This is a genomic window from Cyanobium sp. NS01, assembly GCF_014280235.1.
In the GTDB taxonomy this organism is placed as follows: domain Bacteria; phylum Cyanobacteriota; class Cyanobacteriia; order PCC-6307; family Cyanobiaceae; genus NIES-981.
This window is the reverse complement of the sequence record NZ_CP047940.1, coordinates 110876-224874: the sequence shown is the minus strand read 5'-3', so window position 1 is coordinate 224874 and position 113999 is coordinate 110876. Positions and strand designations below refer to the sequence as shown.

At 64.8% G+C, this 113999-nt stretch carries 99 protein-coding genes, 2 pseudogenes and 1 riboswitch (2 of these 102 running past the window's edge); of the genes and pseudogenes, 35 read left to right on the top strand and 66 right to left on the bottom strand.

Going from position 1 to position 113999, the window contains the following annotated elements; all coding sequences use genetic code 11:
- A protein-coding gene (locus CyaNS01_RS01015) for a glycogen/starch/alpha-glucan phosphorylase (protein ID WP_186698168.1) crosses the window boundary here: on the top strand, positions 1-2266 show its 3' portion. It extends 257 nt beyond the left edge of the window; 2266 of the gene's 2523 nt are visible here — the last part of the coding sequence; its start codon lies off the left edge, out of view; the stop codon is at positions 2264-2266.
- A gap of 7 nt (positions 2267-2273) precedes the next feature.
- Positions 2274-3134, top strand: coding sequence for a glycosyltransferase (locus CyaNS01_RS01010; protein WP_186698166.1), 861 nt, complete (start codon positions 2274-2276; stop codon positions 3132-3134).
- On the opposite strand, the gene CyaNS01_RS01005 is transcribed toward CyaNS01_RS01010, so the two are convergent.
- The 11 genes from CyaNS01_RS01005 to CyaNS01_RS00955 all read right to left on the bottom strand — a co-directional run bounded on the left by CyaNS01_RS01005 (position 3110) and on the right by CyaNS01_RS00955 (position 12547).
- Entirely contained in the window at positions 3110-3793 is a 684-nt protein-coding gene (locus tag CyaNS01_RS01005; RefSeq protein ID WP_186698164.1) for a hypothetical protein, read from the bottom strand. The genes CyaNS01_RS01010 and CyaNS01_RS01005 overlap by 25 nt on opposite strands.
- 3 nt (positions 3794-3796) lie before the next feature.
- Positions 3797-4447, bottom strand: a complete 651-nt coding sequence (locus CyaNS01_RS01000) for a sulfotransferase (RefSeq protein ID WP_186698162.1) — start codon at positions 4445-4447, stop codon at positions 3797-3799.
- Complete coding sequence (locus tag CyaNS01_RS00995) at positions 4422-5246, bottom strand: glycosyltransferase family A protein (protein ID WP_186698161.1); 825 nt, start codon at positions 5244-5246, stop codon at positions 4422-4424. The genes CyaNS01_RS01000 and CyaNS01_RS00995 overlap by 26 nt, the downstream gene beginning before the upstream one ends.
- Positions 5247-5269: 23 nt before the next feature.
- Entirely contained in the window at positions 5270-6028 is a 759-nt protein-coding gene (locus tag CyaNS01_RS00990; RefSeq protein ID WP_186698159.1) for a hypothetical protein, read from the bottom strand.
- A 132-nt stretch (positions 6029-6160) separates the two neighbouring features.
- A complete protein-coding gene (locus CyaNS01_RS00985) occupies positions 6161-6880 on the bottom strand; it encodes a glycosyltransferase family A protein (RefSeq protein ID WP_186698157.1) in 720 nt (239 codons plus the stop codon).
- Positions 6870-7706 (bottom strand): glycosyltransferase family 2 protein, encoded by an 837-nt coding sequence (locus CyaNS01_RS00980; protein ID WP_186698155.1) that lies wholly within the window; start codon positions 7704-7706, stop codon positions 6870-6872. Before CyaNS01_RS00980 ends, CyaNS01_RS00985 begins: the two co-directional genes overlap by 11 nt.
- On the bottom strand, positions 7687-8325 hold the full coding sequence (locus CyaNS01_RS00975) for a sulfotransferase family protein (protein ID WP_186698153.1): 639 nt from the start codon (positions 8323-8325) through the stop codon (positions 7687-7689). The genes CyaNS01_RS00980 and CyaNS01_RS00975 overlap by 20 nt, the downstream gene beginning before the upstream one ends.
- Positions 8322-9821: a sulfotransferase gene (locus CyaNS01_RS00970; RefSeq protein WP_186698151.1), complete on the bottom strand. Its 1500-nt coding sequence runs from the start codon at positions 9819-9821 to the stop codon at positions 8322-8324. Before CyaNS01_RS00970 ends, CyaNS01_RS00975 begins: the two co-directional genes overlap by 4 nt.
- On the bottom strand, positions 9818-10906 hold the full coding sequence (locus CyaNS01_RS00965; RefSeq protein WP_225875724.1) for an exo-alpha-sialidase: 1089 nt from the start codon (positions 10904-10906) through the stop codon (positions 9818-9820). The genes CyaNS01_RS00970 and CyaNS01_RS00965 overlap by 4 nt, the downstream gene beginning before the upstream one ends.
- 83 nt (positions 10907-10989) lie before the next feature.
- Complete coding sequence (locus tag CyaNS01_RS00960; RefSeq protein ID WP_186698148.1) at positions 10990-11955, bottom strand: sulfotransferase; 966 nt, start codon at positions 11953-11955, stop codon at positions 10990-10992.
- A 361-nt stretch (positions 11956-12316) separates the two neighbouring features.
- Positions 12317-12547, bottom strand: coding sequence for a hypothetical protein (locus CyaNS01_RS00955; RefSeq protein WP_186698146.1), 231 nt, complete (start codon positions 12545-12547; stop codon positions 12317-12319).
- Between the two features lie 231 nt (positions 12548-12778).
- On the opposite strand from CyaNS01_RS00955, the gene CyaNS01_RS00950 reads away from it, so the two are divergent.
- Positions 12779-13426: a hypothetical protein gene (locus CyaNS01_RS00950; RefSeq protein ID WP_186698144.1), complete on the top strand. Its 648-nt coding sequence runs from the start codon at positions 12779-12781 to the stop codon at positions 13424-13426.
- Positions 13427-13717: 291 nt separating this feature from the next.
- On the opposite strand, the gene CyaNS01_RS00945 is transcribed toward CyaNS01_RS00950, so the two are convergent.
- Positions 13718-15274, bottom strand: coding sequence for a sulfotransferase (locus CyaNS01_RS00945; protein ID WP_186698142.1), 1557 nt, complete (start codon positions 15272-15274; stop codon positions 13718-13720).
- A gap of 85 nt (positions 15275-15359) precedes the next feature.
- Here CyaNS01_RS00945 and CyaNS01_RS00940 point away from each other — a divergent pair, with 85 nt between their 5' ends.
- On the top strand, positions 15360-16532 hold the full coding sequence (locus CyaNS01_RS00940) for an HlyD family secretion protein (protein WP_186698141.1): 1173 nt from the start codon (positions 15360-15362) through the stop codon (positions 16530-16532).
- Positions 16533-16535: 3 nt separating this feature from the next.
- Here CyaNS01_RS00940 and CyaNS01_RS00935 read toward each other — a convergent pair whose 3' ends face one another.
- From CyaNS01_RS00935 to CyaNS01_RS00910, 6 genes are all read right to left on the bottom strand, one after another.
- Positions 16536-17171, bottom strand: coding sequence for a hypothetical protein (locus CyaNS01_RS00935; protein ID WP_186698138.1), 636 nt, complete (start codon positions 17169-17171; stop codon positions 16536-16538).
- A gap of 515 nt (positions 17172-17686) precedes the next feature.
- Complete coding sequence (locus tag CyaNS01_RS00930; protein ID WP_186698136.1) at positions 17687-20656, bottom strand: ABC transporter transmembrane domain-containing protein; 2970 nt, start codon at positions 20654-20656, stop codon at positions 17687-17689.
- Positions 20657-20877: 221 nt separating this feature from the next.
- The gene (locus tag CyaNS01_RS00925; RefSeq protein WP_186698134.1) at positions 20878-21453 is read right to left on the bottom strand and encodes a hypothetical protein; all 576 of its coding nucleotides are present in this window, start codon (positions 21451-21453) and stop codon (positions 20878-20880) included.
- A 457-nt stretch (positions 21454-21910) separates the two neighbouring features.
- A complete protein-coding gene (locus tag CyaNS01_RS00920; RefSeq protein ID WP_186698132.1) occupies positions 21911-22510 on the bottom strand; it encodes a peptidylprolyl isomerase in 600 nt (199 codons plus the stop codon).
- A 241-nt stretch (positions 22511-22751) separates the two neighbouring features.
- Positions 22752-24071 carry a hypothetical protein gene (locus CyaNS01_RS00915; protein WP_186698131.1) on the bottom strand — a complete coding sequence of 440 codons (1320 nt, stop codon included), beginning with the start codon at positions 24069-24071 and terminating at the stop codon, positions 22752-22754.
- 81 nt (positions 24072-24152) lie between these two features.
- Positions 24153-25346, bottom strand: coding sequence for a glycosyltransferase (locus CyaNS01_RS00910; protein WP_186698129.1), 1194 nt, complete (start codon positions 25344-25346; stop codon positions 24153-24155).
- A 114-nt stretch (positions 25347-25460) separates the two neighbouring features.
- Here CyaNS01_RS00910 and CyaNS01_RS00905 point away from each other — a divergent pair, with 114 nt between their 5' ends.
- The 4 genes and pseudogenes from CyaNS01_RS00905 to CyaNS01_RS14385 form a co-directional block, all read left to right on the top strand.
- Positions 25461-27116, top strand: coding sequence for a hypothetical protein (locus CyaNS01_RS00905; RefSeq protein WP_186698127.1), 1656 nt, complete (start codon positions 25461-25463; stop codon positions 27114-27116).
- Between the two features lie 2 nt (positions 27117-27118).
- Positions 27119-28234 (top strand): tetratricopeptide repeat protein, encoded by a 1116-nt coding sequence (locus CyaNS01_RS00900; RefSeq protein ID WP_186698125.1) that lies wholly within the window; start codon positions 27119-27121, stop codon positions 28232-28234.
- Between the two features lie 14 nt (positions 28235-28248).
- On the top strand, positions 28249-29289 hold the full coding sequence (locus CyaNS01_RS00895) for a glycosyltransferase (RefSeq protein WP_186698123.1): 1041 nt from the start codon (positions 28249-28251) through the stop codon (positions 29287-29289).
- A gap of 2034 nt (positions 29290-31323) precedes the next feature.
- Positions 31324-31470 (top strand): annotated as a pseudogene (locus CyaNS01_RS14385) (transposase); the annotation flags it as partial.
- Between the two features lie 81 nt (positions 31471-31551).
- Here CyaNS01_RS14385 and CyaNS01_RS00885 read toward each other — a convergent pair.
- Genes CyaNS01_RS00885 through CyaNS01_RS00865 form a run of 5 tightly spaced genes read right to left on the bottom strand, consistent with a single transcriptional unit; the run spans position 31552 to position 36974 of the window.
- On the bottom strand, positions 31552-32127 hold the full coding sequence (locus tag CyaNS01_RS00885) for an HAD family hydrolase (RefSeq protein ID WP_186698119.1): 576 nt from the start codon (positions 32125-32127) through the stop codon (positions 31552-31554).
- Positions 32128-32132: 5 nt separating this feature from the next.
- The gene (gene kdsA / locus CyaNS01_RS00880) at positions 32133-32954 is read right to left on the bottom strand and encodes a 3-deoxy-8-phosphooctulonate synthase (protein WP_186698117.1); all 822 of its coding nucleotides are present in this window, start codon (positions 32952-32954) and stop codon (positions 32133-32135) included.
- Between the two features lie 20 nt (positions 32955-32974).
- Complete coding sequence (locus CyaNS01_RS00875) at positions 32975-34024, bottom strand: SIS domain-containing protein (protein ID WP_186698116.1); 1050 nt, start codon at positions 34022-34024, stop codon at positions 32975-32977.
- Positions 34021-36150, bottom strand: coding sequence for a selenide, water dikinase SelD (gene selD, locus CyaNS01_RS00870; protein ID WP_186698114.1), 2130 nt, complete (start codon positions 36148-36150; stop codon positions 34021-34023). The genes CyaNS01_RS00875 and selD overlap by 4 nt, the downstream gene beginning before the upstream one ends.
- 32 nt (positions 36151-36182) lie before the next feature.
- Positions 36183-36974: a pentapeptide repeat-containing protein gene (locus CyaNS01_RS00865; protein WP_186698112.1), complete on the bottom strand. Its 792-nt coding sequence runs from the start codon at positions 36972-36974 to the stop codon at positions 36183-36185.
- Positions 36975-37105: 131 nt separating this feature from the next.
- Here CyaNS01_RS00865 and CyaNS01_RS00860 point away from each other — a divergent pair, with 131 nt between their 5' ends.
- Positions 37106-38227: a histidinol-phosphate transaminase gene (locus tag CyaNS01_RS00860; protein WP_370561739.1), complete on the top strand. Its 1122-nt coding sequence runs from the start codon at positions 37106-37108 to the stop codon at positions 38225-38227.
- Between the two features lie 24 nt (positions 38228-38251).
- Here CyaNS01_RS00860 and CyaNS01_RS00855 read toward each other — a convergent pair whose 3' ends face one another.
- The gene (locus tag CyaNS01_RS00855) at positions 38252-39352 is read right to left on the bottom strand and encodes a glycosyltransferase (RefSeq protein WP_186698109.1); all 1101 of its coding nucleotides are present in this window, start codon (positions 39350-39352) and stop codon (positions 38252-38254) included.
- A 49-nt stretch (positions 39353-39401) separates the two neighbouring features.
- On the opposite strand from CyaNS01_RS00855, the gene CyaNS01_RS00850 reads away from it, so the two are divergent.
- Positions 39402-40175, top strand: coding sequence for a hypothetical protein (locus CyaNS01_RS00850; protein ID WP_225875722.1), 774 nt, complete (start codon positions 39402-39404; stop codon positions 40173-40175).
- 6 nt (positions 40176-40181) lie between these two features.
- On the opposite strand, the gene CyaNS01_RS00845 is transcribed toward CyaNS01_RS00850, so the two are convergent.
- Positions 40182-41087: an NAD(P)-dependent oxidoreductase gene (locus CyaNS01_RS00845; RefSeq protein WP_186698107.1), complete on the bottom strand. Its 906-nt coding sequence runs from the start codon at positions 41085-41087 to the stop codon at positions 40182-40184.
- An 87-nt stretch (positions 41088-41174) separates the two neighbouring features.
- Positions 41175-42380 carry a phosphoglycerate kinase gene (pgk, locus tag CyaNS01_RS00840; RefSeq protein ID WP_186698105.1) on the bottom strand — a complete coding sequence of 402 codons (1206 nt, stop codon included), beginning with the start codon at positions 42378-42380 and terminating at the stop codon, positions 41175-41177.
- A gap of 149 nt (positions 42381-42529) precedes the next feature.
- Here pgk and CyaNS01_RS00835 point away from each other — a divergent pair, with 149 nt between their 5' ends.
- Genes CyaNS01_RS00835 through CyaNS01_RS00825 form a run of 3 tightly spaced genes read left to right on the top strand, consistent with a single transcriptional unit; the run spans position 42530 to position 44827 of the window.
- A complete protein-coding gene (locus tag CyaNS01_RS00835; RefSeq protein WP_186698104.1) occupies positions 42530-42901 on the top strand; it encodes a universal stress protein in 372 nt (123 codons plus the stop codon).
- Positions 42901-43821 carry a ribosome biogenesis GTPase YlqF gene (ylqF, locus tag CyaNS01_RS00830; RefSeq protein WP_186698102.1) on the top strand — a complete coding sequence of 307 codons (921 nt, stop codon included), beginning with the start codon at positions 42901-42903 and terminating at the stop codon, positions 43819-43821. Before CyaNS01_RS00835 ends, ylqF begins: the two co-directional genes overlap by 1 nt.
- Before the next feature lie 55 nt (positions 43822-43876).
- Positions 43877-44827, top strand: a complete 951-nt coding sequence (locus CyaNS01_RS00825; RefSeq protein ID WP_186700023.1) for an RluA family pseudouridine synthase — start codon at positions 43877-43879, stop codon at positions 44825-44827.
- A gap of 19 nt (positions 44828-44846) precedes the next feature.
- On the opposite strand, the gene CyaNS01_RS00820 is transcribed toward CyaNS01_RS00825, so the two are convergent.
- Both CyaNS01_RS00820 and CyaNS01_RS00815 read right to left on the bottom strand, forming a co-directional pair.
- Complete coding sequence (locus CyaNS01_RS00820) at positions 44847-45602, bottom strand: heparin lyase I family protein (RefSeq protein ID WP_186698100.1); 756 nt, start codon at positions 45600-45602, stop codon at positions 44847-44849.
- A 177-nt stretch (positions 45603-45779) separates the two neighbouring features.
- Entirely contained in the window at positions 45780-47381 is a 1602-nt protein-coding gene (locus CyaNS01_RS00815) for an ABC transporter ATP-binding protein (protein ID WP_186698098.1), read from the bottom strand.
- Between the two features lie 84 nt (positions 47382-47465).
- Here CyaNS01_RS00815 and CyaNS01_RS00810 point away from each other — a divergent pair, with 84 nt between their 5' ends.
- Complete coding sequence (locus CyaNS01_RS00810; RefSeq protein WP_225875721.1) at positions 47466-49955, top strand: bifunctional (p)ppGpp synthetase/guanosine-3',5'-bis(diphosphate) 3'-pyrophosphohydrolase; 2490 nt, start codon at positions 47466-47468, stop codon at positions 49953-49955.
- A 674-nt stretch (positions 49956-50629) separates the two neighbouring features.
- A complete protein-coding gene (locus CyaNS01_RS00805; RefSeq protein ID WP_186698096.1) occupies positions 50630-51496 on the top strand; it encodes a hypothetical protein in 867 nt (288 codons plus the stop codon).
- Between the two features lie 105 nt (positions 51497-51601).
- On the opposite strand, the gene CyaNS01_RS00800 is transcribed toward CyaNS01_RS00805, so the two are convergent.
- Together CyaNS01_RS00800 and CyaNS01_RS00795 are read right to left on the bottom strand one after the other, a co-directional pair.
- A complete protein-coding gene (locus tag CyaNS01_RS00800; protein ID WP_186698094.1) occupies positions 51602-52726 on the bottom strand; it encodes a hypothetical protein in 1125 nt (374 codons plus the stop codon).
- A gap of 113 nt (positions 52727-52839) precedes the next feature.
- On the bottom strand, positions 52840-53634 hold the full coding sequence (locus CyaNS01_RS00795; protein ID WP_186698092.1) for a class I SAM-dependent methyltransferase: 795 nt from the start codon (positions 53632-53634) through the stop codon (positions 52840-52842).
- An 863-nt stretch (positions 53635-54497) separates the two neighbouring features.
- Here CyaNS01_RS00795 and CyaNS01_RS00790 point away from each other — a divergent pair.
- Both CyaNS01_RS00790 and CyaNS01_RS00785 read left to right on the top strand, forming a co-directional pair.
- Positions 54498-55985: a YdiU family protein gene (locus CyaNS01_RS00790; RefSeq protein WP_186698091.1), complete on the top strand. Its 1488-nt coding sequence runs from the start codon at positions 54498-54500 to the stop codon at positions 55983-55985.
- 128 nt (positions 55986-56113) lie between these two features.
- Positions 56114-56302, top strand: coding sequence for a hypothetical protein (locus CyaNS01_RS00785; RefSeq protein WP_186698089.1), 189 nt, complete (start codon positions 56114-56116; stop codon positions 56300-56302).
- Positions 56303-56352: 50 nt separating this feature from the next.
- Here CyaNS01_RS00785 and CyaNS01_RS00780 read toward each other — a convergent pair whose 3' ends face one another.
- On the bottom strand, positions 56353-56856 hold the full coding sequence (locus CyaNS01_RS00780; protein WP_186698087.1) for a DUF2062 domain-containing protein: 504 nt from the start codon (positions 56854-56856) through the stop codon (positions 56353-56355).
- 8 nt (positions 56857-56864) lie between these two features.
- Here CyaNS01_RS00780 and mnmE point away from each other — a divergent pair, with 8 nt between their 5' ends.
- The 5 genes from mnmE (at position 56865) to grrM (ending at position 62080) form a co-directional block, all read left to right on the top strand.
- The gene (mnmE, locus tag CyaNS01_RS00775; RefSeq protein WP_225875720.1) at positions 56865-58295 is read left to right on the top strand and encodes a tRNA uridine-5-carboxymethylaminomethyl(34) synthesis GTPase MnmE; all 1431 of its coding nucleotides are present in this window, start codon (positions 56865-56867) and stop codon (positions 58293-58295) included.
- Between the two features lie 55 nt (positions 58296-58350).
- Entirely contained in the window at positions 58351-59214 is an 864-nt protein-coding gene (nadC, locus tag CyaNS01_RS00770) for a carboxylating nicotinate-nucleotide diphosphorylase (RefSeq protein ID WP_186698085.1), read from the top strand.
- Positions 59215-59315: 101 nt separating this feature from the next.
- Entirely contained in the window at positions 59316-60347 is a 1032-nt protein-coding gene (grrP, locus tag CyaNS01_RS00765) for an extracellular substrate binding-like orphan protein GrrP (RefSeq protein ID WP_225875719.1), read from the top strand.
- Positions 60348-60413: 66 nt separating this feature from the next.
- Positions 60414-60890 carry a GrrA/OscA1 family cyclophane-containing rSAM-modified RiPP gene (grrA, locus tag CyaNS01_RS00760; protein ID WP_186698083.1) on the top strand — a complete coding sequence of 159 codons (477 nt, stop codon included), beginning with the start codon at positions 60414-60416 and terminating at the stop codon, positions 60888-60890.
- A gap of 11 nt (positions 60891-60901) precedes the next feature.
- Positions 60902-62080, top strand: a complete 1179-nt coding sequence (grrM, locus tag CyaNS01_RS00755; RefSeq protein WP_186698082.1) for a cyclophane-forming radical SAM/SPASM peptide maturase GrrM/OscB — start codon at positions 60902-60904, stop codon at positions 62078-62080.
- On the opposite strand, the gene stpA is transcribed toward grrM, so the two are convergent.
- Positions 62070-63293 (bottom strand): glucosylglycerol 3-phosphatase, encoded by a 1224-nt coding sequence (gene stpA / locus CyaNS01_RS00750; protein WP_186698080.1) that lies wholly within the window; start codon positions 63291-63293, stop codon positions 62070-62072. The genes grrM and stpA overlap by 11 nt on opposite strands.
- A gap of 145 nt (positions 63294-63438) precedes the next feature.
- On the opposite strand from stpA, the gene CyaNS01_RS00745 reads away from it, so the two are divergent.
- Both CyaNS01_RS00745 and CyaNS01_RS00740 read left to right on the top strand, forming a co-directional pair.
- A complete protein-coding gene (locus CyaNS01_RS00745) occupies positions 63439-64983 on the top strand; it encodes a glycerol kinase GlpK (protein WP_186698078.1) in 1545 nt (514 codons plus the stop codon).
- Positions 64983-66548 carry a glycerol-3-phosphate dehydrogenase/oxidase gene (locus CyaNS01_RS00740; RefSeq protein WP_186698076.1) on the top strand — a complete coding sequence of 522 codons (1566 nt, stop codon included), beginning with the start codon at positions 64983-64985 and terminating at the stop codon, positions 66546-66548. The genes CyaNS01_RS00745 and CyaNS01_RS00740 overlap by 1 nt, the downstream gene beginning before the upstream one ends.
- Here CyaNS01_RS00740 and CyaNS01_RS00735 read toward each other — a convergent pair.
- The 9 genes from CyaNS01_RS00735 to CyaNS01_RS00695 all read right to left on the bottom strand — a co-directional run bounded on the left by CyaNS01_RS00735 (position 66509) and on the right by CyaNS01_RS00695 (position 77381).
- Positions 66509-68218, bottom strand: a complete 1710-nt coding sequence (locus CyaNS01_RS00735; protein ID WP_186698075.1) for an alpha-amylase family protein — start codon at positions 68216-68218, stop codon at positions 66509-66511. The two genes, CyaNS01_RS00740 and CyaNS01_RS00735, sit on opposite strands and share 40 nt — an antisense overlap.
- A 69-nt stretch (positions 68219-68287) precedes the next feature.
- Positions 68288-69277 (bottom strand): ABC transporter ATP-binding protein, encoded by a 990-nt coding sequence (locus CyaNS01_RS00730; protein ID WP_186698073.1) that lies wholly within the window; start codon positions 69275-69277, stop codon positions 68288-68290.
- On the bottom strand, positions 69274-70110 hold the full coding sequence (locus CyaNS01_RS00725) for a carbohydrate ABC transporter permease (RefSeq protein WP_186698071.1): 837 nt from the start codon (positions 70108-70110) through the stop codon (positions 69274-69276). The genes CyaNS01_RS00730 and CyaNS01_RS00725 overlap by 4 nt, the downstream gene beginning before the upstream one ends.
- Positions 70107-70976: a carbohydrate ABC transporter permease gene (locus CyaNS01_RS00720; protein WP_186698069.1), complete on the bottom strand. Its 870-nt coding sequence runs from the start codon at positions 70974-70976 to the stop codon at positions 70107-70109. The genes CyaNS01_RS00725 and CyaNS01_RS00720 overlap by 4 nt, the downstream gene beginning before the upstream one ends.
- Positions 70973-72223 carry an ABC transporter substrate-binding protein gene (locus CyaNS01_RS00715; RefSeq protein ID WP_186700015.1) on the bottom strand — a complete coding sequence of 417 codons (1251 nt, stop codon included), beginning with the start codon at positions 72221-72223 and terminating at the stop codon, positions 70973-70975. Before CyaNS01_RS00715 ends, CyaNS01_RS00720 begins: the two co-directional genes overlap by 4 nt.
- Before the next feature lie 38 nt (positions 72224-72261).
- Complete coding sequence (ggpS, locus tag CyaNS01_RS00710) at positions 72262-73773, bottom strand: glucosylglycerol-phosphate synthase (protein WP_186698067.1); 1512 nt, start codon at positions 73771-73773, stop codon at positions 72262-72264.
- Positions 73774-74104: 331 nt separating this feature from the next.
- The gene (locus CyaNS01_RS14875; RefSeq protein ID WP_186698066.1) at positions 74105-74374 is read right to left on the bottom strand and encodes a FeoC-like transcriptional regulator; all 270 of its coding nucleotides are present in this window, start codon (positions 74372-74374) and stop codon (positions 74105-74107) included.
- 12 nt (positions 74375-74386) lie between these two features.
- Positions 74387-76768 (bottom strand): Fe(2+) transporter permease subunit FeoB, encoded by a 2382-nt coding sequence (feoB, locus tag CyaNS01_RS00700; protein ID WP_186698064.1) that lies wholly within the window; start codon positions 76766-76768, stop codon positions 74387-74389.
- A complete protein-coding gene (locus tag CyaNS01_RS00695) occupies positions 76761-77381 on the bottom strand; it encodes a FeoA family protein (RefSeq protein ID WP_225875718.1) in 621 nt (206 codons plus the stop codon). The genes feoB and CyaNS01_RS00695 overlap by 8 nt, the downstream gene beginning before the upstream one ends.
- A gap of 441 nt (positions 77382-77822) precedes the next feature.
- Between CyaNS01_RS00695 and CyaNS01_RS00690 the strand changes: the two genes are divergently transcribed.
- From CyaNS01_RS00690 to argS, 3 genes are all read left to right on the top strand, one after another.
- Entirely contained in the window at positions 77823-78527 is a 705-nt protein-coding gene (locus tag CyaNS01_RS00690; protein WP_225875717.1) for a histidine phosphatase family protein, read from the top strand.
- A 113-nt stretch (positions 78528-78640) separates the two neighbouring features.
- Entirely contained in the window at positions 78641-80092 is a 1452-nt protein-coding gene (locus CyaNS01_RS00685) for an iron uptake porin (RefSeq protein WP_186698060.1), read from the top strand.
- A gap of 517 nt (positions 80093-80609) precedes the next feature.
- On the top strand, positions 80610-82445 hold the full coding sequence (gene argS / locus CyaNS01_RS00680; RefSeq protein WP_186698058.1) for an arginine--tRNA ligase: 1836 nt from the start codon (positions 80610-80612) through the stop codon (positions 82443-82445).
- A gap of 36 nt (positions 82446-82481) precedes the next feature.
- On the opposite strand, the gene CyaNS01_RS00675 is transcribed toward argS, so the two are convergent.
- The 7 genes from CyaNS01_RS00675 to ruvB form a co-directional block, all read right to left on the bottom strand.
- On the bottom strand, positions 82482-83693 hold the full coding sequence (locus CyaNS01_RS00675) for a sodium:proton antiporter (RefSeq protein WP_186698056.1): 1212 nt from the start codon (positions 83691-83693) through the stop codon (positions 82482-82484).
- A 41-nt stretch (positions 83694-83734) separates the two neighbouring features.
- On the bottom strand, positions 83735-85123 hold the full coding sequence (gene thiC / locus CyaNS01_RS00670) for a phosphomethylpyrimidine synthase ThiC (RefSeq protein WP_186700011.1): 1389 nt from the start codon (positions 85121-85123) through the stop codon (positions 83735-83737).
- A 95-nt stretch (positions 85124-85218) separates the two neighbouring features.
- A riboswitch (TPP riboswitch) is annotated at positions 85219-85336 on the bottom strand.
- A gap of 42 nt (positions 85337-85378) precedes the next feature.
- Complete coding sequence (locus tag CyaNS01_RS00665) at positions 85379-86029, bottom strand: HEAT repeat domain-containing protein (protein WP_186698055.1); 651 nt, start codon at positions 86027-86029, stop codon at positions 85379-85381.
- A complete protein-coding gene (locus CyaNS01_RS00660; protein ID WP_186698053.1) occupies positions 86026-86277 on the bottom strand; it encodes a DUF3188 domain-containing protein in 252 nt (83 codons plus the stop codon). Before CyaNS01_RS00660 ends, CyaNS01_RS00665 begins: the two co-directional genes overlap by 4 nt.
- Positions 86274-87557 (bottom strand): amidohydrolase, encoded by a 1284-nt coding sequence (locus CyaNS01_RS00655; RefSeq protein ID WP_225875716.1) that lies wholly within the window; start codon positions 87555-87557, stop codon positions 86274-86276. Before CyaNS01_RS00655 ends, CyaNS01_RS00660 begins: the two co-directional genes overlap by 4 nt.
- A 27-nt stretch (positions 87558-87584) precedes the next feature.
- A complete protein-coding gene (locus CyaNS01_RS00650) occupies positions 87585-88418 on the bottom strand; it encodes a tetratricopeptide repeat protein (RefSeq protein ID WP_186698052.1) in 834 nt (277 codons plus the stop codon).
- Complete coding sequence (gene ruvB, locus CyaNS01_RS00645) at positions 88415-89506, bottom strand: Holliday junction branch migration DNA helicase RuvB (protein WP_186698050.1); 1092 nt, start codon at positions 89504-89506, stop codon at positions 88415-88417. Before ruvB ends, CyaNS01_RS00650 begins: the two co-directional genes overlap by 4 nt.
- 101 nt (positions 89507-89607) lie before the next feature.
- On the opposite strand from ruvB, the gene smpB reads away from it, so the two are divergent.
- Entirely contained in the window at positions 89608-90108 is a 501-nt protein-coding gene (gene smpB / locus CyaNS01_RS00640) for an SsrA-binding protein SmpB (RefSeq protein WP_186700007.1), read from the top strand.
- Here smpB and CyaNS01_RS00635 read toward each other — a convergent pair.
- Together CyaNS01_RS00635 and CyaNS01_RS00630 are read right to left on the bottom strand one after the other, a co-directional pair.
- On the bottom strand, positions 90105-92177 hold the full coding sequence (locus CyaNS01_RS00635; RefSeq protein WP_186698048.1) for a serine/threonine protein kinase: 2073 nt from the start codon (positions 92175-92177) through the stop codon (positions 90105-90107). The two genes, smpB and CyaNS01_RS00635, sit on opposite strands and share 4 nt — an antisense overlap.
- The gene (locus CyaNS01_RS00630) at positions 92177-93178 is read right to left on the bottom strand and encodes a cysteine synthase A (RefSeq protein WP_186698046.1); all 1002 of its coding nucleotides are present in this window, start codon (positions 93176-93178) and stop codon (positions 92177-92179) included. The genes CyaNS01_RS00635 and CyaNS01_RS00630 overlap by 1 nt, the downstream gene beginning before the upstream one ends.
- A gap of 67 nt (positions 93179-93245) precedes the next feature.
- Here CyaNS01_RS00630 and egtB point away from each other — a divergent pair, with 67 nt between their 5' ends.
- From egtB to CyaNS01_RS00610, 4 genes are all read left to right on the top strand, one after another.
- Entirely contained in the window at positions 93246-94550 is a 1305-nt protein-coding gene (gene egtB / locus CyaNS01_RS00625) for an ergothioneine biosynthesis protein EgtB (RefSeq protein ID WP_186698044.1), read from the top strand.
- Between the two features lie 65 nt (positions 94551-94615).
- The gene (gene egtD, locus CyaNS01_RS00620) at positions 94616-95593 is read left to right on the top strand and encodes an L-histidine N(alpha)-methyltransferase (protein ID WP_186700005.1); all 978 of its coding nucleotides are present in this window, start codon (positions 94616-94618) and stop codon (positions 95591-95593) included.
- 2 nt (positions 95594-95595) lie between these two features.
- The gene (locus CyaNS01_RS00615; RefSeq protein ID WP_186698042.1) at positions 95596-95847 is read left to right on the top strand and encodes a hercynine metabolism small protein; all 252 of its coding nucleotides are present in this window, start codon (positions 95596-95598) and stop codon (positions 95845-95847) included.
- Positions 95844-96326: a hercynine metabolism protein gene (locus tag CyaNS01_RS00610; protein WP_186698040.1), complete on the top strand. Its 483-nt coding sequence runs from the start codon at positions 95844-95846 to the stop codon at positions 96324-96326. Before CyaNS01_RS00615 ends, CyaNS01_RS00610 begins: the two co-directional genes overlap by 4 nt.
- Positions 96327-96354: 28 nt before the next feature.
- On the opposite strand, the gene CyaNS01_RS00605 is transcribed toward CyaNS01_RS00610, so the two are convergent.
- The 7 genes from CyaNS01_RS00605 to CyaNS01_RS00575 form a co-directional block, all read right to left on the bottom strand.
- A complete protein-coding gene (locus CyaNS01_RS00605) occupies positions 96355-96618 on the bottom strand; it encodes a hypothetical protein (protein ID WP_186698038.1) in 264 nt (87 codons plus the stop codon).
- 64 nt (positions 96619-96682) lie between these two features.
- A complete protein-coding gene (lysS, locus tag CyaNS01_RS00600) occupies positions 96683-98191 on the bottom strand; it encodes a lysine--tRNA ligase (protein ID WP_186698035.1) in 1509 nt (502 codons plus the stop codon).
- Between the two features lie 60 nt (positions 98192-98251).
- Complete coding sequence (rpaB, locus tag CyaNS01_RS00595) at positions 98252-99031, bottom strand: response regulator transcription factor RpaB (protein WP_225875715.1); 780 nt, start codon at positions 99029-99031, stop codon at positions 98252-98254.
- A 148-nt stretch (positions 99032-99179) separates the two neighbouring features.
- The gene (locus tag CyaNS01_RS00590; protein ID WP_370561616.1) at positions 99180-100511 is read right to left on the bottom strand and encodes a sugar ABC transporter substrate-binding protein; all 1332 of its coding nucleotides are present in this window, start codon (positions 100509-100511) and stop codon (positions 99180-99182) included.
- Positions 100502-101032 carry a rod shape-determining protein MreD gene (gene mreD, locus CyaNS01_RS00585; RefSeq protein ID WP_186698033.1) on the bottom strand — a complete coding sequence of 177 codons (531 nt, stop codon included), beginning with the start codon at positions 101030-101032 and terminating at the stop codon, positions 100502-100504. The genes CyaNS01_RS00590 and mreD overlap by 10 nt, the downstream gene beginning before the upstream one ends.
- Positions 101033-101057: 25 nt before the next feature.
- Positions 101058-101798 carry a rod shape-determining protein MreC gene (gene mreC, locus CyaNS01_RS00580; RefSeq protein ID WP_186698032.1) on the bottom strand — a complete coding sequence of 247 codons (741 nt, stop codon included), beginning with the start codon at positions 101796-101798 and terminating at the stop codon, positions 101058-101060.
- Between the two features lie 5 nt (positions 101799-101803).
- Positions 101804-102850 (bottom strand): rod shape-determining protein, encoded by a 1047-nt coding sequence (locus CyaNS01_RS00575; protein WP_304523750.1) that lies wholly within the window; start codon positions 102848-102850, stop codon positions 101804-101806.
- Between the two features lie 138 nt (positions 102851-102988).
- Between CyaNS01_RS00575 and CyaNS01_RS00570 the strand changes: the two genes are divergently transcribed.
- A complete protein-coding gene (locus tag CyaNS01_RS00570; protein WP_186698028.1) occupies positions 102989-103399 on the top strand; it encodes a single-stranded DNA-binding protein in 411 nt (136 codons plus the stop codon).
- A 59-nt stretch (positions 103400-103458) separates the two neighbouring features.
- On the opposite strand, the gene ahcY is transcribed toward CyaNS01_RS00570, so the two are convergent.
- Complete coding sequence (gene ahcY / locus CyaNS01_RS00565; RefSeq protein WP_186698026.1) at positions 103459-104886, bottom strand: adenosylhomocysteinase; 1428 nt, start codon at positions 104884-104886, stop codon at positions 103459-103461.
- Between the two features lie 123 nt (positions 104887-105009).
- Here ahcY and tsaE point away from each other — a divergent pair, with 123 nt between their 5' ends.
- Positions 105010-105519, top strand: a complete 510-nt coding sequence (gene tsaE / locus CyaNS01_RS00560) for a tRNA (adenosine(37)-N6)-threonylcarbamoyltransferase complex ATPase subunit type 1 TsaE (protein WP_225875714.1) — start codon at positions 105010-105012, stop codon at positions 105517-105519.
- A 25-nt stretch (positions 105520-105544) separates the two neighbouring features.
- Here tsaE and CyaNS01_RS00555 read toward each other — a convergent pair whose 3' ends face one another.
- From CyaNS01_RS00555 to mgtE, 6 genes and pseudogenes are all read right to left on the bottom strand, one after another.
- Positions 105545-106555, bottom strand: a complete 1011-nt coding sequence (locus CyaNS01_RS00555) for a carbohydrate kinase (RefSeq protein WP_186698025.1) — start codon at positions 106553-106555, stop codon at positions 105545-105547.
- Between the two features lie 47 nt (positions 106556-106602).
- Positions 106603-107760: pseudogene (gene mutT, locus CyaNS01_RS00550) on the bottom strand (8-oxo-dGTP diphosphatase MutT).
- Positions 107761-107845: 85 nt separating this feature from the next.
- On the bottom strand, positions 107846-108922 hold the full coding sequence (locus CyaNS01_RS00545) for a glycosyltransferase family 2 protein (protein WP_186698023.1): 1077 nt from the start codon (positions 108920-108922) through the stop codon (positions 107846-107848).
- Entirely contained in the window at positions 108919-110271 is a 1353-nt protein-coding gene (locus CyaNS01_RS14810; RefSeq protein ID WP_186698021.1) for an NDP-hexose 2,3-dehydratase family protein, read from the bottom strand. Before CyaNS01_RS14810 ends, CyaNS01_RS00545 begins: the two co-directional genes overlap by 4 nt.
- Positions 110272-110351: 80 nt before the next feature.
- The gene (locus tag CyaNS01_RS00535) at positions 110352-111320 is read right to left on the bottom strand and encodes an RpoD/SigA family RNA polymerase sigma factor (protein WP_186699997.1); all 969 of its coding nucleotides are present in this window, start codon (positions 111318-111320) and stop codon (positions 110352-110354) included.
- A gap of 159 nt (positions 111321-111479) precedes the next feature.
- Complete coding sequence (gene mgtE, locus CyaNS01_RS00530) at positions 111480-112892, bottom strand: magnesium transporter (protein ID WP_186698019.1); 1413 nt, start codon at positions 112890-112892, stop codon at positions 111480-111482.
- 86 nt (positions 112893-112978) lie between these two features.
- On the opposite strand from mgtE, the gene CyaNS01_RS00525 reads away from it, so the two are divergent.
- Positions 112979-113449 carry a glutathione peroxidase gene (locus CyaNS01_RS00525; RefSeq protein ID WP_186698017.1) on the top strand — a complete coding sequence of 157 codons (471 nt, stop codon included), beginning with the start codon at positions 112979-112981 and terminating at the stop codon, positions 113447-113449.
- Positions 113450-113455: 6 nt separating this feature from the next.
- Here CyaNS01_RS00525 and CyaNS01_RS00520 read toward each other — a convergent pair whose 3' ends face one another.
- Together CyaNS01_RS00520 and gyrB are read right to left on the bottom strand one after the other, a co-directional pair.
- The gene (locus tag CyaNS01_RS00520) at positions 113456-113785 is read right to left on the bottom strand and encodes an SH3 domain-containing protein (protein ID WP_186698015.1); all 330 of its coding nucleotides are present in this window, start codon (positions 113783-113785) and stop codon (positions 113456-113458) included.
- On the bottom strand, positions 113786-113999 hold the 3' portion of the coding sequence (gyrB, locus tag CyaNS01_RS00515; protein ID WP_186698014.1) for a DNA topoisomerase (ATP-hydrolyzing) subunit B. It continues 1745 nt past the right edge of the window; the window shows 214 of its 1959 coding nt (coding positions 1746-1959); its start codon lies off the right edge, out of view — the gene reads right to left on this strand; the stop codon is at positions 113786-113788.

Sequence of the window (113999 nt, the reverse complement as noted above, 5' to 3'; positions counted from 1 at the left end):
CTATCTCTCGGCCGAGTTCCTGATCGGGCCGCAGCTGGGCAACAACCTGCTGATGCTGGGCATCGAGGAGGCGGCGAGCCAGGCCCTGAAGCGCTTCGGCATCGACGATCTCAACCAGATCCTGGACGTGGAGGAGGAGCCCGGGTTGGGCAACGGCGGCCTGGGCCGCCTGGCCGCCTGCTTCCTCGAATCGCTCTCCTCGCTGGAAATCCCTGCCTCCGGATACGGCATTCGCTACGAGTTCGGCATCTTCGATCAGCTGATCCGCGATGGTTGGCAGGTGGAGGTCACCGACAAGTGGCTCAAGGCCGGCTGGCCCTGGGAGTTGCCCCAGCCCGATCAGGCCTGCTTCGTTGGTTTCGGCGGCCGCACCGAGACCTATCGCGACAGCAAGGGCGAGCAGCGGGTGCGCTGGATTCCGGCGGAGCATGCCATCGGCATCCCCCACGATGTGCCCGTGCTCGGCTACCGGGTGAACACCTGCAACCGGTTGCGCCTGTGGCGCGCCGATGCCACCGAGAGCTTCGACTTCTACGCCTTCAACATCGGCGATTACTACGGCGCCGTGGAGGAGAAGGTGGGCAGCGAAACCCTCTCCAAGGTGCTCTACCCGAACGACGGCACCGACGAGGGCCGGCGTCTGCGCCTCAAGCAGCAGCACTTCTTTGTGAGTTGCTCCCTGCAGGACATGCTGCGCAGCCTGGAGGGCCGCGGTCTGCCGATCGAGGAGTTTCCCGATCACTGGGCGGTGCAGCTCAACGACACCCACCCCTCCATCGCGGTGGCCGAACTGATGCGGCTGCTGATCGATGAGAAGCAACTGCCCTGGGACACCGCCTGGGACATCACCAGCCGCTCGCTCTCCTACACCAACCACACCCTGCTGCCCGAGGCCCTCGAGAAGTGGGGCCTGGACCTGTTCGGCTCGCTGCTGCCCCGGCACCTGGAGCTGATCTTCGAGATCAACCGCCGTTTCCTGCAGCAGGTGCGCCTGCGCTACCCGGGAGATGAGGGCGTGCTCAGGCGGATGTCGATCATCGATGAGGACGGCGGCAAGGCTGTTCGGATGGCGAATCTGGCCACGGTGGCCTCCCATCACGTCAATGGCGTGGCGGCCCTGCACAGCCAGCTGGTCACCACCGACCTCTTTCCGGACTTCGCCACGTTCTGGCCTGAGAAGTTCACCAACGTCACCAACGGCGTCACCCCCCGGCGCTGGATGGCGCTCTCCAATCCACAGCTGAGCGATCTGCTCAACGAGGCGATCGGTGAAGGCTGGGTGCGCGATCTCAGCCAGCTGAAGCGGCTGGAGGGCTTGGTGGATGACAGCGCCTTCCTGGAGCGCTGGGATGCCACCAAGCTGGCCGTGAAGACCCAGCTCAGCCATTACATCCATCGCCATAACGGCGTGCTCGTCGACCCGGCTTCCCTGTTCGACGTGCAGGTGAAGCGGATCCATGAGTACAAGCGCCAGCATCTCAACGCGCTGCAGGTGGTCGCCCAGTACCTGCGCATCAAACACGGCGATGGTGACCATCTGCCGCCCCGCACGGTGATCTTCGGTGGCAAGGCCGCTCCCGGCTATTACATGGCCAAGCTGATCATCCGGTTCATCAACGGCATCGCCGAAACGATCAACTCGGACCCCGAGATGGAGGGTCGTCTGCGGGTGATCTTCCTGGCGGATTACAACGTGAAGCTGGGCGAGAGGGTCTACCCCGCCTCCGACCTCTCCGAGCAGATCTCCACCGCCGGCATGGAGGCCTCCGGCACCGGCAACATGAAGTTCGCCATGAATGGCGCCCTCACCATCGGCACCCTCGATGGGGCCAATGTGGAGATCAGGGAGCAAGTGGGAGAAGACAACTTCTTCCTGTTCGGCAAGACCACCTCAGAGATCGCCGAACTGCGCAGCGGCGGCTACCGCCCCTGGGAACTGATCGGCTCCATGCCGGAACTGGCCGAGGTGTTGCGCCTGGTGGAGCAGGGGCACTTCAGCAATGGCGACGGAGAGCTGTTCCGCCCGCTGCTGCAGAACCTCACCGGCCGGGATCCCTACTTCGTGCTGGCCGACTTCGACGACTACCTCCGCGCTCAGCAGAGCGTGGGTGAGGCTTGGGCCGACCGTTCCCGCTGGAACCGCATGGCCCTGCTCAACACCGCCCGCAGCGGCTTCTTCTCCTCCGACCGCTCGATCCAGGACTACGCCGACAAGATCTGGCAGGTGAAGCCCTACCCGGTGAAGATCACCTGCGAGACCGAGTGAGTGGGGCATGGAGCTGACCCTGGTTTTTTCCATTGATTCAGGGTACGAGGAGTTGGCGGCCATTGCTCTCTGCTCAGTGTTGCTCCATAACAAGATCGCCAGGGTCATGGTGGTGACCCCCAAGGACTGTCTACTTTCACGTCTTCCAGAAATCGCGAGTTCCTTTTCCTCAGAGCTAGAACAAGTTCACATTCGAGACAATAGCCCTTTACACTCACTTCCACCGTCAGTGAGACCCTACTTTTACTGTGTAGAAGCCCTCGAACTGGCTCCCATACCTGGCCGCTACCTTTGCATTGACGCAGATACGCTTTGCGTCTCCAACATGACGGCACTTGAGCAACTCCCCCTCACCGCTGACAAGCCCATAGCCTCTTGCTCTCATGGGCGGCCGATGCCAGACAGGCAGCTGATACTCGACCTCAAAAGCTCTTATCATTATTTCAATGCTGGCGTCATGCTGTTTGACGCAGAGCACCTGCGAGCTTGTATAAGTTGCAAAGAGATTGTTGATTTCTATCAAGCGAACCCAGCCTTGTGCCGATTTCGCGAGCAGTGCGCCTTGAATGCACTACTCAAGAATCGGGTACAGTATCTGCCTCTCCAGTACAACTACTTATCCTGGATGAGGGAGAGGAATGCAACCCATACTTGGCATGACCAAGCCGCAAATCCGATGGTAAACTCATTGGCGGATGCGCGGCGTAATCTGGTGATTGCGCATCTCTCAGCCGGAGCACTTCCAGACCGCCTCCCCAATGAACGCCTGGAGCCCATCGACACATACTGGTTGGCAATTCACAAGCATCTCAATATTGGGAAAAGCCCAAGAGACCTTCCAACTTACTGTTCAAATCCAAATAACTGAGCTGCAGAACGCCGATCATTGCTTAGTATTGATCGAAAGCTGGAAGACTTCCTCAAATCTCTCATCGTGACATGATGCTCGCGCCTCAAGCCAGGGTCGTGGATGCCAAAGATTCTTGTGGCTGAGCGTAAAAGCCAGTCGTCACCATACCAAATCTGAAAACAGGGGGGAATTGTTCTGTAGGTGGCTCGAAGCAGAAACATAGCCGATCCAAACCCTGGTAATTGCTGGCCGATCGACTGCTTGACATCATGGTGAACAGGGATGAGCCTGATCCCAGTCTCCCTGCTCAGAGAAAGATCGGTCAAGTCAGAATCAGGCATCAAGCCAACAACCTCCCCAACCTGCCAAGATCGAGCATTCATCTCTGCAAGAGCCTTCGGTGATAAACTGACATCATCATTGAGGATGCCCACAAGGGTATTCGGATCAGAGATCTGGGCGACTGCAAGATTCCAGGAGGGATTTACATAGATATTCTGATGCTGTGGCAACATCAGAAGGCGAGCATCTTTAGCGAGAGATCCAAGATCTCCAGGACGTTCCAGGGCAGCGTTGTCGACCAGGAGAATCCTCTCTACAAAGGAGAGCTGCAGATACCTATTCAAGGACTCGACAAGAGACTTTGACTTCCAAAGCGTAGGTATCACCAGCTGCATGGACTATACAGGCGACTTGTGATGATGGGGGAACTGAGGAGATGGTAAGGAGAAATAACGACCCAAAAAACTTGCTAACTCGCTCGGGGGCGTACTACCAAGCTGAAAGAAAAGAAACTGATCCGTGGCAATCGTCGCGAAATAGCCAAGTACGTCGGAATGGTGATTATCCCAGTCGTTAAGCCAGCGCTCACAAAGCGCAGATTTGTCGTCAATACCTTCATGCCTTATCGCCTCCAAATAGGCCTGGGCAAAACGACCATCATCATGCCGAAGGCGAGATTCAACCCATCGCTCGGGATCGCGACTATTGAGGATAAATAAGCTATTCGGATAGGATGAATGCAGCTCACGAAAGTATCGACAAGCCTCAATGACCGGCTGCTCAAAACTATTGGAATGATTCCAAGGTGTTCCAGGAAGACAAATCATATCTGTGTATGCCGTCCAGTGGTCGAGTCCGTCTAACACAGGCCAGTGGTCCTGCTGGAGGTGGCGATGGATTGTCATCGCCAAGGTATTGGCTCGCCAATGCACCGAGGATAAGCCGTTGGCAAGAAAGAAATTATGAAACGATGTGGTGCCGCACTTGTTGAAGCCAATCAGAAATATCCTGGGAGTGGCTGGATCAGATGTCTGGTTGCCAGCGGTCATCGCTCCAAAGCGCTTTCGTGGTGGGGTTGTCCAGCATAGTCTGAGCGAGTTCTGGCAGGGCGTAGAGCTGCATCACGGATTCAAACGAAAAGGGCGGCAACACATGCTTGGCACGAATTGATTCCAATGCTTTTCGGATCTCTTCCCTCTGCCCTTCCGTCGTAGAGCCGGATCCTTTGCGATAGCTCACATGCTCCTCATCTAGACCAAGTATCTGCACGCCCGCCTTGGACATCCGGAGATAGAGATCATAATCTTCGGCAACACACAAGTGATGGTCGTAGTAGCCTCCTGCGGCTTCATATGCAGAGCGGTTAAAGGCTGTGCCGGGGTTGGTAATGAAATTAAAGTAGCGGAAGAGTTGAGCGCAAAAGGGCTGAAAGACTGGTTTCGGCCGATTGCTGCCTGTCTTGTGGTCGAAGAAGCGCACACGCGTATAGATAAGTCGGGGACAGGTTAATGCCAGCAGTTCGGCACAACGATGGGCGCGGTGAGGATGGTTGATGTCGTCGGCATCGAGAGTGATGAATACATCGCTGTGTGCAACCCGGATTGCAGCCTCGCGTGCGGCAGCAACTCCGGAGCAACCTGAATCCTGCCGTTGGTAGCGGATACGGGAATCATTGAATGATGCAACAACACCCTCAATATCTTCATCACTATGATCATCAAGAATAATGGCTTCCCAAGACTCGATCGACTGAGAAACACAGCTCGCAAGCGCTGTGCGCAGCAAGGCCGCACGGTTACGAACTGGAACAATGAAACTAACGTTGGCTGGGGCCGGCTGAGATGACAAGAGCGGTTCGTGCCTGAATGGCCTTAGGCAACGTAGCCCTCTTTCACCTGAACAGTGATCGCAATGGTGCGGCGTTCTAGAGTTGAGATAGCAACAGGATATTTGCCATGAAATGAGCGATCAGTCTTGCGAAATCCAAACAAACAATTGGCGCCATAGTGAGCTCGAAAAACCTCGTGAAATTCGTCTAAAGGCCATTGTTTCCCAGACCAACAGCGCAAATCCGTGCTCCGTGGAACAAATATTGAAGTGCCTTCTCGAGCAAGTTCTGGATTCGGAGAACAATACAGCAAAAAAGTTGCCAGTTTGTGTGGCGCGTCGGTGTGGGGCGAAATTTGGTAGCCTCCGTGGTCAGCCCATAGATCAACTCTTGTCTTCAGGCCATGCTCGGGAATGGTGAGGTACTTATGGTCGGCCGATGGCTTTGGTAGTGCCGCAAGCATCGAAGGCCCAATTCGTTCTGCGAACTGCAAAAAGAATGCCCAGAATCGGCTTTGCTCGGGAGTCAGTGCAGACAACGTCTCGTCGTTGAGATTCAGCAGGCGTCGATACTTATGAGCATAGGGATTGCCTGTACGGCGGGCAGGCATTGACTCCATGCACTCCGAGGTTGGATAGAGTCTGCAAAGTTCTTCAAAGAAAGCTTTGGGCAGGAGCTTTGGTAAATACAGGTGGGGGAATGGCTCGCGATTACGTGTGGAGCCTTCTAATTTCTGTTGGGAGAAAGCAGCGACTTCGTCAAGAAATCCCAGGGTCTTCTGGGGAATCGCGGGTGCATGCATCAGTAGTCCCTCATCCTTTGCTCCAGTTTAGCCTCATGGGGGCATTGACTACGAAAGACCAGTCCCTAAAGAATTGTGACTCAACTGTTGAGCTCAACCGTCCCCATCCTGGGCGCGCTGTATTGATCTGGCTTAAAGAGGGGGGTAGCCGTCCTGCTGCCATTGGCGAAAGGCAGCTTCATAGTTGGGCATTGGTTGCACGCCCGGTGGGATCACCTCACCCATTTGACGGTAGAGGCCCTCCTTGCCGCAGCGATAGCACACACTGGGATCATTGAGATGGTGCCGGATAAGGCCAGATTCACGAACATGATGAAGCATCACGCGGTCTCCAATCAAGTGAGCGTAGGGTGGCATCAGAGCCCAGTGATGTAGGAGATGAAATGCCTCACGGCCGAAAAGCATGCAACTGGTATCGATGAAGCAGTCAGGATCCGTGATGGGACAAGGACCAATGGGCGATCCGTCCAATCTGCACAGCAGGCGAGATGACGACACAAAGGCAGCACCACTCTGCTCACGGCAAACCATCATCTGCTCGATGTGATGGGGCTCATACCAATTATCGGCATCCAGGAACGCCACGGCATCCACACCAAGCCCGATGGCGTGATAGCTGCCGATCAGCCGCGGCGTGGAGCCGATGTCGTCATGGCTGGTGGGCAGCAACACATGATCGATTCCCCAGTCCTGCAGTTCAGGCTGCGGATGTCCATCGGCCACCAGCACATGCCGGCAGGCCATGGTTTGGGCTTTCACGCTACGGTGGCACTGCTCTAATAGCTCCAAGCCCTCGCGGTGGTAAGGGGTGATTACGGCCACTTTGGCAATGGCTCGCGATTCAGCGGTCACGTTGGAGAGCCCGACACAAGCGATCGTCGACAATCAGAGCACCAGTGCTTAAGAGGGCCTCCCGATCCTGTTGGCACATCTGCAGCTTATGATAATAATCCTCTAGGCGACCTCGCTGTAGGTATTCCTCGTAAACGTGGCGCCAAGTGCTTCCTACTTCCACGGCAATACGGGTATTGCGCATTAGTGCTTCGGTGCCCTGGCGAATCTTGCGGGCGAACTGATCGTAGCTACGAGTGGGAAAGTGCAAGATCTCGATGTCTTTGACTAACGGCGCATGTACAAACTCTCCAGCAAGGCTAACGCTATGATTGCCGTCACTGACTTCCGCCTCAGGGTGGGCACGGTGACACACCTTGCCTGGCAAGGGCAATCCCTGGGAGTTCAGAGACTGGCGCTCCCGGATTAGCTGAAGCTTGTAGAATGGAACTGGTTCGGCGCTGTCTGCTCGCTGAGGTGGAGGCAGGAAATTACGGCGTTCAATGTGCACAGCATTCCATTCGGCTGGTACGCATTGCAATTCCGCCTTTAGATTCCCGCAGGCTGGCCACCAGAATTCGTCAGCGTCGCCATGAATCAGCCAATCGGCATTCAACTCTGTGGCGGCCATGCGGGCCATCCGGGTGACCCACACGGCCTGGTTGTGGTCATGTCGAGGTTCCTGAAGCAGAGTCATTCTCCCGCTAGGTAGAAACCCCTGCAAAGTCTCTAGCGTGCCATCTACGGAGCCATTATCAGTGATGATCAGATGATCGACACCATGATCAAGGTGAAACCGGATAGTGCTGGCAATGATATCGACTTCGTCACGGCAGAGCAACGTCATCACCAAGCGCATCGTCAAATCCCCGACGGATTAACTCTTGATTATGCAGCAGTCGCTGCCTACTGCCGCAGCAGCCAGGGTTGGCGTGCGGAAACGGTACCCCCGGCAGTGGCTGCCCGAGAAAGGAGCAGAGTGGAGCCCAGCTGGCCTGCTCCTCCCAGCACACCTCCAGCAGGTCTTGGGGACGCTGCCGAAAGTAATGACGCACCCGGAGGAGGTGGGCCCGATAGAGGCTCAGGTGGGCACGTGGATTCAGCTGGGGATAGGGCCAGCCGTAGGCCAGGGTGCGGGAGCGGGAGCCGATGGCGGGATCGGTGCGCAGGCTGTGCTCCTGGAGGCTTCGAAGCCAAGCCCGTGCTGAGCGTCGCCTGGTGAGGATGAACCGACTGCCTGGATAGAGGTGGTCGAGCTGCTCGAACACCATCGGGTAGGGCCAGTCTTCGAAGGAGTCGTGACGATCCACCACAGCTCGCAATCCTTTCAAGTCACCATGACGAACTTGCTCCAGCAGGCTGAGATCGAAGCTGCAGTGCCGATACCCAAGGCGGCTGAGACAGACCCCCAGCGTTGTGGTGCCGGTCTTGTTCAGGCCGATGCCAAACACTTTGGCTCGGCTCATGGCTCTTCGCACTTGGCCAGATCCAGCAGGGTTCGGTACAACCTCAGGGAAGTCGGCGTGGCCTCAATATGGGCTTCACTGCGACGCAGGCTGAGGTCAACGATGCTGTGGTCGAGCTCCAGGCCCGTGAAGGCCTCCAGCCGAGCCAGCCCCGTGGGCTGCAGCAACTCCTCGTAGTGGATGAACAGCCACCGCCCCTGGCTCCGTTGTCGCTTGAGCACGGCCTGGTAGTGGGCCTCCCAGACCTGCAGGACCTGCTCTGCGGTGAGCTGCAGACCCTCGAGATAGGGGGCCGAGCCAATTTCCTTCAATATGCTCGCCACCACCACCGAGGGATGGCGAAACACACAGAGACACTGCACCTGATCACGCTCCTGCTCCGGGAGCTCCTGGATCCAAGCATCCAGGGTGTAGCAGAAGCGAGGATCCTTGAAGCAGAAGGGGCCGCGTGACAGGAGCGTGCGGATGCGGCGACGTAGCTCGGGCGTGATCGCCACCCGGGCCGAGCTGGGCAGGCTTGCCAGCCAACGTTGCCCTTCCCCAAGCGGTGGGGGCACCAGCGGGCCCAGGAGGTCTTCATTGATGGCGTTCACTTCCCTGTCTTCAAAGAAGCCCAAGGGGTTGGCCGCACGGGGTTTGTAGGGGGAGGCCTCACCCATGAACAGGCCGCTCCTCCGGAACAGCCCCGCCAGGAGGCTGGTGCCGCTGCGCCCGGCCCCGAGGACAAAGAGGCGCTGGGGGGCAACTGGGGGCCAGGGCGCCACAGCGGTGTTCTGGCCAGTGGGGAAGGCGCTGCTGGCCCGGAAGCGGCTGGGGTCTTTGTTGAGATAGCCGGCGAGGGGCGCGCGCATGCTGTCAGGGATGCGGCCATGCACCACCTTCACGGCCATTCCCGCGCCGGCGATCCAGGGTTTGGTGGTGCGCAGGTTGTATTCCGGTGGTAGCACCCAGCTGCGCAGGCCGCGCTGCATGGCCCACCAGAGAGCTGAACGCAGGGCGGCCTGGTCAACCTCCACGCCTACTTCATCGTAGGTGGTGAGCCAGCGTCGCACCAGTCGGTGCTGGGCCCGTCCGCTGCGGAGGGCCAGAACGCCGCTGTTGAGCTCACAGACACCCTCAGGCACCTGGGGATCACGCCACTGGAAACTGCGCACCGGAGCATGGCATCCCACCAGGTCCACCACGTCCAGCAGCTTGAACACATCGTCAAGCGGGGCCAGCAGCTCAACGTCGCTGTCGAGGAAGAGGGTGCGACGAAAGGGCAGCCGGAGGAGGGCCGTGATCTTGTCGCGATAGGTCCGGCGCGGATCGGGATGGGGCATGACCCGATCGAAGGCAGCCGCCGGAACGCGAGCGGGTTTGTCGGTCAGCAGCCACAGCGGTCTGCCCCCGAGCCAGGGGCGGATCCGGGGAACGGCTGTGATGGCTTCGTTACGGTGGCGGCGCCCTGTGGCCACCAGCAACACCCCTTCGGAGGACCTGGACAGGAAGTTCATGCAGGCTCCTGCACGCCGAGGATCGCCTGCTCGGAGAGGCACAGGTAGCGGATGGCAAACCGATCGCCCCAGGAATAGGCGATGTGGAGTTCGCCTGGCTGGCCCTCCACAATCGTTGGGTAGGCTGCATTTGTATTACAGAGCCGGTTGGCCTCGCCACAGAAACCCTCACCGCAGTCGATATCCCGCATCCAGGGCCAGCTGTGGCCGTCGTCGTTGCTGAGAGCCACAGTGAGTGGCCAGCGTGGGCATCCCCATCGCGCTTGCCCCCAGCGCTCCGGCGCTGCCGGCTCCGTTTCCTCCGAGCAACGGTTGAAGATCATCGCCAGCCGGCCGCTGGCAAGCCGCAGGGCCTGAATCGAGCTGTTGTTGTTGGGCAGGCTGGTGGGTTGGGGTGCGCTCCAGCACAGGCCATCGGCCGTGCTCCTGGAGCAGTAGATGCGATCGGCCAGCCGGCTGCGGAAGAACTGAAGCAGGGAGGCTCCATCGGCACTGGCCACGATCGATCCATGCACCCGGCCGGTGCTTTCGGGTACGGGCACGACAGTGCCGCTGAACCGGCCATCCGGCTCCAACAGGAGCACCTCGGAGAGATCAGAGCCGAAGGCCTGGCCCTGCTCCAGGCAACGGTAGATCGGCAGCAGCCAGCGCCCATCGGGGCGGCGATGGGGCTGATGGCGGCAGAAGGCGGGCTGATCGATGAGATCGGCGGCCGGGCACCAGCGACGGCCGCGGGGGGCGCGCGACTGAACGCGCAGGCTCGCCGTCCACTGCATGGAGAAGGGACGATCAGGCTCTGCGGGATCAGAAGGCCTGCGGCAATGCTGGGCGGTATGAATCAGCCTCAGTTGCCCCTCGGCTATGAACAGCAGAGGATTCTGTTCTGAACGGATGGGATCCTGGGAAATCAGCCGAGGAGAACTCCACGAGGATGATCGAGGACGGAGGACGGAGAGGTAGACGCTCATTCCCGCAGTTCCTTCTCGATCTCCCGCCATCCAGACGCAGGCCAGGGTGCCAGGGGTAAGCCAGGCCAGCTGAGCTGCGTGGTTCTGGAGACCAGCTGGCTCGAGCAGGGCCCACAATCCCGAGACGAAAGGCGAACGATAAAGACGACCCCAGCTCAAACGAGCGTTGAGATCATGGACTCGAGGATGCTCCAAGCGAGTCAGGAGGCAAGGTCGAGGTCTAAGGGATCCATGCCGAGCTGGGTGACGGCTTGGACATAGACCGGAAGGTAGACTTCCTGCAGGATCTGCTGGACAGAGGTTGGCATGGGCTGCTGTGGCCGCAGGGAAGCTTGGTTCACTCCGTGTTCAGCGCGGCTGTAACTGGAATTGGGCAGCACGGGACATCCGCCGACCGTTGGAGTGAGCATGATGGGTTCAAAGGGAAGGCCAGCCAAGGCGCAGAAGCGTTGAAGCTCTACTCTGGGATCAGATACGAGAGCTTCGTAGGTGGTGGTGAAGCTATAGGTGGCTGGATTCCGATGCAAAGACAGGATGGCTTTGACAGAGAACCGCCAACGCTCAAGATGCTTCTGTACAGTCTCAGTATCAGCAAGGCTGAGTGAAATATGATTCACTAGAGAGGCGATCCAGGAGTCTGGACGCCTCAGGAGACTCACCAACATGACGTCCGGAAAATCAGCGAATAATCGCTGCAGGGAATCGGAATGCAGGATGAGGTGAGGCAAAAAGCAAGACATATAACGCTCATGGCCCGAGCTGTGATGCTCAGGCCATGAGGCGAAGAAAGTATGGAAATAGATCTGGATGGCAAAGCGCTGCGTCTTCACTGGAGCTTTGGAGTAGAGCTCTACGAACCGTTGGCGGTGCTCCGTGAGACTGTAGGTAAACGAAACATCTTGCTTGCCAGCCTCGAGATTGCTGCCTGGCTTGATAAAGACACCCTGCCTGCCGATGGCAGCAATCTTGTCTTCCTGAAGCGATTCAAAGAGTGGCTCAGGTGAGTTGAGGAGTTTAGCTAGCTTGGGCCAATTCCACTTCTGGGGCTTCCCGATGAACAGTTCGTGCGGGTGGGCCTGAATACCAGAGTGGCCATCTAAAAGCTGCGAAAATAAAGTACCCCCGCTGCGATGCAATTGGGTAATCAGGAGGAGTTGGGGGTACATCCACAAAGAAGGGGAAATGGCTTAGCAGGAGCCATGTGTTATGCAGCTCACTCCGCTAGCGCACAGGCGTCAAACTTTCGTGAGGCGTAGGCGAGCTGAGGGATGCTCTTTGTGGAAACTCTAGCAAGCGGTCTCGCGAGTCACCACTAGGAGCCTGTCGCGCGTAGATCCGCGCCCAGGCTCCTAGCCCTTCCGTACCTGGAACCCCGAGCAGACGCTGCTGCTGCCGGCATCGCCAGTTGACGGGTTGCCGGAGAACCCCTAGAGTTCTTCTTGCTGGATCTGGCAGCTGAGCTCGATCTGGAGGCCTTCAACGCCCTCTTCTCCGTAGCGGTTGGTGGGAGGTGCTGCTTCTTGACGTCTACTGTGTTGGGCCGCCATCCTCTTTCGCTTGCGGAACGGCAATCAGCAGCCTGACCAGAGCCTGATCAGTGACTCCCGCCGCCGCCAGCTCAATGCTCAGGCCAGGTTGTTTGTTCTTGTACTCCGGCTCTGTCAGAAAGCAGGCCTCGTGAGCCTGAGCCAGTGCAGTCACATAGACTGCAGATGAGAGTATAGCAACACTCGTTCGATGCGCGAAGTAATCATCCATCCTGGACTTCCCCGCACAGGCACTACTGTGCTGCAACAACATGTGTTCCCCAGGGCGGAAAGAACTCTCCTCTTGAGCAAGGCTTATGGCGAAAAGTCGCTCTTGTATCCATATACACTTCGTGATCTTAAGAGGCTGATTGGGTCGGTAGAGGGTGACGCGGTAGGTATAAAGTCGTCTTCAGCGATTAGGCTAAGGCTTTTTCGTGCGATCTACACGGCCTGCTTCTCCTTGGCGGTTGATAATAGCAGGGTTGATGTGCAGAGATTGCTTCAAGAGCTGTTGCATCTTGTCAGCCGTGGAGGAGATCAAGAAAGTGTCGTGATCTCAAGCGAGCGCTTGATGGATACATACTCATCGCTGAATGGCGCGAGCAGGCAGAAAGGAGAGAAGGTCTTCCCGGTCTTTGTGCTAATGAGCAACATGCGTGCTATTGGAATAGAACCAAGAGTGTTGATTTGCTTGCGCGAGCCTCTGGGCTATCTGAGATCAAAATATCTGCGGACCTTGGGTCAGAGGCGAGCGATTGGGGCGCGACTTATAACGCCTTATGAATATATCATCAAGCAAGTCGCTCTAGAGGAGAGTTGCCCTGGGACTTCAGTACTATCGCCAGCTCAGCATTCCAGATTCCTGAAAACTCTGCAGGCCTGCAGTGCTGTCCATGCCGTTGGATTCAGGGTTCTGATTCAATCCAATGATGTCTTTGCTCAGCTAGGATTCACTGGTCAGCCTCTGCATGCCTTTCGAGACTTTCCCCGCGAGAATCAACTCCCCTACTCCATAGAGGAGGAAGAATACGTTCGGCTGGAAGTGATTAGGGCTCTGAAGTCAACGACCTACTATGACAAGATCATGCTAAGCAAGAGATTTGATTAGCTGGCTTGGCTGATCAAGTCTGGTACTTGTGCATGGGGAATCAGGCCCTGGCGTAGCGCTGTCCCTGCAAGCTAGGAATTGGAAGTTGAATGCTGGCAGAGGATCCGTGCCAGTAGCTATGATCAGCATCAAGAATGATTGCCCTTTCTGGTCTCTGTCAACCAAGTTGATGGGGTATCGTCGATGGAAAGTCTGGCATTCACGGCATGAAGCCTGCCAGCAAGCCCACAAAACATGGGGCAGTCCCGAACGAGAGTATGGCGATTAGAGTAGTAGATAACCATGGGTTATCTATGATTCGAGTGTATATCCATATAGACTGGCAATGGGGCCACAAAGGTCCCAGATCTCCGCAATGTGGGGATCGTCAGGCTCCCATCGCCTGCGGCGCTCGGCGTCCACCTGGAGTTGGATCGAGCTTGTCTGGAGATTTAGCTCTCGAGCTAGCTTGGCTGCGGCTGCGGTGGTGTGGTCACAGAGATCCTCGTAGCGCACTTCCAGGATCCGATGACCAGATCGATGCTTGTAGCTCTGCATGCGCGACAGCTGGAACCACCAACTCACGGCATTGCGCCAGTGAGGAGGGTCAATCTGGGGATCTAAATTGCGGCCGAGGGCCCGGTAGGCCGCTCCCAGTGTGGCGCGACCAATTGGATTTGTGGTACGCGATGTCATGTGAGTACGCCGTAAGCACACATCGAGGGGGTGACGCACCAAGTGCACAAGCTTTGCCTTAGGCCAGGCCTCCATCAATTCCTGTCCGACCAGCATGGCCTCGGGAAGCTTGAAGCCCCAGGGCTGGTCTAGGGGGGTGTGTGCTGATCTGTGCCAGCGTGCGCGGTTCCGAAGTTCCGCGGCCCAGCTGCCGCGCCAAGGGTTGGCGTGGCCAGCCAGGTTGGTCAGCACGGCTTCGTAGATCAAATCTACCCACTGCAAGGAATCCAGACTGCGGTTCAGGCTGTCGCCGAGATGGAGCCCGAAACCCATACACACTTCAGCGAGCAGCCGGGTGCCGCTTCCCCCACGCCCTGTGAGGATCACGGGAGGCTGGTTGGGTTCTCCGGGGGTGAGGGGTGCACTGCTGGTTATATCCTCGGAGCTTGCCATTTGGATGTCTAACTGACGCTGCCAGCGCCCCACGCTAGAGGCATCGATTTTGCGTTCCCTGCAGCACACACTGAGGCTGATGCCCCTACGCCTTGGCTGTCTCTCTTCAGATTCCAGGTGCCGCAATCCGAGCTGCTTTCGCAGCTGAGACAGTCGCAGATCAGGGTTACTGGTGAGTGCTTCAAAGTTCACCAAAAACCAGGTGAGTCCGGCGCTGGCCCATTGGCTCTGGAGGTGGTTGACCTGAGCCCTTGCCTCAGTCAGCAGTTGATCTGCTGCCACCAGATAAGCACCCTGATGGTGGTGTGGATCGGGCAGATCCGGCTGGAGATGGGGAAACCGGGCTAAGGAAGCCATGGTATCATTGCGACCTCGTTGGGTGAGCAGCAGACGCATACGACCGGAAAGGTTTGAAACCAGTAACTTGTCTTGCAGCACCGGATCCGCGATAAGGCCCTGAACTGGCAAGATCAGGTGTGTTGGTGCTTGAGCTGGAATGGCTCCATGGATCTCACGCAGCTGTGCTTCCATCTCCAGCTGCAGAGATTCCAGGTGATCAGGTTCATCAATCAGACACGACAACCAGACCAGAGCCTGGGTGTTTGTACCATCCACGAGAAGGGCATCGGGGTGTTGAGCAAGCTGGCCAGCCAGGGCGGCGATTCCCGTGCGGGGAGCACCGCTCACCAGCACCAGTTGAGCATCACCAGCGGCACCCAGGGCATGAGAAAACGACTGCATGGCTCAGGCCCTACGATTGAGGAGTATCCTGGCAGGTGCAATGCCCAGAACCAGCAGCAAGAAGCAGCTTCCCCCAAGACCTCGGGTGACCTCGGAGAGAGGTGAGCTCAAAAAGGGCCAATCAACCGGTGCCTTGGGCGATGCGGCCAACGAGTGGCTGGCAAAAAATCGATCGCTGGTGCTGCGTCAGTCACCCGTGTGGGCTAAAAGCCTTGCTGTGGTGTTCACCGCTCTGGGCACGATTGCGGTCGTCGGTGGTTTTCTCTTTCGGATTGATGAAGTCGTCACGGTGCAGGGCCAGCTGAATGCTGTGGAGGGATCTACGGATGTGATGACCCCATCTGGGGGCCAAGTGGCCCAGGTGTTCTTTAAAGATGGAGAGTTTGTTCCAAAAGGCAAGTTACTGCTTAAATATGACACCACAGCGGCTGCTAAGGAAGCAGAAACTCTGACTCTCATGATCTCACTTGAGACATCAGAGCTTGAGCAGCAACTGGCAACATTCGTCAGCCGGACAGAGGTTATCAAGGGTCAAAGAGTTGTTTTAGAGACAAAGATTAAGACCAAGACTGAGATCCTGGATTCACTACGGGGCCTGGTGGAAAGTGGAGCGTACACAAGGCTCCCATTCCTTGAGCAGACTGATGAGCTGCTTGAGTTGCAAGCACAACTCAATCAGCTTGACGAAGAGCTGCAGCAATTGACCTTTCAGGCTACGCAGCTGAGACTGGAGAGCGAAAGGAATATTAGTCAAATGCGCAATAGCTTGGTGAAAGCTAATCTGCAACTACAATACCAGAATGTAGAGGCCCCAGTGGCTGGAATTGTCTTTGATCCTAAAGTCCGTCCTCAGAGTGTGCTTCAGCCAGGGGAAACGATCCTGACACTTGTTCCTCAGGATTCCCTACATGCCCGCGTGTTCATTCCCAACATGGACATCGGCTTTGTCAAGCCAGGCCAAGAGGCAAGAGTGCGGATCGACGCCTTCCCCTTCGCTCGCTATGGTGATGTACCTGGCATAGTAGAAGATATTGGAGCCGATGCATTGCCCCCCGACGAGACCAACCCTATCTACAGATTTCCAGCGCGCATCAGCCTTAAACGTCCCTATCTTGAAACACGTGGAATCAAGATCCCACTTCGCAGCGGCATGGCAGTTACGACAAATCTGAAACTACGTGATAAGCCAGTGATAAGCCTGCTCAGTGACCTGCTAGTTGATCAACTTGATGCCGTAAGAAGCATTCGACAGCAGTAGACTCTAAACGCTAGTCACATGCTTGGACATCATACGCTTGAGTGCGAGGTCTAGGCGTTCACGACTTAGATCGGAGAGCAGCGGCCACGCGAGAATGGTGGAGCATAGTGAAGCGGCAAGTTCCGGCTTGCTTCTTGCGCGCTTGACGACAGCCGTTGCCATCAGTTCGACTACCTTCTCTTGGTCTTCCTCTTCGGCAAACCATTCATCGTTGAAAAGAGGTTGATGATGAATGAGCTCACGAGTTGCTATTTCTTGCTTTGAGATTCCAAGCTCACTGATTTGATATCTAAACTTTTTCAAGAGCAACGGCCACAACTTCAAATCAGCGACCTGAGACTCCATGATAAGGTCTAAGTTCGCGTCCACACACTTCTCGTGTTCAGTCGTGAACCCGGACACGCGCGCCGAGTTGTGACGCAGAACTGTAAACGGATTGATAAGGGGGGCAAGTCCATATATCTTTTCAATGCTAAGCACAGATGCATGAAAGTGTTCGGCCAGAAACAGTGCGTTGATTCGATCTAGTCTCTCAAGGGAGGCATTGAATAAGTCTTCATCGGTATAGCCTTCTTCGAGAATACTGATTTGTTCTATGTTATCGGTATCTAGTAGGCTAAAGCGTTTGGCAAGCGTCATGGATGCGAGCCGCCTGCAGATTCCATTCCTCTCTCTCTGGAGGGATGTGGCAAGAACATCGGCTAGCGAATCACGATCTACCAACCCTCGCGACGGCTTGATGAGATCATAGCTCTTGCGCTTGCCATGAGTGGTGTCCCGAGCATGAAAACGCAGTAAACCACTTCGCAGTCTTGCGACTGGTTCACGAGCATTCATCCAAAAGTCCCAATTGCCGGGCAAGAAGGATTCGAGTCCCATAAAGATGTGCCCTGCTACCACTGCCCCCTTCGTTGAACGGCCTCGTAGATAACGGAGAGAAGTGCTTAGACTTGCTAAGTTGGGATTATGCCTGCCTTTGCCATACCTGTTAAGGGGGTCGCCAATCTTAAGATACCTTTTCCTGAGATTTGCTTTGAGGAGTGAATGTAGCGAAGTGCCTGCACATCGCCAGTTGTGAATGAACAAGACATTATTGCCCTTGAAATATGATGCTGTGTTGAGTTCAGCGACCAAGGCTTGGTGTGTAGCTGAAGTCATTCGCTGTGAGCCTGCTGTCGATAGAGCACCGAATATCTTCCTTTCTTCTGCATCAAGTCTTGATGCTTGCCAAGCTCCTCGAGGCGACCATCATGCATGACTACAATCAAATCACTTGACTTCACAGTGCTTAGTCGGTGAGTGATGAAGAACACTGTACGTGCTGCTGCCCAACGTTGGAGATTAGCACAGAGTCTCCTTTCAGTATCAAAGTCCAGCGCACTAGTTGCTTCGTCCATGACGAGAAGTTGCGGATTTGAAAGGATGGTGCGCGCAATGGCAATTCGTTGGCGCTGGCCTCCAGAGAGATTGCCACCACGCTCTGTGAGCTGAGTGGCATAACCCTGGCCTAAACTCATAATAAAGTCATGAGCACAGGCTATTGTTGCAGCTTCGATAATTGATTCACTGCTTGCCAGTGGGTCGTTTAGAGAGATATTCTCCGCAATAGTCCCCTCAAAGAGGAGTGAATCTTGAGGAACAATTCCAACTTGACGCCTAAGGCTTGAGAGGTCGACCTTGCCAATATCATAATCATCTATGAAAATCCTCCCTTGCTCTGGGTCGTAAAGCCTTGGTAAAAGCTTCATCAAGGTGCTCTTTCCGCTGCCACTCTGCCCAACAATCCCTACGAAACTGCCTGCAGGCACATTGATGCTTACGTCGTTGACTTGATAAGGCCCCTTGGACTTAAACCGAAAGCTAACATTCTCAAAGCGAATGTTGCCAATAATAGGCGGCAATGAAATCTGACCCACTTCATCGGCTTTGTTGAGCTCTGGATTCTGATCGAGAATATCGCTTAAACGCTCCATGGATAACTGTACACCTTGGAAGCCTTGATAGAGTCCACTGAGTTGAAGAAGAGGGCTTGTTACGTTGGACGAGATGATTCGAAAAGCAATCAACATGCCTAGGGTGAAATCACCTTCAAGCACAAGCCACATGCCAACCCACAGCACCAGCAGACCGCTGAGCTGATTCAGGAAGTTGCCAATCTCACGAGAGGTTGCCCCTAGAGCAGTACTTTTGAAACCCTCATCAATAAAGTGGCGATATCGATCCTGCCACTTCCAGCGCGCCGTTAGCTCAAAATGCTGAGCTTTAACTGTCTGAATACCATTCAGCACTTCAATAAGATGGCTTTGGGTACGAGCCTGGGCGATGGCTCGCTTGCGGATCAAGCTCTTGTAGATCGGAGCAACACCAAATACCAATAACAAATAAAGTGGAAGTATGCTGAGAGACACTGCCGTGAGTAACGGAGAATACAGCAGCATCACCACGAGATAAGTGACAGCAAAGATGAGGTTAAGCACTGAGATCAGTGCTGTTCCCGTGAGGAAGTTACGGATATTATTCAGCTCTCCAAGGCGTTGACTAAGTTCACCAACAGGGCGCTTTTCAAAATAGGCCAGAGGGAGAGTTAGTAGTCGATCAATTACCGCACTTCCGAGAGTTAGATCCATCCGATCTGTAGTGTCGATAAAGATATATGTGCGTAGTGCCATGAGAATCCCACTGAATAGGGCCATCACCACCATCGCCGACCCCAGCACGTTGAGGCTACTGAGATTTCCCTGGCTCAGTACCTTGTCAATGATCTGCTGAATGAGCAGGGGGATGGCGATTCCAAAGAGTTGAGCCAGCAATGAGGCTACGAATACCATGATCAGGGCACCTTTGTATTTGCCCAGTAATGGAGTGAACCAACTCCAACCAAAACGGCTTGTAGGGGTTGCAGTTACGCGCCTAGGCAGGGCTAGGCGGAAACGATCACCGAGCTGATTCTCAAGATCTGAGATATTGATGCGTTGCAGCCCTTTGTGGGGGTGACCTAAGATCGCCTTATTCTTGCGTGCCCCGAAAAATACCACAGGGATTCCTCCCCATAGCCAGATTGCCGGCGCTTCAATGCTTGCGATGAATCGACTCTCCACTTCCGCGAGCTGGGTGTTAAGGCCAAGCAACTCACATAGGCCCGCAAGGAGCTCAATGGACATCCCCTTGTCGCGGCGGAATTGATCTTCAAGCACTTTCTGGATCGCATCATTGCGAAACGGTACCTGCTGCTCAAGAGCGACCATCTCGACCACGGCCATGGCTTCAGCTAGCTGTCCCCGACCCCGCACGACGGGAAATCTGTCGTTGTCCTTGAGGTGGTCAGCTTCAAGGATCCCTAGTTGATCCAGCTGCCTTGGTTCCGTTTCTACAGAAGACAATGGAGTGACGGCAATCACCTGCTCAGACGCAGGCAACCGATCGGATGGTGGCAGCCCGATTACCCGGTAGGGAAGTTGATAGCCAGAACGACTGGGTAGGGAATCACCAGAGAGGATGTGTTGCCCCACAGCATGCTCCGGAACACCAGCCGTGCTGAGGAACCACTCCAGACCGGGAGCCCCAGTGGGGGCTTCGAAGGGCTCGCCAGGCCGACAAGTCTGTGCCTGTGCGTGCAGGGCACGATCGGCAAGGTCATCGCTCCATCCCTGCACGCGCTTGGCAGTGTGCTGTGCCGAGGCCAGGGCAACGATATAAGCTTCCTGCGGACTGACTAAGGAAGAGAAGTAGGCTTCAAACTCCGAGTTGTTCTTGAACAACTTGATATAGGCTTTCGCAGGCAAAGCCAAGCAGCGTACCTGCTCAGATGCGATCACATGTTCACATGATTCTCCACGTAGTAGAGAGCTCCAGCCAACCAAGGTGCCGGCCCCAATCTTTGCGAGCGTGATCTCATCTTTCGTCGCTGCACTGGGTACCAAACATCTCACTTCTCCGGCCAAGACAAGGAAGATATGTGAAGGCAGCTCATCAGGTCGTACTAATATCGATCCAATTGAGAACTCCCTCAGCTCGCCTTCTTGGAGCCAGGAATCAAGTTCATTGCTAGTCAGCAGGGAAAACGGTTCACGGCTACGAAGAGCAGGATAAAGCTTCTCAGCAAGCATTGCAGATGGAGTCGTCAAGATTGTCCTGCTGTGTGGAACTAAAAGGTCGTTGGTTAAGCCCTTTCGTGAGTGTTAGAATAAAGGACGGCTGAGCTGATAGAGTTTGCTATCTGCGACATAGCAACTTACAAATTGATCTTAGCAGAGTAGGAGCTCGCCCCATATCCCGGCTCTGCAGGAGTGGCAGGGCATCGCCATCAGCTTCAGAAGCCAGGCGGCCAAGCCCCACCATGGGCTGGCTACTCGAAGAGCTGCTCCTTGTGCAGTTGGGAAAGAATCTGCAGATTACTGAGAAGCCCACAAATCCTTTTTCTAGCATCGCATGCCACCTCCATCAGCGTAGGGAAACTGTTTTCTGTGGGAAATGCACTGAAGGCCACCCTTCGTTCCCCGGCAAGGCCAATTAGATCAAACACATCTTCGCTGGCCAACAGTTCACGAAATCCGTAAGGACGGACAAAGCCATACTGAGAATGATACCGGATGTAAGACTTATGATAGGCAGGAAACAATGCGGAGCTCCACGGTTTCAGCTTATGACCCTGTACTTGAACCGTTAGCCATTCCTCAGGGCTGAGTGCTGTACGGCCTTCACCTCGCATCATCTTGTTAGCCGAATAGCGCATATACCTGGAGAGTACATACTCTTCGGGATCACGAAGGCAAAAGGATATGCATGGTAGTGGACCCAGGCCATTTGCCTTCCAGGCGTCGCAGATCACTTGTGTTGGCAGCGTGATACTGTCATATACACTTGATAGCTTACCTGTGATTGCTAGAGGTGTATTCGAAAGTGACTCAGAGGCGATCACCATCCCCCTGTATTCTGAACCACACACTACTACTCGCGCAGCTAGCCCCAAGGCTTGAGTTAACAGCTGTTGCCAGCGGCGTCTGCTATGGAGTTGCTGTCTGCAAAGAATACCGGCAGTCTCATTGATAATAAGGAATAGGAGATCCTTCTCGTCTGTCGAAGCAAGGCCTCTATCCTGGAGACTCTCTAATCGAGAAATGAAGTCATTATAGTCTACGATATAACCCACATTAGTAGTCTGCAGGCCTTCGTCTTGGGCTGCAGCGTTGTGGGATCTATAGGCACGCTTCTGCAAACACAGATAGTGTTCTGCTGATGTAAGGACATACTTTTGGAGGGTTGTGGTGGCTGTACGCGGTGGCCCCACATGTAAGAATAGAGTACAGTCAGCCGTCATGAACTAGCATCAAGTGCGTTGAGAAGACTGGTGTCGGCATGGAGGCCGTGTAGCAAGCTCATCAGTCAATCGATAGGGCCTCAAGGACCTTCTTTTGCATGTCTATAAGCCATTGATTAAACCTATCCTTCAGAAGCTTCCTTCGCAGGTCTTGACTGTATTCTGCTGGGATATATTCTGTTAGCATCAGTATGGCAAAACGTCTGCCAAGGGCTATCGGTGGCTCCACGTGACTGGGTGTCATTGTACGGAGAGCCGGTCCGAGGGAATAGGGTACATCCTTGAACAGGCAGAGGGGAAAATGGCCCCCTGCTCGGGCTTCCTTACCCTCTCCATACTTCATACTCAGTTCTGGGAAGGTCGTTTCTCGAGACTTGAGCCGATGATAAAGTTCTTTAGCCAGAGGCAAGTTGGCTACCCTTAACAAGTAGAAGCTAGCTTGATCGTAGTCTTCTTTGTTGGCTAAAAATAAAGCCTCTACCTGTTCACTCCAGAGCATTGAAGACCATCTGTGCACACCTTCACTCACGGTGAGGTGCTTAGGAAGTGTTTGTTCGTTTAGGCCCAGCTCTGTTGCGCTGTTGTGTTTTCGCCATTCATCGAGAAGTGAATCAGATAGCTGCATTCGTTCGTCGATCTTCCAATCAACCTCTGCAGCCACCTCTTGACGTATCCAGCCGCGGATCGCAGCAGGAAGGAGCCCAGATATTGCGAGAGAAGTCTTTGCGTCAGCAAAACAAATCTGTATGCGCTTGCGGCGATCCTCAGTTAACCACTCCTCAGGTTGATGGATGTCAGCGTGTTGCAATGGTGTTGCTTGAGTCAAGAAAAAAGGCGCCTGTAAAAAGGCGCCTGGGAACTTACAAGATGTTCAGGATCCTAACCGAAGGCCTAGAAGGGCTTCAGTTAGTAAAGAACTCAACCCGGATACGTGAATTGCCGGCAGTGTCAAGGCCGTCAACATTGGTGTTGTCCTTGAGACGGATCAGCAGATCGTCGTCTACGTCATTGAGGTTGTTACCACCCATAAAGACGTATTGGGAACCTTCTGCATCGAAAAGGACGAATTGACCTGCATTGAGATCTTGATTGAGCACGCTGACGCGTTCATCCAAGCCAGCGCCAACACCACCTTTGAAGGTCACACGACCCGAGTTATTAACGTTGAAGTTAGGCCCGATGATGGAAGAGGCAACTTTGACTTCCTGAGGAAGCACTGCAGAGACAGCAACCCATGCCGTTGCTGTGGCGCCAAACCCTACGGCCTGTGACACTCCCACAGTGTCAGTGATGTTGATGTTTGACTCTGTGGCATCGGTGTACTTGATGTCAATATCGGATGTTTCACCGAATTCGATCAGGTCGGCACCTTGTCCACCAAATACGTTGACTTCGCCACTGTCACCGCTTCCAATTACAATGGTGTCGGCTCCAGCGCCGCCGTCGACAACGGAGCTGCCGGCATCACCGGGATCGAGGAGAACGATGCTGTCGCTTCCGTTATCACCAAAGATCTTGGATGAACCGACATTACCAGAAATAACGATGGTGTCCGAGCCTGCACCGCCATTGATGGTGCTATTTCCAGTCAGCGCGCTGGCAATGAGGAGATCTTGGTTCCCTCCCAGTGTCACAGTCGAGCTGTCAATGTCTTCGCCTACCAGGACGGTGTCCATCCCTGCCCCGGCGCCAACGTCTGAGTCGGAGACGCCACTTACACGGAAGAGATCACTACCTCCTCCGAGTTCGATAGTGGATGCTGAAACAGAGCCCTTAACGAAGATTGTGTCTTTACCAGCACCGGCAAACACACTGGAGCTATCAATTTCAGCAGAAACAAACAACGAGTCGGCACCTCCGCCAAGCTCAATGGTTGAATCCTCAACTTGGTCGCCAGCTTGAATGTTGTCGCTTCCAGCGCCAGCCCAAACTCGGGAGCTGTCGATTGAATCTCCATTTCCAGAAACAATCATGGTGTCTCCGCCAGCACCCAGGCGAACCTGGCTACTTGACATATCACCAGTGAGGACAACGAGGTCAGGTCCGCCGGCGAGAGAGACGAAAGTCTGGTTGAGGTCGCCGGTCTTGGTGAAACCTTCAACGGTGTCAGCGCCACCTTGCCCAAAGATTGAAACGCTTGTGGTGGCGGAGAGGATGAAAAGGTCTGGATTGTCTGTGCCCGTCAGGACTTGGCCTGACGCGAGAGCGGTGAAAATGGCCATGGCAACGAACTAGTGAATGGGTCATACCCAAACGAGATCTTACTCCAAGCGCTCCTGAATGACAACCAGATTTGTGTGGATTCAGTGACAGATGCAAGACTGCCACAGCAAATTACTTGCTGATATATCATATGCTAATACTTTTTCTGCCAATCTCTTTCTTAGGCTTATAAAAACCTCTTGGTTTAAATATATTTGTTCTATTTTAGCATGCAGCCATCCAGGTTGGCGGTGATCGACCAGGAATCCTTCGTAATTCGTCACGAACTCACGCACTGGCTCAACGTCTGAGGCTACTAAAAGTGCACCACAAGCCATAGACTCCAACAAGCTCCAGCTTGCTACGTAGGGCTGGGTTAAGTAGACATGACACCACGAACGATACAGCCAATCCCTGTAGTTATGTCGCGACAATCTTCCCAGGAACTGAACACGATGATCCAAGCCAGCTTCTTTGAGGTATTTTATCGCCCATTTGCCCCAGCTACCCTCAAGTGGCTGCTTACCTCCATAGTTAATCTCGTCTTCACCTGCGATCTGCACTACAATATCTTCGTATTGGGCAAGCACACTTGGCAATTCCAGGATAAACTCTGGAAATCCACGAACAACCTCCATGCCACGCGTGCCGTAGGTTAAGTATTTTATATCAGATATATCTGGGCTTGGAATTGTCCTTCTAAAATAGTTGATTTCAATTCCATCCGGAATCACAATGCAACGACGCCGTATTGTACGAGGTAATTGAGCCCTCTGCCAATGGGTGGGGCTTATCACAGTATCGCAATTCTCAAGTTCTTGAAGGATCAGTGCATTGCGCCCACCATTTCCTGGTGACCACTTCTTGTTTGAGCGCTTAAAAACAGGCCACCTACATCCCTCGTTAAAGGTAGTCAGGCTGGAAGTGGATTGAAACCACCATTCTACATATCCAATCCTGTGAGCGTGAGGCCATAGGTCTGCTAAAGCTAAGCCGCATCCCCATCCAGTATGGCTGATCACCACATCGGGCGTATAGTCATTTGCCTTGAGCTGTTGTAAAGCAGCCCTATATTGTGCAGAGCGATGAACTGCTTCGTCATAGGCAGACCTTGTAGCTGCCTTCAGTCGTTCATGACCTAAGTCACCCTTCAAGGTGATCCGCTTGACACCATCAATCTTGCGTCCATAGTGGGTTTGGCAAAGGAATGTTACATCGTGGCCTTGACGCACGAGCCAGAAGGCGCGCTCCCTAAATTGGGCTGGGAAGTTCGGGTGTAGAATGAGTACCTTCATGCATTGAGTATACTCATTTCTGTGGCAGCCACAATCAAGCAAGCCATCCAAGCCCACCAACGTGGGGATCTAGGTGAGGCTGAACGCCTTTACCGGCAGCTCATCGCGTCCCAGGTGGCTAAGCCTTCTGTCTTTCAAAACCTAGGCGCTCTCTTGCGAGAACAGGGTAAAATACCTGAGGCCCTTAGCATTTACAAGCTTGGTCTTGATGTTTGTCCAAAGGATCCTGGGATTCTGGCAAATAGAGCGAACATCTACAAGGATTCGAAGCCTGCAACTGCACTCTTTGACATCTTTGACGCCTTGAAGGCAAATCCATCGCTGGTTAACTCGTGGGTCACAGCTATCGCAATCCTTGTTGACTTTGATTGCAAAGACTACGCTCTTCATGTTGCCAAGCAATCACTTCTGGCTGGCTGTGCCGACACTCGATTAATCATCCAGATTCTCGATCTCTTGGGGCGTTGTGCGGATCGCACATCTCCTATTCTTAAGACTAAGTTACACCTGCAAATCCTTCAGTCACTGCAGAATGTAACTGCCACACTTCCGGTGACTCAGCGTATAGATACACTATTGGCTATCGCTTTCCATTGTGCGGATCAAGGGTTTTCTGAGCAGTCCACCTCCTTTTATCATCAAGCCCTTCGCCTTCTACCTCTACAGTCTGATCAGCTTCAATTGGCCGAACGAAAAAAAATACAAAGCCTAATTACAAGCCATAGCTGGAATATGGCTTGTATGCTACTTAAGGAGGAGGAGTTCGCCCAAGGCTGGAAGCTCTATGACTATGGGCTTCGAACCCCATCAAAGAGTCCTCAACAATGGCAGAGGGCATTGAGAAAGCCTTTTTCCATCAAACAGGTTCCAATCTGGCGTGGAGAACCTTTAGAGGGTAAACACCTTCTTGTGCTCGAAGAACAAGGAATCGGTGATTCCATGATGTTCTTGACTTTGTTGCCAACCATACTGTCTGAAGCGGAGAGTGTTGATTTGATTGTTGGCGAACGCCTAGAACCCATCTATCGGCGTGTATTTACAGGCCAGGCCAGGGTCTGGACCCATCATGAATTTGAAGATCAAACTTTCAACCCAGCTACATTTGCTTTTCAAACAGCGCTAGGATCTATCCCCCAGTACAGATTCACCACGATTGACTGCTATGCTCCCAAGGTTCCGCTGCTTACTATAAGTCCCTCCCATGTCTCTCGTCTAAGGCAGAACTATCTGGATCAAGTTGGTGCTGCAGCGTCCACAAAGTTGATTGGTGTGAGCTGGAGTGGTGGAGGCACAAAGTCACGGGTCAAAGCGAAGTCTATGCCCGTTGCATTGTTTCAAGAGCTACTCAAGGGTGCCAATAACACCATCTTTGTCAGTCTCCAGTATGGCGATGTAGCACAACGGGTTGAGGCATGGAAATCCCAGGGAATTCCCATTATTCACGACCCAGACATCGACGCCCTGCTTGATATGGATTCTTGGCTCCAGCAAGTTGCGGCATGTGATGCCATTGTCAGCGTAGCCAACACCACAATTCATGGAGCTGGTAGCCTCAACATACCAACCATGTGTCTTCTTTGTGAGCCCAGCGATTGGCGATGGCTAAGGGGCTCTGCCATTCAGCGCTCCTACTGGTATCCCAGTGTTGGCATTGCACGTCAATCGGTATCAGGTGACTGGCAACCCGCCGTGGATTCCACCCTCCAATGGATCAATGATGATTGCCCGATGCCTTGTGGACCCTATTCAAACCAACCTGCTATCGAGTGACAATGCCTACCGTTGATTCTACTTCTTTACTTCACTCCTTCCGCCAGCATCGGCACCAAGACGTTGTAGAGGCTGCTAAGTCTATTTCCCCTGGTTCTATCGATGAGCCTCGTATTGGCTTTATTATTGCAGCTTCTTACTTTTCTCTTGGTCAATACCAAGATGCTTTAAGCTTTCTTGAGCCAATTGAAGCCGACTATAGTTCCGATGCATCCTACCTATCTCTTTATGGTGCCACTTGCCGCCGTCTTGGCAAATTAAACCTAGCAAAACGGCTGCTCAAAAAAGCTCTTGCAGCTGACCCCACTGCAAAGGAGCCGCAGAATAACTACGCCAATCTACTAATCGATCTCGGCGAGTATCGCGAAGCTCGACTAATGCTACAGGCACTTGTCGAAAACTACCCTGACTATGTCGATGCACGTACAAACCTCAATCGACTAGCCTACAGAGAACGTGTTGCCCATGATGATGCTAATCAGGAACAGCTGCGCGCTGAGTCTCCTCCTGATGGCATTCTTCACATAGACTCGGACTCTCCCTGGGACCCACTTGCTGACGCCTTTTCGGAGCAAGAGATCCACGATACCCAGCAACGCTATCGTAAAAATCAGCGTCTTAGCCAAGTTCTGTTTCGCAAGCTTGTTGATAGTATCCCTGTACCCACGAGTAATCAGATTGCCTCTGATCAGCTCAGGCTTGCTACCGCACTCATGAGCGAGGGGAACTCTCTGGAAGCCCTCAAGCTATGTACATCAATCCTTGCATTGCAAACCTTGCCTTCTAGTCTTTGTTACTCCATTGCATCCCAATCTTACTTGAGACTCGGCAGAACTAGGGAAGCTGAGAACTGCCAGCTTCAATCGGTCGTGCTTGGGGACTCTTCTTTCTCTTCGTTTATCAACTTGGCAAGTTTCGCCCAAATGAGGCGCGACTATAGTCTTGCGCTGCACTATCTTGACCGAGCAGCCGGAATCGATCCATCAGCTCCGATCTTATCCTCTCTTCGTGAACAGATCAATAAATCTATGAATACAAGTCATCACTCTTCGTTTAGATTCGAGGACACCTGGCATAACTCTGATGCAAAACTAAACCCCCAGAAGCCCGCTACTTAACTCTCTTAAACTTAATGGCCTTTGGTGCTCGATATTGGCTCGCCCTTCATCCTGATAGAACAAAGCCAATTGGTGGCGTCAAGCAGATGCATCGCCTTGCTGAAGGGCTATCTTCACTTGGTCGCGATGTGTCTCTCATTCAAACCGATGCTTCATTCCATCCGGGCTGGTTCGTGAGTAATGTCAAAACTGTTGACCTCAATCGTTGGAAGACGATCAAGGACCTTACGCCTGCCCGCGATATCATCATTCTTCCTGAAACATATATCTCATCCTTTTCTACGTATGCTCCACAGTTCCCAAAAGTTATCTATAACCAAAATGGCCACTATACGTTCTTGGCTCCTAAGGGGGTTCCGAAGTCTTCAATTTCAGGCTACTTCGATCAAGTTCTCGCCTGCTATCTTGATAATCCAGAGTTGATCCACGTCTTGTGCGTTTCCGATTACGACTCCCGTTTTCTTGTCCAGTCGCTTGGTCTCAGCAGTAGCAAGGTGTCGATTGTACCCAATAGCATTGAGTCCTGTTTTTATTATACTCCTTCCGCTAAGAAGCCTATCGTGGCCTACATGCCACGAAAGAACGAACTCGACTCTTCGCTATTGGTTAAACTCATAGAAAAGCAGCCTTGGTTCGCTCATTACGAGTTTGCTGCTATTGAAAATATGCATCAGCATGATGTTGCTCATATTCTGCGTGAATCTATGGTCTTTCTTTCATTTGGGCACCCTGAGGGATTCGGCCTGCCCGTTGCTGAAGCAATGGCCTGTGGTTGCTACTGCATTGGATATAGTGGGCTTGGTGGCCGTGAACTATATTCTATCGGTGAACGCTTTGAGGCCGGCTGTTCTGTTGAATATGGCGACTGGAATGGTATTACTAATGCTTTGCGTGACTTCATTATTGTGGAACGTATTGACTCAACTGCCCAGGCCAAGCGCCAGTCTCTGTTGTCTGAGAAGATCTTAGCGCTCTATTCTCCAAGTTCTCTTCGTAGTGCACTTGGCGGCGCTCTCGCCCGAATTGAGAGCCGACTACAGACATTCGCTGGCTAGTCTTTTCACAGCTGATTTTGCCCCCGCTTTCACTATGCATGCGTTGGACCTTCTGGGGGGCTCCGGCCACCGAGCTCGAGCTGCCCTTCCTCCCGCGGTGACTACCAGGAATGATGCTGCCTCCGATTCTTTCAGGTATCCATGGCTAATGTACCTGCTTGAGCATCGATTCCTGGTGGTGGCTGATTGATCCACACAACCTTTGGTTGACGCCAGCAACGTGTCGATCGTGACCAGCGGCGTTGATGCCGTTTGCGTGCATGCTCGTAGACACAGGCGCGATACCGGCAGACTTCTACTGAAGCTTCACTGTGGCCCTGGTGGGGCTTCGCAAATTTGATGCCGCTGCGGCGGTGCTGGTGGTTGCACCAGCCCACAAATGCATCCGCCCACAGGCAGGCCTCCTCCAAACTGGCGACTGGCTGGTTGGACGAGTCGGGCTAGTATTTCGCCGTGCGGAACAGCGATTCCAGGTACGGACTTGAATGCCGTTGCTCTGGCTCTCAACGGCCGACCACGAAAACACTGGGATGACGAACACAAGCAGAGGCTCTTGCTGAGCACCCACTCTGAACCATTAAACAGGTATTGCACATATCGGGGTTAGATCCGCTCAACGCCGAGCTACCGGCTACCACGATCTGCTGATAAAACATGGGCCTCCGCAGCATATCTGCCAATGACTGCTACGGGGATAATGCAGCGATAGAGATCTTCATCTTCGGCCTCGTACTTGATCTGGATCTTGATGAGGATCGAGAAGTACTGATCTCTTCCCAGCGGCTCCAGCGTGATCTGGCTTTCTGGATCGAGGGCCTGACAAGCGAGAGTACTTCCACTCAACGATGGACTAGATTAGTCCAATCGATTACGAGCAGTAGTTCATCACTGTCCCTAGAGTCAGCACGGTGAGGCTTTGATCGATAATCACGGATTCAGGAAACCCCTAACTGCTGATCTCGCCCTGGTAGAGCGACAGATCAAAAAGGACGTAGTCTGGTACCGACTGCTGCCCGTGCCGCCTGGTGAATCTGGAAGGCGATGCGCAGTGATGTCATCGAATTAGTATTCCTTCTGGCATGGCCCCCACCCGATCCCGTCGACCATGCGCCATCTGTCTTCTTCACGAAGATGCCGCCAGCGTCATTGCCTACGAAATCGCCCGCTCCGACCTCTGGCTGCTGCGGCACCATCCCAATCCAGCTCCCCTGCCCGGCTGGCTGCTGCTCGATGCGCGCCGCCACCTAGCCGGACCGCTGGAGTTCAGCAACAAGGAAGCTCTTAGCTGGGGCCATGCCGTGCGGTATGCAAGCCAATTAGTGCAGAGGCTCACAGGCTGCGACCGCGTGTATGCCATCGCCTTTGGAGAAGGGGCACCACACCTGCATCTACATCTCATCCCCCGCCAAGTCTCGGATCTACATACTGCTGCGTGGAGCGTAGCAGACCAATACCGGTTAGTGGCTGAGAATAAACGGCCGGCGGCCGATCCAGGGCGTGTGGGCGAACTTGTGGACCGCGGCCGAGAATACGTCGAGAGTGACCGGTCGTGGCTGGATATCCCATCATAAAGCTACTGCTTCAGCTTGACATCAGGACCCTCTCAGGCCATGAGTTCTGGCGTGGATGAGCTATGAATCGAAGGTATGGCTATAAGCATGCTATGCGTGGATCGCCCCCGGGTTCCTCGCCTGCCTTGCCCCTGTAATGAGATTTCGCCATTACGTCATTCTCTGGCCCTTGGCCTCAGTGAAGCCAATCACACTGCAACTTTGGAGATGGTGGCTTGACTTAGGGAGACTCTGGAAAATCCAACTCACCTGCGAGACAACGGCCCCCTTGATCCTAAGCAAGGACTGGGTTGATAGGCTGTAAAAAGCTCGGCTTCTCTGATGACGAGCAGACCACCGCCCAGAAGCAGACCAACTGGAAGAAGTTGCTGTCGGAGATGAAGGCTATGGTTCCCTGTTCCCTGGTAGGCACCGATTGAGCTGATCTAGCCCTGATTATCCAAAAACGAGCAAGTAGGGCAGAAGGCCTCCGTACCCGCTGGCAACCATGCTGCGGATTCACCTGCTGCAGCAGTGTTGTTTACTCAGTGATCCGGCAATGCAAGAGATCCTAATTGAGGTACCTACCATGCGCCGCTTTGCCGGGATCGACCTGATCAGTGACCGGTCGCAGTGAGGGTTAGATCGGTTGTGAGCTGGCACATACGGTGCTGACCTCGCCCCACCCTTACCACTGGTTCGGGTTCCAGGTTCAGGCGTTGCCCTCACGCCAGCCGTCCCTGTGCAGGGCTGCCAGGGCTCCACGGCTCTCCAGCAGCGCCTCCGCCAACTCCCGCACAGCGCCATGGCCTCCATGACTACGCAGCACCCAATCGGCCCGCTGGCGCAGGCCCCGGGCCGCGTCTGCCGGCGCCACCAACAAGGCGGTGGCCGGCCGAACTGCCAGATCGTTGAGGTCGTCGCCGATGAAGGCCGTGGCCTCCCGGCCGCGGTCCAGCTCAGCCTGCAACTCGCGCAGCCCCAGCAACTTGTCGCCCACCTCGGCGCGGCAATGGCAGATCTGCAGATGGCGGGCCCGATGCTCGATGGCACCGCGGCGGCCGCCGCTGAGCAGAGCCACCTCAATACCGGCGCGCTGCAGCATGCGGATCGCCAGGCCATCGCGCACGTTGAAACGCTTGGTCACGCCACCGCTGGCTTCGTAATAGAGACCGCCATCAGTGAGTACCCCGTCCACATCGCACACAAGCAGCTTCACAGCGGCCAGCCTCGGGCCGATTGCCAGACGCCGGATCCTCGAGCGCAGGGCCTGCAAAGGAGCGGCCATGGAGGTCAATAGGTGCTCACGGCCAGGTCGTCCTGCACCACGGCGCGCAGCTCCATCAGCTGGCGCAGCAGGGCTTCCAGGCGATGCAGGGGCACCATGTTTGGCCCATCACTGAGGGCCTGGTCAGGGTCGGGGTGAACCTCCATGAACAGCCCATCCACCCCAGCCGCCACCGCCGCCCGGGCCAGAGGAGCCACGAACTCCCGCTGACCACCGGAGCTGGAGCCGCGGCCGCCCGGCTGCTGCACGGCGTGGGTGGCATCGAAGATCACCGGGCACCCCAACGCCTGCATCTGGGGCACGCTGCGGTAGTCCACCACCAGGGTGTTGTAACCGAAGCTGGAACCCCGCTCGGTGAGCCAGAGGCGGCCGCTTTCGGGCGTCAGACCACCCTCGCCCAGCTTGTTCACCACCTGGGCCATGTCCCACGGCGCCAGGAACTGGCCCTTCTTCACGTTCACCACCTTGTCCGTGCCGGCCACCGCCTGGGCGGCGGCCTCGAGCAAATCAGTCTGGCGGCAGAGGAAGGCGGGGATCTGCAGCACGTCCACCGCTTCGGCGGCGGCGGCGGCCTGGTGGCTCTCGTGGATGTCGGTGAGCACAGGGATCTCCAGCTGCTGTCGCACCTCTTTCAGGATCCCCAGGCCCTCCTCGGCACCGGGCCCGCGGAACGAGCGGCCCGAGCTGCGATTGGCCTTGTCGAAGCTGGCCTTGAAGACGTAGCTGATGCCCAACTCGGCGCACAGTTCGCTCACTCGCTCGGCCACCTGCAGCACGAGATCTCGACTCTCGATCACGCAGGGTCCGGCAATCAGGCGGAAGCTCATCGGGAGGGTGACAAAAGGATTCAGCTGGGGAAGGTGGCTGACGCACTGAAGCCGGCCTTGACCAGATCATGCAGGCGTAGCAGCCCCTGAAGGCGCAGGGGGGCCTCCAGCGACACCACTGGCAGCACCGAAATCGCCTTGCGGCGGTTGCGCTCCATCAGCTCAAGGGCCTCGGCGGCCAGCACCTCGGGGGTCACGGTGATCGGATCCCTGGTGGCCATCTCAGCGGCGGTGATCCGGTCCCAGTCCCCCGGGCCATAGCGCTGCAGGGTGCGGCGAAGGTCACCGTCAGTGATCAGCCCCGCCAGCGTGGAAGGATCGCTGCCATGCACCCAGCTGGCCCCGAGACTGCCCCGCCCAGGACTCCCCTGGGTGAGGTGGGCGATCACCACTGGCAGGCGCGCCTCCGGATGCAGGGCCTGAATTTCGCCGGCGGGCACCATCAGGTCGCCCACTGTGAGGGTGAGGCGCCGGCCAAGGGAGCCGGCCGGATGGTTGATGGCAAAGTCCACCGGCGAAATGCCTGCCCTCTCCATCCACACCGCCGCCAGGGCATCCCCAATGGCCATGGCCACGGCCGTGCTGGCGGTGGGGGCCAGATTGAGGGGGCAGGCCTCGCGGTCCACGGCCCCTTCGAGAACGAGGTCGCAGCCGCGGGCCAGGCTCGACTTCTGCCGTCCCACCAGGGCAATACGGCTGGTGCCCCGCCGCTTCAGGTGGGGAAGGATGGCCAGCAGCTCATGCGTCTCTCCGCTGTTGGAGAGCAGCAGGGTCACGTCATCGGCGGCCACGATGCCCAGGTCACCGTGCAGGGCGTCCACGGGGTTGAGGAACACCGCCGTGAGGCCGATCGAAGAGAAAGTGGCAGCAATCTTACGTGCCACGATGCCGCTCTTGCCCACGCCGGTGACGAGCAGCTTGCCCCGGCGCTGCCGGCAGCTCTCCAGAAGCTCCAGCGCGGCCTCCACCTGCTGGGGATCGAGGCGCTCGGCGGCAGCGGCGATCGCAGAGGCCTCTTCCTGCAGGCAGCGGGTAAGGGCAGACAAGGGCGGCACAGGGAGTGTCCTCATTCTTCCACCAACACCCGCCCCACCACGGCCGCAGCCGGGAAGCCCCCCCGGCGCAGGCTTGCCACGGCGGCCTCAGCCGCCTCGCCCGGCACGGCCGCCAGCAGGGGGCCGCAGGTCTGGGGGTCGATCAGCAGGGCCCGCAGGGCCGTGTCCTGGGCTGCCCTGCCTGGGCCAGCTCCGGCGCCAGGCTCCAGCCGCACCGGGCCCGCCAGCAGCTCCAGGGCGCTGGCGTTGGCTGGCGCCAGGCTGCTGGCATGGCCCTGCTGCAGCAGCTCCAGGGCCCCCGCCAAGCTCGGAATAGCCCCGCCCGCCAGCACCACCTCCAGCCCGGCTCCACGCGCCGCCAGCATCTCGCCCAGGTGCCCCAGCAGCCCGTAGCCGGTCACGTCCGTGCAGGCGCGGCAGCCGTGCTGCCGCAGCAGGGGCACCAGGGGGGCCTGGCTCTGCTGCAGCTGCTCGAGGGCGGCGTCGATCCAGCGAGGCCGGGCCGCCCCGGCCATGGCGGCAGCGAACAGCACCCCCGTGCCCAGCGGACGGCTGAGCAGCAGGGCATCGCCTGGCTGCAGCGGCCCCTTCGGCCAGTGCTGCCGCGGCTCCACCACCCCATTGACGCTGAGGGCCACCACCAGCCCACCGCCGTCGCGGGCCTCCAGGGTGTGGCCCCCAAGCAGGGGGGCCTGCAGGGGCTCCAGCACCGAGCGGATCCCGGCCAGGCTCTGGTGCAGCAGCTCCTGCTGCAGGGTCGCCGCGGCCTGGGGCAGGGTCAGCACCGCCAGGGCGCTGTGCACCTGGGCGCCGCTGGCCCAGAGATCGCTGCAGGCGTGCAGGGTGGAGAGGCGGGCGTTGAGCCAGGCATCGGCCACCAGGGCGGGGAAGCCATCCACGCTCTGCAGCAGCAGCGCCCCATTGGCCGTGCGTGTCACCGAGGCGGCGTCTTCAGCTGAGGTGCTCTGGCCGCTCTGGGCCAGGGCCGCCAGAAGCGGTGCGGCCGGCAGCTTGGCGGCGCAGCCGCGGCAGGCCATGGCGTCAGCGGGGCCGGGCGCCATGGCGCCATCGGGCAGAAAGCGCTGCATGAAGCGCCGGTCGATCTGGTCTTTCCAGCGCCACAGCCAGCGGCTGGGGCCGAGCGCCAGGGGGCCCCACAGGGCGATGGCCCGCGGAGGCCGGCCCGTGGCACCACCGCCGTCGCCGAGCAGCTGCAGCGCCCAGCGCTGGGGCCGCCAGGGGCGCAGGGCCGGCAGCCGGGCAGGATCAGCCGCTAGCAGCCGCTCCAGGTTCACAGCGAGGGTGGGCGCCGCCCGCACGGCCCACACCCCCGCCGGCGCCCGGGGCGCGCCGGCCAGCACGGCGCAGTCGCCGCAGGCCAGGATCGCGGGGTGGCCCTGCACCTGCAGGCTGGCCTCGGTGAGCACCCGGCCGCGCCGGTCACAGGCCAGGCCGGCGGCGGCGAGCCAGGCGGGAGCGGCGCTGCCCGTACAGGCCAGATCGGCAGCGGCCGCTGGCTCCACGCCCCTGCGCACCCCCACCTGGGCGGCCCGCAGCAGCCGCTCTCCGAGCCGGTTGGCCGCTCCCGAGCCGAGGTGCAACCCCTGGCCCCGCAGCAGCAGCTCCACCTGCTGACCACGACGGCGCAGGGCCAGGGCCAGCTCCACGGCAGCGGCGCCGCCTCCCCGGATGCGCAGCCTGCGATCGAGGGGCTCCAGGCCGTCCAGCCAGGCGAGCAGGGGCTCCAGGGGCTTCACGGCCAGGGCCGGCGCTGCGCTTGTGCCGGCCGTCACGGCGCCCACGTCCAGGCTGAGCCAGTCCCAGCGCAGCGCGGGGCGGCCCTGCAGAGGCAACTGGCAGCGCTGGGGATCGAGGCCGGTGATCTCGGCGCGGATGAAGGCCACGCCGGCCCGCTGGCACAGCTGGCGCAGATCGATGCTGGCCTCGTCGCGGCTGTAGAGGCCAGCCACCAGGCCCGGCACCATGCCCGAGTACAGGGCTGTGCTGTGCCGGCTCACCAGGCTCACCTGGCCCGGTTGGGGCCGCCGGCCGCGCCCAATGGCCCAGCGCAGCAGCACCAGGGCGTGGGTGTGGCCGCCACCGGCCAGAAGCAGGTGGCCGGCCGGGCCGGAGGAACGCATGGGCGGGCGGAGCGGGCCGGAGCGGGTGGGGCTCAGAACGGGAGGGGCATGAAGGCCTTGGCGGCCAGGGGCAGCAGGAACTGCAGGGCACCCATCGTGCCGCCCACCAGCGCCGAGCCGACGCCATTGCCTCCACCCCCCGGCTGGCCCGGTGGCGCGCTGATGGTGGCAGCGGCCTGGCGCAGCTGGGCCGCCTGGGTCTCCTCGCCGCCGGCGGCGTAGAGGCTGGCGGCGTAGTTGAAGTCGTTGGCGGCCAGCTGGGCCTTGCCCTGCTCACCGCGGGTGATGCCCCGGGCCACCCAGCTCACGGCCGCAGCGGGTTGCTGCCGGATCGCCGAACTGAAGAACTGCTCTGCCTCGGGATAGCGGCCCTGCTGAGCGGCCTGCACACCGGCGTTGTGGAGTTCCCCGAAGCTCAGCTGACCATGGTCCACTCCCCGGGCTCCCTGCCAGTGGGCGCGGGAGAGGGCTCCCGGATCGAGCAGGGCACCGCTCAGATCCGCCTGACGCAGGTCGGTGCCCTCCAGCCGGGCGCCGCGCAGGTCTGCTCCACGCAGAGAGGCGCCCTGCAGCGTGGTGAAGCTCAGATCCGCGCCCATCAGCTGGGCGCCATCCAGCCGCGCCTGACCGAGGTTGGCGCGCTGGAGGCGAGCCTGGCGCAGGTCCACATCGTCGAGCCGGGCGTGCACCAGATCGGCGCCGGTGAGGTTGCAGCGCGGGCACTGCCGCTGCTCCAGCAGCTGCAGCAGGTCGTCGGTGGAGCCGGCGAGGGCGGCCCTGCTCTGTAGCGCAGGAGATCCCAGGCTGAGGGCAGCCAGCAGCATGAGGGAGGTGGTGCCTCGGAGCGGGCCCAGGCCTCGGCATGCCCACCAGTCCCGTGCCATGGCCCGGCTCTCGATTGTTTGATTTATAGCGCCATGGCTCAGTGTCTAGCGTTCGGCCCTGGACAGTGGCGATACGGGTGAGCGATACGGGGGAGCGACATGGCGGCAACCTGACTGCCGCCGCCGCCCGCCTGGGCCAGCCCCCCGGCCGGCTGCTCGATGCCAGTGCCTCCCTGGTGCCCTTCGGGCCGCCCTGGGCCCTGCGCCGTGCCCTGCTGGGGGCGTCCCTCGGTTCGGCCGTGCGGGTCTACCCCGACCGCGGCTGGCAGCGGCTGCGGGGGCAGCTGGCCGCGCTGCATGGGCTGGAGCCGGCCGATGTGCTGCCGGGCAATGGCGCCGCTGAACTGTTCACCTGGGCGGGCCGCGACGCCGCCGCAGCGGGGCTCAGCCTGGTGCCCCAGCCGGGTTTCGCCGACTACAGCCGGGCCCTGGCCTGCTGGGGCGGCCGGTGGCAGGGGCTGCCCCTGCCGCTGACCTGGCCCGAGGCCTTCCCCCAGCCCTTCCCGGCCCTCCCTGACAGCCCCAGCCCAGCGAGCGAGGCCCAGGTGCTGTGGATCTGCAACCCCCACAACCCCACCGGCCAGCTGTGGAGCCGCCACTCCCTCGAACCGCTGCTGGAGCGCCACCGCCTGGTGGTGTGCGACGAGGCCTTCCTGCCCCTGGTGCCGGGCGGGGAGGCCCAGTCGCTGTTGCCCCTGCTGCAGCGCCATCCGAATCTGGTGGTGGTGCGCAGCCTCACCAAGCTGCTGGCCTGCGCCGGCCTGCGCATCGGCTACGCCCTCGGCAGCCCCGAACGGCTGCGGCGCTGGGCCGCCTGGCGCGATCCCTGGCCCGTCAACGGCCTCGCCCTGGCGGCGGTGGAGCAGCTGCTGGCCGATCCGTCGGCCCTGGCGGGCTGGACCCTGCGGGTGCAGGGCTGGCTGGCCCGGGAGCAGCCCTGGCTGCGGCGGCAGCTCGGGCGCTGGGGCCAGTTCACGGCCATGCCCTCGGCGGCCAACTTCCTGCTGCTGCGGGGCAGCGGCCCGCTGGTGGAACTGCGCCAGGCCATGGAGCGCCGCCACGGCATCCTGCTGCGTGACTGCCGGTCGTTCGAGGGGCTCGGCGCCAGCTGGCTGCGACTCGGCCTGCAGGACCGCCGCGGCCATCGGCGGCTGCTGGCGGCCCTGGCCCAGGAGCTGCCCCCCACCGACTGATCAGGCCCGCGCTCAAGCTGGTGCTCAGGAGCGGGATCGGACCCGTCTGGCCGCCACCAGATCCTCGAGCAGGCTGGCCAGCTGCCGATCGGCATCCGGGGTGTCCAGCCGGGCCATGCCCTCGGCCATCGCCGTGAGCGGATCGGCCTGGTGCGTCACCCGGCGCAGGCGCGGGCCCAGCAGCCGCCAGACGGCCCGCTCCAGGGTGGGCAGCTCAGGCGCGTGCTGCTGCACGATCACCGCGGCCGCCAGGCTCGCGGCCGCCTCGGCATTGGCGTCCTGGTGACGGTCGGCCGCGCTGGGATAGGGCACCAGGATGGCCGGGGTGCCACAAGCCGCCAGCTCGCTGAGCGCTCCAGCCCCGGAGCGACTGATGGCCAGGGACGTGGCTTCCAGCAACCCCGCCATCTCATCACTGAAGGGCCGCTCCACCACGCCCGGGGGCAGGGGGGCGCCAGCCTCCGGATCACTGCTGCCGGTGAGGTGCACCACCCTCACCCCCGCGGCGCTCAGCCGGGGCAGCAGCGGCCGCACCATCCGGTTCAGGCCCAGGGCTCCCTGACTGCCGCCCATCACCAGCAGCAAGGGGCCCTCGCCGGCGGGCAGCCAGGACGGAGGGACGGCCGGCTGGCGGAATTCCGGCCTCACCGGGGTACCTGTCACCAGCACCTGACAGCCCGGTAACTGCGCCATGGCCTGGGGCAAGCCCACCGCCAGCCGGGTGCAGAACCGCCCCAGCAGCCGCGTCACCCGCCCCGGCACGGCGTTGCTGTCGTGCAGCACCACGGGCACGCCGCACCAGCGGGCCGCCAGGATCGCCGGGGCGGCGATGTAGCCGCCGCTGCTGAACACCGCGTCGATCTGCTCACGGCGGAGCAGCCGCCGCACGCTGCCGATCGCCACCAGCAGCCGCAGCAGGTTGAGCAGCTTGCGCAGGCCCCGCCCCTGCAGCCCCCCCGCCTTCACCGTGTGCAGGGGGTAGCGCCTGGGCACCAGCTCCCGCTCGAGCCGGTCCGGCACACCCAGCCAGCGCACGTCCCAGCCGGGGGGAAGGGCTTCGGCCACGGCCAGGGCGGGGAAGAGATGTCCACCGGTGCCACTGGCCGCGATCAGGAGCCTGGGCATGGACGTGGCCGCCAACGGTGCCTAACTTAAAAGCCGTCCCAGCAGCAGCATGCGCCACCCCCGGCACCGTTCCCTGCGCGCCACGCTGCTGAGCACGGCGATCCTGCTGCCCCTGCTCGGCCTCGACGCCCCCCTTGCTCCGCAGGCCCGCGCCGCCGAGCCCATCCCGGCCCAGTTCCAGAGCCTCCAGGCCGCCCTCAATGGCCAGGGAGATCTGGAAGCCCTGCTGAAGGGCGGCCCCGACCTGGACCCGGCCGATGTGGTGCGCCGCCGCAACACCCTGCTGCGCCAGTTCCCCGATGCCCGCTGGACCCTGACTCCTGGCGAAGCCCTGCGGGACGGCCGCGCCACGGTGAAACTGCAGGTGAGCGGCAGCCGCACCGACGGGCCCACCACCTACCGCCTCGAGGCGGAACAGCGGCTCGCCCTCGAGACTGACGGCCGCCGCATCACCGGCCAGACCGTGATCAACGAGCAATCGGTGCTGCGCAGCGGCGATGCCCCCCTGCCCGTGAGCCTGCTGATCCCCGATGCGGTGCTCACCGGCCAGCGCTACGACGTGGACGTGATCTTTGACGAGCCCCTGGACGGAGCGATTGCCGCGGGCGGCATCGTGGCCCTCAGCCCCCAGGATGTGGCCACCCAGGACAGCCCCACCCTGCAGCTCGGGGCCCTCGGCGGCGGCGGCCTGTTCAAGACGGTGCAGGCCCCTTACACCCCCGGGGAGCAGACCTGGGCCGTGCTGATGGTGCACCCCAAGGGGATCGTGAGCGCCACCAAGCGGGTGCGGGTGGTGGCGGATCGGGCCCAGCTCACCCTCTGAACCCACTCACTCCCTGAACCAACGGGCCAGAGCTGAAACGTCGTCGTCGCCGTGGCCCCGGGCGATCAGGGCATCTTCGATGGCGGCCACCCGCTCGGCCATGGGCAGGGAGAGATCCACGGCGGCGGCAGCCTCCAGGGCAATGGCGAGATCCTTGCGATGCAGCGCCAGCCGGAAGCCCAGGGGGTAGTGCCCCTCCAGCATCCGGTCGGCGCGGTGCTCCAGGGCCCAGGAGCCGGCCGCCCCCAGCTTCAGGGCTTCCACCACCTGGGGCATGGGCAGCCCCAGGCGACTGCCCAGCGCCATCGCCTCGGCGACGGCCCCGTAGCTGCCCGCCACCAGCACCTGGTTCACGGCCTTGGCCTGCTGACCCGCCCCCACGGGCCCGAAGTGGCTGATGCGCTGCCCCACCACCTCCAGCACGGGCCTGGCCCGCTTCAGGTGGTGCGGCGCCGCCCCCACCAGCACCGAGAGGGTTCCGGCGGCGGCCCCCTCGGTACCGCCGGTCACGGGGGCATCCAGGTAGGCCACACCGTGGTCGGCCAAGCGGGCGGCCAGCTGGCGGCTGCTGGCCGGGGCGATCGTGGAGAAGTCGATCACCAGGGATCCGGGCCGCAGCCCTTCGATCGCCCCGGCGGGGCCGAAGAGCACCGCCTCCACCGCAGGCCCATCGCTTACGCAGATGCAGAGCAGATCGGCGCCCGCCGCTGCTTCTGCCGGACTGCTGGCTGAGCGGGCCCCGGCCGCCACAAGCGGCTCCTGCCTGGGGCGGCTGCGGTTGTGAACCTGCAAGGGGTAGCCGGCCGCCAGCAGATTGGTGGCCATGGGGGCACCGAGTGCCCCCAGCCCCAGGAAGCCCACGCTCGGGGCTGATGGCGGCGGGTTGATCGGGTCTGTCAACGATTGGGTCATCGGGAGCGCCGCCTCGGAGCGATCTGGCTGGGGAAAGGCCCCGGGCCACCCCACCTCAGCGAAGCCCCCTGACCTCAAGCCACGGCCTCAGACCTCGTCAAGGGCAGCCACCCCCGGCAGCACCTTGCCCTCCAGCAGCTCCAGGCTGGCGCCGCCGCCGGTGGAGATGTGGCTCATCTTGTCGGCCACACCCACCTTCTCCACGGCGGCCACGGAGTCGCCGCCGCCGATGATCGTGCAGCAGCCCTTGGCGCTGAGGTCGGCCAGGGTGTGGGCGATGCCGTTGGTGCCGGCGGCGAACTGGTCGAACTCGAACACGCCCATGGGGCCGTTCCAGATCACGGTCTGACAGTCGGAAAGGGCCGCCTGGAAGGCCTTGAGGGCATCGGGACCGATGTCGAGGCCCATCCAGCCGTCGGGGATGGCGTCGATCGGGGTGGTCTGGCTGTTGGCGTCGGGGGCGAAGGCGTCGGCCAGCACCACATCGGTGGGCAGCAGCAGTTGCACCCCCTTGGCGGCCGCCTTGGCCTCTAGCTCCTTGGCGAGCTCCAGCTTGTCCTCCTCCACCAGGCTCTTGCCCACTGCCAGGCCACGGGCCTTGTAGAAGGTGAAGATCATGCCGCCGCCGATCAGCACCTTGTCGCACTTGTCGATCAGGGCCTCGAGCACGCCGATCTTGCTGCTCACCTTGGAGCCGCCCACGATCGCCGCCAGGGGGCGCTTGGGCTCGTCGATGGCGCCCTGCAGGTACTGCAGCTCCTTCTCCATCAGGTAGCCGGCCACGCTGGGGCTGAGGGCCTTGGTGACCCCTTCGGTGGAGGCGTGGGCACGGTGGGCGGCGCCGAAGGCGTCGTTCACATAGACATCAGCCAGGGCGGCGAGCTTGGCGGCGAAGCCAGGATCGTTCTTCTCTTCCTCGGCGAAGAAGCGCACGTTCTCCAGCAACACCACATCGCCATCGGCCATGGCGGCCACCTTGGCCTCGGCGTCGGGGCCGATGCAGCTCTCGGTTTTCAGCACCGGCTGGCCCAGCAGCTCAGCCAGGCGGGCGGCCACCGGGGTGAGGCGCATGGCCTCGTTCACCTGGCCCTTGGGCCGGCCGAAGTGGGCCGCCAGGATCACCTTGGCGCCCTTGCCGGTGAGGGCGTTGATGGTGGGCAGGGCGGCCCGGATGCGGGTGTCGTCGGTGATGGCGCCGGCGTCATCCAGCGGTACGTTGAAGTCGACCCGCACCAGCACGCGCTTGCCGCGCAGGTCGTCGGCGGAGAGGCTGGCCAGGGATCGCTTCGCCATGGAGTGCGCGGGTTGGGTAGGGATAAACGGGCGGGAGCTTAGCTCCCAGCCCCCTCTACCACCCGGACGGCCGATCTGACCAGCCGCTGGGATCTGGATGGCCGCCGGGGGCGCCGCGCTCCAGACTGACGCCACTGGGGCATCGACCCATGTTCGACACCGTTCTCTTCCCGATCGATCGCAGCCGCCAGGCTCTCGACACCGCCGCCGTGGCCCTGCAGCTGGCGCAGCAGCACAGCAGCCGCCTGGTGCTGCTCTCCGTTGTGGAGCCCGACGACGACCCGGCCGCGGTGGCCGCCCTGCTGCAGGAGGCGCGCCAGAGCTTCGAGCAGCAGGGGGTGGCCTGTGAGCTGGTGGAGCGGGAGGGCAAGCCCGCCTTCGTGATCGGCGATGTGGCCGATGAGATCAATGCCGATGTGATCGTGATGGGTACCCGCGGCATTTCCATCGAGAGCGATCAACAGAGCACCGCGGCCCGGGTGATCCAGCTGGCGCCGTGTCCGGTGCTGGTGGTGCCCTGATGCCCCCCCAGCCCCAGACCATCCAGCTCAGCGTCAACGCACCGGCGATTCAGTGGTATCCGGGCCACATCGCCAAGGCGGAGAAGGCCCTGGCCGAAGCGCTCGCCAAGGTGGACCTGGTGATCGAGGTGCGGGATGCCCGCATCCCCCTGGCCACGGGCCATCCCCGCCTGCAGCGCTGGATCGGCAGCAAGCACCACCTGCTGGCCCTGAACCGGGTGGACATGATCCCCCGGGCGGCCCGGGAGGAGTGGAGCGCCTGGTTCAAGCGGCAGGGCCAGCAGGTGTGGTGGTGTGACGCCAAGGTGGGCACCGGCGTGAAACAGCTGCAGCAGGCCGCCATCCGGGCCGGCGCCGCCCTCAACGCCCGCCGCCTGGGTCGGGGCATGCGGCCGCGGCCGGTGCGGGCCCTGATGCTGGGCTTTCCCAATGTGGGCAAGTCGGCCCTGATCAACCGGCTGGTGCGCCAGAAGGTGGTGGACAGTGCCCGCCGGGCCGGCGTCACCCGCAGCCTGCGCTGGGTTCGGCTGGGCCAGGACCTCGACCTGCTCGATGCCCCCGGCGTGCTGCCGCCCCGGCTGGATGACCAGCAGCTGGCCCTGCGGCTGGCCCTCTGCGACGACATCGGCCAGGCGGCCTATGACAACGAGGCGGCCGCCCTCGCCTTCCTGCAGTTGCTGGTGCTGTTGCAGGCGGTGCCGGCCTCCGGAGTGCCGCGGGATCTGCTGCTGCGCCGCTATGGCCTGGCCCAGGCCGACCTCCCCTCCGGGGGCCCCGATGTGGAGGGCTGGCTGCAGGCCGCCGCCGGGCGGCACACCAGCGGCGACAGCCTGCGCATGGCCACCAAGCTGCTGGATGACTTCCGCTGCTCCAGGCTCGGGGCCCTGGCCCTGGAGCTGCCGGCGGCACCGCTGGCATGAGCGCAGAGCCGATGCGGGCAGAGCCGATTCACCCAGCGAAGAGGAGGCGTTGCTGATGGCCGCGTTCGGCGAGGGAGCAGGCGAGCTGCTGACGCTCTCCTATCCGAAGCCGCTGCCGATGCGGCTGGATCGCTGGCTGGTGGCGCAGCGGCCGGAGCAGAGCCGGGCCCGGATCCAGAAGTTCATCGAAGCGGGCTACGTGCGGGTGAATGGGATCACCGGACGGGCCAAGACCCCCCTGCGGCTGGGCGATCAAGTGGAGCTCTGGATGCCACCACCGGAGCCGCTGCCCTACCTGGTGGCCCAGGAGATGCCCCTCGATGTGCTTTACGAGGATGCCCACCTGATCGTGCTCAACAAGCCGGCCGGCCTCACGGTGCATCCGGCGCCCGGCAACAGGGACGGCACCCTGGTGAACGGCCTGCTGCACCACTGCCCCGACCTGCCCGGCATCGGCGGCGAACTGCGCCCCGGCATCGTGCACCGGCTCGACAAGGACACCACCGGCTGCATCGTGGTGGCCAAGAGCCAGGAGGCCCTGGTGAAGCTGCAGGTGCAGATCCAGAAGCGCATCGCCTCCCGCCACTACCTGGGCGTGGTGCACGGCCAACCCCGCGCCGACCACGGCACGGTGATCGGCGCGATCGGCCGCCATCCGGTGGATCGCAAGAAATACGCCGTGGTCAGCGATGCCAGCGGCCGGCACGCCTGCACCCACTGGTCGGTGCAGGAGCGGCTGGGGGATTTCGCGCTGCTGCGCTTCCAGCTCGACACCGGCCGCACCCACCAGATCCGGGTGCACGCCGCCCACATCGGCCATCCGATCGTGGGCGACCCCGCCTACTCCCGCTGCCGGCGCCTGCCCGTGGCCCTGCCGGGTCAGGCCCTGCACGCCGTGCAACTGAGCCTGGATCACCCGATCAGCCGCGAACGCCTGGTGTGTGAGGCACCCCTGCCAGCGGCGTTCGAGCGGCTGCTGGAGCAGCTGCGGGGCAGGCTGCGCTGAAAGGGGTCCCGGCCTCGGCTCAGAGCGTTCCCACCAGCATGTCGTCGAAGTGGGTGGTGAACGTGCCGGCGCTGGGCTCGTTGCGCTTGTAGATCCCGAACTTGAAGCGGTAGTAAGGGGTGGGGCCGCGGTTGGGGATCGGCTGCACGTTGGGTGTTCCTGCCCGGCCCCTCCAGCTTCCGATCTGAATGCCATCGGCGGCCACGCTCATGGTGCTGTTGCGGCCGGGACGAAAGCGAAAGCGCATCTGGAAGTTGTGCCATTGCCCCGGCACTAAGCTGAAGCGAGCAACCTTGTTGAGCTGGCGGGAGCCGCCATTCGCCGACTTGGTGATGAAGTCCACCTCATGGGATTCCCCGCGTCGCATGCGGAGGCCCGCGAACGGGTTCCTACCCCCCAGCTGCCAGAGCTGCATCAGATAGAAGGAGTTGTTGGACACCCCGCTGCCCTCTGGAATCCGCAACCGGAAGTTGGCCTGCAGGCTGCGGCGGCCGGCCCTGTAATACCCCTGCTGGCTGAGCTCGGCGCGGTCTTTGCCGCCTCTGCCCTGACCGCTGACACTGAAGCGCAGAAAGCGGTTGCTGCCCTCCTGAGCAATGGTTACCGGTGAGAAGGCGCCCTGGTATTTGCCCAACAGATCAGGGGAACCGGCTTCGCGGTAGTTGCCTCCGCTGCCCAGGCGAGCGCTCGGCCCCGGCGGGATGTTCCGCGCAATGGGGTGGCGGTTGAGAATCTCACCGTTGCCACTGAGGCGGGTCGTGGTGGCTTTCGGCACCCTGACCCCCCGGCCAACGCGCCAGGTTGGCATCTTGCGGCGGTTCTTCTTGCGCTTCATGGTTCCTGGTGGAGCTGGGGGCTGCTGCGATGCGCCACAAGCTCAATAACAGCTTGTCCGGCGGTGTCGGCCTTGGCAAGTGGACGACTGGTTCTCCCGCCCCACTCCCCCAGACACTCAGCCGGCCTGGGGCAGCCGCGGGCAGGCCTCCACCAGGGTGCGGGTGATGGCAGCCTTGGGATGACGCAGCAGCTCTGCCCCCGGGCCCTGCTCCACGATCCTGCCGCCCTCCAGCACGATCACCCGGTGGCAGAAGCCGCCGGCCACCGAGAGGTCGTGGGTCACGAACAGCAGACCCAGCCCAAGCCGCTGCTGCAGATCCCGCAGCAGGGCCAGCACATCGGCCTGCACCTCGGCATCGAGCATGCTCACGCTCTCGTCGCAGAGCAACACCCTGGGCTCCAGGATCAACGCCCGGGCGATCGCCACCCGCTGTTGCTGGCCACCGGAGAGCTGGCGCGGCAGCCGCTGCTCAAATGCCTCCGGCGGGTTCAGGCCCACCGCCGCCAGCAGCTCCCGGGCCCGCTGCCGGGCCGCCGGCCGGCTGGCCAGGCCGTGGATGCGCAGGGGGTCGGCCACGGCGTCAGCCACCGTCATCTGGGGATTGAGGCAGGCGAGGGGGTCCTGGAACACCATCTGAAGGCCGCGGCGGGCCTGCCGCAGCGATTCGCCGCGCAGCTGCCGCAGGTCGATGCCATCCAGGCGCACCGCCCCGCCCCGCACGGCGGTGAGGCCCATCAGGGCCCGGCAGAGGGTGCTCTTGCCGCAGCCGGAGGCCCCCACGATTCCCACGGTCTCGCCGCGGCTCACCTCCAGGCTCACCCCATCGACGGCCTTGAGCCAGCGGGGCCGCCAGGGGGCCGAGGGCAACGGATGCCAGCAGCGCAGAGCCTCGATCTCCAGCAGCCGCTGCCGCTCACCCGGTGGACGGGCGCCCGCCGCCTCCCGCTCTCGGGCTCGGGCCACAAGCCGCTGGCTCAGCGGCGCCTGCGGCTCCAGCAGTAGCTGCCGGGCCGGAGCCTGCTCGATCAGGCGGCCCTGGTCGAGTACGGCGATCTGGTCACACCAGCGCCCGGCCATGGCCAGGTCGTGGCTGATCAGCAGCAGGGCGCTGCCGGCCTCGCGGCAGAGCTGGGTGAGCTCGGCCATCACCTGGCCGGCCACGGCCACATCGAGGCTGGTGGTGGGTTCATCGGCGATCACAAGCGGTGGCCTCAGCGCCATGGCCAAGGCAATGGCCAGCCGCTGGCGCATGCCGCCGCTGAAGGCGTGGGGGTAGTTGTCAAAGCGCTCCGCGCTGATGCCCACCCGCTGCAGCAGGTCCTCGGCCCGCTGCCGCAGGGCGCGCCGCCTCCAGCCGGGGCGATGGGCCGCCAGGGTGTCGGTGAGGTGATCCCCCACCGTCAGCAGCGGATTGAGCCGCGTCATCGGATCCTGGAACACCAGGCCCACCGCTTCGCCACGCAGGCGGCGCAGGGCGGCCCGGCCCAGCTGGCGCGGATCCTGGCCGCCGAGGCTGAGGCTGCCGCTGCACTGGCTGCCCTCGGGCAGCAGCTGCAGGGCGGCCCGGGCCACGGTGCTCTTGCCACAGCCGGAGGGGCCCACCAGGGCGAGGGTCTGGCCGGGATGCAGCTCCAGGACCAGGCCGTCGAGGGTGGGGCTCGGCGCGCCTGGATAGCGGACCACCAGGTCCTTGAAACACAGCACGGGCTCAGTCATGGCCCCCAGCTTGGATCCGCTGACGCCGAGACTGGTCCCGATCGGGCCGCACCTGCCTACGATTGGTGCAGTCCGCAAGGTTGCATGCTCCGCGCGGTTTCCGATCTGAACCCCCCGCTGGAGCGCACCGACGCCCCGGGCCCAGAGACGGATCACCCGGCTGTGGGTGGTCTCGAAACCCCTGCAGTGACTGCCGACCCGTCAGCGCAGTCCAAGCGTCAGTCAGAGCTGCAGGCCAGCCTGGAGAGCCTGGGGACGGCCCCATGCCTCGACCTCGCCATCGGGCCTCCGGCGGCCCGGGCGCTCCCCAAGCCACGCCCGATCCACAGTCCGGACGACTACGGCGTGCCGCTGCCGGAGTGGCTCCAGCACTGCATCGAGCACGCCCCTCCTGGCGACGGCCAGTCGTGTCCCACCGACGCCGAGGCCCTGCTGGCCTCCGCCTTTGACTTCGCCTACCAACTCCACGAGGGCCAGTACCGGGCCTGCGGCGATCCCTACATCGTGCACCCGATTGCGGTGGCCGATCTGCTGCGGGACATCGGCGCCAGCGCCAGTGTGATCGCGGCCGGCTTCCTCCACGACGTGGTGGAGGACACCGAGGTGACGCCCGAGGAGGTGGAGCAGCACTTCGGCGCCGAGGTGCGCGCCCTGGTGGAGGGGGTGACCAAGCTCGGCGGCATCCACTTCACCAACAAAACCGAGGCCCAGGCCGAAAACCTGCGGCGGATGTTCCTGGCCATGGCCAGCGACATCCGCGTCGTGCTGGTGAAACTGGCCGACCGGCTGCACAACATGCGCACCCTCGGGGCGCTGAAACCCGAGAAGCAGCTGCGCATCGCCCGCGAAACGCGCGAGATCTACGCCCCCCTGGCCAACAGGCTCGGCATCGGCCGGCTCAAGTGGGAACTGGAGGATCTGGCCTTCAAGATCCTGGAGCCCGAGGCGTATCGCGACGTGCAGCTGCAGGTGGCCACCAAGCGCAGTGAGCGCGAGGAGCGACTGCAGGTCACGGTGCAGTTGCTGCGCGACAAGCTCGCCGCCGTGGGGCTCTCGGCCTGCGAGGTGAGCGGCCGCCCCAAGCACCTCTATGGCATCTGGAGCAAGATGCAGCGCCAGCAGAAGGCCTTCCACGAGATCTACGACGTGGCCGCCCTGCGCATTCTCTGCCCCAGCCTCGATGGCTGCTACCGCTCCCTGGCGGTGGTGCACGACACCTTCCGGCCGATCCCCGGACGCTTCAAGGACTACATCGGCCTGCCCAAGCCGAATGGCTATCAGTCGTTGCACACGGCGGTAATCGGCCGCCATCGGCCGATCGAGGTGCAGATCCGCACTGCCGAGATGCACCAGGTAGCGGAATACGGCATCGCTGCCCACTGGAAATACAAAGAAGGCGGTTCACCTGCTGCCCTCGGCAACGACGCCGAGCGCTTCAACTGGCTGCGCCAGCTGGTGGACTGGCAAAAAGATGGTGGCGCCCAGGACAGCAACGACTACCTCGCCTCGATCAAGGAAGACCTCTTCGATGAGGAGGTGTTCGTGTTCACCCCCAACGGCGATGTGGTGGGCCTGCGCAAGGGTTCCACGGCGGTGGATTTTGCCTTCCGCATTCACTCCGAGGTGGGCAACCACTGCCAGGGGGCACGCATCAACGACCGCCTCTGCCCCCTGGCCACGCCGCTCCAGAACGGCGACTTCGTGCAGATCCTCACCGCCAAGGCGGCCCACCCGAGCCTCGACTGGCTCAACTTCGTGGCCACCCCCACGGCCCGCAACCGGATCCGGGCCTGGTACAAGAAAAGCCATCGCGAGGCCAACATCCAGCGCGGCACCGAGATGCTGGAGCGGGAGCTGGGCCGGGAGGGCTTCGATGCCCTGCTCAACGGCGAGGCGATGGCCAAGGTAGCCCGCCGCTGCAACCTGATCAGCACCGACGACCTGCTCGCCAACCTCGGCTTCGGCGGGGTGACCCTGCACCAGGTGCTCAACCGCCTGCGCGAGGAGCTGCGCCTCGCCAACAGCGCTGCCGCCCCGGTGCTCAGCAACGAGGAACTGGCCCGCTCCGTGAAAAACCAGGCCTGCCCGCCCACCGCCACGGCCAGCCCGATCGGCCCCGGAGCCTCCAGCGCCATCCTGGGGCTTGAGGGCCTCGACTACCGGCTGGGCGGTTGCTGCAGTCCCCTGCCGGGGGAAGCGATTCTGGCGGCGGTGGCCCTCGGCAACCACGGCATCACAATTCACCGCCAGGACTGCGCCAACGTGCACCAGGTGCCGCCCGAGCGCCGCCTACCCGTGCGCTGGAACCCCACCTCCGACCAGGAGAAGCGCCGCTATCCGGTGCAGCTGCGCATCGAGGTGCTCGATCGGGTGGGCGTGCTCAAGGACATCCTGATGCGCCTCTCCGACCACCGCATCAACGTGAGCGACGCCCGGGTGCGCACCACCCCCGGCAAGCCGGCCCGCATTGAACTGCGGGTGGAACTCAGCGGCGCCCACCAGCTCAGCGGCACCATCAACCAGATCGCCTCGATGGCGGATGTGCTCGACATCTGTCGGACGGGGATTGGCTGACCCGGCAGAGGCCTTAGTCCCTAGGAGTTTTAGGAGGTCTTCAAGCAGGCCAAACTCCGACCATGCGGCGGATCATCAACATGCAACTCACCAGGAGCAGTAAAGATCCAATGGAGTGCCACTGTTACGAATATTCGGGCCCATGGTAATCCTATGTGGCTGATGAGTTGGGGCGCTCTACAGCCATGCCCCAGTAGAACTGGGCATACTTGCTAAACGACATTGGCTTTCCGGTGCTGTCTGCCAACCAGAAACCAGAAGAGGTCTTGCCGGAGAACCACTCGGCAGCAGACATTAAGCCACGGGGGTGCCATCTCTGTAGATGTTACGGACACATCAAGATGGCCGGGCTGGTCAAGTTTGGCCATGTCAGCCCTGCTGGTGCCGGGGATTTACGCCAGCCCCAGCCCCCAAGGAAGCGCGCTGCCAGGAAAGAAATGCAATTCCTTCACGAAAAAGGATACAGTTAAAACCTCCTGAAAACCATTGCCAGACTAACGTGACCACCACCATTGGTTCAGTTCCCATGAGTTCTAGGAGGGCACACACGCCAGGAACACACTATCAGGCAGGCTATTGAGCATATTCTAAAGTTTGGGGAACACGTTGAGTTGAACTCTACTCACGCTAGACTCTTACTACCAACTCAGTAATTAGTTTTTGGAACGATTCCGATGCACGACGCCATCCCCCAGGAATTCAACGCAAGACAGTATCGAAAGCACAATCCAGACTTGCCAGACCTCAGAACAAAGGCACTTAGGCAACATTGGCAAGATCATGGTCTAGCCGCCAACAGAATTGCAAGCGAAATCAGCAATCGGATGCAATTCATGGACAAGTCCCTTGGCCACTGCCAAAGGATGCTTGAAATCGGGCCATTTGATAAGCCATCGATTGAAAGGTTTAGAAAGCCTGGAGTAGAGATTGAATACGCCGACTACTTTACTACCGACGAACTTCGAACTCGTGCAAGTCACGCTCTAAACAGGAATCCCGACAAAGTTCCCCACATCGACTATTGCCTGGCGAATGGCTTTTCTCAGATTACCAGCAAATATGAAGCCATAATCTCTCATCACTGTGTAGAGCATCAACCCGACTTAATAGCACATTTCATCAATGTACTTTCAGCCTTAGAGGACTCCGGTCACTACGCATTTACTGCGCCACATAAACTATATTGCTTCGATCACTTTATTCCAGAATCGACTTATCTTGAAGTCATAGTTGCCCATCTAGAGCGCAGGTCAAGACCTAGCTTGCGTTCAGTACTTGAAACGAGATGCTTCAGCCGTCACCAGTATCAAGAAGCACTCAACCCCTTCAGAAATGCTACAACGGCCATGAGAAGGTGCATTGATGCAGCTATGAACGAATACGCCTCCAAGCCCTATGTTGATGTACATTGTTGGCAATTTACCCCGGCATCACTAAAGAACATCGTATTGAACCTCTCCATACTAGGATATTTACCTCAGTTGAACGTTAGAGTATTCTGTCTAGGTGCCGAGTTTGGATGTATTCTATCAAAAGCATGATATTTTCGAGCCAGAGTACCTCGCTCTAAGTCAGAGTCTCTTCGAAACTCTGCAAGCATCCTAGTCAAATAGTCTATGACAGGAACTTCTAGGGCTGATATTGATTCACCGCCTAATCATTCTTCTTAGCCTGCGAGTCTTTTCTCTTATGGGCTGACTTGAAGGCTGTAGATGCTGAGCAAGCTTCATCAGTCTGAAAGCAACACGAACCCCAAGTGACTCTTTTTCCAAGATCTTATTTGCTGTCTTCATGAGAAAACTTGATCTCTTTGCCCGCCAAGCGCGATCTTCACTTTGACTCAGCTCAGAAATAGCACCCTTAATGATGGCAACCTGAGAATCATCGAGGGGACAGATCAAATTCGATTCTATCTCAACATCGCTGGTGACTACAAGTGGGGAAGACAGAGGCAATCTTCGATTAATCGCATGGATGATCGGTTTCATTTCATCAGCAATCTTCTTGCTTGACGAAGCCGATGGCAACAAAGGGTCAGAATCAATATCTGGGAGTGAGTTAACCAACGCATCTGATAGCTTGGTGCCCGCGAACTTGCCATAGAGTCGATTGACAAGAACGAGAGCCTGCAACTCTGAAACAGACATCGACCGGTTTACTCTCATAGTTGTAAATCTATGAGTATCGACTAAAGTATCTATGCCAATGATTTCAGAGATTCTTCGGGTAATTGCATAGCCTAAATTCGAAAAGTTTAATAGAGAAAAGGAAATCTCCTTGCTCTCGAGCTGTTCAATAATCTCGAGAGCTCTGAAAGCATGCTTGCATCTATAGCTAGTACGCTCTAGAAAGGCCTCGTATGAAATGAACAACCCATCACGCTTAACCAGTTGATGGTATTCAGATGAGAGCATATCTCCTGGATTGCGGACAGCTAGAATCACGTGCAAGTTAAAGTTATCCTTACTATTGTCGAGAGCCGCGTATACACTATCCATATAGTGGAAAGCATTCTCACAGGAAAAAACATACTTATCGTAATTCTGGTTGTTCCTCACGGTCGCCAAGACCTGAGTGTCAAACCAATCATTCGTGTCACTCGGATCAATGTTGCCTGAACTTATCCGTGATCGGATCGCATTAGAAAAGCTGGGATGCTCTTTATACAGTATGCCTGCAGAAAGAAGCATCTTCTGAGATTGTGCCATCAATGCCTGGAACGCCGAGGTTCCGGTTTTGCCATGACCAATATGGAGGTAGATCTGCTTCATTATTGCATGAGTAGGTTATTAATCGGATTACGATCTAATCAAATATCGTTCAGTTCGGTTGGGACTCTTTCTCACTACCAGTAGTGTTGGCTGAATATGAAAAGTGGTAAGCATTACTGGGGAGGCTTGTGCTTCGAGTGCGCAAATAGAGTCATGCAAGGTCCATTGGGATGATCCATTTGACAGGAATGTATATCTATGTCAAAACCATGATCGCTTAAGCGAGTTAGGATGTCGTCCTTTTGAACCCATATTGAATACTCTTGACCACCGCCACAGAAGGATTGATCTTTTTGTCCTTGACCATAGAATTGCTTAAATGCCGGGTAAGTTGTGCCACCTGCACTGAGTTCGATTTGGCTCCATCGATTAGGCCAAAGACTTGTCAATGACTCATCATAGAAATGAGTCCATATTCCCACAGATAGACATTTAGACAGGATGAGGTCAATTGTCTCCAAGGGATTTTTCATGTGATAGAGAACGCCACTGGCAGCAATAAAATTGAATAGAGGTGTGCTGGGATTCTTTAGATAAGGGATAAAATCACCGTAGAGCGCCTTGGCATGGAGATTGAATTCATTATAAATGATTAGTGTTTTTAGAAACGCCCTGGAATTGCTTTCAATTGAAGTAACATTCCAGCCTGCATTGGAGAACATATAGGAATGTGCCCCCTCCAGCGGCCCCAGCTCGAGTGCATTAATTGATTCTGAGGTAAGCGAGCTGCCAAACAACTCATTTGTTTTCTTGATCCAATAGTCTGCGCGTGGGTCAGAAAAGAGTGGCGCTCTTCCACCATCTGGACAGCCTGGTATGGCAGAGCTCCACTCGCCTTTAAAGATGCCAATTGTATTGGACAGAGATGGTGGCTTGTCCGTGTAGTGATCCAGAATCCTGTCTGACATGCCCCAAGGAGCAAAGATTGTGATCAGTATAGTAGAGAGCCTGCTTGAGGCCAGGATCCTGATGCTGGCTAAAGCTGTTATTCGTCAGCCCAGGCTGAAGCAGGCGCGTGCGCTGCCAACGCCGCCTGCAACCATAGAAGTCTAACAAAGGTACTCAATCTCTAGAAGGCCAGTCTTGTTTTCACCAATGAGACAGATGTGAGCCACTTTAGGTCCTAATGTCTACACTGGCCTCGTACTCAGGCCTGTTGGTTTGCCTTTGGGGCCTAGAGGGCTTTCCAATCGTACACTTTTATCCGACACGCCGATCTTTTGGATAGCATATAAGAAGCAGTGGTCTTGCACGGTTCATCGACGCCTCCATGCAGGGAGTATCTTGAGCTTTAGGCCATTTTCCTGATGCCCCGGCAGGAATAGACCCCTCCGAGGTCCGAGCTGATACTGACTGACCCGAAGGGATTCTCCTCCTTCGGATTGAAAGGCACTTTCTCCTCCTCAATCGGATCAGGCAGGCTGCTTCCGAAAGCATCCAGCCGTAGGAGGTGCTCCACGGCTGCGGCAATCCAGACTTCGGCCTCGCATTCCTTGAGAGCTTCTCAATGCCGACCCGGCAGCGCATCCCATAGGCCAAGACATCTGCACAGTAATGGAACCACTACTTTGCCTTGGCGGCAACATACATCTCAGGATCTCTCTTGCCCTCTTCGTTCTTGGTGGAATGGAGGGCGCAGATGGCCTTCCATCAAGGATCGCCCGCTTCTTGATTTTATCGATCACCGACGTTGAAGCTCCCCCTGCCTCGTTGGCAACCCAGTGTCCCTTGGGACCTGCTCATTAGGGTCAATCCGCTCAAGCTTGTTGCAATGCCCCCCAACCCCCTGCTCGCCCTGCCGTTCGAGCCCCAGCTCGAAGGACTCGGGGCTGACTACTGGGAAGTGGTGGAGGCAGCGCAGTTCCCGCGCACCCAGCTGCGCTTCCGCAACGACTCCCTGTTACACCAAATCGGCCTCAATCCTGCCAGCGTCTCCGACGCCGACATCGAGGCCGCTTACGGCCGCTTCGAGGCGCGCACACCCCTGCTGGCCCTGCGCTACCACGGCCATCAGTTCGGCACCTACAACCCCTTTCTGGGCGATGGCCGTGGCTTTCTCTATGGCCAGCTGCGCGACCGCCATGGCCAGCTGCAGGACCTGGGCACCAAGGGCAGCGGCACCACCCCCTGGAGCCGCGGCGGCGATGGCCGCCTCACCCTCAAGGGGGGCGTGCGGGAGGTGATCGCCGGCGAGGCGCTGCAGCGCCTGGGCGTGACCACCAGCCGCAGCCTCAGCCTGGTGGAAACAGGGGAGGATCTGTACCGGGGCGACGAGCCCTCCCCCACGCGCAGCGCCGTGATGGTGCGCCTGGCCCGGACCCACCTGCGCTTCGGCAGCTGCGAGCGGCTGCTCCATCAACGCCAGCCGCGACAGCTGGAGCGGCTGCTGCAGCATGTGGTGATCACCTACTACCCCGAGGTGGCCGCAACCGAAGCGACTGGGGAGGCGCGGCTGCTGGCCTTTTACGGCGAGCTGGTGGAGCGGGTGGCCCGACTCAGCGCCGGGTGGATGGCCGCCGGCTTCACCCACGGGGTGCTCAACACCGACAACATGTCGCTGGCCGGGGAGAGCTTCGACTACGGCCCCTTCGCCTTCCTCGACCGGTGGGATCCGCACTTCACGGCGGCCTACTTCGATCACGCCGGTCTCTACGCCTACGGCCAGCAACCGGCAGTCGCCCACCAGAACCTGCGCCTGCTGCAGGAGCCCCTGATGATGCTGCTGCCCCGGGCCGAGCTGGAGGCTCGCCTGGAGCGCTTCGCGCCGGCCTTCGACCACCACTACCGCCAGCTGATGGCCAGGCGGCTGGGGCTGCCGCCGGCATGGCCGGGGGAATGGGATGGCCTGGGGGAAGCCCCGGATCCCCTGCCTGCCACCTTGCAACTGCTGGCGGCCTGGCCCGTGGGCTACGGATCCTTCTTCGCCGGGCTGGCGGCGCGGGTGGCAGAGGCAGGCCTGCCGAGTACACCCGATGAGCTGGGGCCCTTCCTGGCGGGGGCCCCGCAGCCGCCCCGGCAGCCTTGGCTGGCCTGGCGTGACGCCTGGTGGGCCTGCAGCCACCAGGCTGCCAACACCGAAGCCAACTCCCCAGACGCGGCCAGCGCGGCCAGCTCGATCGCCGATCGCCTGCAGCGCTGGAACCTGCCCGAAACCCCGGTGCGTCGAGTGATTGAGAGACTCTGGGAGGCGATTGATCAGGCCGACGACTGGCAACCCTTCCACGACTGGCTGGCGCGCACTGTGGTGAAGGACGACTGATTCGAGTGGCTCTGAGCATGGGCATTCGGCCACAGCGCCCGGGCCGTGTGTCTGCTGCTACAGCTCAATCGGAGCAGGTTGTCTACAAAATCAGGATAATTTTTTGTCCGACAACCACCCATCTGGCCATGACATCTGAACAGGCCGCCGAACTGATTGACCACACCCTCGATCAGGTGCATCAGCGCCTGCAGGATCTCCAGGATCAGTGCCTCAGCGAAGACCATCAGGCCCTGGCTGAGGAATTCCGCGAATGGCGCCATCCCACCGGTGGCCACATCGACCTGATGGTGTTTCCCGGCCTGGCCAATTCCTGATCCCCGTCCTGAAGCGAAGTCTTGAACCCGATTCATGGGCGGGGCCTGCATCAACCTGTGGGCGGCCGTGGGACTTGGGGATCAGCCTGGCCGCCTGTCTGCAGCAGCCAGCGCCAGTAGAGCCAGCCGCCCAGGGGCCCGGCGGCGAGACCCACCACCAGGGATCCCAGCAACATGCGGCTCGCAAAAGCCCAGCCCAGCTGCCAGATCGCCTCACTGCGCAGGCTCTCCATGCCCGGCCAGCCCTGGCCCGGCCCCAGGAACACACTTCCCAGCTTGAAGTTGAGCCAATAGAGGGGCAGGTAGGTGAAGGGGTTGCTGATCCAGGTGCCCGCGGCGGCGAGCAGGTGGTTGCCCCGCACCAGGCTCGCCAGGGCCACCCCCAGCAGGGTCTGCAGCCCGAAGAACGGAAAGCAGCCGCAGAACACCCCCGCCGCCAGCCCCCTGGCCCGCTGACCGGGGCTGCCCTCCTGCTGCCACAGCCACTGGATCGCCCGCTGGATGGCACGCACCGCGGGGGCAAGCGGTTGAAACTGGGGTGGACGCAGCGCCATGGAACGGGGTGACAGGCGAGCTGGAGCTGGATGACGAAGCGATCACGGCCAGCGCCCAAGGCGGCGACACGATCGCAGCGGTCGCCACGGCGATCGCGCCTGGGCAGGGGAGTGTGGCGATCGTAAGAATCTCCGGCCCCCGGGCCGAGGCCATCGGCGCCCGGCTGTTCCGGGCGCCGGGGTCCCAGGTGTGGGACACCCATCGGGTGCTGTATGGCCACGTGGTGGATCCGGCCACGCAGGAACGGGTGGATGAGGCCCTGCTGCTGCTGATGCGGGCGCCGCGAAGCTTCACCCGCGAAACCGTGGTAGAGCTCCATTGCCATGGCGGCCTGGTGCCGGTGCAGCGGGTGCTGGAGCTGGTGCTGGCCGCCGGGGCCCGCCGGGCCCAGCCCGGGGAATTCAGCCAGCGGGCCTTTCTGAACGGCCGCCTCGATCTCACCCAGGCCGAGGCGGTGAGCGAGATGATCACGGCCCGCAGCCGCCGCGCCGCCCAGCTGGCCATGGCCGGCCTCGATGGCGGCCTGCAGCGCCGTATCGGCAGCCTGCGGGAGCGGCTGCTCGACCAGCTGGCCGAACTGGAAGCCCGGGTCGACTTCGAAGACGACCTCCCCCGCCTCGATGCCGCTGCCGTAGTGGCCGCCCTGGTGGCGGTGCAGCGGGAGCTGGAGGCCCTGGTGCTGGAGGCGCGTCAGGGCGCGGCCCTGCGGGAGGGCCTGCGGGTGGCGATCGTGGGGCGCCCCAATGTGGGCAAGAGCAGCCTGCTCAACCGCCTCAGCCACCGCGAGCGGGCGATCGTGACCGACCTGCCCGGCACCACCCGCGATCTGCTGGAGAGCGAGCTGGTGCTCGACGGCGTGCCGCTCACCCTGCTCGACACCGCCGGCATCCGGCCCACCGCCGACGCCGTGGAGCAGCTCGGCATCGCCCGCAGCCACGAGGCCCTGGCCAGCGCCGATGCGGTGCTTCTCCTGTTCGATCTCCAGGCCGGCTGGACCGAGGAGGACGCCGCCCTGCGGAACCTGGTGCCGGAGGGGGTGCCCCTGCTGCTGGTGGGCAACAAGGCGGATCTGATCGCCCCGGATCAGGCAGGGCCTCCTCCAGCCCAGTCCGAGTCGGTGGCGACAAGCCCCGATGGCGTGATCAGTGCGCTGACCGGCGCCGGCAGCGATGCCCTGGTGCAGCAGCTGCTGCGGCGCTGCGGGGCGGGCGATGGGCAGGGTCTCCAGGTGGCCCTCAACGCCCGTCAGCGCGATCTGGCCAGCGAGGCGGCGACTGCCCTGACGGGCAGCCTGGAGGCCGCCGAGCAGGGGCTGCCCTGGGATTTCTGGACCATCGACCTGCGCACGGCGGTGCGGGCCCTCGGTGCCATCACCGGCGAAGAGGTGAACGAGGCGGTGCTGGATCGGGTGTTCTCGCGCTTCTGCATCGGCAAGTGAGCCGGGCAGGCTGCCATGGTCCTGGAGGGTCCGCCCTCCTGCCGCGCTCGCTGCCATGCCACCCCTGAGCCCCCTGCAGCTCGAGCCCCTGCTGCGCGCCTGGCTGGCGGAAGATCTGGGCCGCGGCGACCTCACGGCGCCCGCCCTGGCGGGGGTTCGGGGCCGGGCCCACTGGGTGGCCAGGCGCGCCGGGGTGTTCTGTGGCGGGGCGCTGGTGGAGCCCCTGTTCCGCCTGCTCGACGCCGAGCTGCAGGTGCGGCTGCTGGTGGGTGATGGCGAGCGGATCCAGGCCGATCAGCGGTTGCTGGAGCTGGAGGGAGATGCCGCGGCCCTGGTGGCAGGCGAGCGCACGGCCCTGAACCTGGCGATGCGCCTGAGCGGCATCGCCACGGCCACCGCCGAGCTGGTGCAGCAGCTGGAGGGCAGCGGCGTGCGTCTGGCCGACACCCGCAAGACAACTCCAGGGCTGCGGCTGCTGGAGAAATACGCCGTGCGCTGTGGCGGCGGCCTCAACCACCGCTTCGGGCTCGACGACACCGCCATGCTCAAGGAGAACCACCTGGCCTGGGCGGGCGGGGTGGTGCCGGCCCTGCTGGCGGTGCGGGCTGCGGCCCCCTGGCCCGCCCGGGTGATCGTGGAAGCGGAGACCGCCGCCGAGGCCGAGCAGGCGATCCAGGCCGGCGCTGACGCCGTGCTGCTGGATGGCTTCAGCCCTGGTGCCCTGGCCGAGCTGGTGCCGGTCCTGCGCCGGCTGGCCACAGACCTGGGCCGGGCTGTGGTGCTGGAGGCCTCCGGGGTGGAGCCGGCCCAGTTGCGCGCCTGTGCGGCCAGCGGCGTGGACCTGATCTCCAGCAGCGCACCGATCACCCGCAGCCCCTGGCTCGACATCAGCATGCGCTTTGCGCAGCAGTGGATCTGAGCGGTCTTCGTCGCAATGAAGAATCCCGCAGGCTGCAGCCCGCCGCATGGCCGGATGCCCCAGGCCTTGCCAGAGTCCTGGGGCATCCGGCGTGGCGTGCTTTGTCTTCCCCAGGCCCTTCGGCCGCTCCCTCCCCAGGGGGATCAGCCCCTTACGGCCGCCCCCTGAGCCTGAGCTGCCGCCGAGCCCGCCGCCTCGGCCGCGCGCTCTGCAGCACGGCCACCCTGGCAGCCCTGGCCGTGGCTGGGGGGCTGGCGGTTCCGGCTGCCGCCCTGGCGGGAGGAGCCGTGGAACGGGTGGCCCGCTCCGGGGAACTGGTGCTGGTCGGCCCCGCCGACGCGCCGCCCCTGCTGAGCGGTGGCAACGAGGGCCAGCCCCAGGGCTACGCGGTGCTGCTGGGCGAGCGGATCGCAGCCGAGCTGGCCAGGGCCGTAGGCCGTCCCGTGAGGCTCCGGCTGGTCATGGAGCCCGACCTGGCCGCCACCGCCGCTCGGGTGACGGCCGGCACCGCCGACCTGGCCTGCGGCATTCCCTTCAGCTGGGAAGCCGACATGACCGCCGACTTCTCAATGCCCATCGGCGTGTCGGGCCTGCGCCTGCTGGCCCCGGCCGGCCGCTTCGACGGCAACCCGGCCGCCCTCACCGGCCGCCCGATCGGCGTGGTGCGCTCCACCCTGGCGGAGACGGAGCTCCAGGGGATGCAGCCCGAGGCCCGTCTGGTGCCGTTCGCCAACCTGTCCGAGGCCCTCGATGCCCTGGAGGCGAACCGGGTGGAGGGGGTGATCGGTGACACCAAGGTGCTCGCTGCCCTGGCCCGGGCCCGGGGACTCAAGGACCTGGCGCTGGTGCCCGACCAGCCCTTCGAGAGCTATGGGGTGGCCTGCCTGCTGCCGGAGAACGACTCCGCCTTCCGCAACCTGGTGGATCTGGCCATCGCCCGGCTGCTGCAGGGCTATGTGGACGGCAGGCCAGAAGACGTGGCCGCAGTGGATCGCTGGCTGGCGCCCGGCACCGGCCCCGGCGCTGCCCATGAGCAGGTCGATGAGATCTTCCAGGGGCTGTTGCTGGGCCGGGAGGCGATCAGGCCCCTGCCCGCGGCCGACGGTGATCAGCAGCCCGAACCCGGCAGCTGAAGCGGCCTCTGCTCCCCTTCCCGCCGTTCCTTTTTTCCGTCCGCGCGTCTCTTCCCAGCACCTGTCATGGCCTTTCTGACCCACTCCCGCCTGTTCGGCCTGCTGCTGCTGGTGTCGTTGCCGCTCGACTGCGCAGCGGCCCTGGCCACCGCCGCCGCGCAGCAGGGATCGACCACCAGCATCGAGGAGCGGATGCAGCGCATTGCAGCGGTGGTGCGGGACAGGGAGCAGCAGGCCGGCACCGACCTGGAAGGCCAGGATCGTGAGGCACTGGGGCCAGAGGCCGGGCCACCGGACGCCCTGGCCTACGTGTTCGTCAACGCCCCCACCGTGGGCTGGGGCAACGGCGGCTTCCGCAATGGCGGCTTCTACAACGGAGGCTTCCGCAACGGCGGCTTCTTCAATGGCGGCTTCCGCAACGGGGGGTTCCGCAACGGCGGCTTCCGCAATGGCGGTGGCTTCCGTAATGGCGGCTTCCGCAATGGGGGCGGCTTCAGGAATGGGGGCTTCCGCAACGGCGGTGGCTTCCGCAACTTCCGCTGAGCGAGGCCCCGATGAGCGTCACCCCGGTGCCTGAGCTGGCCTATGGGCCGGTGCGGCTGCTGGTGCTGCAGCCCACCCCCTTCTGCAACCTCGACTGCAGTTACTGCTACCTGCCCCAGCGGGACGACCGCACCCGGCTGTCGCTGGAGCTGCTGGAGGCGGCCCTGGAGCGGGTGCTGGAGAGCCCCTTCTTTGACGGGGGATTCACCCTGCTCTGGCATGCGGGCGAGCCGCTCACCATGCCGATCGCCTTCTACGACGCCGCCAGCGCCCGCATCCAGGCCGTGCTGCAGCGCCACGGGCTGCCGCCCTCCACGGTGGTGCAGTCGCTGCAGACCAACGCCACCGTGATCGATGCGGCCTGGTGCGACTGCTTCGAGCGCCACGACATCCACGTGGGCGTGAGCATGGATGGCCCCGCCTTCCTGCACGATGCCCACCGGGTCACCCGCACCGGCCTGCCCAGCCATGCCGCCGTGATGCGGGGGGTGGACTGGCTGCAACGGCGGGGCATCCCCTTCGAGGTGATCTGCGTGCTCACCGCCGCCGGGCTCGACCATGCCGACGCGATCGTCGATTTCTTCCTGCAGCAGGGCATCGGCGACGTGGGCTTCAACATGGAGGAGACCGAGGGCGTCAACACCCAGTCCAGCCTGGAGGTCTCGGCGGGGGAGCGGCCCGCCCTGGAGGCCCGCTACCGCCAGTTCATGGAGCGCGTCTGGGACCGCTGCGGCGACCAGCCCGAGCGGTTGCGGATCCGCGAGTTCGAGGGAATCACCAGCCTGGCCTGCGGCGAAGCCCGCCTGGTGCAGACCGATATGAACACCCCCTTCGCGATCGTGAACGTGGATGCCCGCGGCAACATGTCCACCTTCGATCCGGAGCTGCTGTCGGTGCACACCGAACGCTTCGGCGATTTCTGCTTCGGCCATGTGCTGCGCGACAGCCTGGTGGATCTGGCCGGCACGCCGAAGTTCCAGCAGGTGGAGCGCGAGATCCGCACCGGTGTGGAGCGCTGCCGGGCCAGCTGCGACTACTTCGGCCTCTGCGGTGGAGGCGCCGGCAGCAACAAGTACTGGGAGCACGGCCGCTTCGACGGCACCACCACGCAGCACTGCCGCTACCGCATCCAGCTGGTGGCCGAGGTGGCCCTGGCCGGCATGGAGCGCGAGCTGGGCCTCAACCCCTGAGGGCCTGACCCCGGCGCTCGGCGAGCCTGCCGAACAGCTCCACGTATTGCAGTGGCCCGCCGGCCAGGCTGGCGTCGATGCGCAGGGAATCCTGCGGATCGGTGAGACCCACCAGGCGGCCATCGGCGTGGGAGGGGCGGTCCACGGCGCCGCCGCTGCTGTCCACCAGCACCACCCGGTTGGCCGTGCCGAACACCGCGCCCAGCTCCTGCAGCAGGGTGAGGAAGCCCCGGTCGCTGCCGCCCCGCAGCCAGCCCCCGCCTGGTGCCGGCACCGAGGTGATCGTGTCGCCCACCCCCACCAGGGTGGGCATCAGCGCCGGCTCGAAGGCCGAGCGGGCCAGCTCCAGCAGGCTGGGGTGGTCGTGGGGGGCCGTGCGCACGTTGAAGTCGGCGCCGAGGGGGGGGCTGCCGCTGCGGCGGCCGATGGCCTGATTGAGCAGCACCAGCAGGCCCACCTCCTTGAGGGCGCCGCGCAGCATCAGCTGGAAGTCCGTGGTGCCGGGGCCGGCGGGGCTGGCGGGCTTGAGCTGCTCAGCGCCGTCCCGGCTGCCGAGGTTGGGGGCCAGGTGCAGAAAGAAGGCCTCGCTCAGGCCTGCCGCTGTGGCCTCCGCCAGCAACTCCCCCATCAGCTCCAGAGCCAGGGCCTGTAGATCCTGCTGGCCGGCCACGTTGCCCTCCACGGCAGCGAACAGCCCGTTGAGGTTGAGGCTGGGGGAGAGGGGGTTGTCAAGCACGGCCGCCTCCACCAGGGCCTGCCGCCGATCCCCATCCAGGTGGGGCAACAGCGCCGGCAGCCGCTCCAGCAAGCTGCGCCGCAGCCGCTGCGGCACCGCCGCCAGGAACGCGATCTCCCCGGCCGACACCCCCGGGTGGCTCACCCGGCCAAAGCGGTCCTGCAGCTGCACGCCACCGGCCGCCAGCCCGGGCAGGTAGAGGCCCTCGGCGGCGGGCTCGGCACTGCCGGCCAGGGCCTGCTCCACCACCCGGTTGACGCCGCGGCTGCCCTCGTGCTCGCCGTTGGTGAGCACCGCAAACTGTCCCTCCAGCTGCCGCGCCGCGCGGATGTAGGCCGGCTCCAGACGCCGCTGGCGCGGATCGTGCACCAGCTCCATGCACACCCCGTCGAGGTCCTGCACGATCAGCAGCTCGGCAGGGGCGGCCAGGTCCTCGAGCAGGGCGTCCGGGCTCAGGGGGTTGGGCGAGAGGGGCATGGGGCGGGCTGCCGGGGCGTCGGGCGGCCGGGGGCCGCTGCAGTCACCCTGCCCCATCGGCCCACCGTTGCACTTCCTTGCGGCCGGGTGGATCCCTGGGTTCAGCCCGGCCTGTTGTGCTACCAAACTCAAAACAGGTGGCTGCATGGGTTCTGCCCTCTTTCTGAGCATCGACCAGGGCACCACCAGTTCCCGGGCGGCGCTGTACGACCACCAGGGCCAGCAGGTGGCCTGCTGCGGTGCCCCCCTGGAGTGCCATTACCCGGCGGATGGCTGGGTGGAGCAGCACCCGGAGGCGATCTGGCAGAGCCAGCTGGCCGCCCTGCAGCAGCTGGAGCAGGCGATCAGCCCGGAGCAGCGCCGCGCCGTGGTGGCCTGCGGGATCGCCAACCAGCGTGAAACCACCGTGCTCTGGCGCCGGGGCACGCAGGAGCCCCTGGCCCCGGCGATCGTGTGGCAGGACGGCCGCACCGCCGCCCTCTGCGCCGCCTGGAAGCAGCAGGGGCTGGAAGCCACCATCCGCCAGCGCACCGGCCTGCTGGTGGACCCCTACTTCAGCGCCAGCAAGGTTGTGTGGCTGCTGCGGGAGCTGCCGGCGGCGGCGGCGGCAGCGGCGGCCGGGGAGCTGTGTTTCGGCACAGTGGACAGCTGGCTGCTGTGGCGGCTGTGCGGACGCCACGCCACCGACTGCAGCAATGCCAGCCGCACCCTGCTGATGGACCTGGAGCAGCTGCGCTGGGATCTCGAGCTCGCCTCCAGCCTGGGGGTGCCGCCCGATGCCCTGCCGGAGCTGCTGCCGAGCCAGGCCGCCTTCGGCACGATCGCGGCGGGGCTGCCCTTTGCCGGCGTGCCGATCACGGCGGTGCTGGGAGACCAGCAGGCCGCCACCCTGGGCCAGAGCTGCCTGACCAGCGGCGAGGGCAAGTGCACCTACGGCACCGGCGCCTTCCTGGTGATCAACACCGGCGCCACGATCCAGCGCTCCGACGCCGGCCTGCTCAGCACCGTCGGCTGGACCGATGCCGCCGGCCGGCCCACCTACTGCCTGGAGGGCAGCCTTTTCAACGCCGGCACCGCCATTCAGTGGCTGCGCGACGGTCTGCGGCTGATCGAGCGCTCCGACCAGGTGAACGCCCTGGCGGCCAGCTGCAGCAGCAGCGGCGGCGTGATGCTGGTGCCCGCCTTCACCGGCTGGGGCACGCCCCACTGGGATCCGGCGGCGCGGGGCCTGCTGATCGGCCTCAGCCGCGACACCGGCCCGGCCCAGCTCGCCCGGGCCACCCTGGAGGGGATCGCCCTGGCGGTGGCCACCCTGGTGGAGCTGGCCGAAGAAGCCCTGGGCGAGCCCCTGCAGGAGCTCGCTGCCGATGGCGGAGCCGCAGCCGCCGATCTGCTGCTCCAGGCCCAGGCCGATGCCACCGGCCTGCCGGTGCGGCGTCGGGCCGACCTGGAGAGCACGGCGCGGGGCGTGGCCCTGCTGGCCGGGGTGCAGGCTGGAGAGCTGGAGGGCCTGGGCGCCTGGAGCGACCTGGCCGAGGCCCCCGGTGCCCGGCGCTTTGAGCCCGCAATCAGCCCGGAGCAGCGCCAACATCGGCAGCAGCGCTGGCGGTCCGCCGTGGAGCGCAGCCTGCACTGGCATGAACCCGACCTGCAGCAGGCTCAAGTGGTAACCCCTTCCGGAGCAGACTGATGACCGTGGATCTGCTCGTGATCGGTGGCGGGGCCACCGGGACCAGCGTGGCGCTTGAGGCCGTGCGCCGTGGCCTCTCGGTGACCCTGGTGGAGGCGGGCGACATCGCCCAGGGCACCAGCAGCCGCAGCACCAAGCTGCTGCACGGCGGCGTGCGCTACCTGGAACTGGCCTTCCGCCGGCTGGACTGGCGCCAGCTGCAGCTGGTGCGGGAGGCACTGGGGGAGCGGGGCCACTGGCTGGAGGCGGTGCCGTTTCTGGCCCACCGGCTGGAGCTGCTGCTGCCCACCGCCGGCTTCATTCAGCAGGCTTACTACGGCATCGGCCTGGGGCTCTACGACCTGTTGGCCGGGCGCCGCGGCATCGGCGCCAGCCGCTGGCTGGCCCGCGGCACCGTGCAGCAGCAGTTGCCCGAGCTGGCTCCCGGCTACAGCGGCGTGGCCTACAGCGATGGCCAGTTCGACGATGCCCGGCTCAATCTGTTGATCGCCCGCACCGCCGCGGGCCTCGGCGCGAGCGTGCACACCCGCACCCGGGTGGTGGAGCTGCTGCGCCAGCAGGGCCGCCTCAGCGGCGCGGTGGTGGAAGACCTGCAGACAGGCGAGCGCCGCGAGCTGCAGGCCCGGGTGGTGCTGAACGCCACCGGCATCGGCGCCGACGCGATCCGCCGCATGGCCGATCCCGACCAGGGCCCAAGGCTGCAGGCCAGCCGTGGCATCCACCTGGTGCTGAAGGGAAACCTCTGCCCCGGCGGCACCGGCCTGTTGATTCCCGCCACCGACGACGGCCGGGTGCTGTTCGTGCTGCCCTTCTTCGGCCGCACCCTGGTGGGCACCACCGACACCTCCTGCCCGGTCGGGGAGGCCAACGCCCCCAGCGCCGAGGAGGAGGCCTACCTGCTCAGCTACGTGCGGCGCTGGTTCCCCCAGCACGGAGAGCCGCAGGTGTGCAGCCGCTGGGCCGGCGCCCGCCCCCTGCTGCGCCCGGCCAGCGCCGCCAGCCCCGCTGCCGCGGGTGCAGCCCCGGAAACCTCCACCGTGGTGCGCGAGCACGAGGTGGAGCAGCTCCCCTCCGGACTGATCAGCGTGATGGGCGGCAAGTGGACCACCTGCCGCCCCATGGCCCTCGATGGCCTGAAGGCCGTGGCAGCCCAGCTGGGCCGTCCCCTGGCGGAGCCCGCCGGACCCACGCCCATCCTGGGTGCCGAAGAGGAGCCTGAGTCCACCCGCCGGGGGCTCGCCGCCCTGGAGCAGCGCCTCGGCGCTGAGCACCCGGCGGCCCTGGTGCAGCATCTGCTCGCCAGCCACGGGTTGCAGGCCGAGGCGGTGCTGGCCTGCGCCGCCTCGCCCCAGGAAAGGGAACCCCTGAGCCCGGTGATTCCTCTCACCGCCGCCGAAGTGCGCCACGCCGTGCGCCACGAGTGGGCCCGCAGCAGCGACGACGTGCTCTGGCGGCGCTGCCGCCTCGGCTTCGTGGACAGCGCCGAGGCCGAACGACTGCGGCCCGAGGTGCAGCGGCTGCTGGATCAGGAGCTGGCGGCCACCGGCTCCGCCCTTTCGGGCTGAGGCGGCTCGCTGGCCTCGGCCACCATGTCCGCTTCGCCCACGAGCCACCAGAAGAAGCCGTAGGCGGGCAGGTAGATGAACCAGCTGTCACTGGCGGCGGGAAACTCGCAGCCCCACACCACCTCGCGCATGCGGCTGCCCCGCCACTGGCCCAGATCGAGCTGGGTGGAGGCTCCCGTGCCCGACACATTGGCCGCCACCACCATGGTCATGTCGCCGGTGCTGCGGGCGTAGCTCAACACGGAGGGGTGGTCGCTCTCCAGCAGCTGGAAATCCCCCAGCCGCAGGGCCGGCAACTGCTGGCGGCTGGTGAGCATGCGGTGATGCCAGTTGAGCAGGGAGCCGGAGAGCTGTTGCTGCACGGCCACGTTCACCACCCGGTAGTCGTAGCCGGGGGCGGTGATCGGCGGCAGCACCAGCAGGGGATCGGGTGCCGTGGAGAAGCCGCCGGCGCGGTCCCGCGTCCAGGCCATCGGCGTGCGGTTGGCATCGCGGTCGCGCAGCCCGGGCCAGTCGCCCATGCCCAGCTCATCGCCGTAGTAGAGGCAGGGGATGCCGGGCAGGCTGTAGATGAGGCTGTGCAGCAGGGTGTTGGGGCGCGGATCACCGTTGAGCATCGGCGCCAGCCGACGGTTGATGCCCCAGTTCAGCCAGTGGCCCTCGGCGTTGGGGAAGCCCGTGCACACCGCCTCCACCACCGCATCGCTCACCAGGTGGCCATCGCCCAGCCACAGCTCGTCGTGGTTGCGCAGGGGCAGGGCCCAGCGGCAGCCCGGTACGGCGTTCTGGGCCTCGCGCAGGCAGGTGTAGAGCTGGTCGCAGCGCCCCTGGGCCACCGCCGCGAACAGGTGGGCGGTGAGGGCGAACTCGAAGGCCGCATGCAGCTCCCCCTCCGCCAGGTAGGGAGCCGACTCCTGCACCGGCTGGATCGCCTCGGCCAGCAGCAGCACGTCGCGGTCGCAGGCGTCCACCCGCTGCCGCACCCGCCGCAGGAAGGCGTGGGTCTCAGGCAGGCCCTCGCAGCGGCTGCCCTCCTCCTCGAACAGGAAGGGCACGGCGTCGAGCCGGAAGCCGTCGATCCCCTGCTCCAACCAGAAGTCCACCACCGCCAGCATCTCCTCCTGCACGGCGGGGTTGGCGTAGTTGAGGTCGGGCTGGTGGCGCAGGAAGCGATGCAGGAAGTACTGCCCCGCCACCTCATCCCACTCCCAGTTGGAGCTCTCGTAGCGGCGGAACAGCACGGGGGCGTCGGCGTAGCCGTCGTCGCGATCCCGCCACACGTAGAAGTTGCGCTCGGAGCTGCCGCTCGGAGCCCAGCGGGCCCGCTGGAACCAGGGGTGCAGCACGCTGGTGTGGTTCAGCACCAGATCGAGCACCACCTTGATGCCGAGCCGATGGGCCCGCTCCAGCAGCTGGCGCAGGTCGGCCATGCAGCCCAGATCAGGGTGGATCGACTTGAAGTCGGTGATGTCGTAGCCGCCGTCCTTGAGCGGAGAGGGGTAGATCGGCGTCATCCAGATCGCGTCCACCCCCAGCCAGCTCAGGTAGGGCAGCCTCTCCCTGATGCCGGCCAGATCGCCGATGCCGTCACCATTGGCATCGGCGAAACTGCGCGGCAGCAACTGGTAGATCACACAGCCTTCCCACCAGTGCGCCACCGGATCAGGCATCAGGCATCCAGACCCTCTCGCTCTGTCTTGGTTTAAGCGCAAATGGCCGCCAGCGCCAGCACCCGGGCCTCAGCAGCGCAGCCCGCTGGCCTGCTGGAAGCGATGTTCATGGCGCCGGTCCCAGCCCAGCTGCAGCGTGCTGGCGATCGGCTGGCTGCCGTCGCAGGTCCAGCGCAGCTCGCCGTGGGGGCTGCTGAGCGTGAGCTGCTGGCTGGCACCGTGCCACTCGCGGCTGAGCACCTGCACCGGCAGACCGCCCTCGGTGACTGGATACAGGTGCTCGGGGCGGATGCCCACCAGGAGGCCGTGCTGCATCGGCAGCAGGTTGATCTGGGGCCGGCCGATGAAGCGCGCCACCGCCACGTTGGCGGGCGTGCCATAGAGCTCCTGGGGCGTGCCGCACTGCTGCAGGCGTCCCTGCTGCAGCACGGCGATGCGGTCGGCGATGCCCATGGCCTCCTGCTGGTCGTGGGTCACATAAACCACCGGAGCCTGGCTGCCGCAGAGGATCGTGCGCAGCTGGGGCCGCAGCTCCTCGCGCAGCTGGGCATCGAGGTTGCTCATCGGTTCATCCAGCAGGAACACCCGCGGCTGGCGCAGCAGGGCCCGGGCCAGGGCAACCCGCTGGCGCTGGCCGCCCGAGAGGTCGGCGGGGCGGCGCTGGCTCTGGTCCTCCAGCTGCAGCATGGCCAGCACCCGGGCGATCTCCAGCTGCCGCTGCTGCCGCGACACCCCCCGCAGTTCCATGCCCAGGGAGAGGTTGCGGGCCACGCTCAGGTGGGGGTAGAGCGCATAGCTCTGGAACACCATGGCCACCTGGCGCCGCCTGGCCGGCAGGGCGGTGATGTCGCGCTCACCCAGCAGGATGCGGCCGCCATCGGGCTGATCGAGGCCGGCGATCAGCCGCAGGATCGTGCTCTTGCCGCAACCGCTCGGCCCCAGCAGCGCCACACATTCGCCCGGCTCCACCCGCAGGTCGATGCCCGCCAGGATCGAGCGCTGGCCGAGGCGGCGTTCGAGGCCTTCGAGGCGCAGGGCAGGGGCTGGTGCGCTGCTCATCCCTTGATCGCTCCCTGGGTGAGGCCGGCCACGATCTGGCGCTGGAACAGCAGCAACAGGGCCAGCAGTGGCACGCTGCCCAGCACGGTGGCGGCGGCGAAGGCGCCGTAGGGCACCGTAAACACCGAGGAGCCGGCGATGCGGGCCATGGCCGGCGCCAGGGTGAGCAGCTCACTGCGGCTGAGCCAGGTGAGAGCGATCGGAAACTCGTTCCAGCTGAACAGGAACACCAGCAGCGCCGTGCTCACCACCGAGGGCCCCATCAGCGGCAGCAGGATCCAGCGCAGCCGCTGCCAGAGGCTGAAGCCCTCCAGCACGGCGTTCTCCTCCAGCTCCCGCGGCAGCTCCGCAAAGGCCGCCTGCAACAGCAGCAGGGCCAGGGGCAGCGACAGACCGGCGTAGGGCAGGCACAGGGCCAGCAGGTTGTTGGCCAGCCCCAGCTGCCGCGCCACCTGCAGCAGGGCCAGAAACAGCAGCACGTAGGGGAACACCGCCGCCGCCAGCAGGCCACCGCCCATCAGCAGCCGCAGCAGGCCGCCGCGGCGGCTGAGGGCATAGGCACAGGGGATGGCGAGGGCGAGGGTGAGCAGGGTGCTCAGGGCCCCCACCACGGTGCTGTTGAGCAGGTAGCGCCAGAAGGGGGGATCGCTGCCCAGCACGGCGCCGTAGTTGGCCAGGGTCCAGCCGCGGCCCAGGGCCTCTGCGCCGGCCAGCAGGGCCTCCGGGGTGCGCAGGGAGGTGTAGAGCTGCCAGAGCATGGGCGCCAGACTCCAGATCAGCAGCAGCGCCACCAGGGCCAGGCGTCCGCCACGGGGGGAAGGGGCCTGGCTCATGCCGCGCCCTCCCGCCGCCGGCGCTGGCTGAGCACCAGGGCCAGGGCGCAGGCCAGCAGCAAAGCAAACATGCCCAGCATCACCGTGGCGCTGTAGCCGAAGTCGAGAAAGCGCATGGCATTGAGGTAGGCGTAGAGGGCCAGGCTCTCGGTGCTGCTGGCGGGGCCGCCGCCGGTGAGCACGGCCACCAGATCGAACACCCCCAGGGCCTGGGCCAGGCGGAACAGCAGCACGATGAAGATGTAGGGGCGCAGCAGCGGCAGGGTGATCCAGCGCAGGGCCTGCCAGGGGCGGCCACCCTCGAGGGCCAGGGCCTCGTAGAGATCGGCCGGAATGCTCTGCAGCCCGGCCAGCAGCAGCAGGGCCACGAAGGGAGTGGTTTTCCAGACATCGGCCAGCACCACGGCCAGCCAGGCCAGCTGGGGCGATGCCAGGAAGGGCAGACTCGGCAGGCCGATGGTCTGCAGCAGGCCGTTGATCGGCCCGTTGGGGTCGTTGAAGATCCAGCGCCAGCCCAGGGCCATCACGGTGGTGGGCAGGGCCCAGGGCAGCAGGCTGAGGCTGCGCACCAGGCCCCGGCCCCGCCAGCGCTGGTGCAGCAGCAGGGCGATGGCCAGCCCCAGCAGCAACTCCAGTCCCACCGACACCACCGCGAAGCGCAGGGTCTGGGCGGCGTCCTGCCAGAAGCGGCCGTCGCCGAGCAGCCGCTGCCAGTTGGCCAGCCCCACCGGCACGGGCTCCAGGCCCGTGAACACCGACTGGGCCTGCAGACTCAGCCAGGCGTAATCCAGGATCGGCCACACGAACACGGCCAGCAGCAGCAGCAGCGCCGGGGCGATCAGCAGCAGGGCGAGGGCCGCACTCATCGCAGCGCCGCCTGGCCGCTCGCCTGCAGCAGCTGCTCGCTGGCTCGCCCAGCCCGGTCCATCGCCTGGGCCGGCGGGGTGTCGCCGGTGATCACGCCACTGAGCTGGCGCTGCACGATGTCGCTGAGCTGGGCGTAGCCGGGGTTGATCGGACGCAGCACCACGGCCTCCAGGGCCTGCTGCAGCACGGGCAGCAGGGGGCGCTCCAGCACCAGCTCCGGGTCGTCGAACAGGGCGGTGAGGGTGGGGGTGTAGCCCCAGCGCCGCACCAGCTGGCGCTGGCTCTCGGCGCCGCTGAGGGCCTGCAGCACCTGCACGGCCTCGGCGGGATGGGCCGTGCCGGCCAGCACCGAGAGTCCCCAGCTGCCCTGGGTGGCGCCGGAGGTCTGACCGGGCTCGGCCACCATGGTGGTGACGCCCACCTTGCCGGCCACGGCGCTCTGGGGCCGTTGCAGCTCCTGCCAGGCGTAGGGCCAGTTGCGCATCAGGGCGGCGTCGCCGGCCTCGAAGCTCTGCAGGGCCTCCGGTTCGGCGAAGTTGGCCACGGCGGCGGGGCTGACGCCCGTGTCGATCAGGGAGCGCATCCAGGCGGCGGCCTGATCGGCGGCGGGTGTCAGCAATCCCATGCCGGGCTGGTCGGCCTGCCAGGCCCCGCCGAAGCCGTGCAACACCTCCAGGAACACGCAGCTGAGGCCTTCGTACTGGCGGCCCTGCCACACGTAGCCCCAGCGCACCCGGCCTTGGCGCTGCAGCTGCTCGGACACGGCCACCAGCTCGGCGGGGGTGCGGGGCGGGGCGTCCATCAGGTCGGTGCGCCAGTAGAGCAGGCCCATGTCGGCCACCAGGGGCAGGCGCCAGAGGCGGCCATCGATGCGGTTGCCGGCGCGGGCGCCCGGGGCGAGAGGCTCGAGGGCCTCGGCGCCGAGCCAGTCGTCGAGGGGCAGCAACCAGCCGGCGGCGGCGTACTTGGCCGTCCAGGTGACGTCCATCAGCAGCAGGTCGTAGGGGCTGTCCCCCAGCAGCAGGCTGCTGATGGCCAGATCCGACACCGACTCAGTCTCAAAGGGGCCCCGGGTCACGGCGATGCGCAGATCGCGGTGGTCGCGGTTGAAGGCCGCCACCTGCTCGGCGGTGGCATCGGCGAAGGGAGCGGGCATCAGCACCCGCACCGTGGTGGGCTCCTGAGCACCGGCCAGGCTGCGCCAGCCACCCACGCCCCCGGCCAGGGCGACCACCATCCCGAGCATCAGGCCGAGGGCCAGGAGCCAGCGTCTGGAGGGGAGGCTCAAATCGCGCGCAGGGTGCCCAGTTGCTGTTCGGCCCAGTGCTGCACGGTGAATTCCTCCACCGCCTCCGACATCGAGGCCATTCTCTGCTTCTGCTCCTCCAGGGGCATCTCCAGGGCGGCGACGATGGCCGCGTCCATGCTGCGGTGGGAATAGGGGTTGGTGACCACGGCGTCTTCCAGTTCCACCGAGGCTCCGGAGAATTCCGAGAGCACGAGCACCCCGCCCTGGCCCTGGCGGGCGGCGACGTATTCCTTCGCCACCAGGTTGAGGCCGTCCCGCAGCGGCGTGATCCAGCACACATCCGACTGGCTGAACCAGGCCACCAGCTCGTCGTAGGGGGTGCGGCGGGTGGAGAGGCGCACGGGGGTCCAGTCGATGCGGCCGAAGCGGCCATTGATGCGGCCCACGATCTCCTCCACCGAGCGCTGGATGTCTTCATAGATGCGCATGCCACTGGCGGCGGCCACGCAGGCGAGGAACAGCTCCACCCGGCCGTGCCACTGGGGCTGCTGCTCCAGCACCCGCTCATAGGAGAGCAGCATCTCCTCGTTGCCCTTGGTGTAATCCACCCGGGAGGCCGAGATGATCAACTTGCGGCCGGCATGCTGCTCGGAGATCTGGGTCGCCATCGTCTGCACCTCGGTGCTGTCTCTCAGCTCACGAATCACATCCGGAGAGGTGCCAACCGGTGAGGCCTGGATGTGCACCCGACGGCCGTTGTGCTCCAACCAGGGCAACACCGTGGGCTGGGCCAGGGCACTGCCGTGGTGGCGGAACTTGACCGCCACAGGCACGGGATCCCCACAGCGGGCGCCACGCAGATTGATGGCGGTGCGGGAGAAGTTGTCGGCGTAGCGGGGAATGTGGAAGCCCACCAGGTCGCAGCAGAGCAGGCTGTCGAGAATTTCATCCCGCCAGGGCAGGATGCTGAACACGTCGTTGGAGGGGAATGGTGTGTGATGGAAAAAGGCGATCCTCACATCGGGCCGGAGGGCCCGGATCTGGGCTGGGGCCAGCCAGAGGTTGTAATCGTGCACCCAGATCGTGGCCCCTTCCGCCGCCTCCTCACAGGCCGCACGGGCAAACGACTGGTTGACGCCTACGAAGGTGTCCCAGTCTGAGTTATCAACACTGAAAAGGCCTGGAAAGCTGTGAAGAATCGGCCAGAAGGATTCCTTCGAGGTGACATGATAAAAGCTTGAGATCTGCGTTTCAGTGAGCGGCAACCGTCTCAGCGTGAACGGGTTGGCCGATGGAACGGTGAGCCGTTCATCAGCAGCATTGGCGGCGTCTTCATCCTGGCGCCAGGAAATCCAGGTGCCGGAGCGTTCCTCCAGAAACAGGTTGCGGAGGGTGGGAATGATGCCGTTCGGGCTCTTCTGGTCGACAAACTCAGTGCTGCCATCAGCAGCGGTTTTCAGGTCGTAGGGAGAGCGGTGGTACACCAGCACAAAGCTGCTGCCGCCGAAGGCCTGGCTGGAAGCCGAGCGCTCAAGGGTGCTGGGCATGGTCGGACTGGATGTGGTCGGACTGGGTGTGGCACGCATGGCTTGGGACACTGGTATCAACAGGAGATCGCTGGACTGAAGGGTGTGGGCCGCATGGCGGATCAGCGCGTTCACCAGGCAGGCCGAGGGCCTGATCGCGTCGCCAGCGCTGCGCGCCGAAAATGATTTACAGAGTCGAATCTAACGTTCCACACTAGATCATGCGTACCACTTTGTCAAGCGCTTTTCATCGTCGCTTGCGCATCGCGGATGTCCTCAGTGTGCTGGGCAGAGTCACATCAAGCTGATCGATGGGCGGCAAGGATGATGCAGAAGCGATCTCCAGCGAGACTCACTGAGGACACTGCTCCTGCTGACAGGGCCATTGAACCGGTACGTCCGTGTCGCCCATCCAGCGGTAGAACTCCAATGCTTTCTCATCGCAAAGCGAGCAGCCATGGCAGCGCTGCGCACGAGGCAGGCGCTGGGCCCGGCCCTTACGCTCCAGCAGATCCAACATGCCTCGCAGAGCGTCAGCTGGTACACCCAGGCTGGCTTCCACCTGGGTGAGCGAAGCCGCTCGATGGTCTCTTAAGTAATTCTGAAGAAGACTGAGAATCACAGGATCTGGATCTCACAGGGCTTGGGCAGAGGCATCATTCAGCCGCTCGCGCTCCGGGTCCACGGCCCGGGGGCCGATGGCCTTCAAGCCGAGAATGGTGAGGGCAGCAGCCACCATGACGGCCAGAATCCAGCCCATGGACAGGCGCGGATGGCTGGCAAAGGTTCCCACCTGATAGAAGAGGGTGGATGCGGCGTAGGCCAGACCCGTGGTCCAGAGGCCGACAAAGGCTGTCCAGCCCCCGTTGGTTTCCCGGTAGACCGCCCCCATGGCGGCCACACAGGGGAAGTAGAGCAGCACAAAGATCAGGTAGGCAAAAGCTCCGATCCTGCCGTTGAAGCGGGTGGCCATGGCGCCGAACGTTCCCACCCCAACCGCTTGCGCCTCGGCCGCTGAATCCACGTTGCTGACATCACCCACAGTGATGCCCAGGGGGTCGAGCAGCATGGCGGGAACCTCCGAGAGATTGGCTGGAATGGTGGCCACCGCCTCCGCCAGGCCATCCCAGAAGCGGAAGTCGTCGTCGGCCTGGGGAGCGAGGCCTCGGGCCGCATCATCCTGGGCCCCAAGCGTGGAATAGAGCGCATCAAGGGTGCCCACAACGGCCTCCTTGGCAAACACACCCGTGAAGATTCCCACCGTGGCCGGCCAGTTCTCCTGACGGATGCCAAGAGGGCTGAAGACAGGAGTGATTGATCGGCTGACGCTGCTGAGCACAGATCGATCACTGTTCTCATTGGAAAAGCTGCCATCAACACCCACTGAACTGAGGATGCTGAGCACCATCACCATGATCACAATCACTTTTCCGGCCCGCATGATGAAGCTTTTCAACCGCTCCCAGGCTCGGATCAGCACTCCCTTGATGGTGGGCATGTGGTAGGCCGGCAACTCCATGACGAAATGGGATGCCTGGCCACGCAGGATGGTGGTTTTCAGGATCAGGCCGGTGAGCACGGCCATGGCAATACCGATGAGGTAAAGACCAAACACCACGTTCTGACCGGATAAAGGGAAAAAGGCCGCAGCGAATAGGGCATAGACCGGCAGTCGCGCTCCACAGGACATGAAGGGATTCATCATGATCGTGAGCAATCGATCGCGCCTATTTTCAAGCGTACGGGTGGCCATGATGGCAGGCACATTACAGCCAAATCCGATCAGCATGGGTACGAATGATTTGCCTGGCAGGCCGATCACGCGCATGAAGCGATCCATCACGAAGGCCGCCCGGGCCATGTAGCCCGAATCCTCCAGGATGGCCAGAAAAAGGAACAGGATTCCAATGATGGGAATGAACGTGGCTACGGTCTGGATGCCGGCGCCGACACCTCCGGCAAGGATCAGGATCAGCCACTCAGGCATCTGAGCCGCAGCCAGCAGGGCGCCGAATCCATCCACGAAGATGGTGCCCGCAGCAATGTCAAAGAAATCAATAAATGCTCCACCGATGTTGATTGTCACCAGAAAGAGTGCATACATCACCAGCAGGAAGATGGGGATTCCCAGCCAGCGGTTCAGCACCACCTGATCGATCCGGTCTGACACACTGCGGCTGACGAGACGGGTCTGCCTGGCCACGCCAGAGACCAGCTGCCGGATCCAGCCGTAGCGGCTGTCAGCGAAGACCACATCGATGTCGTCCTGGAGAACCTGGCGGATGCAGCGCCGATGGCTCGCCACCTGCTGGCTCAGCTCGCGCCGGCCCTGCAGCAGGGTCTCGCCCTGGGAACCGCCCTCCAGAAGCTTGAGGGCCAGCCAGCGGTGGTCCGGCGTGAGGCTGCCGGCGCCCACAGCGGCGCTCAGGCAGCCGAGCTGGGGCATCAGGGCGGCGATGGCATCCTCCACCACTGGCGGGTAGGCCACATAGGGCCGGGGTGGCGTCGGGCTCTGCAGCTCACGCTCCACGCCATGCAGGAGGCTCTCCACCCCGATGCCCTTTGCGGCCACCAGCGGAACGACCGGGGATCCCAGCCGCTCGGAGAGGGCGACGCTGTCGGTGGCGAAGCCCGCCTCTTCGGCCACATCAATCATGTTGAGGGCCACGATCATGGGGAGACGCATCTCCATGATCTGGGCAGTGAGATAGAGATTCCGCTCCAGATTCGAGGCATCAACAATATTAATGATCAGATTCACCTTGCCGGAGGTCAGATAATCCCTGGCCACCTTTTCATCGAGGCCTCCGTGGGAATCAGCCAGGTCAAGCGAGTAGATACCAGGCAGATCCACGAGCCGCACCGGCATGGAACCAACCTCGAGCAGGCCTTCCTTGCGCTCGACCGTGACTCCGGGCCAATTGCCAACCCTCTGATTGGTGCCAGTCAGCTCGTTGAACAGGGTTGTCTTGCCACAATTCGGATTGCCACAAAGGGCGATGATGGCTTCAGGCATGGCGTAACACCGTAACGATCAACATGTCAGCTTCATGCTTACGCAGCATGAGTGAGAATCCCCGCACTTTCAATTCCACCGGATCGCCCATCGGGGCATGGCGAGTGACTTCAAACTCGGTTCCAGGAGTGAGACCCATGGCCAGAAGTTTCTGGCGGTAACTTCTCGATCCCTGCCGATACCCCTGAACACGGCCGCGGCTGCCTGCGGGGAGGGTCTGCAGCTGCACCTGATCCACCGGGTGCGCTGAGCCGGACTGCTGCGTGGGTCCCTGGGGTGACATGTCCATGGATGAAGCGAGCGATGGAATGGAGCTTGACGGCGCGTCCGGGGCGATCTGGATGGCTGAGCGGCGTACCCGGATGGCTCGGCTCATCGCCCCATCCAGGGCCAGGCGGGCATTGGCGACCGCCACCAGATGGGAGTCGCGGGCAGCGCGCATCACCACCCGCAGTGGGCAACCCCGATGCAGGCCCATGCTGATCAACCTGTCCCTGAGTTCTGCCTGGGCGCTCACCTCCACAACCCAGAGTGGTTCCTCCAGGCAAGCCTCAGCAAGCAGAAACGACGACGCATCGAGTCTGGATGGGTTGGCTGGATCGCCTGGTTTCACGTACGCCGCGGCGGAGCGCCAGAGCCCGGGCCAGGACCTCCACCGCCGCAGGGCAGCCACACCTTTGCCGATATCTGGCCAGGTCAATGCAGACCTCTACTCCTGAACCACACACCTTGTTTAGCCATTTCGACTGCAGATGGCATCGGTCATGACACCCGTAAACGTATGAAATGTCACCCTGACCGATCAAGAGCGCACTCAGTGTGTCCAGCCTGTAACAATCAGCACTTGCAGGAGTGATGCACAAGCCATCGGCTTCTTCCTTGATCCCATAGGGTTCAGACGCGGATTGGCGCTCCTTGGCCTGTGCTCCAACGTCTAACATTTATCTGTGGATGGGTGATGAGATCTGACAAGCATGATTCCATTGAACAAGTCGCTTCTAGTTCCGTTCTAAAGAGGTCTTGCTTCATGTCCCGACTAGTCCTGTCTCTTGCCTTGGGCATCATCGGAGTGTCGGCTGCCCATCAGCCTGCATGGACTGCAGTGAGTGAATCTGAACGCGTCTCAACGCGCACAGGGGGCCAGACCATTGCCCCACTTCGCTTGGCTCAGGCGCTGTCCCCTGGTGAACAGGCCAACGCAGACTTTCAAGATCGAATTAGTGGCAAAGCGCTGCTATCAGCCCTGAAACAGGGAGGCTATGTCATCTATTTCCGCCACGCTCAAACGGTGAAAGACTATGCCGATCAAGCCGATCCCAACATGAGCCTGGGCGAGTGCTCGACCCAGCGTCAGTTGAGCCAGCAGGGCATTCAGGATGCCAGAGATATTGGTGCCGCCTTCACGACCAAGGGCATTCCCGTGAGCAGAGTGATCTCCAGCGAGTACTGTCGCTCCTGGCAGACGGCGAACCTGGCCTTTGGAAGGTATGACAAGAAGGATTCACGTCTGAATTTTCTTCCCTACGAGGAGTACACCGATGACTTGGTTGCTTTGATGAACAAGAACGTCACTCCCTTACTGACTGAACTTCCAGAACGCGGCAGCAACACAGTGATTGTTGGCCATGACGACATTTTTGAATCGGCAACTGGCATCTATCCAGATCCCCAAGGCATCGCCTATGTGATCAAGCCGGATGGCCGAGGCGGATTCACTCTCGTGGCCAATGTACTGCCAGGGGAATGGGCGCAACTCTGAGCCTGACGACAGCCCGCTTGACCCAACCAGCCAGAAGGCCCACCGGCACAGACCACTGTGTTGAGAATGAGAATCGTTACTACGCTTACCTTTCCTTTTCGTGTGAGGAACCCATGCACCTGTTCCAGCAACTGCTGGTTGCCCCCGCAGCACTTGGACTGCTGGCCCCTGTGGCCGCCACGGCTGCCGAGCTCAACTTCGACGGCGTTGACCGGTACGCCTCCCAGGAGCAGGTGACCAGCATCTCCCAGTTCTCGGACGTGCAACCCACGGATTGGGCCTACCAGGCTCTCTCCAACCTGATTGAGCGCTACGGCTGCGTCGCCGGGTATCCCGACGGCACCTACCGCGGCCAGCGGGCCATGACCCGTTTTGAAGCCGCTGCGCTGCTGAACGCCTGCCTTGACCGCGTCACCGAGGTGACCGACGAGCTCAAGCGCCTGATGGCCGAGTTCGAGAAGGAGCTGGCCATCCTCAAGGGCCGCGTCGACGGCCTTGAGGCCAAGGTGGGTGAGCTGGAGGCCAGCCAGTTCTCCACCACCACCAAGCTCAGCGGTCAGGCCACCATGGTGCTGGGTGGCGCCGGGAACACCGGTTTTGGTGACAACATCACCGCCAACTACGACGTTCAGCTCAGCTTCGACACCAGCTTCTCCGGGAAGGACCTGCTGCGCACCACCCTGCGGGCAGGTAACTTCGGCAGCTCGGTGTTCGGCAACGGCAACACCGCCCTGGGCATCAGCTTCGGTGAGGAGGACTCCGCCGACTCTGTGTTCATCGATCGCCTCTTCTATCAGTTTCCCATCGGTGAGAACTTCATCGCCACCGTGGGTGCCAACGTCGCCCAGGACGACATCGTGCTCTGGCCCACCGCCTATCCAGTGGACATGGGCCTCGACATCTTCAACTACGCCGGCGCCCAGGCCACCTACAACAAGACCCAGGGTGCCGGAGCCGGCCTGCAGTGGCAGAAGGAAGGATGGGCTTTTACCATGGCCTACGTGTCTGACATCGGTGCAGCCTCCGACTCAACCGTCGGCGCCGGGCGGGACTTTATCGTGACCGCACAGGGGGGCTACATCGGAGAGAACTGGGGCGGTGCCATTGCCTATACCTACTCTGACTACGATCCGTTCGAGCTCTTCCCCACCAGCGCCAGCAATAACGTGGCCGTGAGCGGCTACTGGCAGCCGAAGGAAGCTGGCTGGGTACCTTCGATCAGCGCCGGTTTTGGCTGGTCGGACATCGACCGCCGCTCCAACGATGAGGCTTGGAGCTGGATGGTGGGCCTCACCTGGGATGACATGTTCATCAAGGGCAACAGCCTCGGCATGGCCCTCGGCAGTGTGGGAGTGGTGGATGGGGGCAAGTGCGGCACGGTGGGAACCTGCAGCAACAGCCTCTGGGTTGATGGGGGCGATGGGAACGACAACCTGGCCTACGAGCTCTGGTACAACTGGCAGGTCACGGACAACATCGCGGTGACTCCCGCCTTTTTCTACATCGAGAACGCCGGCACGGATGACACCTTTGGTGGCATGTTGAAAACCACGTTCTCCTTCTAAGGCTGATTCAGCCCGTTTGATAACGATCTCTGGCGCTGAGACTCTCTGGAGTTTCGGCGCTTTTTCAGCAAGGAGGCAACGCTGAAGCTCAGGCCTGGCCGCCACGCCGGTCTGCAACCTGCGGCTTCGCCCGAGGCCTGAGGCCTGGCCTGCGCCCCAGCGGGATCTGCCCCGGCGTCACCGTTCCAGAGCAGGAACCAGCGCTGACCCCGACGCCAACCACCTGGGGCAGCGTGGCCAGTGAAACGATGGGGATCGGGCAACAGATCACTCTCCAATCAGGCCGAAGCGCAGGCACACCAGTGGAAGTGAGTGCTGCTCCCCACCCCTAGCGCCATCGACCGCTGCGACCCAGGAAGAAAGCGTGAATCAGAGGTGACCCAGGGCAGCCGACGGCGTGACCGATGTGACATGGCCCTGCAGCCCGGGGGCAGGGGGGCCAGCGACGGAAGGCGGAGGGGGATGATCGGAGCCGGATTGTTGTTCCACCCCGGCACACCGGCCGCCCCTGCCACCCATGCTGCGCATCGCCCACGCCCTTGAAGCCCAGCTCACGGCGGCCCTGGAGCGGGCGTTTCCCGATCAGGCGGCGGTGGCGCGGCAGGGCGGAGGCCGCCTGGATCCCCAGCTGGGGGCGGCCAGCAAGCCTGAATTCGGCGATTTCCAGGCCAATGGCGCCCTGGCCCTGGCCAAGCCGCTGGGCCAGGCGCCCCGCGCCATCGCCAGCGCACTTGTGGCTGAGCTCGGCACCGACCCCAGCTTCACGGAGCTCTGCCTGGAGCCCCAGATTGCCGGCCCAGGCTTCATCAACCTCACCCTGCGGCCGGAGCGGCTGGCGGCCGAGCTGGCGCACCGCCTCGACGATCCGCGCCTGGGGGTGCCGAGCGTGCGGGAGCCCGGCTCTATAGCGCCGGCGCCGGTGATCGTGGACTTCTCCAGCCCCAACATCGCCAAGGAGATGCACGTGGGGCACCTGCGCTCCACGATCATCGGCGACTCCCTGGCCCGGCTGCTGGAGTTTCGCGGCCATCCGGTGCTGCGGCTCAACCACGTGGGCGACTGGGGCACCCAGTTCGGCATGCTGATCACCCATCTCAAGCAGGTGGCGCCGGAGGCCCTCAGCACCGCCGACGCGGTGGACCTGGGCGATCTGGTGGCCTTCTACCGCCAGGCCAAGGCCCGCTTCGATGCCGATGGCGCCTTCCAGGCCAGCTCCCGCGAGGAGGTGGTGAAGCTGCAGGGGGGCGATCCGGTGTCGCTGAAGGCCTGGGGGCTGCTGTGCGACCAGAGCCGCCGCGAGTTTCAGAAGCTCTACGACCGCCTCGCCATCGACCTGAGCGAGCGGGGTGAGTCGTTCTACAACCGCTATCTGGGGGCGGTGGTGGCCGATCTGGAGGCCTGTGGCCTGCTGGTGACCGACGACGGCGCCCGCTGTGTGTTCCTCGAAGGCGTGAGTGGAAAAGACGGCAAGCCCCTGCCGGTGATCGTGCAGAAGCGCGACGGCGGCTTCAACTACGCCACCACCGACCTGGCCGCGATCCGCTACCGCTTCGCGGCGCCGCCGGAGGGGGATGGCGCCCGGCGGGTGATCTACGTGACCGATGCGGGCCAGGCGGCCCACTTTGCGGGGGTGTTCCAGGTGGCCGAGAGGGCCGGCTGGATCCCGGCCGGGGCACGCCTGGAGCATGTGCCCTTCGGGCTGGTGCAGGGCGACGACGGCAAGAAGCTGAAGACCCGTGCCGGCGACACCGTGCGCCTGCGCGACCTGCTGGATGAGGCCGTGGAGCGGGCCGAGGCTGACCTGCGCCGCCGCCTAAGCGAAGAAGAGCGCAGCGAAGACGAGGCCTTCATCGAGCAGGTGGCCACCACCGTGGGCCTGGCGGCGGTGAAGTACGCCGATCTCAGCCAGAACCGCAGCACCAACTATCAGTTCAGCTTCGATCGCATGCTGGCGCTGCAGGGCAACACGGCCCCCTACCTGCTCTATTCCGTGGTGCGCATCGCCGGCATCGCCCGCAAGGGGGGCGATGGGGCGGCGGCCGGTTCCGGGGATCCAGCCCCGGGGGCACCCAGCGCGCTGAGCTTCAGCGAACCGCAGGAATGGGCCTTGGTACGGGAGCTGCTCAAGCTCGATGGGGTGATCGTGGAGGTGGAGGAGGAGCTGCTGCCGAACCGGCTGTGCAGCTACCTGTTCGAGCTCAGCCAGGTGTTCAACCGCTTCTACGACCAGGTGCCCGTGCTCAAGGCACCTGAGCCGGCCCGCGCCTCCCGCCTTGCCCTCTGCCAGCTCACCGCCGCCACCCTGAAGCTGGGCATGGGGCTGCTGGGCATTCCCACCCTGGAGCGGATGTGAGCGCAAGGGGGGCGGCGCCGCACAGGCCCGCTCAGCTCAGCCCGAGGACTCGACAGGACTGCCGGACGGCGCAGGCGCGATCTCCCCAAGCCCCCGCATCAGCGGCGTGATCGACAGCCCCTGCACGATCACCGAGAAGGCCACAACCGCAAAGGCCGTTGTCACCACGGCGTCGCGGTAGGGAAGGCTGGTGGGCAAGCCCAGGGCGAGCGCCAGGGCGAGGGCACCGCGCAGGCCGCCCCAGAAGAGCACGTGCTGGTGGTTGGCCTTCACCCGCAGCGGCGACGAACCGAACAGAACGCAGCAGCCATAGGTGGAGAGGGCCCGGCCGGCCAGCACCAGGCCAATGGCGATGCCGATCGGCAGCAGCACCCGGGAGAAATTCTGGTGGGCCTCCAGCATTCCCATCAGCAGGAAGATCAGCGAATTCACCACGAAGGCGGCGTACTCCCAGAAGGATTCCACCGCTTCGCGGCCTTTGGGGGAGATGGCGCCCAGGGGCCCGAGGTTGCCCAGCATGATGCCGGCGGTGAGGGTGGCCAGCACCCCCGACACCTCCAGTTGCTCCGCCAGCAGAAAGGAGCCGTAGGCCGCCACCGTGGTGAAGGTGATCTCCACCAGGGGGTCCTCGGTGCGGCCGGCCAGGGCGAGCAGGGCCGCGGCCACGGCGGCGCCACAGGCCACCCCACCCACGATCGTGAGTGCCAGAAACTGGACGGTGCCCAGGGGCGTGATCGTGGCGCCGGTGGCGAAGGCGATCGCAATGGCGAAACCGACAGCGGCGGTGCTGTCGTTGAGCAGGCTCTCCGCCTCCACCAGCTCCCGCAGACGGCCATGCACCCCGGCCTCCTTGAAGGTGGCGATCACCGACACCGGATCCGTGGCCGAGATCAGCACACCGAACAGCAGGGCCGCCTGCCAGCTCCAGTGGGCCAGGTAGTGCATGCCCAGGGTGGTGACGCCGGCGGACACCACCACCCCCAGGGTGGCCAGGGTGAGCACCACCGGCAGGTCCTTGCGCAGGGCGGGCCAGGCGATGCAGATCGCCGCCTCGAAGATCAGGGGCGGCAGGAAGGCATTGAAGATCAGCTCCCGCGTCAGGGCGATATCAGGAGCGAAGGGCAGCCAGGCCAGCAGGATGCCCCCCAGCACCAGACCCACGCTGTAGGGCAGGCGCCAGCGGCGGGCCAGCATGGCCACCACGGCCGCCACCAGCAGCAGAAGCTCAACTGTTTCGATTGTGAGCATGGGGAAGGTAACAAGGGCTGCAGAGGCCGCCCCCGCCGCACTCAGACCCCCACCGGCTGGCCTGCCGCGGCCTCCTGGGTCTTCAGCACCTGCTCCAAGCCGGCCAGATCCTCATCGGTGATCTTGGTCTGCATCGGGCAGTGCTTGGGTCCGCACATCGAGCAGAACTCGGCCTGCTTGTAGATGTCAGCCGGCAGGGTTTCGTCGTGGTATTCCTTGGCCCGCTCCGGGTCCAGGCTGAGCTCGAACTGTCTGTTCCAGTCGAAGGCATAGCGGGCGCGGCTGAGTTCGTCGTCGCGATCGCGAGCTCCCGGGCGGTGGCGGGCGAGGTCGGCGGCGTGGGCGGCGATCTTGTAGGCGATCAGGCCCTCACGCACGTCTTCGGCGTTGGGCAGGCCGAGGTGCTCCTTGGGGGTCACGTAGCAGAGCATCGCCGTGCCGTGCCAGCCGGCCAGGGCGGCGCCGATGGCGCTGGTGATGTGGTCGTAGCCGGGGGCGATGTCCGTCACCAGCGGGCCGAGCACGTAGAAGGGCGCCTCGCTGCACTCCTCCATCTGCTTTTTGACGTTGAACTCGATCTGGTCCATCGGCACATGGCCCGGACCCTCCACCATCACCTGGATGTCGTGCTCCCAGGCGCGGCGGGTGAGCTGACCCAGCGTCTTCAGTTCAGCCAGCTGGGCGGCATCGGAGGCGTCGTGCTGACAGCCGGGACGCAGCGAATCGCCCAGCGAGAAGCTGCAGTCGTAGCGCTTGAAGATCTCGATGATGTCATCGAAGCGGGTGAACAGCGGGTTCTGCTTGTGGTGGTAGAGCATCCACTGGGCCAGGATGCCGCCGCCGCGGCTCACGATGCCGGTGAGGCGACCCTTCACCAGCGGCAGGTGCTCGATCAGCAGGCCGGCATGGATCGTCTGGTAATCAACGCCCTGCTGGCAGTGCTTCTCGATGATGTGCAGGAAGTCGTCGGCGTCGAGCTTCTCGATCGAGCCGTGCACGCTCTCGAGCGCCTGATACACAGGCACGGTGCCGATCGGCACGGTGGAGGCGTTGATGATCGCCGTGCGCACCTCATCGAGGTTGACACCGCCAGTGGAGAGATCCATCACCGTGTCGGCGCCGTATTTCACGGCCAGGCGCAGCTTGGCCACCTCCTCATCGAGGTCGGAGGCGTTGGGGGAGGCGCCGATGTTGGCGTTCACCTTGCAGCGGCTGGCGATGCCGATCGCCATCGGCTCCAGGTTGGGGTGGTTGATGTTGGCGGGGATGATCATCCGGCCCCGAGCCACCTCCTCCATCACCAGCGATTCAGGCAGGTTCTCCCGCTTGGCCACGAAGGCCATTTCCTCGGTGACCACGCCCTGGCGGGCGTAGTGCATCTGGGACACGTTGGCGTCGCCACGACGCTTCTCAATCCAGGCGCTGCGCATGATCGGCTCGGGAAGGGGGTGCAAACGGACCGGCGGCCAGGGGATGGGAAGGCACAACTCCGGATCCGAACACTCCCGGGACCAGGCGGACCACGGTTGGATTCGGCACACTTCCCTGCGCCGGCATGACCCGGATCAGGTTCGGAGGGTGTGATCTCAGCCCTGGCAACACCCGCCGGAAGTGGCGTGTGCGGGGCACCCCTAGTGACATCAGAAAGCTAGCAAGGTTGTCCCTGGGGCGCCTTGCCGCGGCCGTCAGCCCTCGGCTGCCTTGCCCTGCAGTCCGTTCAGCGCCGCCGCCACCACCCGGTGGTCGCCGTCCTGCTGCAGGCCGCTGAGCAGGGTTCTGGCCCGCTCGACCACGCCGGCATCAGCCGGGGCCGAGCTCTGCTGGACCAGGCGGCCGAGGATCTCGGTGCCCCCCACCCGCACGGTGTCGTCGGCATCGGCCAGGGCCAGTTCCGCCAGTTCGAGCAGATCCGCCGCCCGCGCCTCGGGGTGCTCCGCCACGGCCGAGAGCACGCTGCAGCGCAGCAGCCACTGGGTGTCGGCCCGGAAGGCTTCGAGCACCACGGGCCAGGCCCGCTCCAGCCCGTAGCTCACCAGGGCATTGGCCGCCTCGGCGCGCACGTTGGCGTCCTCGTCGTGGTGCACGGCCTGCACCAGGGCCTCCCAGCCGGCCTCGGTCTGCTTCACGCCCAGGCCGGCGCAGCTCAGGGAGCGCACGATGAAGGCCGACTGCTCCAGCCCCCGCAGCAGCAGCGGCACGGCCTGCTCATCCGGCACCTCCCGCAGCCCCACCAGGGCCGGCATGGAACGGGAGGGATCACCGGAGAGGATGGCCTCCTCCAGCGCCGGCAGGTCGGCAGGCTGGTTCTGGGGGCGGGGGTCGGAAGCTTCGCTCATGGTTCCAGCCTGGCGGATGGCCGGCCCTGGCGCAGGGCCGCCAGCAACGAGCGGCGCCGCCTGCGGCGGCTGTGGAGGCTGGTGCCAAGCAGGGCCGCGCCGATCACCAGCGCCGGCACCGCCTGCCAGCGGTCGGGGCCGCGGCGCTGGGCCAGCACCCCCAGGGCCACCACCAGCAGCAGCGGCGCGGAGAGGGCCAGCATGGTGTAAAGAAACGGGCGCTGACGCGTGGCAGCGGGATGACTCATCGGGGCCGCTCCATCCAGCGCAGCAGGCTCAGGGTGAGCACCCGCACGCCCACAGCCAGGCCCCCCTCATCGGGAGCGAAGGTGTTGCTGTGCAGGGGTGTGCAGCCGTCGGGTCCGGCCACCCCCAGGCGGAACATCGTGCCGCGGATGCCATCCAGCAGTTCGGCGAAGTCCTCCGCCCCCAGGGAGGGCTGATCCAGCCACTGCACCTGCTGGCCGCCCAGCACCTCCGTGCCGGCCTCGGCCACCAGCTGGGTGAGGGCCGCGTCGTTCTGCACGGGCGGCGAGATGCAGCGGTAGCGCACCCGGGCCTCGCCGCCATGGCCGCGGCAGAGGGCGTGGACGGTCTCTTCGATCCAGGCAGGCAGCTGGGCGTGCACGTCGTTGTCGAGGCAGCGCACCGTGCCGAGCAGGCGCACGTGGTCGGCGATCACGTTGAAGGCCTTGCCCCCCTCGATCCGACCAAAGCTCACCACAACCGGATGCAGGGCATCGAGCCGCCGCGAGATCGCCTCCTGCAGCCCGCTCACCACCCTGGCCGCGATCCAGATGGCATCGGTGCTCTGGTGGGGCCTGGCGCCGTGGCCCCCCTCCCCCAGCACCTCCACCTCCAGTTCGCCCGCCGCCGCCGTGAGGCTGCCGCTGCGCACCCCGATCGTGCCCACCGGAATGCTCGGAAAGGCATGCAGACCGAACAGGGCCGCCACGTTCTCCATCGCCCCATCGGCCTTCATCCAGGCGGCCCCCTGGGCCGTTTCCTCAGCGGGCTGGAACAACAGCCGCACCCGGTGGCGCAGCAGCTGGGGCTGCCGCTGGGCCACTGCGCTGAGCAGTCGGGCCACCCCCAGGCCCACGCTGGTGTGGAGGTCATGGGCACAGGCGTGCATCAGGCCCTGCGTGGTGGAGGCGTAGTCGAGCCCGGTGCGCTCCTCCACCGGCAGGGCATCCATGTCCACCCGCAGGGCCACCACGAAGGGCTCGGCGGGATCGCCACCCGGCCCGGGGCCAGCCGGCCCCAGCTCGGCCAGCACGCCGGTGCGGCCCACCCCCTCGCGCACCTGCCAGCCCCAGCGGCGCAGCTCCCCGGCCACCAGGGCCGCCGTCTGCTGCTCGTGGCCACTGAGTTCGGGGTGGCGATGCAGGTGGCGGCGCAGCTGGATCAGCTCCGGCAGCACGGCCTGCAGCTCCGCCTCCAGGCCCAGGCACTGCCAGCTGAAGCCGGCGCCGGAGCCGCCGGCCTGGCCAGAGGTCGCCGCAAGAGGAGTGGGGCTGGTGGGCATCAGGGGATCAGCTCAGGGGGGTGCGGCTCAGGAGAGGGCCAGGAACTGCTGGAGAGCCTCCACCGGAGCGGGCGGCCAGCGCCGCGTCTGCCGTAACCATTCTTCCTGGCGGTAGCGGGGATCGAGGCCGGAAGCGGCCGCCCAGTTGCTCTCGGCCTCGCCGCGGTGGCCCTGTTGCCAGAGCAGGGCCGTGAGGCCGGCGCGGGCGTCGGCGAACAGGGGATAGCGGCGGATCAGCGAGCGCAGCGCCTGTTCAGCCTCGGCGCGATCCCCCAGCTGGAAGGCGGCCAGGGCGGCGCTGGAGCGGGCCATCGCAAAGCCCGGCCGGGCCAGCGACGCCGCCTCGAAGCTGGCCCGGGCCGCTGGCCAGTCGCCCTGGGAGCCGAGCACGTTGCCGAGGTTGTAGAGGGCCGAGGCATCGGCTGGATCACGCTCCAGGATCCAGTGGTAATCGTCTGCGGCGGCCTGCCAGCGCCCCAGCGACTCCTCAGCGGTGCCGCGGTTGAGGTGGGGGTCGGGGCTGGCCGGATCGAGCGCTGCGGCGCGGCTCTGGTCGGCAATCGCCGCCTCGGCATCGCCCAGGGCCAGGCGCACATTGCCGCGGTTGCTCCAGGCGGCGGCGTCGCCGGGCGCCAGCTCCAGCACCTCATCCCAGAGGGGCAGGGCCTCGCCGAAGCGTCCCTGGCGGCTGGCCAGCAGAGCCTGCTCGAACAGCCGCTCGTGGGCGGCGGGATCCGGCTCGGCACCTGCGGCCCCTCCATCGGCGCCAACAGCGGCAGCGCTGCCCAGCCAGACCAGCAGCACCAACCCGGTGGCCAGCAGAAGCCTCGACAGGCGGGTAGCGAGGGCTCGCCAGCTCATGCGATGGCGCCCTGGGCGTCGAGATGGGCGCGGCCGGCCGGTGTGAGCAAGCGCCCCCGGGGGGTGCGTTGCAGCAGGCCCTGCTGCAGCAGGTAGGGCTCCACCACGGCCTCGAGGGTGGCGGGGTCCTCGCCGAGGCCGGCGGCCAGGGTGTCGAGCCCCACCGGGCCGCCCCCGTAGGCCTCCAGCATCAGCCGCAGCAGGCGGCGGTCGTGGGCATCGAGGCCGCGGCCGTCGACGCGGTGCAGGCTGAGGGCCTGATCCACCAGGGCCGCCGTGATCACGGGCTCACCGTTGACGGCCGCCACATCCCGCACCCGGCGCAGCAGCCGGTTGGCGATCCGCGGCGTGCCCCGGCAGCGGCGGGCCACCTCCAGGGCCGCCTCGGGCTCGAGCTGCAGGCGCAGCAGCCCGGCCGCCCGCTGCACGATCGCCTGCAGGTCCTGCAGGCCGTAGAACTCCAGCCGCTGGATCAGGCCGAAGCGATCCCGCAGCGGCGAACTCAGCGAGCCCGCCCTGGTGGTGGCCCCCACCAGGGTGAAGGGCGGCAGCGGCAGGCTGCGGGTGCGGGCGGTGGTGCCCTTGCCCACGGTGAGATCGAGCCGGAAGTCCTCCATGGCCGGATAGAGCAGCTCCTCGGCCACCCGGTTGAGCCGGTGGATCTCATCGATGAACAGCAGCTCGCGGGGCTGCAGGTTCACCAGCAGGCCCACGATGTCCCGGGGGCGCTCCAGGGCCGGCGCGCTGGTGATGCGGCAGCGCACCCCCAGCTCCTCGGCCAGCACCAGGGCCATGGTGGTCTTGCCCAGGCCCGGGGGGCCGTAGAGCAGCACGTGATCGAGGGCCTCGGCGCGGGCCTGGGTGGCCTCGATGGCGATGCCGAGCACCTGCTTGAGTTCGCCCTGGCCGATGTAGTCGGCCAGGCGACGCGGGCGCAACGAGTCCTCGCGGGCCTGGGGAGCCTCAGGCGCAGCCTCGGGCCGGGGGGCAGTCTCGGCATCAACCTGGGGATCCACCAGCCGCTGCCCGGAGCCAGCGCCGCTGCGGCGGCGATCCTGGCCCTGGGATCCGGAGGAGACGATCGCCATGGCTGGAGGGTACCGGCCCCGCCCAGCCGCTGTGCCGCCTGGGGCGCCCTGCAGGGCTCCTAGGGTCGGCAGTGGAGCAGGCGCGCAGCGAGAGCGGAACCATGGCCAAGGGCGGCACCAAGAAGCTGGCCGCCAAGGCCCAGCGCGACGCGGCTAGGCGCCTGCTGGCCGACAACCGCTTCGCCCGGCATCAGTACGAGATCCTCGACGATGTCGAGTGCGGCATCGAGCTGCTGGGCACGGAGGTGAAATCGGTGCGGGCGGGGCAGGCGAACCTGCGCGACGGCTTCTGCCTGATCAGGGGCGGCGAGCTGCAGCTGCACAACGTGCACATCTCGCCCCACAGCCATGCCGGCGCCTACTTCAACCACGAGCCGCTGCGGGTGCGTCGCCTGCTGGCCCACCGCCGCGAGATCGATCGCCTGCGCGTGGCCCTGGAGCAGAAGGGCCTCACCCTGATCCCCCTCAATCTGCATCTGAAGGGCTCCTGGATCAAGGTGTCCCTCGGCCTGGGCAAGGGCCGCAAGCTGCACGACAAGCGGCAGGAGGAGAAGCGCAAGCAGGAGGCCAAGGACACCCGCTCCGCCATCGCCCGGCTCTAGGTGCCCGGCTGGTTCGGCTCGTCGTCGTCGTCGTTGGGGGTCCCGACGGGAGGGGGGGGCTCCCGGAGCAGCGGCGGCCCGCCGTCCGGGGGGGCCTCCGGTCGGGCGGCTGGAGGGACCGAGCGCGGCGGCTGGTCCGCTGTCCCGCCAGGCTCCGGTGCTGCTTCAGGGGTCTGGGGAGTGGTGGGCTCCGGAGGGGCGCTGGGCACGGGCAGGTCGGCCCGCAGCGACAGGGTGATCAGGGCCGGAGCGACTCCCTCATTGGTCACCAGCAGCTGAACCGGGGAGGCCTTCTGGGCAGGCAGGCTCACCACCCGCAGCGGGCCCTTGGGCTCCAGCAGCGTGCCGTCGGCGCCGAACACGCTCATCGCCATCAGGGGCGAGCCGTTCACCCCGAGCACCAGGCGCTGGCCCGGGGTGAGCCGCACCGGGAACAGCCGCGCTCCACCGGCCTCCACCGAGGCCGAGATGGTCTGGGTCTGCAGGGGCCGGGCTTCGATCGCTTCGATCTGCATGCTGCCGAGGATCTGCTCAGCGGCGGCAAACCAGAGCTGGCGGAACGGCTCCGCCGGGATTCCCGAGTCCTGCCGGCCCCGCAGCAGGTTCTGGGCATTGCCCGACACCAGCTGACGCAGCACCTGGGGGCTGATCCCCTGGCTGGCCAGGCTCTGCTGGCGCCGTTCCCAGTCGGCGTTGCTGTAGCCGCCGAGACGGCGGCGGATCCCCAGGGGCAGTTGCTCCACCCGGGCCAGCCACTCCTCGGCCAGGTCGTTCCACACCTTGCGCAGGGGCGCGTCTTCCAGGGAGTCACTGGGCGGGCGTCCACCCCGCTCCGGGAACTGGGCCAGCAGGCTGGCGTCCACCAACTTCAAAAACCAGCTGCGATCCACCTGCAGGGCGCGCAGCCGGTTGAGCAACTGCTGGCGCTGATCCACCTCTCCAGGCGGAAGGCTGCCGCTGGGCAGCTGCAGGGCCGCATCCGGGACCGTGGGCGCCGCCTGGCGGCCGCGGCTGAGCCACCACCAACCGAGCGCCGTGCCGATCACGGCGGAGAGCACCAGGGCCATCACCACCGACCAGAGGCCACCCTCGGCGGCCTCATCCCTGGCCTCACCCCGGTTGCGGACAGGGGTGGCGGGCACGGGGGAGCGCAGGGGCGGCAAATCCGGCGGAGCGGCAGGGGCCGCAGAGGCGGCAGCGGCGGGGCTGGCCGGCTGCCGCACCGGCGGCGGCACCAGCACCACGGTGCGGTCGGCCCTGGCCACCGGGCCGGTGGACTCAGGCATGGCCAGGGCCTGAAAGGCCGTGAGCGCCTGGCTGGCCGACGCGAAGCGCTGATCCGGTTGGCGCTGCAGCAGGCGTTGCAGGGTGTTCTGCAGGTCCGGCTCGGTGCTCAGGGCCGCGGGCATGCGCCACTGGGCCGTGACCGGATCCAGCAGGGTGGCCGGCGCATCGCCACTCAGCAGCACCAGAGCCGTCACGCCGAGGGCATGCAGGTCCATCCAGGCCTCGGGCCTGGAGCTGTGGGCCAGCTCCGGGGGCGCATAGCCGGGAGTCACCACCACGCCGCCGGCCACCAGCCCGTAGTCGAGCAGCACGGGCAGGCCGTCGCTGTCGCGGCGCAGCAGGTTGGCCGGACAGAGATCGCCGTGCACCAGCTCCTGGCCATGCAACACCGCCAGCACGGGCAGCAGCTGGCGCACCAGCAGCAGCACCTCGCCGGCGCCGAACACCATCTGCCGCTCGGCCCGCACCTCGATCAGCTGCTGGTAGGTGCGCCCCCCCTGCCACTCCCGCACCAGCCAGAGGGCGTCACCGTCCTGCACCGGGCTGCCCAGCCGCGGCACCTGGGGGTGGAGCACCCCCTGCAGCCGGCCCCAGCGGGCCAGGGCGGCGGCCTGGTCGATGCTGGGCTCCAGCCGCCGCAGAGCCACCAGGCCATCACCGGCCAGCTGGTCGCGGGCGCGCCAGAGGCTGCCCTGGGCTCCCTGGCTGAGGCATTGATCCAGCCTGTAGCGATCGCCGATCAGCACACCCGGCTGCGCGGAAGGAGCGGAGTCAGGAGGCATCAGCCGGCCGCGGCCAGGGCCCGCTCAGGTTGCCGCAACCCCTTGGTGGCGAGCCACTCCCGGTCATAGAGCCGGGAGCGGTAGCGGTCGCCGCTGTCACACAGCACGGTGACGATCGTGTGGCCTGGGCCGAGGCGGCGGGCCGTCTCCACGGCCGCGGCCACATTGATGCCCACCGACCCCCCGAGGAACAGGCCCTCCTGCCAGAGCAGGCCATAGATGGTGTCCAGGGCGGCCTGGTCGACGATGCGCACGGCGTCATCCACCGGTGCACCCTCCAGATTGGCGGTGATGCGGCTGTTGCCGATCCCCTCGGTGATCGAGCTGCCCTCGCTGCGCAGCTCGCCGCTGCTGGCCCAGCTGTAGAGGGCGCTGCCCTCCGGATCGGCGAGCACACAGCGCACGCCAGGCTTGCGTTCCTTCAGGTACAGGGCTACGCCGGCGTAGGTGCCGCCCGTGCCGGTGGCCGCCACCCAGGCATCCACGCGGCCTTCGGTCTGCTCCCAGATCTCGGGGCCGGTGGAGCTGTAGTGGGCGCGGCGGTTGGCCAGGTTGTCGAACTGATTGGCCCACACCGCCCCTGGGGTTTCGGCGGCGATGCGGCCCGAGAGCTTCACGTAGTTGTTGGGGTCGCGGTAGGGCACGGCGGGCACGGTGCGCACCTCGGCCCCGAGGCTGCGCAGCAGGCCGATCTTCTCGGCCGACTGGGTGTCGGGAATCACGATCAGGGCGCGGTAGCCGCGGGCATTGCAGAGGTGGGTGAGGCCGATGCCGGTGTTGCCCGCCGTGCCCTCCACCACGGTGCCCCCCGGCCGCAGCAGACCCTCCTGCTCAGCCTCCAGCAGGATGCCCAGGGCGGCTCTGTCCTTGACCGAGCCGCCGGGATTCATGAACTCCGCCTTGCCCAGAATCTCGCAGCCCGTGAGCTCACTCAGGGCACGCAGGCGGATCAGGGGGGTGTGGCCCACCGCCCCGACAAAGCCCTGAGTGATCTGCCCCATGCCGTGATCGCCGCGTGGCGGGATCGTAGGCAACCTCCCTAAGGTCGGGCCTGCACCCGGCACTCCCATGACCACAGGCCTGCCGGCCAGGCTCCGTGAGGTGCGTCAGCACAGCCTCGACCTGATCGCACCGCTGCAGCCGGAAGACCTCTGCCTGCAGGGCATGGCCGACGCCAGCCCGCCCAAGTGGCACCTGGGCCACACCACCTGGTTCTTCGAGACCTTCGTGCTCCGGCCCCAGCAGGCGGCCGGGGCGGAGCTGGGCTTCACGGCGGCGCCCCAGGCCTGGGGCTTCCTGTTCAACAGCTATTACGACACGATCGGCGAGCGCCATCCGCGGCCCGAGCGGGGACTGCTGAGCCGCCCGCCGATCGAGGCCGTGCTGGCCTGGCGGCGGCAGGTGGATCAGGCCCTGGAAAGGCTGCTGGAGCAGCTCGCGCCACTGGAGCAGGAGCCAGGCCCGGACCCGTCATCCAGCAGCCACGCACTGCTGGAACTGGGCCTGCAGCACGAGCAGCAGCACCAGGAACTGCTGCTGATGGACCTCCTGGACGGCTTCAGCCGCAACCCGCTCGAGCCCAGCTACGCAGCCGAACCCGAGGAGCGCTTCCGCGCCGGCTGGCTCCCGGGCGGCGATGCCGGCCCGGCGCCATCCGGCTGGCTGGAGCATCCCGGCGGGCTGCTGGAGATCGGCCACGACGGCGCCGGTTTCCACTTCGACAACGAGGCGCCCAGGCATCGCCAGTGGCTTGAGCCCTTCGCCCTCGCCGAGCGGCTGGTGACCAACGGCGCCTACGCGGCCTTCATCGCCGATGGGGGCTACAGCCGAGCGGAGCTGTGGATGAGCGAGGGCTGGGCCCTGGCCAGGGCCGAGGGCTGGCAGGCCCCCCTCTACTGGCGAGACGGCACGGCCGCGCCCTATGCCTTCACCCTGGCGGGCCCGCAGCCGCTGCACCCCGAGGCGCCCGTGCGGCACCTGAGCTGGTTCGAGGCCGACGCCTTTGCCCGCTGGGCCGGGGCCCGCCTGCCCACGGAGGCCGAATGGGAAGCCCTGGCCGGGCGCCTGCCCCAGGCCCATGGCCTGCTCTGGCAGTGGACCGCCAGCCCCTACCGCCCCTATCCGGGCTTCCGCGCCGCCCCGGGAGCCGTGGGCGAATACAACGGCAAATTCATGAGCTCCCAGATGGTGCTGCGCGGCAGCTCCTACCTCACGCCGCCGGGCCATGCTCGACCCACCTACCGCAATTTCTTCCCGCCGGGCTGCCGCTGGATGGCCTCCGGCCTGCGGCTGGCCCAGGACCGCCCCTCAGCCCGCCCCGACCTGGCCAGCCCGCCCGATCACCCCAGCCCCTTCAGCCCCTCAGCCGCGTGACCGCACCGCCAACCGCCCCCGCCAGCCGCACCGAGCTGATCGACCTGCACCCCGAGCCCGCCGACATGGTGCGCCTGGTGAGTGAGGGGATGGCCCAGCAGCCGCGCCAGCTGCCCGCCTGGCTCCTCTACGACGCCGAGGGCTCCCGGCTGTTCGAGGCGATCTGCGCCCAGCCCGAATACAGCCTCACCCGGGTGGAAACGGCCCTGCTGGAGAGCCGGGCCGCGGAGCTCGCCGCCGCCCTGGGCGATGGCGTGCTGGTGGAATTCGGCGCCGGCAATGCCCGCAAGGTGGCGCCGCTGCTGAAGGCGCTGCGACCGCCGGCCTACGTGCCGATGGACATCAGCGCCACCCACCTGGCCGGCGCCTGCGAGGCCCTGCAGGCCCAGCACCCGGCCGTGCCCGTGCTCGGCATCAGCTGTGACTACAGCCTGCTGGCCCAGCTGCCCGAGCACCCCCTGTTGCAGGGCGAGCGCCTGCTGGGCTTCTACCCGGGCAGCTCCCTGGGCAACTTCAGCCCCGACCAGGCCCGGCGGCTGCTGGAGCAGTTCAGCCGGCTGCTGGGCCCCGGCAGCTGCCTGCTGATCGGCATCGACCAACCCAAGGACAGGGCCCGGCTGGAGGCGGCCTACAACGATGCGGCCGGGGCCTCGGCCGCCTTCGGCCGCAACCTGCTGGTGCGCCTCAACCGCGATCTGGGCGGCACGTTCGATCCCGGCGCCTTCGCCTACCGGGCCCGCTGGGAAGCCGACCACAGCCGCATCGCCATGGCCCTGGTGAGCCAGCAGGAGCAGGAGGTGCAGCTGGCTGGCCGCCGCTGGCGGTTCGGGGCGGGCGAGGAGCTGATCACCGAATACAGCGTCAAGTACAGCCCCGAGGCCTTCACCGCCCTGGCGGCAGCGGCGGGCTGGCGGGCCGTGCGGCGCTGGAGCGACCCCGCCGGCGACCTGTCGCTGCACCTGCTGGTGCCGGCGGCGGCGGGCCGGGGCGGCCCCCAGGGAGCAGACTCGGCGGGGACTGCGCCAGTGCAGCGGGAGAGCTGACCATGAGCCGGGAAGAACAGCGGGCGGCGATGCGCCAGGTGCGCGAGGAGCTGGTGGGCGAGCTGGAGGAGCTCTACCGCCGGGCCTTTGACAGGATCGGCGACGCCAGCCTGGGGGAAGGGGCCGTGGCCCGCCTCACCCAGCTGCTGCTCTGCTCCCGGGAGGCCGCGATCACACCCCTGCAGCAGGAGATCGAGGCGCCGCTGCTCACCACCCCCGCCGGTGAGCCCACCCCGGTTCAGCCGCCGCTATGAGCTGGCTGGAGGATCTGGAGGCCCGGCTGGAGAGCCAGCTGGAGACCTTTCTGGCCGCCAACCCCGAACAGGAAGCGCTGCTGCGGGATCAGAACGACCGCGACCAGCGCCGCGACCTGCTGGCCCAGCGCCGGGCCCTGCAGAGCCAGGCTGAACGCCAGCGCCAGGGACTGCTGCAGCTGGCCGAGGAGATCCGCTCCTGGCAGGCCCGCATCCTCAAGGCCCGCTCCGCCGGCGCCGACGCCCTGGCGCAGCGGGCTGAGGCGCGGGTGGAGGCGCTGATGCTGCAGGGCCGGCGCCACTGGGAGGAACTCGCCGCCCTGGGCAGCCGCTTCGCGGAGATCGAGCAGGGAATCGCTGAGCTGGCCGCCCGCCAGAGCCAGGCCCGCCGGGCCGCCGGCGGCACCGACCTGGAGCGGGACTGGGCCGCCTTCGAAGCGGAACAGGACCTGGAGCGCCTGCGTCGCCGCCAGGGCTGAGCGCCCCGCCTAGGCCCTGGTTACCGGCTCAAGCCTTGGGGGCGGGGGGCACCAGGCTGACGCCCTCGGGTGGCGGGGTGGGATCCGGATCGGCGATCAGCATGTGCTGCAGCACGATCTCGGGGCGTTCGCTGTCCCGCCAGCGGATCCGGTAGGCGGGCATCTTGGTGCCCCGGCTGGTCGTCTGTTCGACCGGCTCCATCACCCAGCCGCGACGCGAGCGGCCCTGGGGGTTGCGCTTCACCACCGCATCTGCGTGCTGGAAGCGAAAACCGACGCGCTCGCCACTCATGGAATCGCTGCCCCCATTGGGGAAGATTGCCTACCGTTCCAATTATCTCATTGCGCCTCGCCGCTCAGGCGTCCTCGCTGTCCCGGCTGCGCTGCAACTCGGGTCGTAGCAGCGGAAAGGCGATCACATCGCGGATCGAGGCGCTGTCGGTGAGCAGCATCACCAGGCGGTCGATGCCGATGCCGAGCCCGCCGGTGGGGGGCATGCCCACCTCCAGGGCCTGGAGAAAGTCCTCGTCCACGCCCTGGGCCTCCAGGTCGCCGGCGGCCTTGCGCAGCTGCTGCGCCTCCAGCCGCTGCCGCTGATCCACCGGGTCGATCAGCTCACTGAAGGCATTGGCGGTTTCCCGGCCCACGATGAACAGCTCAAAGCGCTCCACCAGGCCCGGCTTGCTGCGGTGGGCCCGGGCCAGGGGAGAGTTCTCCACCGGGTAATCCAGCACGAAGGTGGGCTGGATCAGGCTCTCCTCCACCCGCTGCTCGAAGGCCTCCACCAGGAGGCGGCCCACTGAATCGGCCAGGGCCGGCACCTCAAGACCCTGGGCGGCCATGGCGGCGGCGGCCTCCTCCCGACTGCTGAACAGGCTGAAGTCGAGCCCAGTGGCCTGCTGCACGAGCTCATGCATGGTGGCCCGCCGCCAGGGGGGGGTGAGGTCGATCGTGCTGCCCTGGTAGGGGATCACGGTGCCGCCGCACACCTCCAGGCACACATGGGCGATCAACGCCTCGGTGAGCTCCATCATGTCGGTGTAGTCGGCATAGGCCTGGTACACCTCCACCGAGGTGAACTCCGGGTTGTGGCGGGTGCTCACCCCCTCGTTGCGGAAGATGCGGCCCAGCTCATAGACCCGCTCGAAGCCGCCCACCACCAGGCGCTTCAGGTGCAGCTCCGTGGCGATGCGCAGAGTGAGCGGCAGGTCGAGGGTGTTGTGGTGGGTCTCGAAGGGGCGGGCATCGGCGCCGCCGGGCTGGCTCTGCAGCACCGGGGTCTCGATCTCGAAGAAGCCGCGCTCGTCGAGCCAGCGGCGCAGGGCGCCGATCGCCCTGGCCCGGCGCCGGAAGGTCTCACGGGTGTGGGGGGAGACGATCAGATCGAGGTAGCGCTGGCGGTAGCGCTTCTCCACGTCCGCCAGGCCATGCCACTTGTCCGGCAGGGGCTGCAGGGCCTTGCAGAGCATGGTCCAGCCGGTCACCTTCACTGACAGCTCGCCGCGGTCGGTGCGGCGCAGGCTGCCCTCCACGCCGATCAGGTCGCCGGCATCCACCAGGGAGGTGAGCTGCTGGAAGGCCTCGGGATCGCTGGCCGCCAGGGTGGCCTTGTCGATGAACAGCTGAATCGGGCCGCTCTCATCGGCCAGGGTGAAGAAGGCGAGCTTGCCCATCACCCGGCGGGTCATCACCCGCCCGGCCACACACACCGGGGTACCATCCTCGGCGCCGTTGGCCAGGTCGGCGTAGGCGGCCTGCAGGTCGGCCGTGCGGTGGGTGGGGGCAAAACGCAGCGCGTAGGGCCCCTTGCCGAGCTCAGCCAGGGTGTGGGCCTTCTCCAGGCGGGTCTTGCGCAGCTCCGACAAGGGAATGAGGATCTCAGCTGGCAGCCATCCTGCAGGAGAGGAGCCCAGCTGCGGCTGGGCTCAGCCTGCGGCGCTGAGGCCCACGTCGCCAAGGCGCTGGGAGGCGTAGCCGGTGCCCCGCACCGTGAGGATCAGCTCCGGGTTGCGGGGATCGGGCTCCAGCTTGCCCCGCAGCCGGGCCACGTAGACATCCACCACCCGCAGGTCCGCGGCGCGGCGGGGGGGATAGCCCCACAGCTGCTCGAGGATCTCGGCCCGGGGCACCACCCGGCCGGGTTCGCGGAAGAGCAGCTCCAGCAGGCTGAACTCCGTGTAGGTGAGGGCGATGCGGTCGCCTTCGCGGGTCACCTGGCGGCGGTTGGTGTCCACCACCAGGTCTCCGAGCCGCAGCACGCCGCTGCCGCTGGGCACCTCCCTGGGCTCACTGGCAGCCGAGCCCCGGCCCACCCGCCGCAGGATCGTGGCGATGCGCGCCTCGAGTTCCTTGGGGCTGAAGGGCTTGGGCAGGTAGTCGTCGGCCCCCAGGTCGAGGCCGGACACCCGCTCGGCGATGGCATCGAGGGCTGAGAGAAAGATGATCGGCACGCACGACTCGGCGCGCAGCCGCCGGCAGACGGCGAAGCCGTCGAGCTTGGGCAGCATCACATCGAGCACCACCAGATCGGGCTGCTCCTGGTGGAAAAGCGTGAGGGCCTCTTCGCCGTCCTCAGCACAGAGAACGCGGTAGCCCGCCAGCTGGAGACGCATCAGCAGCACCCGCCGCACGGCCGCCTCGTCGTCGACTACGAGCAGCGTGGCCTTGGGCTCCGCTGGCGTGATCGACATGTCCGCGGAGGGCATGGGCGCAGCGCCTGGGGATGAAGAATCGCAACCATACCCCTGAGAGAGGCGAAAGGTCATCCCCCAGATCGGCTCCGGCAGTTCCGTTCTGCCCAGGCTTAAGCATTTCTGCAGAAACAGACAGAAGGGGGCGCTGCTGCTACGCGGCTCAGGGCCAGCGGGACGCCGCGTAGCGGTCCCACTCCTGGCGCGCTGCCGCCAGGGCGGTGTCGCTGTCGCTCTGGCCCAGCATGGCGCGCTGGAGCTGGGTGTAGACGATGGTCTGCAGTCGTTTGATGCCCGGGATCGCCGGCACCAGCACCTGGGCCCGCTCCAGGGTGGTGGCCGAGAGCAGGCGGGCGTTCTCCACCAGCTGCTGCTCGGCGGGGGCGCCGCTCTCCTGCTGGCGCAGGCTGGCCTGCAGCCGTTCCAGGGCCGCGACGGCCGAGGGCAGCACCCGGGCCTCCTCGGCAAAGCGGTATTGGTTGTCGGCGTTGGTGAGAAACAGGCCGAAACTCACCGCCGCCGCCGCCATGGCGCTCTGCTTCGGCACCACCAGATTCATCACGGCCACGTTGGCGGCGCCATCGGCGCCGGTGAGGGGTGGGAAGGGGCCGGTGCGTGCAGCGATGCCGGGGGCGTTGGTCTGGAGGTTGCGCAGGAAATCCGGCCCGGTGGACACCTGGGCGAGATCGCCCGACTGGTAGAGCTCGATGGCGCGGCGGTAGCCCTGGCTCACCACCTCGCGGGGCAGCAGACCCCGGCGGTAGAGATCACTCCAGAACGCAAAGGCCCGTCTGCCGGCGGGGCTGTCGAAGGCGGCCCGGCGGCGGTCATCGAGCAGCCGCACGCCCATCTGCACCATCGACTCGAGCAGCTCGGCCGAGTCGTCGGGCACCACGGTGGTGAACAGGGCATAGCGGCCCGTGCGGCGCCGCACCGCCTCGGCATAGGCGGGCACCTGGTCCCAGCGGCTCGGTGGCGCTGCATAGCCCGCCTGCTGCAGCAGCTCCCGGTTGGCCATCGTGATCCTGGCCGTGAGGTACCAGGGAATGGCGAACTGGCTGCCGTCCTGCTGCCCCGCCTGCCAGATCCGCGGCAGGTAGCGCTGCTCGGCCCCCGCCGGCAGCACGGGCTCCAGGTCGAGCAGGCCCCCCTTGCTGGCCAGGTTGGCCGCGAAGGGGGGGTTGAGGTTCACCAGATCCGGAGCGGTGCGGGCGAACACGGCAGCCAGCAGCTTGCGCTCCACCGAGCCCCAGGGCACATCGGTCCAGCGCACCCGGATGCCGGGATTCTGGGCCTCCCAGGCCGCGATCACAGCCGCCAGGTAGTCGTTGAAGCGCGGGGCCAGATCCAGGGTCCACACGTTCAGCTCGCGCCGGCCATCGGGGCCGACTCCACCGCCGCCGCGGCCGCCGCAGGCCCCCAGGGCTCCGCTGAGCCCGGCCGAAGCGCCGGCCATCGCCAGCAGTCGCAACAGCTCTCGCCGCCTCAAGGCCATCGGGTTCCGCCTCCCATCACGTCACTGCGCAGTCCAGGAACCTGCAGGCGCCAGAGCAGCAGCTGCAGGGAGCACAGCATGGGCGCCAGCAGGGCGGTGAGCAGGGTCTGGGCCATGAGCACGTGCAGGGGAGCCGCGCCGAGCTGGCCCGCCAGGTGCTGCTGCAGCATCACGCTGAGGCCGAGCAGGGCCGTGCCGAGCAGGGCCAGCAGGCCGAGGTTGAAGCTGCGCTCCAGCCGGGGATGGCGGCGTCCCAGCCGGCCCCACCACCAGCCCAGCAACAGCAGCGCCGGAATCTGGCTCACAGGGCCGAGCTGCAGGGCATCGAGCATCAGGCCCAGCATCAGCCCCGCCAGCATCCCCGACCAGGGCCCATCCACCAGCGACCAGGGCAGCAGCCAGAGCACCGCCCAGCTGGGACCCACCCCCGCCAGCTGCAACAGGGCCGGAGACCCCAGGCTGAGCAGGGGCACCAGCAGCAGTGTGGCGGCGCACCAGCGCTGGCGAGCCAGGCCGCTCATCGGCCGGTCTCCGCCCGGGCGCCGCTCACTGCGGCCTCACCTGCACCCAGTCCACCGCGTCCAGGGGGGCGCTGAGCTGCACCACGGCCTCCGGGGCCGGCACCGCGTCTTCATCCACCGTCTGCACCACTCCCACGGTGAGGTTGGGGGGCACGAGGGTGCTGGCCGGGGAGGTCACGATCACATCACCGGGCCGCACGGTGAGATCCCGATCGATGAAGCGCAGCACGGGCCTGGGGGTGCCGAGGCCCACCAGCAGCCCATGGCGCCGGACCCGGGCCACCCACACCCCCACCCGGCTGCTGGAATCGGTGAGCAGGGCCACCGTGGCCGTGCTGGGTGTCACGCTGACCACCCGCCCCACCAGACCGCCCGGGGCCACCACCGCCTGGCCCGGCGCCACCCCCTGCAGGGAGCCCCGCCCGAGCACCAGCTGGCGCCACCAGCCACCGGCGGTGCGGGAGATCACCGGGGCAGGAATCGCCTTGCCGCCGGCCTGCTGCAGATCAAGCAGCTCCCGTAGCCGCAGGTTGTCCGCCTCCAGCATCGAGAGGCGGGTCTGCTGGTCGAGCTGCTGGGCCGACCTGATCCATTCCCCCTGGGCACTGCCCGGCCAGAACGGGCGACTCAGCAGGGCATAGGCATCGCTCAGCCCAGCTCCCTTGCTGAGACGGACCCCCACCAGGGCCAGCAGCAGCAGCCCCCAGGGCCAGAAGGCCCTGAGCCGGCGCAGCGGCGGCAGTCGCGGCTGGCGGTCCGACGGCATGGAGCTCAGGCCGCCATGCGCACGAAGTCAGGAGTGTCCAGCACGCGCTCCAGGCGCTTGTAGTCCTCCAGGACCATGCCGCAGCCCATCACCACACAGAGGAGCGGGTCTTCGGCGATGTGGGTGAGGATGCCCGTCTCGTGGCTGATCAGGTCGCTGATGCCGCGCACCATGGCGCCGCCGCCGGCCAGCATGATGCCGCGATCAACGATGTCGGCCGCCAGCTCCGGCGGCGTGCGCTCCAGGGTGCGCTTCACGGCCTCCACGATCACGTTGAGGGGCTCGGCCATGGCCTCGCGGATGTCGCCGGCCCGCACGTTGATGGTGCGGGGCAGGCCGGAGAGCAGGTGCAGGCCGCGCACGTCCATGGAGGTCTCGTCGTGCTCGTCGTCGGGGAAGGCCGAGCCGATCCGGATCTTGATGTCCTCGGCGGTGCGCTCACCGACCACCAGGTTGTGCACCTTCTTGAGGTACACGCCGATCGAATCACTGAGTTCATCGCCCGCCACGCGCACCGATTCACTCAGCACCGTGCCGCCGAGGCTGAGCACCGCCACCTCGGTGGTGCCGCCGCCGATGTCCACGATCATGGTGCCCACGGGCTCGGTCACCGGCAGACCGGCGCCGATGGCCGCGGCCACGGGCTCATCGATCAGATGCACCTCCCGGGCGCCCGCCAGCCCCGCTTCCCGCACGGCGCGGCGCTCCACGCCGGTGACGCCGCTGGGGATGCCGATCACCAGCCGCGGCGCCACGATGCCGCGGCCCTCGTTGCCCTTCTGGATGAAGGTCTTGATCATCTGTTCGGCGGCGTCGAAGTCGGCGATCACGCCGTCGCGCAGCGGCCGGATGGCCCGGATGTTGCCGGGGGTGCGGCCCAGCATCAGCTTGGCCTCATCGCCCACCGCCAGGGGCACACCGCGCTCCAGATCCAGGGCCACCACTGAAGGCTCCTGCAGCACAATGCCCTTGCCCGACACATACATCAAGGTGTTGGCCGTGCCCAGATCGATGCCGATGTCGCGGGAGAACTGGAAACGACGAAAGAACACGGACATCTGTTGAGGCAGCCCCGCATCATACGGGGACCATCGGGGAGCGTTACAGCCGGCCCCCAGGGTGGAACTGAACCGCTGAGGGCGCCTCAAGGGGTGCCGCATCATTGATCCAATCGACCAAGGAGACCCGCTATGGGCGTCAATTCCATCACTCTCGTCGGCCGTGCCGGCCGCGATCCCGAAGTGCGCTACTTCGAGTCCGGCAGCGTGGTGGCCAACCTCACCCTGGCGGTGAACCGGCGCAGCCGCGACGACGAACCGGACTGGTTCAACCTCGAGATCTGGGGCAAGCAGGCCCAGGTGGCCGCCGACTATGTGCGCAAGGGCTCCCTGCTGGGGATCATCGGCAGCTTCAAGCTCGACCGCTGGACCGACCGCACCAGCGGTGAGGAACGCACCAAACCGGTGATCCGGGTGGATCGCCTCGAGCTGCTGGGCTCCCGCCGCGACGCCGAGGGCGCCATGGGCGGAGGTGGCGGCAGCTTCGGCGGTGGGGGCGGCTACGGCGGTGGCGAACCCAGTGAGGAGGAAGTGCCGTTCTGAACGCAGGCCAGGGCCCCCACGGAGGGGGCCCGACCGGGGCGCCAGACCGACGAATCAGCTCAGTAGCGGTAGTGCGCGAGCTTGTAGGGCCCTTCCACAGGCACGTTGATGTAGGCGGCCTGCTCGGCACTGAGCTCGGTGAGCCGGGCGCCGATCTTCTCGAGGTGCAGGCGGGCCACCATCTCATCGAGGTGCTTGGGCAGCACGTACACCTCCTTGCCGTAGTGGTCCCCCTTGGTGAACAGCTCGATCTGGGCCAGCACCTGGTTGGTGAAGGAGTTGCTCATCACGAAGCTGGGGTGACCGGTGGCGCAGCCCAGGTTCACCAGCCGGCCCTCAGCCAGCAGGATGATCCGGTTGCCGCTGGGCAGCAGGATGTGATCCACCTGGGGCTTGATGTTGTCCCAGCTGTACTGCTTCAGGGACGCCACATCGATCTCGTTGTCGAAGTGGCCGATGTTGCAGACGATCGCCTGATCCTTCATGCGGATCAGGTGCTCGTGGCGGATCACCTGGAAGTTGCCGGTGGCGGTCACGAAGATGTCCACGTCGGCCACCACGTCGTCGAGGCGCACCACGCGGTAGCCCTCCATGGCCGCCTGCAGGGCGCAGATGGGGTCGATCTCGGCAATCATCACCGTGGCGCCGAGGCCTCTGAGCGACTGGGCCGAGCCCTTGCCCACATCGCCGTAGCCCATCACCAGGGCCACCTTGCCGGCCACCATCACGTCGGTGGCGCGCTTGATCGAATCCACCAGGGATTCGCGGCAGCCGTAGAGGTTGTCGAACTTGCTCTTGGTGACCGAATCGTTGACGTTGATCGCCGGGAAGGGGAGTTCACCGGCCTTCTGAAGCTGGTACAGCCGCGCCACACCCGTGGTGGTTTCCTCGGTGACGCCCTGGATGGCGGCATGGATGCGGGAGTAGAAGCCCGGCTGGACCGCGAGCTTCTGGCGGATGCTGTTGAAGAGAGCGGTTTCCTCTTCGTTGGAGGGGTGATCGAGAACGGAGGGATCCTGCTCGGCCTTGGTGCCGAGAATCACCAGACCGGTGGCATCGCCACCGTCGTCGAGGATCATGTTGGGCGTGCCGCCATCGCCCCACTCGAGGATGCGGTGGGTGAAGGCCCAGTATTCATCGAGGCTTTCGCCCTTGTAGGCGAACACAGGCACGCCGCTGGCGGCGATCGCGGCGGCGGCGTGGTCCTGGGTGGAGAAGATGTTGCAGCTGGCCCAGCGCACCTCGGCGCCGAGGGCCGTGAGGGTGTCGATCAGAACGGCCGTCTGGATCGTCATGTGCAGCGACCCGGCGATGCGGGCGCCCTTGAGGGGCTGCTGGGCGCCGAAGCTGCGGCGCAGGGCCATCAGGCCCGGCATCTCCGTTTCGGCGATGGCGATCTCCTTGCGACCGAAGTCAGCGAGGTCGATGTCGGCGATCACATACGACGATGTGGTCTGCAGCGTGGGCGCAGTGGGGGTGGCCACCATGGTTGGGACTCCTGAAGAACAGCTCACTCCCGGCTGGGAGGGCGTGGTTGGGGAAATATCTGCAGAGACGCCGAGGCTTCGGGCTCGCTTGAGCGGCAATCTACAGACAGCTTCCCGATTCGCGTGAGCCCCTCCAGCCCGCCCTGGCGCCGCCAGCAGCTCGCCGATGCCTGCGCCACCCGGGCCCTGGGGGCGGCGCTGGCGCTGTGGCTGAAGCCCACGGGCCCGGGGCTGGCGGCCCAGGCGCCGATGCTGCTGTTGCAGGGCGACCTCGGCAGCGGCAAGACCTGCCTGGTGCAGGGCCTGGCCACGGCCCTGGGCATCGACGAACCGATCACCAGCCCCACCTTCGCCCTGGCCCAGCACTACCTGCCGCGGGGAGCCGATGCAGCGGCGCGGCCGCTTGTGCACCTCGATCTCTACCGGCTGGAGCAGGCGGGCGCGGCCGATGAGCTGCTGGCCCAGGAAGAGGAAAGTGCGCTTGAGCTGGGCGCCGTGCTGGCCGTGGAATGGCCCGAGCGGCTGAGCCTGCCCCCCAGCGAGGCCTGGTGGCTGGAGCTGCAGCTGCTGGATGGCGCCGACCCCGAGGCCGGCCGCCAGGCCCTGCTCTGGCGCCCGGCCAAGGCTCGCTAGCCCGACCTGAGCCCGGCTCCGCCGATCAGTGCGGAGGCCCGCTCTGCCGAGCCGCCAGAAAGGCCTCCACCTGAGCGGCAGTGGGCTGGGGATCGATGGCGCCGGCCCCCTGGCACACCAGGGCGCCGCAGCCGCTGGCGAAGCGCATCAGCTGCTCCACCGCCAGCCCGTCCTGGCCACCCAGCAGATCAGGCCTGGCCACCAGGCCATGCAGCAGCCCGGCCGTGAACGCATCCCCGGCCCCGGTGCTGTCGAGCACCGGCACCCGGTAGGGGGCCATGACGCCACTGGATCGTCCCAGGCACCAGCGCAGCGGCGCCGCCCCATCGGTGACCACCACGGCCGGCTGCTGGGGCAGGGCCGCCCGAACCTGCTCTGGATCGGCACTGCCGAACAGCCACTGCGCCTCTTCGGCGGCGCACTTGAGCAGGGTGGCCCGCTGCAGCAGGGCGAGCATGGCAGCGGCCTGCTCCGGCCTGGGAGCCGCGTCCGGCGGCGCCGTGTCATCCCAGAAGGTGGGTCGCCAGTTGACATCCACCGCCAGGGCCACGCCGGCGATTCCGGCCTGCTCCACGGCACGCTCCAGGGCCGCCGCGGCGCCGCCGGCCAGGGGCAGGGTGCCCACCAGCAACCAGCTGGCCTGCTGCGGCAGGGTGACGGCCTGCAGGGCCTCGTCGGCGAAGCCCTCGCCACGGTTGCCCGCGAAGCCACCGAACTGGCGCTCGCCGGCCAGGTCACGGCGCACCAGCACGATGCGGGTGGGCCGCTCGGCATCCCACTGCAGGCCGCTGGTGTCGACGCCCCGGGCCCGGAACAGCGCCGCCAGGGCCTCGCCAGCCGGGTCCCGGCCCAGCCGGCCCAGGAAGGCCGCCTGCCTGCCCAGGCGGGCCAGGGCGCAGGCCACATTGGCGGGGGCGCCACCGAGGCGGTCGTCGCAGTCGCCGGCAGGGGCGCTGGCGGGATCGCCGCCCAGGGGTCCCAGGCGATCCACCAGCGCCTCGCCGAGGCAGAGCACCAGCGGTGGTGAGGCAGCCATGGGAGCGGGGCCAGTTCCCCCCAGGCTGGCCCAGGGCCGAGTCGGCGTCAGCCGGGCTCCACCAGCCCCCGGGCAAGCCGGTCCTGCAGGGCGGCAATGATGCGGGCGTTCGCCGCCGGGAAGGGAAAGTCCGCCAGCTGCTCCGGCCGCACCCAGCGCACCTGCTGGCTGGCCAGGGGCTGGGGCTCGCCACTGCTCCAGCGGCAGAGGTGCACCACGAAGCGCAGCCGCTTGTGGCTGTAGGCGTGCTCGAGGCGGATCAGCTCCTCACCCACCTGCACCTCGATGGCCAGTTCCTCGCGCAGTTCGCGGGCGATGGTGGCCGCAATCGCCTCGCCGGGCTCCTGCTTGCCGCCGGGAAACTCCCACAGCCCCCCCAGCAGGCCCTCCGGCAGGCGCTGATCGATCAGCACCCGGCCGTCGGCGTCGAGCACCACCCCCACCCCGATCACCTGGAAGGGCACGGTCTTGGCGGCATCCTTCACGGGGAAGCGGGCGGGATCGCCGGCAGCGTAGGCAGCGCAGTGGCCCTGCCAGGGGCAGACCCCGCAGCGCGGTTGGCGGGGGGTGCAGACGCTGGCGCCCAGGTCCATCAGGGCCTGGTTGAAGGCGCGGGGATGGCGGCGATCCAGGAGGGTGTGGCTCAGCTGCCAGTACGCCGCCTGCTGGCGGGCCGGGGGCTGGGGGCAGGCCAGCAGCCGCGCCAGCAGCCGCCGCACGTTGCCGTCCAGGATCGGGTGGGGCAGGTCGTAGGCCGAGGAGAGGATGCTGCCGGCGGTGCTGGGGCCCACCCCCGGCAGCGCCAGCCAGCCCTCCAGCTGCCGCGGCCAGGGGTCGCGCAGGGCTTGGCCTTGAGAGGCTTGGCCTTGAGAGGCCTGGTCAGGCGGGGCCTGCGTCAACAGCTGCCTGGCCCCCTGATGCAACCGCCGCGCCCGGGCCTAGTAGCCGAGGCCCTGCCAGAGCAGCAGCACCTGATGCTGCTCGGCGCCCGCCAGGGCCTCCAGGCTCGGGAAGGCCGCCATCCAGCGCTGCCAGTAGGAGAGCGCCACCTGCAGCTGGGTCTGCTGCAGCATGATCTCGGCCACCCAGATCCCCCAGGGATCGAGGACCTCGCCGGGCTGGGGCGGGCGGCCATCGGCATGCAGCTTCCAGGGGAGGTCATGGCGTCCCTCCAGGCGCCACCAGGCCAGCAGCCGGCTGCGCAGCAGCGGCGCCTGGCCGCTGAGCCGCTCCGTGGCCGCCTCCAGGCTCCACGCCACCGCCGAGCTAGCCCCCATTCCCTGCTTCCCCCTACCGCGCCTGCTGGGAACCGGGAACAGACGCCTCCCGGTAGCGCTCAGGTTCGGCCAGCAGCCTGGCCAGATCCGGCACCAGCGCCAGGGTTTCTCCGGTGCGCTGGCGCAGCAGCCGGGAGTGGTAGGCACCGGGCTCCACCCCCTGGCGACGCCAGCGCAGCACCTGCCAGTCGAAGCCCAGCAGGCGATAGAGCAGCGCCTGCAGCCGCAGGCCCGGGGTCAGGGCGGCAGGCCGCTCACGCCGGCCGATGGGACGGCCGAGCTGGGCGGCGGTCTGGCGCAGCTTGCGCGGAAGCCGCTGGCGCAGCTGCTCGGGGCTGAGCGATTCGAACAGGCGGATCAGCCGCTGGTGCTCCGGGGTGAGGGCGTTGTAGCGATGGCGGCTGCCGCGGTGGTTGTGGCTCACCACCCGGATGCCGGCGAGGTCTGGCGTGAAGACGAAACGGCCGCCCAGGCGCCAGGCGCGCAGCAGCCAGTCGCGCAGGGAGGTGCGCCAGAGGCGGCTGGAATGGATCCAGGGGCCGACGCGGCGGGCGTAGGCCGTGCGCACCAGCCAGAAACTGCTGGGGTCGTAGTAGAGGTCTTCGGGGCGGAGCAGCAGGCGCAGATCCCTGAGCTCGGGGCCGATCGTGAGGCGCTTCATGAACACGGGCCGAATTGAACCATCGGGCGCTTCGTGGCAGGTGGCCAGCTTCAGGGCCGGCGCCAGCAGCAGGTCGGCGCCGCTCTGCTCAAGCCGCTGCAGGCCCAGTTCCAGGTGATCCGGCAGCAGCAGGTCGTCGTGGTTGAGGAAACACACTACCGGCGCCCTGGCCAGGGCCAGCCCGAAGGAATTGGGGCCCGACTGCTCCCCGAAGCGCTCGCTCAGGTTGTAGTAGCGCAGGCGGGCATCAGCCAGCTCAGCGAGCATGGCGCCCGTGTCAGGCGCGCAGCAGTCGCCCACCACCACGGCCTCCCAGTCGGCACAGGTCTGCAGCTGCAGCGCCCGCAGGGTGCTGCGCAGGGCATCCACCCGTTGGTAGGTGGCGATCACGAAACTGACGCGGGCGGCCGGGGGCAGCACGGCGCTCACAGGTAAGCCAGCAGCATCGAGATCAGGCTGCGCGCCTCATTGGAGAACACGCCCTGGCGCTTGAGCAGCCGCTCGATCTGGCCGAGGGTCATCCAGCCCAGTGATGGCGAGCTGGGCAGCGCATCGTCCTCCGCCATCAGGGCGATGCTGTAGCGGGCGACGGAGCGGTAGAAGCGCCCTCCCTCATCGGAATGGAGGCTGCTGAGCAAGGGGGTGGCCCGCCCCAGGAGTTCCTGCAGCACGAGCTCCTCAGCATCGAGTTCCGGCACCGGCGAGGGGGCTCCGCCGGCATCCTGAAGGGCCGGGCCGTACTGAAAACCCTCGCGGAAGCCGATCTCAGCGCGGCAGCGGAACAGCAGGTGCAGCACTCCGTTGACGTGGCGCCCCAGCAGCACCGCCGTGCCCTGGCGCTCCTGGGCCACGATCGGCTGATCCCAGCTCTGCACCTCGCGTTCGCTGGAGCGCACGGCCACCTGGCGCACATCGAAGCTGCCCGCTGGCCCCAGCAGGCGCGGCTGGCGGCCCTCCAGCCAGTCCAGCTCCCGATCCAGCGACACGGTGCGCACCTGGAAGGGGTAGGCCTGGCGCAGCTGCTCCAGCGCCGCCAGGATGGTCTGCTCGCTGCTGTGGGCCTGGCCGGCCGGCGCCGCGTGGGAGCGCAGCAGGCTCTCACCGATCCCCCCCTGACCGTGCCAGCGGCCGAAGGGCACCGTGCCGCCGGCCAGCAGCGACCAGTCGGAGCTGGCCAGCACCGAGCGGGCATCGGTGTTGATCTGGAAGTCGCTGCCCAGCAGGGCACACACCTCGGGTACCGGGGCCCAGTGATACCCCTCCGGCGTGTCGAGGGGCAGCTCCGGTGGCACTTCCACCGTCATGTTGCGGTTGTACTTGCCCAGGAAGCGGGTGCCCTGCTCGGACTGCAGGCTGTCGGCATGCACCAGGGCGGCCGCATGGCCGGTGAAGAAGTCGAGAAACGGGGTGGCCTTGCCGTGGTGCAGGCGCTGGTAGTTGCTGCGGGTGGCCTGCACCGAGGGAGCGGCCTGACAGAGGCCGATGTTGCCCGGTTCCGGCTTGGCCTGGATCAGCAGATGGGGCACGCCGCCGCGGCGCTGCAGCAGAAAGCCGAGGATGCCGATCTCAGGCTGGTTGATCAGGGGCTGGCGCAGGGTGACGCCGGAGCCGGTTTCGGCCTGGACCCCCACGATGCTGAAGAAGCCACCCGAGTGGTGCTGCAGGGCGCCACCGCTGTAGTGCCACTCCCGCGACTGCCGCCAGGGGATCTCCTCCACATCCATGTCGCAGAGCCGGCGGCGATGGTCCAACCAGGACAGCAGCGACTCAGGCGGCATGGGCAGCGACGGGGACTGGGGGCCGCAGGGCTTCGGGGCGACGCTAACCCTGCAGCTGACGAGCTCAGCGGCAGCCGAGCTCAGCTGGCCACATAGGCCTCCACGGCGCTGCCCAGACGGCGCAGGCCGGCCAGACCATCGCGCTCGAGGTTGCGCACGCGGTCGCGGCTGATGCCCAGCACGCGACCGATCCCGGTGAGGCTCATCGGCTCAGCCATCTCGGCCGACGCGGGATCGATGCCGTAGCGCATCTTCAGCACCCGGCCCTGCAGTTCAGGCAGCTGCTCCAGCAGCGCACGCAGGTCGCCCTTCAGGCACTCTCCGTCCACACGCTCCTCCGGCAGCTCCCCATCACCGGCCAGCAGGTCGAGCAGTTCCGTGTCCTCGCCGTCACCCACCTTCGTCTCCAGGCTCACCGGCTGCCGCGCCCGGCACAGCAGGTCCTTCACCTCCTCCTCCGGCAGCTCCACAAACACCGCCAGCTCGCTCACCGTGGGCGTGCGGCCCAGCTCCTGGCTCAGTTCCCGCTGACCCTTCTTCAGCTTGTTCAGCGTTTCGGTGATGTGGATCGGCAGCCGGATCGTGCGGCTCTTCTCCGCGATCGCCCGCGTGATCCCCTGCCGGATCCACCAGTACGCATACGTACTGAACTTGTAGCCCCGCGTCGGGTCGAACTTCTCCACACCCCGCACCAGGCCGATCGTGCCCTCCTGGATCAGGTCCAGCAGCTCCATGTTCCGCTTGGTGTATTTCTTCGCCACGCTCACCACCAGCCGCAGGTTCGCCGCCACCATCCGCTCCTTGGCACGGCGGCCCGCCTGCAGACGCTTCTTCAGCACCGGCAGGCTCAGGCCCGCCGCCGCCGCCAGCTCCGGCCGCTCCGGCGCCGTACCCCCGGCACGCATCGTCAGCTCCTGTTCGATCTCCTCAAGAGCCATCAGCTCCTGCACCTGGCGGCCCAGGGTGATCTCCTGCTCATGGCTCAGCAACGGCACCCGGCCGATGTCCCGCAGGTAGCTGCGCACCAGGTCTCCATCCACGGCCGGCATCGAGCGGGCCGGACGCTCGGAGCGCTGGCCGCGGGGGGCGGTGATGGGGGTGGGGGCGATGGCGATCGTCATGCTTCTGGCCCTTGAACTTTGGTTAAGCCTAACCTGAAGAAGTGTGAACGCTCTCTCATCTAGGCCCAAACGGCGGCCCGGGGCCCCTCAGCCCATGCCGAAGTGGCCGATCAGCCAGCCCGCGGTGCTCAGGTAGATGAACACCCCGGCCACATCGGTGGCGGTGGTGATGAAGGGTGCCGACATCAGCGCCGGATCCAGCTTGAGACGATCGAAGAGCAGCGGCAGCGCCGCCCCTGCCGTGGCCGCCAGGGTGGTGATCGCCAGCAGGCTGATCCCCACCGAGAGCCCCACCAGGGGGCCTTCGCCGCGCCACCAGGCCCAGGGCACCACCACCACCAGCATCAGCAGGCCCAGCAGGGCTCCGGCCACCGCCTCCCGCACGATCGTGCGCCAGGCCCCCAGGGCCTGGATCCGCTGGGTGCTGAGGCCGCGGATCACCACGGTGGAGCTCTGGGCGCCGACGTTGCCGCCGGTGCCGATCAGCAACGGAATGAAGGCCGCCAGCAGCACCACCTGGTTGAGCACCTCGCCCTGCAGGGCGATCACCTCGGAGGTGAAGCCGTTGGCCACCACCAGCACCGAGAGCCACACGACCCGGCGCCGAGCCACGGTGAACAGGTTGCTCTGGAAATAGTCGTCCTCATCGCCGGCCTGCACGGCGCCGGCGGCGTAGAGGTCACGGGTGGCCTCCTGCTCGATCACGTCGATCACGTCGTCCACCGTGACGATCCCCACCAGCCGCTCCTCGCGGTCCACCACGGGCACGGCCAGGAAGTCGTAGCGCTGGATGGCGCGGGCCACCTCCTCCTGGTCGGTCTCGGTGGACACGCTCACCACCTCCCGGGTCATCACATCGCCGATGCGGTCCTGGGGGTCGGCCACCACCAGGTCCCGCAGCGACAGGATGCCGGTGAGATAGCGCGAGCCGTCGGTCACATAGAGGGAATAGATGGTCTCGGTGTCGCGGGCGCGGCGGCGCACCAGTTCAAGGGCCTGGGCGGCGCTGTGGAACTCCTTCAGATCAATGAATTCCGTGGTCATCAGGCGCCCCGCCGTCTCGGCGGCGTAGCCCAGCAGCTGGGCGGTGACCCTGCGCTCGGCCGGGCTCAGCTCCGCCAGCAGCCGGCGCACCACCTTGGCCGGCAACTCATCGAACAGCCGCACCCGATCATCCGGCGACATGCTCTCCACCAGCTCCAGCACCTCGCCGGAGCGCAGCCGGTCGAGCAGGCTCTGCTGCACCGCACCGTCGAGGTATTCGTAGACCTCGATGGCCTCGTCCTTGGGCAGCAGCCGGAAGGCCAGGGCCTGCAGGGTGCGCGGCAGCGTGCCGATCGCCTCGGCGATGTCCACCTCCTGCACGGGCTGCAGCAGCAGCTTGGCGCCGTCATAGTTGCCGGCCTCCAGCAGGGTGGCCAGCTGGCGAGACACCATCTCAGCAACCATGACGCGGCCGACGCCGGAGAGCTCCTGGTTCGGGGCCTTCGCCTCGCTCATCGGCTCTCAGCCCAGGAACTCACGAGTTTATGGGCCGGCGCCTGGCGGTCAGCCGCTAGTGTTCGGCCTCCGGAACTCCAGCCAGCATGAGCGTGAACGTGAGCGATGTGGTGGTGCGCGACGCCGCCGGCCGCGAGCGCCGCCTGGGCGAGTGGGGCGGCCAGGTGCTGCTGATCGTGAACCTGGCCAGCCGCTGTGGTTTCACCCGCCAGTACGCCGGGCTCCAGAAACTGAACGAGACCTACGGCCCCCAGGGCCTGGCCGTGCTCGGCTTCCCCTGCAACGACTTCGGGGCCCAGGAGCCCGGCACCCTCGAAGAGATCCAGCAGTTCTGCTCCAGCACCTACGGCGCCAGTTTCACCCTGTTCGACAAGGTGGCGATGGCGGAAGACCCTTACACCACCCTCACCCAGGCGGAGCCGAGCGGGCCCGTGGCCTGGAACTTCGAGAAATTCCTGGTGGGCAAGGACGGCACGGTGCTGGCCCGCTTCAAGAGCGGCGTGGAACCCGAGGCCGGTGAGCTCACGGCGGCCATCGAAGCGGCCCTGGCCGCCTGATCCTGATCAGCCCGGCAGCCAGCCCCGACGCTGGCCGCCCGGGCTGGCCAGCTCCACCTGCAGCCAGCGTTCGCCGTCCTGGCGCGACCAGGCGCGCAGCACCCGCAGCGGCTCGCCGGCTGCCGCCGCAGTGATCGTGGGCGCCTGGCGCTCGGGAGCGCAGCGCAGCGCCAGGGGAACTGGGCTGAGCAGGGGTTCGCGGCTGCTCTGACGACGGCGCAGCTCAGGCATGCGCCAGTCGCCGCCCCCGGCGGGCAGGCCAGCCGGCGCCACCAGAGCGAATCCCAGCAGGGCCGCCCAGCGCCAGGGTGTGAGCAGGGGTGCGACGGGACCCATTCAGATGTCCAGCTGGGCCAGGTCGAGTTCGGCGCTGTGGGTTTCGATGAACTCGCGGCGGGGCGCCACCTTGTCGCCCATCAGGATCGTGAAGATCCGATCAGCCTCCAGGGCGTCTTCGATTTCGACGCGTTTCATCATGCGGGTTTCGGGATCCATGGTGGTTTCCCAGAGCTGCTTGGGCATCATTTCGCCGAGACCCTTGAAGCGCTGA

Excerpts from the sequence above, each read along its gene's own strand:
- CyaNS01_RS01010 (WP_186698166.1), top strand. The coding sequence starts at position 2,274 with ATGGAGCTGACCCTGGTTTTTTCCATTGATTCAGGGTACGAGGAGTTG.
- CyaNS01_RS01005 (WP_186698164.1), bottom strand. The coding sequence starts at position 3,793 with ATGCAGCTGGTGATACCTACGCTTTGGAAGTCAAAGTCTCTTGTCGAG.
- CyaNS01_RS01000 (WP_186698162.1), bottom strand. The coding sequence starts at position 4,447 with ATGACCGCTGGCAACCAGACATCTGATCCAGCCACTCCCAGGATATTT.
- CyaNS01_RS00990 (WP_186698159.1), bottom strand. The coding sequence starts at position 6,028 with ATGCATGCACCCGCGATTCCCCAGAAGACCCTGGGATTTCTTGACGAA.
- CyaNS01_RS00980 (WP_186698155.1), bottom strand. The coding sequence starts at position 7,706 with ATGACGTTGCTCTGCCGTGACGAAGTCGATATCATTGCCAGCACTATC.
- CyaNS01_RS00975 (WP_186698153.1), bottom strand. The coding sequence starts at position 8,325 with ATGAGCCGAGCCAAAGTGTTTGGCATCGGCCTGAACAAGACCGGCACC.
- CyaNS01_RS00970 (WP_186698151.1), bottom strand. The coding sequence starts at position 9,821 with ATGAACTTCCTGTCCAGGTCCTCCGAAGGGGTGTTGCTGGTGGCCACA.
- CyaNS01_RS00960 (WP_186698148.1), bottom strand. The coding sequence starts at position 11,955 with ATGTACCCCCAACTCCTCCTGATTACCCAATTGCATCGCAGCGGGGGT.
- CyaNS01_RS00955 (WP_186698146.1), bottom strand. The coding sequence starts at position 12,547 with ATGGATGATTACTTCGCGCATCGAACGAGTGTTGCTATACTCTCATCT.
- CyaNS01_RS00945 (WP_186698142.1), bottom strand. The coding sequence starts at position 15,274 with ATGCAGTCGTTTTCTCATGCCCTGGGTGCCGCTGGTGATGCTCAACTG.
- CyaNS01_RS00935 (WP_186698138.1), bottom strand. The coding sequence starts at position 17,171 with ATGACGCTTGCCAAACGCTTTAGCCTACTAGATACCGATAACATAGAA.
- CyaNS01_RS00925 (WP_186698134.1), bottom strand. The coding sequence starts at position 21,453 with ATGGTGATCGCCTCTGAGTCACTTTCGAATACACCTCTAGCAATCACA.
- CyaNS01_RS00915 (WP_186698131.1), bottom strand. The coding sequence starts at position 24,071 with ATGGCCATTTTCACCGCTCTCGCGTCAGGCCAAGTCCTGACGGGCACA.
- CyaNS01_RS00910 (WP_186698129.1), bottom strand. The coding sequence starts at position 25,346 with ATGAAGGTACTCATTCTACACCCGAACTTCCCAGCCCAATTTAGGGAG.
- CyaNS01_RS00900 (WP_186698125.1), top strand. The coding sequence starts at position 27,119 with ATGCCTACCGTTGATTCTACTTCTTTACTTCACTCCTTCCGCCAGCAT.
- CyaNS01_RS00895 (WP_186698123.1), top strand. The coding sequence starts at position 28,249 with ATGGCCTTTGGTGCTCGATATTGGCTCGCCCTTCATCCTGATAGAACA.
- CyaNS01_RS00885 (WP_186698119.1), bottom strand. The coding sequence starts at position 32,127 with ATGGCCGCTCCTTTGCAGGCCCTGCGCTCGAGGATCCGGCGTCTGGCA.
- kdsA (WP_186698117.1), bottom strand. The coding sequence starts at position 32,954 with ATGAGCTTCCGCCTGATTGCCGGACCCTGCGTGATCGAGAGTCGAGAT.
- CyaNS01_RS00875 (WP_186698116.1), bottom strand. The coding sequence starts at position 34,024 with ATGAGGACACTCCCTGTGCCGCCCTTGTCTGCCCTTACCCGCTGCCTG.
- selD (WP_186698114.1), bottom strand. The coding sequence starts at position 36,150 with ATGCGTTCCTCCGGCCCGGCCGGCCACCTGCTTCTGGCCGGTGGCGGC.
- CyaNS01_RS00865 (WP_186698112.1), bottom strand. The coding sequence starts at position 36,974 with ATGCTGCTGGCTGCCCTCAGCCTGGGATCTCCTGCGCTACAGAGCAGG.
- CyaNS01_RS00855 (WP_186698109.1), bottom strand. The coding sequence starts at position 39,352 with ATGCCCAGGCTCCTGATCGCGGCCAGTGGCACCGGTGGACATCTCTTC.
- CyaNS01_RS00850 (WP_225875722.1), top strand. The coding sequence starts at position 39,402 with ATGCGCCACCCCCGGCACCGTTCCCTGCGCGCCACGCTGCTGAGCACG.
- CyaNS01_RS00845 (WP_186698107.1), bottom strand. The coding sequence starts at position 41,087 with ATGACCCAATCGTTGACAGACCCGATCAACCCGCCGCCATCAGCCCCG.
- pgk (WP_186698105.1), bottom strand. The coding sequence starts at position 42,380 with ATGGCGAAGCGATCCCTGGCCAGCCTCTCCGCCGACGACCTGCGCGGC.
- CyaNS01_RS00835 (WP_186698104.1), top strand. The coding sequence starts at position 42,530 with ATGTTCGACACCGTTCTCTTCCCGATCGATCGCAGCCGCCAGGCTCTC.
- ylqF (WP_186698102.1), top strand. The coding sequence starts at position 42,901 with ATGCCCCCCCAGCCCCAGACCATCCAGCTCAGCGTCAACGCACCGGCG.
- CyaNS01_RS00825 (WP_186700023.1), top strand. The coding sequence starts at position 43,877 with ATGGCCGCGTTCGGCGAGGGAGCAGGCGAGCTGCTGACGCTCTCCTAT.
- CyaNS01_RS00815 (WP_186698098.1), bottom strand. The coding sequence starts at position 47,381 with ATGACTGAGCCCGTGCTGTGTTTCAAGGACCTGGTGGTCCGCTATCCA.
- CyaNS01_RS00810 (WP_225875721.1), top strand. The coding sequence starts at position 47,466 with ATGCTCCGCGCGGTTTCCGATCTGAACCCCCCGCTGGAGCGCACCGAC.
- CyaNS01_RS00805 (WP_186698096.1), top strand. The coding sequence starts at position 50,630 with ATGCACGACGCCATCCCCCAGGAATTCAACGCAAGACAGTATCGAAAG.
- CyaNS01_RS00800 (WP_186698094.1), bottom strand. The coding sequence starts at position 52,726 with ATGAAGCAGATCTACCTCCATATTGGTCATGGCAAAACCGGAACCTCG.
- CyaNS01_RS00795 (WP_186698092.1), bottom strand. The coding sequence starts at position 53,634 with ATGTCAGACAGGATTCTGGATCACTACACGGACAAGCCACCATCTCTG.
- CyaNS01_RS00790 (WP_186698091.1), top strand. The coding sequence starts at position 54,498 with ATGCCCCCCAACCCCCTGCTCGCCCTGCCGTTCGAGCCCCAGCTCGAA.
- CyaNS01_RS00785 (WP_186698089.1), top strand. The coding sequence starts at position 56,114 with ATGACATCTGAACAGGCCGCCGAACTGATTGACCACACCCTCGATCAG.
- CyaNS01_RS00780 (WP_186698087.1), bottom strand. The coding sequence starts at position 56,856 with ATGGCGCTGCGTCCACCCCAGTTTCAACCGCTTGCCCCCGCGGTGCGT.
- nadC (WP_186698085.1), top strand. The coding sequence starts at position 58,351 with ATGCCACCCCTGAGCCCCCTGCAGCTCGAGCCCCTGCTGCGCGCCTGG.
- grrA (WP_186698083.1), top strand. The coding sequence starts at position 60,414 with ATGGCCTTTCTGACCCACTCCCGCCTGTTCGGCCTGCTGCTGCTGGTG.
- grrM (WP_186698082.1), top strand. The coding sequence starts at position 60,902 with ATGAGCGTCACCCCGGTGCCTGAGCTGGCCTATGGGCCGGTGCGGCTG.
- stpA (WP_186698080.1), bottom strand. The coding sequence starts at position 63,293 with ATGCCCCTCTCGCCCAACCCCCTGAGCCCGGACGCCCTGCTCGAGGAC.
- CyaNS01_RS00745 (WP_186698078.1), top strand. The coding sequence starts at position 63,439 with ATGGGTTCTGCCCTCTTTCTGAGCATCGACCAGGGCACCACCAGTTCC.
- CyaNS01_RS00740 (WP_186698076.1), top strand. The coding sequence starts at position 64,983 with ATGACCGTGGATCTGCTCGTGATCGGTGGCGGGGCCACCGGGACCAGC.
- CyaNS01_RS00735 (WP_186698075.1), bottom strand. The coding sequence starts at position 68,218 with ATGCCTGATCCGGTGGCGCACTGGTGGGAAGGCTGTGTGATCTACCAG.
- CyaNS01_RS00730 (WP_186698073.1), bottom strand. The coding sequence starts at position 69,277 with ATGAGCAGCGCACCAGCCCCTGCCCTGCGCCTCGAAGGCCTCGAACGC.
- CyaNS01_RS00725 (WP_186698071.1), bottom strand. The coding sequence starts at position 70,110 with ATGAGCCAGGCCCCTTCCCCCCGTGGCGGACGCCTGGCCCTGGTGGCG.
- CyaNS01_RS00720 (WP_186698069.1), bottom strand. The coding sequence starts at position 70,976 with ATGAGTGCGGCCCTCGCCCTGCTGCTGATCGCCCCGGCGCTGCTGCTG.
- CyaNS01_RS00715 (WP_186700015.1), bottom strand. The coding sequence starts at position 72,223 with ATGCTCGGGATGGTGGTCGCCCTGGCCGGGGGCGTGGGTGGCTGGCGC.
- ggpS (WP_186698067.1), bottom strand. The coding sequence starts at position 73,773 with ATGCCCAGCACCCTTGAGCGCTCGGCTTCCAGCCAGGCCTTCGGCGGC.
- feoB (WP_186698064.1), bottom strand. The coding sequence starts at position 76,768 with ATGCCTGAAGCCATCATCGCCCTTTGTGGCAATCCGAATTGTGGCAAG.
- CyaNS01_RS00685 (WP_186698060.1), top strand. The coding sequence starts at position 78,641 with ATGCACCTGTTCCAGCAACTGCTGGTTGCCCCCGCAGCACTTGGACTG.
- argS (WP_186698058.1), top strand. The coding sequence starts at position 80,610 with ATGCTGCGCATCGCCCACGCCCTTGAAGCCCAGCTCACGGCGGCCCTG.
- CyaNS01_RS00675 (WP_186698056.1), bottom strand. The coding sequence starts at position 83,693 with ATGCTCACAATCGAAACAGTTGAGCTTCTGCTGCTGGTGGCGGCCGTG.
- thiC (WP_186700011.1), bottom strand. The coding sequence starts at position 85,123 with ATGCGCAGCGCCTGGATTGAGAAGCGTCGTGGCGACGCCAACGTGTCC.
- CyaNS01_RS00665 (WP_186698055.1), bottom strand. The coding sequence starts at position 86,029 with ATGAGCGAAGCTTCCGACCCCCGCCCCCAGAACCAGCCTGCCGACCTG.
- CyaNS01_RS00660 (WP_186698053.1), bottom strand. The coding sequence starts at position 86,277 with ATGAGTCATCCCGCTGCCACGCGTCAGCGCCCGTTTCTTTACACCATG.
- CyaNS01_RS00655 (WP_225875716.1), bottom strand. The coding sequence starts at position 87,557 with ATGCCCACCAGCCCCACTCCTCTTGCGGCGACCTCTGGCCAGGCCGGC.
- CyaNS01_RS00650 (WP_186698052.1), bottom strand. The coding sequence starts at position 88,418 with ATGAGCTGGCGAGCCCTCGCTACCCGCCTGTCGAGGCTTCTGCTGGCC.
- ruvB (WP_186698050.1), bottom strand. The coding sequence starts at position 89,506 with ATGGCGATCGTCTCCTCCGGATCCCAGGGCCAGGATCGCCGCCGCAGC.
- smpB (WP_186700007.1), top strand. The coding sequence starts at position 89,608 with ATGGCCAAGGGCGGCACCAAGAAGCTGGCCGCCAAGGCCCAGCGCGAC.
- CyaNS01_RS00635 (WP_186698048.1), bottom strand. The coding sequence starts at position 92,177 with ATGCCTCCTGACTCCGCTCCTTCCGCGCAGCCGGGTGTGCTGATCGGC.
- CyaNS01_RS00630 (WP_186698046.1), bottom strand. The coding sequence starts at position 93,178 with ATGGGGCAGATCACTCAGGGCTTTGTCGGGGCGGTGGGCCACACCCCC.
- egtB (WP_186698044.1), top strand. The coding sequence starts at position 93,246 with ATGACCACAGGCCTGCCGGCCAGGCTCCGTGAGGTGCGTCAGCACAGC.
- egtD (WP_186700005.1), top strand. The coding sequence starts at position 94,616 with ATGGTGCGCCTGGTGAGTGAGGGGATGGCCCAGCAGCCGCGCCAGCTG.
- CyaNS01_RS00615 (WP_186698042.1), top strand. The coding sequence starts at position 95,596 with ATGAGCCGGGAAGAACAGCGGGCGGCGATGCGCCAGGTGCGCGAGGAG.
- CyaNS01_RS00610 (WP_186698040.1), top strand. The coding sequence starts at position 95,844 with ATGAGCTGGCTGGAGGATCTGGAGGCCCGGCTGGAGAGCCAGCTGGAG.
- CyaNS01_RS00605 (WP_186698038.1), bottom strand. The coding sequence starts at position 96,618 with ATGAGTGGCGAGCGCGTCGGTTTTCGCTTCCAGCACGCAGATGCGGTG.
- rpaB (WP_225875715.1), bottom strand. The coding sequence starts at position 99,031 with ATGCCCTCCGCGGACATGTCGATCACGCCAGCGGAGCCCAAGGCCACG.
- CyaNS01_RS00590 (WP_370561616.1), bottom strand. The coding sequence starts at position 100,511 with ATGGCCTTGAGGCGGCGAGAGCTGTTGCGACTGCTGGCGATGGCCGGC.
- mreD (WP_186698033.1), bottom strand. The coding sequence starts at position 101,032 with ATGAGCGGCCTGGCTCGCCAGCGCTGGTGCGCCGCCACACTGCTGCTG.
- mreC (WP_186698032.1), bottom strand. The coding sequence starts at position 101,798 with ATGCCGTCGGACCGCCAGCCGCGACTGCCGCCGCTGCGCCGGCTCAGG.
- CyaNS01_RS00570 (WP_186698028.1), top strand. The coding sequence starts at position 102,989 with ATGGGCGTCAATTCCATCACTCTCGTCGGCCGTGCCGGCCGCGATCCC.
- ahcY (WP_186698026.1), bottom strand. The coding sequence starts at position 104,886 with ATGGTGGCCACCCCCACTGCGCCCACGCTGCAGACCACATCGTCGTAT.
- CyaNS01_RS00555 (WP_186698025.1), bottom strand. The coding sequence starts at position 106,555 with ATGGCTGCCTCACCACCGCTGGTGCTCTGCCTCGGCGAGGCGCTGGTG.
- CyaNS01_RS14810 (WP_186698021.1), bottom strand. The coding sequence starts at position 110,271 with ATGCCGCCTGAGTCGCTGCTGTCCTGGTTGGACCATCGCCGCCGGCTC.
- CyaNS01_RS00535 (WP_186699997.1), bottom strand. The coding sequence starts at position 111,320 with ATGCCGGCCGTGGATGGAGACCTGGTGCGCAGCTACCTGCGGGACATC.
- mgtE (WP_186698019.1), bottom strand. The coding sequence starts at position 112,892 with ATGAGCGAGGCGAAGGCCCCGAACCAGGAGCTCTCCGGCGTCGGCCGC.
- CyaNS01_RS00525 (WP_186698017.1), top strand. The coding sequence starts at position 112,979 with ATGAGCGTGAACGTGAGCGATGTGGTGGTGCGCGACGCCGCCGGCCGC.
- CyaNS01_RS00520 (WP_186698015.1), bottom strand. The coding sequence starts at position 113,785 with ATGGGTCCCGTCGCACCCCTGCTCACACCCTGGCGCTGGGCGGCCCTG.